This window comes from Ruegeria sp. BK1, assembly GCF_056535645.1.
On sequence record NZ_JBQFIS010000001.1, the window covers coordinates 674,862 to 788,180 of the forward strand.

Genomic DNA, 113,319 nt, shown 5'->3' on the forward strand with positions numbered 1-113,319 from the left:
TCGACGCCTTCTTTCGGCTCAATCAGGCCAAAGTGGACGTTCAGGCCATGGGCGAACGCGATGGCCGCGCCGGGCTTGATGTTGTCATGCACGTATTTCTTGTAGGTTTCGGCCTGCAGTTCATCGGGCATGGTGAACATGATCAGGTCACACCAGGCGGCGGCTTCGGCGATACCCATTACGGTCAGACCTTCGGCTTCGGCTTTCTTGGCCGAGGCCGAGCCTTCGCGCAGCGCCACAACAAGGTTCTTCGCACCCGAGTCGCGCAGGTTCAGCGCGTGGGCGTGACCTTGCGAGCCATAGCCCAGGATCGCCACTTTCTTGTCTTTGATCAGGTTGATGTCGCAATCGCGATCGTAGTAGACGCGCATGTCGCCGGTCCTTTCTGTTTTCGATTGAGGATGGTTCTACTGGCTCATGCCAGGGAAGGCGATGGTGTTTTACTTGAATTATTCCGGCAGGCGTGAGAATTTATTCTCGCTTTAACTCCTTGGTGAAAAAATCATGCTAGATGATGTCGATCGCAGATTACTGCGGCATTTTCAGGCCGATCCCAGCCTCTCGACCGCAGAATTGGCGGAACGCGCGCGCATCAGCACAAGCCTGTGCTGGCGCAGGATCGAAAAAATGCAGGAGGCTGGCATTATTGAGGGGCAGGAGGCCGTCATAGACTGGTCGGCTTTAGGCTATGCTGTCGAGGTCTCGTTGCGGGTGACTTTGGACAAGACCCAGCCCCGTGCGTTTGACGAATTCACCGCAGCCGCGCGTAGCGTGGCCGAAGTGATCGAGATTCAGACCTTTTTGGGTCGTGTCGATGTACGCCTGTCCGTGTTGGCGCGGGACATGTCGCACTATCAGCAGCTCTACCGCGATCAGATCCTCACCTTGCCGCATATCGCGGATATCGAAGCGTTGATGCATATCGCGCGGGTCAAAAGCGACGTGGTGCTACCGGTATGAACGAGTTGGATGAAATCGACCGCAAAATTCTGCGTGCGCTCGTGCGGGACGCATCCCAAAGCGCCGGGGCGCTGGGACGCAAACTGGGCCTGTCCCAACCCGCCACATGGAGGCGCATCCGTCGTCTGGAAGACGCAGGGGTTATCAAAGGCCGGCGCCTGCGCCTGAACGCCGAGGCGCTTGGGTTTGGAGTTACGGTGTTTCTGGGCGTCAAACTGGCCCGCAAGGGTCAGATCAGCCTGGAGGATTTCGAACGTGCCGTCAGCGCCATCCCCGAGGTTCAGACGGTCGAGCATGTTCTGGGACTATATGACTACCGTCTGCGCGTCGTGGCGCGCGATCTGGCCGATTTCGAACGGGTGCTGCGCCGTCGGATCATGACCCTCCCCGGTGCAGGCGATGTCGAGGCCAATGTTTTGCTCAGTGAAGAACGCTTGCCGGGGCCGATCGGCTAGTCAGTATTTGGTTCTGATGCAATAGCCGGGATGGTGCGTCATCCGGGCAAATGTCATGGGTTGACCATCTTTCCATGTCGTCCGCTCAAGCTGAATCATCGAGGTCCCCGCCGTCGTGCCCATGAACTCTGCCAGCCGTCCATCAGCAGAAATCGCGCAGAACGCCACCTCGGCCTCGGTAAAGGGGGCGGCGTTCAGCAGCCATTCATGCGGGCCGTGATCGTTCAGATTGGCGTGCTCGACCTCGGGGACGGCGTCGATATTGATCCAGCGTTCTTCAAGCTGAAAAGGCCGGTTGTCAGCGTAGTGCATACAGATGACGTGCAGAACCTTTACATCAGGCGATACGCTAAGCTGCGATGCCAACCAACCCGGGCTGGGGACCACATTCCGTTCGACAAGAGCGTATCGATAGGTTGAGTTCTGGCTTTCAACCGACTGACGCGCCAGCGAAAACTCCAGCTTAGCATGTTTGCTCGGCTCTTTTTTAACGCGTGTGCCGCTTTTACGTTTGCGTTCGACAAAACCCTGATCTGCCAATTCACGCAGCGCCCGGTTCACCGTCGCCCGCGCGCAATTGAACTCCTCGGCCAATTGCGTTTCCGTTGGTAGCAGCGACCCCTGTGGCCAGATACGGGTTTCGATACGCCGCTTTACTTCGTCACGTACAACCTGAAAACTGATCCGCTTTTGCGCCGTCACGATTAGAAATACCTTTCTGCTTCAAAGTGTGCATATCTGGTCAGAAACACGTCAGGGTGTAAAGGGCGGCTGACACTGTTTGGCGTCATTTAGTGCTCGATTGAAAGAGAAAAAAGTAATTTTTTTGTTGAAGTTACCATCTTCCGTAGGGTCAATAGCCGGGACTGACCCTCAGGTGGTCGCGTGAAAATCGAAAGGACAAAATATGCCAGCGCTCTTGGATACTGTTGATCCCAATGGGCTTGAGGAGTTTTCGGTGGTGTTCACTGACCGATCTCTGAACCACATGTCCGCACAGTTTCAGCAGGTCATGCGCGACATCTCGGACATGTTGCGCGGTGTTTACAATGCCTATGGCGTGGCGGTCATCCCCGGTGGCGGCACCTATGGCATGGAAGCTGTGGCGCGGCAGTTTGCCCGCAACGCAAACGTGGTGGTCGTGCGCAACGGTTGGTTCTCGTATCGCTGGAGCCAGATCATCGAGACCGGCGGGTTGACGGCCTCGGCCAATGTGCTCAAGGCGCGGCAAACCGGCAATTCCAGCCCGTCTCCTTTCGCGCCGGCACCGATTGACGAGGTCGTGGCGACCATTCGCGATCAGCGCCCAGATGTGGTTTTTGCTCCGCATGTGGAAACGTCGGCCGGGGTTATTCTACCGGACGATTATGTGACCGCCATGGCTGCGGCGGCGCATGAGGTCGGCGCGCTTATGGTGCTGGATTGTATCGCGTCGGGCTGTGCTTGGGTCGACATGAAGGCGACGGGAGTGGATGTTCTGATCTCGGCCCCGCAGAAAGGGTGGAGCGCAACGCCTTGCGCAGGGCTGGTGATGCTATCCGAACGGGCCGAGGCGCGGCTTGAGGAAACCACGTCGGACAGTTTCGCCGTGGATCTGAAAAAGTGGCGGCAGATCATGCAGGCCTATGAGGGCGGTGGTCACGCCTATCACGCGACGATGCCGACGGATTCGCTGAAGGATTTCCGGGACACGATGGCGGAAACCCGAGACTATGGATTTGAAAAACTGCGCGACGCGCAGTGGGCGTTGGGCAATGGCGTCCGCGCGATGCTGAAGGACAAGGGCGTTGTCTCGGTCGCGGCTGATGGGTTCGGCGCGCCGGGCGTTGTTGTCAGCTACACGGGCGACCCCGAAGTGCAGAACGGCAAGAAATTTGCGGCTTTGGGGATGCAGATTGCGGCGGGCGTGCCTCTGCAATGTGATGAGCCCGAGGGGTTCAGTACTTTCCGTTTGGGTCTGTTCGGGTTGGACAAGCTCTATGATGTGGATGGCACAATCGCACGTCTGAAGCGCGTGTTGGATCAGGTGATCTAGGCGCGGGTCAGCGCACGCCCAGCCCCATCTGCATCAGCGTTTTACGTACCGGCGGCAAGGAATAGAGCGCATTCAGCCCCATCGCCCGTGCGTCGCGAAGCGGCCGTGCCTCGATCATCGAGGCGCGGTTCAGCAGGTCGATTCCCTTCACGCGCATCTCGATCTCGGTGTGGCGGGACTTGTGATAGGTGTCCAACATCTGCGCGTCGCCCAGCCCCTCGGGGCGGGCTTGCGCAAGGTCTAGAAGGCTGCGCAGATCGCCCAAGGACATGTTCAGCCCCTGTGCGCCGATGGGCGGAACCACATGGGCGGCCTCGGCCATCAGGGCGATACGCTCGCCTGACAGGCGCTCGGCCGATTGGCTGATGATCGGCCAGATCGTCCGGCGCGAGGCCAGTTTCAGCGGCCCGAACAACCCGCAGGACCGTTCGGTCATCAGCGCCTCGAACGCGTCGGGTTCAGTGTTCAGCAATTCAACTGCACGCGGCCCACGCTCCATCCACACAATCGCCGACGAAGGCTGACCCTGCCAGTCGGGCAGGGGAACCAGTGTGAACGGCCCGCCTGAACGGTGTATTTCGGTCGAGACGTTTTCGTGCGGGATCGGATGCGTGACGGCAAAGGCCAGAGCCTTTTGGCCGTAGCGCGTGGTGTGGATCTGGATGCCCGCCGCCTCGCGCATGGGCGAATTGCGCCCGTCTGCGGCCACGACCAGCTTGCAGCGGATACGGCTGCCGTCGCTCAGGCTCACGCGCGCTTCATTGGTGCGAGTGAACAGGCTGACCGTGCCGGTGCCGGGGCGAAAATCCACGTTGGGCAGTTCGGCCAAACGCGCCACCATCTCGCGCCGCAACAGCCAGTTGGGCAGGTTCCACCCGAAGGGCTGGTCCGAGATATCGGCGGCGTTGAAATCACGCACGACGCGGGGTTCGGGCACATCTCCGCCCGCGTCCACGATGCGCATGATCTGCAGCGGGGCGGCATGGGCATCCAGTCGCGCCCACAGCCCGCATTGATCCAAAAGCCCGTGCGCCGGTTGCAGGAAGGCCGTGGTCCGCATGTCGGACCCGTCCACGTCGCGTTCCGTCACCGGAGGGGTGGGGTCGACGCAGATCACGTCGAACCCGGCTGTTCCGAAAGCCGCCGCAGCGGTCAAACCGGCGATTCCACCGCCTGAAATCAGGATGTCACAGCTATCTGTCATGGGCTTGGCCTCCGTTTGGGCAGAACCTAGTGCGGTTCTGTGCGGGGTGCCAAGTGACATCCTGTCCCGTGCCTTACCCGCGTGAAATCAGGATGAGGATCAGGAACATCACCGGCACCATCATCACGGCGGGGATGTACAGGCCCGGCAGGCCGAACAACAAGATTGAACACCCCCACATGCTGAAGATCGCCAGGGCCGTATAACCCCAATCCTCACCGTCGCTCTGGGCCACGTCCTTGGCCATCCAGCCAAACAGGGGGATTGCAAACAACAGGCGCTGCCAGATGGGCAGGCGCCGAGGGACCTCGATCGCGCTCATGGTTTTCTCCGATTCTGTTCGTCGCTGAGGCGCATATAGGGGCGATGCTGCACCCGCGAAATACACAGATGGTCGCAGTGTGACAGCCTATCGCAGGCGGGCCAGAAACGCGGTCAGGTCGTCGGTGTGATGATGGATGTGATCGGCCTCTTGCGGCTCGGGCGCGACGTGGACGGTGCGCATTCCCATCGCATGCGGAGCGGCCAGATTGCGCGGGTCATCTTCGAACATGGCGGCTTTTTTGGCGTCGATCCCGTCCTTGGCAAAGATTGCCTCGAACGCAGCTTTCTGGGGCTTTGGTCGATAGCCCGCATGTTCGATCCCATAGATCGCATCAAACAGCCCGCTCAGACCGCGTGCCGCCAGAACCCGCTCGGCATAGGGCGCGCTACCATTGGTATAGACGATACGGCGGCCGGGCAGAGAACGGATGTGGTCGGCCAGTTCCGCGTCGGGGTCCATATGGCTCATGTCGACCTGGTGAACCGCGTGCAGATAGGGATCGGGGTCCAGATCATGCTCGGCCATCAGACCGGCCAGCGTGGTGCCGTATTCGCGCCAGTAATGGCCGCGCAGCCGATCCGCCTCGGCCCGGTCGACGCCGATGGCCTGCACCACGTAGTCGGTCATCAGCACCTCGATCTGATCGAACAGGCGCATATGGGGCGGGTAGAGGGTGTTATCCAGATCGAACACCCATTGGGTGACGTGAGAAAAGGCGGGTTTGACCATGGGCTTGGTTTAGGCTGCGCGCCAGCGGTTTTCAATGCCACACTTGATCCGAAGGGCCGGTGACGGATAGACAGGTTCGAACGAGGAGACGAACCACCCCATGCCCCAGTCCAAACAGTCCAACAGGGACGCCTACAGCCTGATACTCGAAGCGATAGACGTGGGTGTGTATAAACCCGGCGACCGTTTGGTCGAAAGCGAGCTGGCAGAGCGTTTCGGCGTATCTCGCACGCCCATCCGCGAGGCGTTGCAACGACTTGAGACGCAATCGCTGCTTGAGCGGGACGGGCGGTCTCTGATTGTGGCCTCGCTGGACCACAACCAGATGGCCGAGCTGTACGTGGTACGGCGCGAGTTGGAGGGGCTGGCAGCCAGTCTGGCGGCAAAACACGCCACCGAGGAAGAGATCAAGGTGCTGCAGGATATGGTCGCCGCTGACGATGCGCTGGTCGATGACCCGACCGCGCTGTCGCGTGCTAATCGACGTTTTCACGAACAGATCCATCTGGCCTCGCACAATCGCTATCTGGTGCAGCAACTGGACCTTGTGCACCGCACCATGGCGCTGATGGCGACCACCTCGCTGGCTGTGCAGGGCCGGGGAGAGATCGCTCAGAACGAACACAAGAGCATCGTCGACGCCATCGCTACGCGCGATGAAGAGGCCGCGGCTCGCGCGTTGAAGGAGCATATCTCGGTCGCCTTCATGACACGGCTGAAACAGGATGCTGTTCGGCGCGAATCCTGATCAGGGCGCGATTTCTTCATGGGCCTGACCATGCTGGGTCTTGTCCCAGAAGAATGGATTGATCACCAGTTCCCAGAGCGCCTTATATGCCGCCAGAACGCCCAAAGGGAAATATAGTGGCATGGTCGGGACCCAGGGCATTAGAAACCGCCTCTCACGCGCGGCGACGGCGAGCATTCCGGTAATCAGGTTGATGATCTCGGCTGTGATGAACAGGTAAATCAGACCTATCTGGATGTCGCCGGGCATGACCTGATCCAGCGGGCTGGTCAGGCCCAGGGTTGTAAGCCAGAACAGCCACAAGGCAGGGGCCAGCAAGAACTGCCCGACCGTGCCGAGGAAAAACGCTTGCACGCCCAGAAATCGCAGCGGGCCCAGTTCGGCTAGCAGGCGCAGGGGCGACCGCATGTGCACCAGATATGTGACCATGAACCCCTTGAGCCAGCGTGAGCGTTGCTTCACCCAGGGCCAGGCGCGGAAATTGGCCTCTTCGTAGGTGGTGGTATCGACCATCTCGGTCCGGTATCCGGCGCGGCTAAGACGGACACCAAGGTCGGCATCCTCGGTGACGTTGTGGGCGTCCCAGCCGCCCAGTTCCAAAAGCTTATCGCGGCGGAAGAAGAAGGTTGTGCCGCCCAATGGCACTACAAGGCCCATGCGCGCGATGCCTTGAAGGATGACCCGGAACCAACTGTTATATTCGATGGTAAAGCAGCGCGCGCGCCAGTTGGTGCGCGGGTTGTAGTAGTCCAAGACACCTTGCAGACAGACCACATCGTCATCAGCCTGCGCAAACTGGCGCACGACCCGCTCGATCTGGTCGGGCTGTGGCGCGTCCTCGGCGTCCCAGACACCCAGAATGTCGCCCCGGCAGAAGTCCAGCGCATAGTTCATCGCTCGGGGTTTCGTGGTCAGGCCGTTCAGGGCCGGGACCTCGATCGTTCTGATCCAGCTTGGCAGGTCGACCCGAGACAGCGTTTCGTGTGTGACGTCGTCAGACTGCTCAAGCACCAGAATGATGTCCAGCAAGGCTTTGGGATAGGTCAGGCGGTGCAGACGGCGGATCAGAGCATCCGCGATTTCGCGTTCCTTGTAGAGGGGCACCATGATCGACACGCAGGGCAGGCGATCCAGCTTGCCCTTCGGTAAGCGCGGTGGCTGCGGGACGGGCTTGAAATAGGCCAACAACCCGGCCAGCCGAAGGCTTAGAAACAAAGCCAGTGACCCGACAGCCGCACCGACAAGGACTAATAGCCCCAGTGTCGGGTAGACCAGAAAGCCAGTCATCAGGGTCAACAGCATCACCGTTGGGCCGATGCGGGCCCGCAAGCTCCAGGACCGGCAGCTTTGATCCTCGGACACGCGGGTTTCCGCCTTTTCAGCCAGGTCCTGCGCGTAAATGCGGGCGATTTCCCGGTCAATCGCGCCGGAGGAACACAGCACCGGCACTATGGCGCAATCCTGATCCTGCATCGCATCGCGGATCGCGTCGAAACGGTCAGGGCGTGCGGTGGCAATCAGCAGGATTGGACCACTCTGTTTCCAGGGGATGACATTGTGTTGCAACCAGAATTCGATGGGTTTGATCTGGCAGAGCCCATCCTGCGTCGGTGTCTCGGACAGGTTCGCCACCTGCAATCCGGTTTGATCCGCTAAGGCGCGCAAAACGTCGTCGCGGCTGACCCAGCCCTCGGTCACCAGAATCTCACCCAGCGGTGCCTGTTGTCGCGCTTGAAGGTGCAGTGCTTTTTCTAACTGATCCGGCGTGATCAGGCCCCGGTCGCGCAGACACGTGCCCAGAGGCCGCCTGACCCGCGTCGGAATGGGCGCGGCGCGTGCGAAATGTTGTAAGTTCAGTTCAACCACGAAAAAACCCTGACACGTTTGGCCGGTGTCAGGGTTCATCCATTAAGGTTAACAAGCGGTTAACCTTGATTCGCTTGTGTTATGCCTGTGCTTTTTGCGCGGCCATCGCCTGAGCAAAACGTTCAAACAAGTAGAAACTGTCCTGCGGGCCGGGTGACGCTTCGGGGTGGTATTGCACCGAATAGACAGGCCGGTCGGACATGCGAATACCGCAGTTCGATCCGTCAAACAGCGAGCGGTGGGTTTCGACCACGCCTTCGGGCAAGGACTGCGCATCCACTGCAAACCCGTGGTTCATCGAGGTGATCTCGACCTTGCCGGTCTCCAGATCCTTGACGGGGTGGTTCGCGCCGTGGTGGCCGTGGTTCATCTTGACCGTCTGACCGCCCAGGGCCAGCGCCAGCATCTGGTGGCCCAGACAAATGCCGAAAACGGGCAAGTCGGTAGTGTCCAGAACTTCTTTGATCATCGGAACGGCATATTCGCCGGTTGCCGCCGGGTCGCCGGGGCCGTTGGACAGAAACACGCCGTCAGGGTTATGGGCCAGCACTTCGGCAGCTGTTGCAGTGGCAGGGAGGACGGTTACGTCACAGCCCGACGAAGCCAGGCACCGCAGAATGTTGCGCTTTGCGCCGTAGTCGATGGCGACAACCTTGTGCACCGGTGCTTCCTGGCGTGTGTACCCGTCCGGCCAGGCCCAACGCATTTCATCCCAGCGATAGCTTTGTGCGCAAGTGACGTCCTTGGCCAAATCCATTCCCTCCAACCCGGCAAAGCCGCGCGCGGCAGCGACTAACGCTCCGATGTCGAAATTCCCTTCGGGGTCATGGGCCAGCGCTACATGGGGTGCGCCTTGTTGGCGGATGGCGCGGGTTAGGCGGCGGGTGTCGACGCCACCGATGGCAATACGGCCACGGCGTGCAAGCCATGTCTTCAGTTCTTCGGCCGAGCGCCAGTTGGAGGGCTCGGTCGGGTCCCACTTGACGACCATGCCCGCCGCGACGGGGTCGCCGGTTTCGTCATCCTCGGGGTTTACGCCGACATTGCCAATATGCGGGAAGGTGAAGGTTACGATCTGACCGGCATAAGAGGGGTCGGTCATGATCTCTTGATAGCCGGTCATGGCGGTGTTGAAACACAGCTCGGCAACAGTTTGGCCGGTGGCGCCAAAGCCGATCCCGTAGAACAGGGTTCCATCGGCCAATGCCAGACATGCGGTGGGCTTGGACGGGGTGTTCTGGGCCATGGCGCGACTCTCCTGCAAGGTAAACCGGCGCATACCTAAGGGGGTTACGCGTTTGGGTCAAGCCTGTTCAATTTTTGGGCTATGTAAAGAAATCAATAACTTAACTGTTGTTGACCCCTGTTGTGTCACGCTTTTTGTTTCGATATGGTCGGGGTTCCTTTTCCATGGGGATGGACAGATCATATGGATATGCGATCACGGGTGAACTCTGCCCTGAAGCAAGCAATGAAAGACAAGGAGGCCGAGCGTCTGTCGACGCTGCGGTTGATCAACGCTGCGATCAAGGATCGCGACATCGCCTCGCGCGCTTCGGACAATGAAGAGGCCAAGGGATGCGGCGATTCCGAGGTGCTTGAAATCCTTGGCAAAATGACCAAGCAGCGCAAGGAAAGCGCCCGCGCCTATGAAGAGGGCGGACGGCTGGACCTGGCCGAGCGTGAACTGCGCGAAGTCGAGGTAATCGAGGAATTCCTGCCCAAGCAGTTGGACGAGGACGAGGTCTCGCAAGCGATCCAGACCGCGATTACAGCTACAGGGGCAGGCTCGATCCGCGATATGGGCAAGGTCATGGGCGAGTTGAAGACGCGCTATACCGGTCAGATGGATTTCGGCAAGGTCGGCCCTATGGTCAAGGATCAGCTCTGCGCTGCGGCCAGCGGCGGCTGCTGATCACAATAGAATCCTGACATTGCATCTACTGCGCGACCGGGTCGCGCAGTTTTAGATTCAGATCGTCGTATAGGGCGATCCGTTCTTCTTCGGTCAGAAACGCGCCAATCTCAACCTCGCGCCCGTCACCGATGAGGGTGACATAGTTGGGTACGGGTCCGCCATGCTTGTGCATTTCGGGGCGGGCCCAATAGCGGTTGCAGCTCCACTCCTGTTTGCCGTGCCTAGGGTTGTGGTGCACCAACCGAGCTTGCACCTTGGTAAGTGTCAGAACCTCGAACACACTGCGGGCGCGGTAGTTGGCCTGTATCGCAAGCCATAGTCCAAGGACCGAGATCAACAGGAACGGCAGCAGCCCCCACAAAAGGGGGGACCCGAGCACCGCCATAAGCGGGATCAGGCCAAACAGAAACACCGCTAGTACCACTCGCACAGCCCAGCGGGGCGGCAGCGAGTTATGGGGCCACAACCTCAGTTCCTGTTCCGTGTCCGATCTTTGTGTCCAGCTATAGGGCATAAGGAAATTCTAGCGTTTTTCTGGCCGGTGTCGATTGGATCGAAGGCAAATTTGTGTGCCTAAGAGGCAAAGAAAAACCCCGCCAGTTGGGCGGGGTTTTTTTGTGTTCAGGTCGGGATTAGTGGGCGTGGCCCTTGTCCCAGTCTTCCTGCTTGGGCAGCTGCTCGAACGTGTGCTCGGGCGGCGGCGAGGGCAGGGTCCATTCCAACGTATCCGCGTATTCGTTCCACGGGTTCGGACGGGTCTCTTTCGCGCCGCGCATCAGGGCGTAGATCACGATGCCGAAGAACAACAGGAACGAGGCGAAGGAAACGAAGGCACCGATCGACGACACAAAGTTCCACTGGGCGAATGCCTCGGGGTAGTCGATATAGCGGCGCGGCATGCCCTGACGGCCAAGGAAGTGCTGCGGGAAGAAGGTCAGGTTTGCGCCGATGAAGAACATCCAGAAGTGGATCTTGCCCCAGAATTCGGAATACTGACGGCCCGTCATCTTCGAGAAGTAGAAGTAAACGCCGGCGAAGATCGCAAAGACTGCACCCAAGCTCATCACATAGTGGAAGTGCGCAACCACGTAGTAGGTGTCGTGATAGGCGCGGTCGACGCCAGCCTGCGACAGAACCACACCGGTCACACCACCAACCGTGAACAGGAACAGGAAGCCGAACGCGAAGAGCATCGGAGTTTTGAACTCGATGGAACCGCCCCACATGGTCGCAATCCACGAGAAAACCTTAACGCCGGTTGGAACCGCGATGACCATCGTTGCCAGCATGAAGTAGGCTTGCTGACGCAGCGACATGCCGACGGTGTACATGTGGTGCGCCCACACAACAAAGCCCAGCACACCGATTGCGATGATCGCCCAAACCATCGGCAGGTAGCCGAAGATCGGTTTGCGCGAGAAGGTCGCGATCACGTGGCTGATGATGCCGAAACCGGGCAGGATTACGATGTACACTTCCGGGTGGCCGAAGAACCACAGGATGTGCTGATACAGGATCGGATCGCCGCCACCGGCCGGGTCAAAGAAGGTGAAGCCAAAGTTGCGGTCCATCAGCAGCATGGTGATCGCGCCTGCCAGAACCGGCAGCGACAGCAGAATCAGCCACGAGGTGACGAAGATCGACCAGCTGAACAACGGCACCTTGAACAGGGTCATGCCCGGGGCACGCATGTTCAGGAAGGTGGTGATCATGTTGATCGCGCCGAGGATCGAGGAGGCGCCCGATACGTGCACGGCAAAGATCGCAAGGTCCATGGACATGCCGCCCTCGGTCGTGGACAGCGGCGGATACAGAACCCAGCCAACACCTGAACCAAGCTGGTCATTGCCACCGGGGCTGAGCAGCGAAGCCACACCCAGCGACGTACCAGCGACGTACAGCCAGAATGACAGGTTGTTCATCCGCGGGAACGCCATATCAGGCGCGCCGATCTGCAACGGCATGAAATAGTTGCCAAATCCGCCGAACAGGGCCGGGATGACCACGAAGAACATCATCAGAACACCATGATAAGTGATCATAACGTTCCAAAGGTGCCCGTTAGGGGTACACGGGTCGGCCATGAACCCTTCGAGGCACATGTACTGCACACCGGGGTGCATCAGTTCGAGCCGCATGTAGACGGTCATCGCCACCGAGATGAACCCGGCCAGCGCCGAGAAGATCAGGTAGAGAATCCCGATGTCCTTGTGGTTGGTCGACATGAACCAGCGCTGAAAAAAGCTGCGCTCGTCTTCATGATCGTGACCATGAATGGCTGCGTCTGCCATTAGGTGCCTCCTGTTGCAATTCGACCGCGCAGCCGGACCTCTCCGACGCGCGGGATTCCTGCTGGTTTTAGAATGCGAAAGAGGCACCTTCAATGGCCGAGTTTGATCTGGATCAAGAATAATTGTCGCGGGTCCCCGAGGCGCCTGCGATTTTTCGACCATGAACAGCCGCTATTTGGGCATCGGTGGCGAATATTCAAGTGTCGCGCAATCGGGAGCAAATCGCGGCTTGACCCGCGCCGGGGCGCGCCTCAGAACTAAACGCAACCCCGCATTCGGAGACCAGACATGACCGCCTATGACACCGACAACATCTTCGCCAAGATCCTGCGCGGCGAAATCCCCTCGACCCGCGTCTACGAGGACGATGACACTTTGGCGTTCATGGATATCATGCCCCGCTCGGACGGGCATCTTCTGGTGATCCCGAAAACTCCGTGCCGCAACTTGCTGGACGCCACGCCCGAGCAACTGGCCGCGGTGATCGCGACGGTTCAGAGGATGTCGCATGCCGTGATGGCGGCGTTTGATGCAGACGGAGTAACCGTTCAGCAGTTCAACGAGGCCGCTGGCGGGCAGGAGGTATTCCATTTGCATTTCCACGTCCTGCCGCGCCATGAAGGCGTTTCGGTGCGGGCACCGGGGACGATGGGTGATTTCGAACTGATCGCCCAACATGCCGAAAAGATCAAAGCGTCTTTGGCCTGATCGGGCCAGAGCGAGAAAAAGAATTGCCGTTCCGATTTGGGGTCGGAACGGCAGACTCGTTACCAAGAACTTGTCCGTATCCGAGGGCGGACCCTCGATGATCGGATGAACACACCACTCACTCTAGAACGGTGAAACCATCTTACCCGGTTGCGGCTGCGGTGTATCGAATTGAGCGGATTTACCGTTAATTTTCCTTAACTGGCCTGGAATTGGCCCTCGAAAAACGCTTTGCCCGGAAACAGAACGGGTTGAGGTGCTTGGATTGTTGAGGCCTGCGGCGAATTCTGTCGATTCGATACTGACGCCTCAAATCCGTTCGGTCGCGAAGATTTCCGTAAAGGTCTTTTGCAGCGCAGTGTCCACATCGGCCATTGTCACAGGCAGGCCAAGATCGACCAGGGATGTTACGCCATGGTCTAAGATACCGCAGGGCACGATGCCTGAAAAATGCTCCAGATCAGGTTCAACATTGATTGAGATACCGTGAAAGCTGACCCACTTGCGCAGGCGTAACCCGATCGCGGCAACCTTGTCTTCGGCTGGATGACCTGTGGCTGTCAGGGGTTTGTCGTCGCGCTGCACCCAGACACCGACGCGCCCGTCGCGGATTTCACCGCGCACGTTGAACTCTGCCAGTGCCGCAATCACCCAGTTTTCCAGCTGCTTGACAAAGCGCCGAACATCCTTGCCGCGCTTGTTCAGATCCAGCATCACATAAGCCACGCGCTGACCGGGGCCGTGATAGGTGTATTCGCCGCCGCGTTTGGTCTGGTGGACAGGAAATCGATCCGGGTCGACCAGATCCTCGATGCGGGCAGAAGTGCCTGCGGTGTAAAGCGGCGGATGCTCCAGCAGCCACACGCATTCCTCGGCCTCGCCCGCAGCAATAGCGGCGACGCGATCTTCCATAAAGACCACGGCGTCTTGATAGTCAGTCAGCCCGTCAGTGATTTTCCATTCCATGGGGCCTCTTACAATGGTAGTTGGCTGGGGAAAAGGGCTAGGCGGCTTCGGTCAGGCAGCGCTGCAGGACCTGTGCATAGGTTTCGGCCCCTTGTGCGCCGGTCAGCAGGTACTTGCCACCAAACACCATGGACGGCACGCCCGAGATTCCGCGACTGGTCCAGAACTGCTGCTTCTCACGCACAGGCGCGATGTGATCCCCGGAGGCCAGCGCTGCGCGTGCGACTTGAGCGTCCAAACCAGCGGCCTCGACCGCGTTCAGCAAAACGTTCACGTCCGAGACATCCTGTTGCTCGGTGAAATAAGCGTGGAACAGGGCCATTTTCAGCGGATGCTGGCGCCGCTGCGTTTCAGCCCAATCCAGCAACTGATGCGCGGCGAATGTGTTTACGATTCGGCTGTCATCATCGAAATTGAACTGAAACCCGAGTTCCGTCCCGATCTGCACCAACCGATCCCGCGATTGCTGGCTTTGCTCGGGGGTTGACCCGTATTTCTCGATGATATGCTCGCGCAGGTTCTGTCCTTCGGGCGGCATGTTGGGGTTCAACTCGAAAGGGTGCCAGCGCAGGCGGGCCAGAACGTTCTGAGACTGCAGCGCCTGATCCAGTTGCCGAAAGCCCACGATGCACCATGGACACACAACGTCCGACACGATGTCGATCTGGACGACGGGGCGGGTATCGGTTTCGGTCATTTGGGGCTCCTGCATGGGCGATAGGCTGGATTTGACGCTTTAGATATGAAGCCCCGAACGGAATTCAAACCACCCTTGTTTTTGCCTCTTCACATCCCCGCGCACAGCGTCTATACGCGCCTCTACCAAGTCACTGGCAGTGCGGTCGTGGCGGAATTGGTAGACGCGCAGCGTTGAGGTCGCTGTGGGGTAACACCCGTGGAAGTTCGAGTCTTCTCGACCGCACCAAATCTTCATATTTTTGATACTAGATACGCACTGAGTGCGTGTCGTTTTGCCTCGTTTGGCTTTGGATTTCCGATACGCGCAATTCACGTCTCGCCCGTCCGGGTTCGGACGTGTATGACGGTGAGTAAGAGCAGTCGGAAGGTGCAAATGTCTCAGACCATTACCGTATTCACAACGATGAAGAACGAAGGCCCCTATATGCTGGAATGGGTCGCGTTCCATAAGTCGTTGGGCGTGGATCACTTTGTGATCTACACCAATGATTGCGAAGATGGCACCGACGAGATTGCGCAGCGTTTGCAAGCCCTGGGCCTTGCCACCCATGTTAACAACGAAGTGAAAGAAGGCGGCAATCCTCAACACCAGATGCTGCGACGCGCGCGCCGTCAACCCAAGGTGAAAGAGGCCGATTGGCTGATGTGTCTCGATGTGGACGAATTCTGGAACATACGCTGCGGCGACAACAGCTTTCCCTCGTTGATTGCCGAGGTAGAAGAACGGGCAGGGCAGCCGGTGGATGCGATCTCGTTTGCCTGGAAGCTGTTTGGAAGTTCGGGCAATCTCAGCTTTGAAGACAAACCCGTGACCGAGGCGTTTTCGATGGGGGATCAGGAATACCCCTATCACTCGGGCCGGGCTTACGGGTTGAAGACACTGTTCAGGAATAACGGTAAGTTTCGCCGGTTCGGACCGCATCGCCCCAAAGGGTTCGAACCCGACGAGGCCGCCGATATCGCCTGGTCGGATGCCAGTGGTAATCTGTTTCCGGCTGAAAAGGTGGGCTGGCGCGCGTGGCGTCGGTTCGATCATTCATTCGGGCGGCTACACCATTACTCAGTGCGGTCGCTGGACGGATTCCTGATCAAACGCGACCGGGGTCGGACCAACCATATCCGCATGGATCAGGGTCAGTCCTACTGGCAGGACATGAATGTCAACAAAGAGCAGGACCAATCCATTCTGCCTGCCGCACGGCGGGCCACGCCTCTGCTGGACGAATTGAAAGCAGATACGGAACTTGGTGCGCTTCACGCGACGGCTTGCGACTGGCACCGCGCCAAGATCGCCGAGATCAAGATGCGGCCGGATTGGGTGGAATTCCGGTCTTGGCTGGCTGACAATCTGACGTGACGCCCATGGCAGACGATCTTTCGAAAGAGCAGCTTCAACCTGAACATCCTGATCGCAAGACCGGGTACGAGCGCATCTTGACCGATCCCGCTCCGCCGTGGTTCGTGGAGCTTTACCCCGGCGGTGATGGCACCGGATTTCTGGAAAAACTCGACCGCCACTCGATCCTGTTTCATCAGCGGTCTGCATCGCAGCTGGTTGTTAGCTTTGACAATATTGCCAACGCAAACGACCTGTCCTTTGCGCGCGAACCCTGGGGGTGGAAGTTCTTTCGCGATGAGGGGTGGTCGCATATGGGGGTCTTTGCCCGCACCAAAGCCTGGTATCGCGACCCCGAGATTTTGACTTATTTCGAAGGTAAGGCTGCCGCAGGCTTCTTTAACGGTTTTGACCGGGTCGTGTTTGCCGGGGCCTCGATGGGCGGGTTCGGCGCGCTGACTTTCTCACAGCTTGTTCCGGGCGCGCATGTGATCGCGTTTAATCCGCAAACCACGCTGGATGAGCGTCTGGTGCCATGGGAAACCCGCTATCGATTCGGCCGGGTACAGGATTGGGATCTGCCCTTGAGCGATGCGGCGCAGACGGTGGGTGCGGCTGGGCGTGCCTATGTATTTTATGACCCTTTCTTCGATCTGGACCGCAAACAGGTCGAGCGTTTGCAAGGCGACAATGTGTTGTTGCTCAAGACCTGGTTTTCCAACCATTTTGCTGCCCCGATGCTGCGCAAACTGGATATCCTGAAACCGGTCATGCTGGGCGCGATGGACGGCACGTTGGAACCGGAAGGGTTTTACAAGATGATGCGCGCGCGCCGCCGTTTGCCCTTGTATATGCGCGGCATCGAGAGCATGGCAGGCGACCGCCATGACGCATTGGTCCGGCAGGCGCGCCAACGGTTTCGTAGGCTGCGCCGTTCCGCGATGGCCGCCGCAAGCGACGCGTCATGACCGCCGCGCGGGGCGTCTTTATCGGTCAGCGCAAGGATCGCATGGGCGCGCGTCTGCTGATGATGCTGACCTGCATTCGTTTGGCCGAGGATTTTGGCGCCGACTATAAGGTCAACTGGTTTCCCAAAGGCGCCGACGCCCCCGAGTTGGACACGCCTTCGGAGTTGTTCACCCGAAGCTGGATGGACATGCATTTTCTGGATGCGCATGCATTCGATGCGTTGACACAGGACGCATTGCCGGTCTGGTCGTTTCTGGGGGACAAATCGCCGGATCGGTTGCAGGCGCATCTGGCCGTGGGTCGCTCGGTCCTGGTCGAGGAAGGGTTCGAGGTCCTGGCCTTTCCATGGGAGGATATCGAAACCATCCGCCCCCGGTATCGGAACTTCATCCATCGGATTGGATTTGCCGAGGATATCCGGGCCGTCATGGAGCAGGCTGATGCACGGCTTTCGGGGCAGGGGGTGTCAGCCTATCACATACGCCGTGGCGACATTCTGAATGGCGAACCGTGGAAGCACACCACATGGCCCGCCAAGATTGAGCCCGAAGAGTTGTACGAGGCGCATTTGGAAAAGACCAAGGGCCAAACGGCAATCATGTTCTCGGACCAACCGGAACTGATCGCCCGGTTCCAGAGCAAATTCCCGCAGCTTTTGCAGATGTCCGATATCGCCGACCTGTCCAGCCTGTCCCGCGCCAAGCGCGATTTCCTAGAACTTTATGCGATGTCGCGGGCCGATCAGGTGATTGCCCCGTTCATCTCGGCCTTCTCCATGGCAGCGGCACGGATTTCAGGGCAGCAACGGAAAGTGTTTCGGGAGGTTCTGACCGAAGAAGAGATGCAAGCCGCGAACGAGCGTATGGTTCAGCGTCTCGGTAAAGGTGCGGATCAATTTCTGAACTTGTCCGAAGCGGCACATGTATATTCCAAGGCGTCGTTCTTTCTTCACGGCCTTGGGTCAGGGGATCGATTTGACGAAGCCAAAATGCTTGTCGACCCCTTATTGCAGGCCGGGGCTGACAATGCGTTCTTGCCTTTGTTGCAGGCGCTGAACCTTTTCTACCTCCGGGATTGGGCTGCAGCGTTGACCTTGACCGAGCAGGCCCTGAACAACCCCAACCTGTGGCCCGAGGATCATGCGGTGGCCACGGCTTTGCGCGCTGCCATTTTGGGCGGTCAGAAGCGGCGTTGGATGGCGGCTCAGACCTTTGGGCGTGCGTTCTGGACCAAGCCGCTGCGCCCTGATGTTATCATTTTCGGGTCTCGGTTGGTTTATCGTGATCAGATGTCATATCGCGCGATGCCTCCGCTGGATTGGGTCATGCTGAAAAGCGTTCGACGGCCATGGTTCAACTACAATTCACATGTCGCGCAACGCAAAGTTCTGGTTCGGTTGCCCTGCAACTTTGATCTGCTGCTGTTGGATTGGGCCTGTCTAGCTATAGACCAGAGGGCGCAGCGTCTTGCCTCGAACGCTGCGCGCCTGTCGGTGCTTTTGGAAAGCATGCAGAGTTCGACCCTGTTGCCGGAAGACGTTCGGATGTCGCCTGAAAGCGCGGCGTTCCAAGGCACGAAGGCTCTGATCCAGTTGCATTTGGGCGAAGCCAGCTTGGGGCAAGCGATCGATACGGCCCAAAGGGCGGTGCAGGACTTGCCTGATAGTGCACTGTATCTAAAGCGGCTGGCCGAACTCCTCGAGCAGGCAGGTGACATTGTTTCCGCCCGCCTGACCATGGCGGAGGCTTTGGCCTGTGACCCGGACAATCCGTTCCTGATCTTCGCAATGGGGCAGTTTCTGACGCGCAACGACGCCGTAGAACAAGGCCAGAACCAGATCATTCAAGCGGCGGATCTGGATGACAATACCGCCGCAATTCAGGGCGAGGCAGGGCAAATCCTATTGCGGCGCGGAGATCGGCAGCAGGCCCGCAGATACCTGAAACGCGCGCGCGACCTGTGTCCGACCTTCAAAAAATTCTCGAACCAGCTAAAGCGGGCAGGCGGCGATGGGTGAGTTTTCCGCTTGGTGCCCCTGCCAAAAATTCGTAGTTTGTTCGCAAAATCTAAACGATCCCGCGACGAAGCTCCGGGCAACAAGAAAGCAGCAGGGCAGTCTTTCATGACCGATCAGGATCCACGCTTTATCAGCATTACCCCTATGAAAAACGAAGGCCCCTTCGTGCTGGAATGGGTGGCGCATAACCGGGCGATAGGCGTGGACCAGATCGTCGTGATGACCAACGATTGTACCGACGGCACAGACGCTCTGTTGGGGCGGTTGGATGAGCGTGGGATCGTCACTCATGTAGACAACAACTCGCGCCGTCGGACCAGCCCACAGAAACGCGCCTATAACGCTTTCATGCGGATGGAAATTGCGCGCCCGCAAGACTGGGTCATTGTGATTGACGCGGATGAGCATATCAACGTCAAGACCGGCGACAACACGCTGCGCGCGCTGACGCAGGCGATCCCCGAGGCCAGGACCATCTCGATGACATGGCGGCTTTTCGGCAATGCGGGGGTCGAGCGGTATGAGGATCGGTTTCTGTCGGATCAGTTTCGGCAGGCCGCGCCCGAGCGGATTTTTCGACCTCCGCAAGCGTGGGGCTTTAAGACGATGTTCCAGCGAGAGCTTTGGGACGCGCTGGGCGTGCACCGGCCCAAGCGCCCAACGGTCGAGACGATGGAGGAATGCCATTGGTACAACGGCTCGGGTCAGCGGATGCCGGACCGGTACTATGACAAGAGCTGGCGTTCAGCGCGGGATTCGGTGGGGTATGACCTGGTGCAACTGAACCACTACGCCCTGAAATCCTGCGAGAGCTATTTAGTAAAGAAGATGCGCGGGCGGGCGCATCATTTGGGCGAAAGCCTTGGCATGGAATACTGGAACATGATGAACCAGAACGCCGAAACAAACACATCCATCGATGCCGTTCTGGATCGCAAACGGACGATTTACTACGAGATGCTATCCGACCCCGAAACGGCGCGTTTGCATCATAAATCGTGTGACCTGCATCGCCAGCACATTGCCCAGCTGCGCGAACAGCCTGAAATGCGGGTATTGATGCAGCAGATGACATCGGGGTTCGAGGTCAGCCAGCCGTGAGGCAGGGTTTGGGCAGTAAGGCGAGGGCGCTCTGATGCTGTGGCTACATCTGGGCATGCCCAAAACCGGCACGACCGCTTTGCAGGGGTTTTTGCGCGACAATTCTTCGGCTCTGGCGGATGCGGGTCTACACTATATGGAGGCCGGGCGCAGGCGGTTGGAGGGTAAAACCCGACTGGTGATGAGCCACAACATCATCGCCTTTCACATCAACCAGACCAATGAGCCCATGGACCCGTTCCGCGCAGCCATGACTAGCGAATTCGACGATCATGCGGATCGGACCTGCCTCGTGTCCTCCGAAATGTTCTATTCGGTCGATTTGGCGCGTTTGGCACAAGTATTCGCGGAAATCCCAGCACGTCAGCTACGGATCACCTTCTATTGCCGCCGCTATTCCGATTTCTTCGAGGCCGACTACAAGCAGCGCGCCAAGAACGGTCGTTTGGTGAATGCGGGTTCGGACTATATCAAGGCGCAGCTTGCGCAGATCGAGGCCAATCCGGCGCAGTATAGTTTCGCCGCCAAAGTTGCCGACATTCGCACCGCTTTTCCCGGTGTCACCGTGGTGCCGATGCTATATGACCGGGCTGAGATGACGAATGGCCATGTGGTGGTCGATTTTTTGACGCGGGTCGGGACTCCGGTCGCGGATGACCTGATGGGCCAGCAACCTGCCAATCCGTCCCAGTCACGAGCCGCGAGCGAAGCCTTTGGTATCGTGACCCGCGCAATGGGGCGCAGGAAAAGCCGTCAGTTGCGGCGGACCACACTGGATTATCCAGTCATGGTGCGCCGCAACGATGTGCTGGAACCGGACGAGCGCGCGTGGTTGGATGACTACATGGCTGGCCAAGACTTGTCCTTTCAGCGGGAATTCTTCCCTGATCGGCACAGCCTGTTTTCGCAGGTCGAGTTGAGCGCGCAGGAACAGGCCTTTCGCCGAGACACGCCGCAGGAATATGAGGCGCTAAGGAAGGCATCCGAAATCGTGTTCCGGTTGGCGCTAGAGGCGCAGCCTTAGGGTAAAGTTACCAGCCAGTCAGCCAGCTTGTCACCGATTAGGTGCGGGTTGTCTTCCTGTACGAAATGAATGCCCGGCCCGATATCGACGGTCTGCAAGTTCTGGATGGTCTCGCGGCACCACGCGACGCCATCTTCCCGGATCGTACCGCCAGGGCTGGCATAAAACAGCAACATCGGTATTTCGGTCTCACCCATCCATTGGCTATAGGCACTGACGATCTGGTGCATGTCCGAGGGCGCTCCATCAATCGGTATTTCGCAGGGCCAGACCCGCACCGGTTTGCGGCTGCGCGCGGTTGGGTAGGGCGCGCGGTAGGCGTCCATCTCTTGCTGGGTCAGGTCGCGGACAATGGCGCTGGGCAGGATTTTTTCGACAAACATGTTCAGGCCCGAGATCAGCGCCCATCCCAGTCCCGGTGTGCGCATCATTTTGAATCCGGTGCGGAAATCAGTGGGGAATGCGGCCCATGTCATCGGGCGAATGATCCCTTCCATAAACGCGATGCCGCGGATGTTTTCGGGATGTCGGCTTGCATAGTGAAACCCAAGGGCCGAACCCCAGTCGTGGATGACCAGTATTACATTCGTCAGACCCAGCGCCTTGATGAAACCGTCGACAAAGGGGAAGTGATCGTCAAACCGATAGGGGATGTCGGGTTTGTCCGATTTGCCCATACCGATCAAATCCATCGCAATGGCGCGATGGCCCTTGGCAGCATAGGGGATGATATTGCGCCACAGATAAGATGAGGTCGGGTTGCCGTGCAGAAACAGAACCGGTGCGCCTTCGCCCTCATCCACATAGTGAATTTTCTGGCCGTTGACCTCGATATATTTGGAGTCGAACGGAAATTCGGCTGAGATCGGCTTTTCGGAATGCATTGAGAGGGCCTTTCTGAGGTGCGCGCATACGGGATCGCTGCGGATGCGCAACCATAGCAGCCCTTTTGGGCAGCAGGATAAACAATCGTGTTAGTCGCCAAAGGCGCTGGGCGGCATGGTCTTCCGATTGTAGCATTCATTTGCCCCTCTGGTTGGGGCCGCAAACAGGAAGGAGCAGCCCGTGGTCGATATCCCTAAGCCCTCAGCCCGGATTGAACTGCTTTCGCGCGCGGCACATCCCGGTTTGATGGATGCGGCGACCGATCCCGATTTGCTGATCGTACTGATCCTGGCCAATCTGATGAGCGACCGGCTGTGGCATATCCGCGATCAGATACTGTCCCGAGTGGACCCGACGGGGCGGGATCTCGCGCCAAACAGCCAGGTCACCCATGAGATGCTGGAGTTTATCGACCGCCACTTCACCCATGACTTCCCCATGGGCACGGCAGATCGTGTGGGGCTGCTGAACCTTCAGGATGAAAGGGACCGGCTGGGGGTAGAACCTGTTGATCGCATCAAGGCACAGCTTTGGCGGCACGTGACCCGCCGCCGCTCGGACGGGTTGTTGACCCCCGCGCTGGACATCTTTCCGGTGCTCGAACGAGATCAATTGCCGCTTTACATCTACAATACAATCGACGGTTTGCATGCTATGTCGCGTCTGATGGGCCATAAAAAGCACCGGCCTATGGGTGTCACCGTTTGCGCGGATGAGGCTACGCTGACAACGTCGCTGGCCACAATCCTGCACGGTATTTCGCTGATGGATGCTTTTATGGTCGGCTCTCCGGGCCACTACACGACGTTGTTGCAAAAGGACGGCCAGCGGTTCTGGTGCAACGGAAAGCCGGAGTATTTTGACCATGCGGGGTGGCAGAGGCTCACGAACGGCCCGGATGCCGCCGACCCTCTGGCCGAGTTCGACCGACGCGTGCCCTATGCCGACAGGTTTATCACCATGTACGGAACCTTGGTGCTGGACGGCAGGCCAAGTACGATTCCGTCAGAGCAATTGGATCGCTTCAATGCGGATTGCAGGGCGTTTTTCGGGATTGAGCTGCCGCCGTTCCGAACACTTCGCCACCAAGGCGTGAGCTTCGTCCCTAGCCGGGCGACAACCGAACAATTGAGGCGCTTTGACACGCTGAAAGGCGCAGACGAGGTGCGCAGCCTGTTGACCGAGCTTGCGGCTTCGGATGATCTCTCGGTCTTTGGAAAGGCGCGGTATTGCTATCGGGATGTGTCGGTTCAGGCGCCGGGGGCGTATCTGGCGAACTCTTTGCGCGGACCGAAACTGCGGCAGGCGGCGCAGGAAGTTGATGGGGTAAAGGCCGCGTTGGACCGGATCAGGCGGATTGCGGGAGATGTCAGTATCTATGGCCGCCGCGAGAGGATTGCGATGGCCGATGAAGCGCTGTTGTTTGATACGGGCGATGATGTGGACCGCGGGCTCTTGCTGCTGTCGTTGCTTCTGGCCTCGCCAGGCATCGACGCAGAAGCGAAGCGCGCCATGCAACTTATCGCTACGAAAGAGGCGACGTTTCTGACCTTGGGCCATACCGTTCTGGATGTCGCAACGTTGAAGCAAACCGATGCAGCGGTTGGCTCGACCCTACTGCGGTTGAGCGTTGAGTCGCTGACCGCGATCTAGGGCTACTCCACTACGATCTCTTGCCGTTGCCGTCCGGTTGTCTTGTCGAATATCAGGATGCGGTTGTCGTCCGTGACCACGGCGTACCAGTTGTTCCCGATGGTGACCGCCTGCGCCTTGGCGCCGTTTGGCAGCTCGATCTGATCGGGCAGGGTGGGGGTTCTGTCCGATAGCCGGATGACAATCAGCGCGAATGTCACTAGAACGCCGCCAATCATCACCGCGGTCAGCAGCATGACCATCCGCCGCAGCAATCGAAGCTGAGGCGTTTCCTGCGGTTCTTGCGGTTCGGAAGGGACAGTCATGGGCACTCGCCAGATTGAATTTCAGATCGCGGCAGATCCGCCGCCACGCCTTGATAAGGCGCTTTCGCGCGATGTGCCACCCGAGGAAAATCTGTCTCGCACGCGTCTTGCCCGATTGATCGAAGAAGGTGCCGTTTGGATCAACGGAACCGTGGCCAGCGATCCCAAGGTAAAAGTGGCCGAGGGCACATCTGTCACGATTGCGGTGGCCGAGGTCGAAGACAGCCATATCGGCCCCGAGGATATCCCGCTGGAGGTGGTGTTCGAGGACGCCGATTTGATCGTCATCAACAAACCCGCAGGCATGGTAGTGCATCCTGCACCAGGCTCGCCCAATGGAACGCTAGTGAATGCTCTGCTGCATCATTGCGGAGATGACCTGTCGGGCGTGGGTGGCGTAAAGCGTCCGGGTATCGTGCATCGAATTGACAAGGAAACCAGCGGCTTGCTGGTCGTCGCTAAATCAGATGCCGCGCATCACGGCCTGGCCGCCCAATTCGAGGCGCATACGGTCGAGCGCTATTATCGCGCGGTGTGCTACGGTGTTCCCGACGCCAACGATCCCCGTTTGCGCGGTGTGAAGGGTGTCAGTTTTGAGCCCGGCAACATCATGCGCCTGACCACGCAATTGGCCCGTCACAAGACCGACCGACAGAGACAGGCGGTTCTTTTCCATGGCGGGCGTCATGCCGTGACGCGGGCGCGGGTGGTTGAGACATTTGGCGACCCGGCGGGATTGGCCTTGATCGAATGCTGGCTGGAAACGGGCAGAACGCACCAGATTCGCGTGCATATGGCCCATGCGGGACACGGTTTGGTGGGCGATCCCGTCTATGGCGGCAAACGCAAGCTCGCGGCCAAAGCGTTCAGTACTGATACCGCCGAAGCGGTGCGCGCCTTCCCGCGACAGGCTTTGCACGCCGCGGTTCTGGGGTTCGAGCACCCCGTCACTGGCGATATTTTGCGGTTTGAGGCTAATTTGCCGGAAGACATGGAGAAACTGATTGATAAGCTGCGCGCGCCGTTGTCATAATATGCGCACACTCGTGAGTAACGCGTTCTTATCTTTTCTTTATCGTTGGTTAATACCACTCTGTTAGCGCTGCCTCTTGAATGAATCGGGACGACCTCCCATATCCTATGTTAACAACTTAAACATTTGTCGGAGGGACATGAATTATGGCAAATTACGCAAATCTCCCCGCGCCGACGCCCGAGGGTGGCCTGAACCGCTATATGCAGGAAATCCGCAAGTTTCCGCTGCTGGAGCCGGAAGAGGAATACATGCTGGCCAAGCGCTGGGTCGAAGAGCAAGACACTGAATCGGCTCATAAAATGGTTACGTCGCATCTGCGCCTGGCAGCTAAGATCGCGATGGGTTATCGCGGCTACGGTCTGCCGCAGGCCGAGGTGATTTCCGAGGCCAATGTAGGCCTGATGCAGGCGGTCAAACGGTTCGACCCGGAAAAAGGGTTCCGTCTGGCGACCTATGCGATGTGGTGGATTCGTGCCTCGATCCAGGAATATATCCTGCGGTCCTGGTCGCTGGTGAAGCTGGGAACGACCTCGGCGCAGAAAAAGCTGTTTTTCAACCTGCGCAAGGCCAAGGCGCGTATCGGCGCGTTGGAAGAGGGTGATTTGCGCCCTGAAAACGTGGCGCAGATCGCCAACGATCTTGGCGTGACCGAAGAGGAAGTCATCAGCATGAACCGCCGGATGTCTGGTGGTGATGCCTCGTTGAACGCGACCGTCGGGTCCGAAGGCGAAGGTACCATGCAGTGGCAGGACTGGCTTGAGGATGAAGATGCCGATCAGGCAGGCGACTATGAGGCGCGCGACGAGTTGGACGCACGCCGCGAATTGCTGGCCGCCGCGTTGGAGGTGCTGAATGACCGCGAAAAGGACATTCTGACTCAGCGCCGCCTGATGGATCAGCCTGTGACGCTGGAAGAGTTGAGCACGCAGTATAACGTCAGCCGCGAGCGCATCCGTCAGATCGAGGTGCGGGCCTTCGAAAAGCTGCAAAAGAAAATGCGCGACCTTGCGCGCGAGAAAGGGATGCTGGGCCAGATGTAATCCGGCCGCTGCGAACCAAAGCCCGCCTGAGACGGCGGGCTTTTTTGCGTCCAATACCGTTTAAGGTCTCGCTCTCTGATAAGTGATGTGTTGACGTCAGAAATGGCCAAAAATGCCTGACTTCGTGCCTAGACGTTGCTAAAAGAACCGAGATTGGGCCGTTAGCGATAACGGTCATGCTGAAATTTGGGAGGGACTTATGCAAAACCCGGTTCAATGGGGCGTTCTGGGCGCCGCGAATTTTGCGCGTCGGTTTATGGCTCCGGCTATTCACGCGGCGGAAGGCGCGCGGCTGGCCGGATTGGCAACGTCAAGCCCGGCCAAGGCCGAACCGTTTCAGGCTTTTTGCCCCGATCTGACCGTTTATGACAGCTATGATGCGCTGCTGGCCGATCCGCAGATCGATGCGGTTTATGTCCCGCTGCCCAATCACCTGCATGTAGAGTGGTCGCTAAAGGCCTTGGATGCCGGTAAGCACGTGTTGTGCGAGAAACCCATGACCATGCAGGCGTCCGAGTTCGATGCGCTGATCGCCAAGCGGGATGAGACAGGACTGTTGGCTGCCGAGGCATATATGATCGTGCATCACCCGCAGTGGCAGTTCGCCAAAAAGCTAATCGCGGATGGGGCCATTGGCAAACTTATCCATGTGTCCGGTGTTTTCACCTATGACAATCGTGCCGACACTGGCAACATCCGAAACCGCCCCGAAACTGGCGGCGGCGGGTTGCGCGATATCGGCGTTTACACGATCGGTAGCGCTCGGTTTGTCACTGGGGAAGAGCCGGTCGAGGTCCGCTCGACGATCCGATGGGAAAACGACGTGGACGTGTTCACCGAGATTAATGCGCGCTTCCCCGGATTTACCTATTCGACCTATGTGTCGACCCGGATGCACCCGCATCAGGCGATGGAGTTCCACGGCGAAGGCGGTGTAATCCGTTTGACCGCGCCGTTCAATGCGCGGGTTTTTGACGTGGCGCAGGTCGAGTTGCATCGTCCGGGGCTGGAAGTGCAGATCACACGCTTTCCCGGTGACGATCAGTACATATTGCAGGTCGAAGCCTTCGGTCGATCCGTGCGGGAAGGGGCGACCTATCCGTGCCCGTTGGAGTTCTCGCGCGGGACGCAGGCGATGATTGACCAGGCGTTTGAGGTGGCGGTCTCACTCTGACTTGCCACGCGCGGGTCCGGCAGCCTAATCTGGTCGTCACCTGAACAGGAGACGACAATGGCAGGCGGCTGGGCGCGTGATGGCGCGGTGAGTGAACAGATCGAGGCGTCGATATCCGACGAACTGGCCCGGATGCAGGCGCAAAAGCGCCCTCAGGGCGAAAGCCTGACCCATTGCGCAGAATGCGAAGAGCCGATCCCCGAGAAACGCAGACTTGCCCTGCCGGGGGTGAAACTCTGTCTGGATTGCCAGCAGGATAGGGATGGCGCGTTCAAAGCGCGGTCCGGGATCAATCGACGCGGGTCCAAGGACAGTCAGTTGAAATAACCCATGCCTGTGCCCATGCCAAAACAGCCCCTGTTGCAGAATGGATTGGTTCTTGGGTTCCTGGCTGCGTTCTTGTGGGGTACGCATAGCGTCATCGTGCGCTATCTGACCAGCGATCTGGGCGGGTTGCAAATCGCGGTCTCGCGCCTGTTCATCGCGGCGTTGGCGATTTATTGCATGTTGCGTCTGATGCGGGTGTCCGTCTCAGTCCGGTTGGGTGACTGGAATTTCCGTCTTGCCGTATTGTCGACCGTCGTGAACTATATCCTGTTCCACATCGGGCTTGAACATACCGGCGCGGCCAATGCGATGGTTTTGGAGAACACGGCACCCTTTTTCGTGCTGGTTTTCCTTTATTTCTTTGCGGATACGCCGGTTACGCGAACCGATGTTCTGGCCACAGTTTTGGCCATTCTGGGCGTTTTTCTGACCGTTTTCAGGGATTTTCAGGGAGGCGGAGAGCCCTTATTCGGGGATATTCTTGAAATCGGAGCCGGGCTAAGCTGGGCAGTCTTCCTGATCTCAAGCAGTCGGGCTATGCGCAATTCGAAATCGACCGGAGAGCGGCTGAATTTCCTGTTCGGCATCTTCTTGTGTTCCGGGGCGCTTCTGCTGCCGCTGGCCGCGTTTTCGATGCAGGTTCCGTCCGCCAATGACGTGGTGTTCCTGATCTTGCTGGGCGTGCTGCCGACCGCCTGCGCCTATTACCTGTGGTACGAGGCTGCTGCGCGGGTTTCGACATTGACCGCAACCTTGATGTTTGCGGCCTCGGTCGTGTTCACCTTTGTCAATTCGGCGCTGTTTCTGGGGGCCGCAATCACGCCGATTGCAGCCCTTGGTGGTGTGCTGATCGTGGCGGCCGTGTTTTTGACCACCAAAAACCAGAAATGATCAGCCCTCCATCGCTTCCAATTCGTCGATAAAGCCCGAGATCATCGACAGGCCCTTGTCCCAGAACTTGGGATCGCTGGCGTCAAGCCCGAATGGGGCCAACAATTCCTTGTGGTGCATCGAACCACCGGCGCGCAGCATGTCGAAATACTTGTCCTCGAACCCATCGGACCCGCTTGCGTAGACGGAATAGAGGGCGTTCACCAATCCGTCGCCAAACGCGTAGGCGTAGACGTAGAAGGGCGAGTGGACGAAGTGTGGGATATAGGCCCAGAAAGTCTCGTACCCGTCCATGAATTCGAATGCCGGGCCAAGGCTTTCGGCCTGAACGCTCATCCACAGGGCGTTGATGTCGTCGGGCGTTAGCTCGCCTTCGCGGCGGGCGGCGTGGAGTTTGCATTCGAAATCATAGAACGCGATCTGGCGGACGACCGTGTTGATCATGTCCTCGACCTTACCGGCCAGCAGCACTTTGCGCTGTTCGGGGGTTTCGGCCTGATCCAGCATCTTGCGGAAGGTCAACATCTCACCAAAGACCGAGGCCGTTTCGGCCAGTGTCAGTGGGGTAGAGGACAGCATCTCGCCCTGACCGGCGGCCAGTACTTGGTGGACACCATGACCTAGCTCGTGCGCCAGGGTCATCACGTCGCGCGGTTTGCCCAGATAGTTGAGCATCACGTAGGGGTGCACGTCGGTCACGGTCGGGTGGGCAAATGCACCCGGCGCTTTGCCCGGCTTCACGGCCGCATCAATCCAGCCCTTGCTGAAGAAGGGGGCAGCAATTTCGCCCATGCGCGGGTCAAACGCGTTATAGGCATCCATCACGGTCTTTTCGGCCTCGTCCCAGCCGACGATGCGCGTGTCTTCCATCGGCAAGGGCGCGTTGCGGTCCCAGACCTGCATCACGTCCAGCCCCAGCCATTTGCGCTTGAGCTCGTAGTAGCGGTGACTCAGTTTAGGATAAGCGGCAACCACAGCTTCGCGCAGAGCCTCAACCACTTCAGGTTCCACGTCGTTTGACAGGTGGCGACCGGTTTGAGCGGTTGGCATATTGCGCCAGCGATCTACGATTTCTTTCTCTTTGGCCTGTGTGTTGTGAACGCGGGCAAAGGTTTTGACGTTGTCCTGAAACACCCGCGCCAATTCGCGGGCGGCGGTCTCGCGTTTGCTCCGGTCCTGCTCGGTCAGCAGGTTCAGGGTGCCTTCGATGTTCAGCTCTTCACCTTCGATATCAAAGGTCAGACCGGCGATGGTTTCGTCAAACAGACGTTCCCATGCATCGCCGACAACACCCAGATCGTGCAGGAATTTCTCCAGCTCATCCGACAGTTGATAGGGCTTCATCGCGCGGATGCGGCGGAAGACGGGTTCGTACCGGCCCAGATCCGCGTTGGCGTCGAACCGGGCTTTCAGCGCGTCATCGTCGATACGGTTGAGCTCGAGCGTGAAGAACACCAGCGGCGTGGTGAAGATGGTGATCTTTTCCTGCATATCCGACAGGAACTTGGCGCGGTCCGCATCGGTGGTCAGCTGGTAGTACCGCAGACCGGCGAAGGACATGATCCGCCCGGCAATGGCGTTGATTTTTTCGTTTCGTAGGACGCATTGCAGCAGTCCATCGGCATCTAGATCGGCCAGCTTGCCCTCGTAGTCTGCAGCAAAGGACGCACATTCGCCTTCAAGCCAGTCCAGATCGCGCGACAGTTCCGGCGCCTCTTCCGAGCTGTACAGATCCGTCAGGTCCCATTCCGGCAGGTTGCCAAGATTGTCGGACCCGCCGACTGCATTTGCGTCACGGACGGGGAAGGGAAGGTCGCGCATGGATCACCTCGAAATAATAGCTTTCGCCAACATCTAGGCGCGCCGGGCAGGGATCACAAGCGGGGTGTTAGTCAGACAGGGCGGGTTCGCGTTCAGCAGCCATGAAATGCGCCGCCAACTGGTCGAAAACGGGGCCTCGGACCTCAGGCGCTTCCATCAAAACCTCGTGTTCGCCGTCGGGGATTTCCACCAGCGTGCCGCTGGGCCAGTTGGCCATGCGGGCGCGGATGGCCTTGCGGTCCACGATTTGTTCATGGGTTCCCAGGAAAGTCAGGCAGGGGGTCTTGGGCGCGGGTTGGTCCATCAGCCACGCGCATTCGTCCAGCGCCTCGCGCAGCCAGATGGTGGAGGGCGCGCCCAGCGTTAGCTCGGGGTGCGCGTTCAGTTGATCTTGCATCATCTTGTACATCGCCGGATCGCGGGTCAGCACGTTGCCTTCGAACGGTTGCGACAGCACATAGCTTTCTAGCGATGTGGTCGGTGGAGTCTTTTCCCCCAACCCCAACCGAGGCCCCCAATAGGCGGTCAACCGGCTGAGCGGTTTCATCAGCGGAGTAAAGAAAATCCCCCACATCGGCCCGGTAAAGGCACATGTAGCGAAGTGATCGCTTTCGATCACGGCCCGCAGCCCTATGGCGCCGCCCATCGAATGCCCGATGAGGTGCCATGGCTTTGGCAGGTCCAGCTCAATAGCAAGGTTCAGCGCGGCCTGAACGTCTTTCTGATAATCCGGTATCGTATCGACATGACCGACTCGTGGGTCATCTAGCAACCGATCCGCAAGCCCCTGACCTCGCCAGTCGATTGTCAGGAATGCAAAGCCACGACCGACAAATTCGCTCGCGGTATCGCCGTATTTTTCGATATATTCCGTGCGGCCAGGGAACATGAACACCGTGCCGCTGCTGTTGGTTTCAGGTTGCCAATGGGCCACCCGAATGCGGACATTATCCGTGGTGTTCAACCAGTGGGCCTGTCCGCCGGCTGGGGCACCGGCCACGTCTTCGAACAAGGGGGCCGGTGACGCGTTCATCAGGCTAGCGCCGATGCCAGTTGCATGGCGACACCCATGTCACCATCGACGGTCAGCTTGCCGGACATGAAAGCACCAGTCGGGTTCAACTCACCACTGAGGATTTGTTCGAACGTGTCGACATCCGCGCTCATGGTGACGTCGGCCTCTTCGTCGCTGACGCGCGCGCCGCTGCCGTCCAATACGATTGCACCCAGGCCTTCGATGGCGAACTTGGCGGATGCGCCAAAGCCGCTGTCGGCCAGTTTTTCGTTCAGCGCCGCTGCGGCTTTTTCCAGAGTGTCGCTCATGGTTCTCCTCACTTTGATTTGAGCGCAGGGAATGGACATCCCACTGCGCTACGCTACACTGAACGTTGTTATGAGCATTGCAAGCATCAATCTCAAAGGTATCGTCGCGGCAACCGCGCTCCTAGTCACGTTTTCCATCCCTTGTCTTGCACAGCAGGCCGACTCGCGGGATGAAGCCGAGCTATTGCAGCAATTGGCGCAATCAACACCTGATCAAGCGATTGGCATCGATCGTCAACTCAAGTCGCTTTGGTCCCTGTCAGGGTCGGCTTCGGCAGACCTGTTGTTGGAACGAGGACGCGAGGCGCTGGAGGATGGCGATACCAAGGCCGCCATCGAACATCTAACAGCGTTGACTGATCACGCCCCGGACTTCGCCGAAGGATGGCATGTGCGGGCGTCGGCCTTTTTCGGGATCGAACGCTTTGGCATGGCGGCGGCGGATCTGGAATATGCCCTGTCGCTGAACCCCAACAATTACGAGGCGATCTACGGATTGGGATTGATCTTTGAAATCGTGGGTCAGCCCGATAAGGCGCTGCAAGCCTATGAGCGCGCATTGGCTATACATCCCCATCATGAAGAAGTAACCAATGCGGTGAATCGACTGAAGCCTCAGGTCGAGGGCTCGGCCCTCTAAGGGGCAGGGGGCAAGAGTGAGCGGGTCATCCCGAATCGTGGCCGTACTGGGCCCGACGAACACAGGCAAAACGCATTACGCGATTGAACGTATGCTGGGCCACCGGACCGGTATCATTGGCCTGCCGCTGCGTCTGCTCGCGCGCGAGGTTTATGACAAGATCGTCGCCATTCGCGGGCCGTCGGTCGTGGCGCTTGTCACGGGCGAAGAGCGCATCGTGCCGCCACGCACCCAGTATTGGGTCTGTACGGTCGAGGCGATGCCCGAGGGTATGGGCGCCGATTTCGTGGCCATCGACGAAATCCAGCTGTGTACCGACCCCGAGCGCGGCCATGTCTTCACAGACCGTCTGTTGCGGTCGCGCGGCACAAGCGAGACGCTGTTCCTAGGCTCGGACACCATGCGTGGTCCCATATCAGCGCTAGTGCCCGAGGCACAGTTTGTGCGGCGCGAACGGATGTCTCAACTGGTCTATGCCGGGTCGAAAAAGATCAGCCGGATGCCTCCACGCAGCGCCATCGTCGGGTTCTCGGTTGATAACGTCTATGCCATCGCGGAACTGCTGCGTCGTCAAAAGGGCGGGGCGGCCGTGGTGATGGGGGCGCTCAGCCCGCGTACGCGGAACGCGCAGGTCGATCTCTATCAGAATGGTGAGGTGGATTATCTGGTCGCCACCGACGCAATTGGGATGGGCCTGAACCTGGATGTGAATCACGTCGCGTTTTCTTCGCTGACCAAGTTCGACGGTCGGAGGATGAGGCCACTTGCCCCCAACGAACTGGCCCAGATCGCCGGCCGGGCCGGGCGCGGCATGTCGGATGGCACGTTCGGTGTTACGGGCGAGGCCCCGCCGCTGGATGACGGTGTGGCGCAGGCCATCATGGACAGCCGCTTTACGCCGATGAAAAAGCTGAACTGGCGGAATGCCGCTTTGCGGTTCGGATCCATCGAGGCGCTGATCAACTCGCTTGAAGTCAGCCCGGACAATGAAAACCTACTCAAAGCGCGGCCCGCCGACGATCTGAACGTGCTGAAATCCCTGTCGCAAGTGACCGAAGTGATGGCCCGCGCAAGCGATCCGCAATCCATCCGCTTGTTGTGGGATGTATGCCGAATCCCCGATTTTCGCGGCATCAGCCATTCGGAACATGCCAGCCTGCTCGAGGTGATCTACGGCCATCTGCACGAACGCCAGTCGATCCCTGATGACTTCATGGCGCGGCAAATCCGCCGGATTGACCGGACAGACGGAGATATTGATGCGCTGTCCAAACGGCTGGCATATATTCGCACCTGGACATATGTTGCGCAACGAAACGGATGGGTGCGTGACGAATCCCATTGGCGTGAGGAAACGCGCACTGTAGAAGACAGGCTGTCAGATGCATTACATGACCGTCTGACCCAACGATTTGTGGACCGGCGCACATCCGTTTTGCTGCGGCGGCTCAAACAGAAGGAGGCCCTTTTGGCCGAAGTAAATGACAAGGGTGAAGTGACCGTCGAAGGCGAATTCGTCGGTCGTTTGGAAGGGTTCCGGTTCAGTCCGGACAAAGCTGCGCAGGGGACCGAGGCGAAAGCCTTGAGATCGGCTTCGCTGCAAGCTCTCGCGCCGCAATTCCATCTGCGTGCCGACCGCTTCTACAACGCGCCCGATACCGAAATTGATTTCACCGAACAAGGTGGCCTGATGTGGGGCGAATATGCCGTTGGCAAGCTGGTTGCCGGGGCCGAGCCGCTCAAGCCTATGGTCGAGGTTTTCGTAGACGAAGCCGCAGGCCCCGATGTCGAACAGAAGGTGCAGCGCCGGCTGCAGCATTTCATTGACCGTAAGGTGGCCGCGCTGTTTGAACCGCTGCTGAACCTGTCGCGAGACGAGGAACTCAGCGGTCTGGCCAAGGGCTTTGCATTCCGCATGGTCGAGGCATTGGGCATCTTGCCGCGTGCGCAGGTCGCGCAAGAGGTCAAGGATCTGGATCAGGACGCTCGCGGTGCGCTGCGCAAGCACGGCATCCGCTTCGGTCAATTCACGATCTTCATGCCGCTGCTGCTGAAACCCGCGCCGACGCGCTTGCGTCTGGTTCTGTGGGCGCTGTCCAGCGGCTTGCAGGAATTCCCTGAAGCGCCGCCTCCGGGACTGGTTACGGTCCCCGTCGCTAAGGACGCGCCGCAAGGGTATGACACCATGTGCGGTTACCGCGACGCCGGTGAGCGCTCGATCCGTATTGATATGCTGGAACGTCTGGCAGACATGCTGCGGTCTGAGGACAGCCGGGGCGGGTTCGAAGCCAAGCCCGACATGCTCTCGATCACCGGTATGACGCTGGAACAATTTGCCGACCTGATGCAGGGCTTGGGCTATAAGGCCGATCGGGGTGAGCGTGAAAAGGTCAAAGCCGCGCTTGCGGAACAACCTGCGGCGGAAGCGCCCGAGCAACCTGCTGCTGAGGAAACCCCGGCAGATGCAGTTGCGACAGACGATGCGCCCGCACCCGCCGAGGCGCTAGCCGAGGCCACCGAAAGCACCGAGGCAGCAGCCGAGGCTCCTGCCGCAGAACTCGCAAGCGATGAGCCTGAAGTTGAAGTGTTCTACACCTTCACATGGGGCCGTCAGCGCCAGCAGAGTCGTGGCCCGCGCCGCGAACAGGGGCAGGGCAAGGGCAAGCCGCGTGGCAAACCTCAGGACGGTCGCGGCAAGCCGCACGGCAAGAAGGGTGGTAAACCGCAGGGCGCGAAATCCTTCTCGTCCCGACCGCCCAAGAAAGAGAAAGCCATTGATCCCGACAACCCCTTCGCCGCTGCGTTGATGGGGCTGAAGGACGGCAACTAAGCACGGATGTCCGAGGCCAAGCTGCGGATCGACAAATGGCTGTGGCAGGCGCGGTTCTTCAAGACCCGCAGCCTGTCCGCCAAACAGGTCAGCGGCGGCCATGTGCGTGTCAACGGCAACCGGGTTCTGAAACCGGCGACAGCTATCAACCCCGGCGATGTTCTGACCTTTCCTCAGGGCCGCATTGTGCGTGTTGTGCGGGTGGAAAAACTGGGTGAACGGCGCGGTCCGGCCCCCGAGGCACAAACGCTATATACGGATTTGACCGAAAAGCAGGACAAGCCGCTGCAAAATCCAAGCTTTGAAGGAAAAGGTCGTCCAACCAAGAAAGATCGGCGCGCGCTTGATCTTTCTCGCAATCAAGATAGCTGATCCTATCTTGAAGCTGACGCCATACTGATTTAGCTAGACGCCCAAAGCGCAAACGGGAATCCGACCATGACCTACGTTGTCACTGAAAACTGCATTGGCTGCAAATATACCGACTGTGTCGAAGTATGCCCGGTGGATTGTTTCTACGAAGGTGAGAACACGTTGGTCATCCACCCCGATGAATGCATCGACTGCGGCGTGTGCGAACCCGAATGCCCCGCCGACGCAATCCGCCCCGATACCGAGCCGGGTATGGATGAATGGGTCGAGTTCAACCGAAAATACTCGGAAATGTGGCCGGTCATCGTGACCAAAAAAGACCCCTTGCCAGAAGCCGAGGAACGCGACGGCGAAGAAGGCAAGATGGAGAAGTACTTCTCTGAAGCGCCCGGCGAAGGTGGCTAAGCGATTCGCTCTCTGAACCCAGTGGTTTAGATGCCGAAACAACGCCGCAACCTTATGTTTAATAATGATTTTATCGGCTCATTGGTCGGTAGCGCTTTTGTGTGTCGCATTTTTGTGATATACTTCGTAGCTGAATGATGACTGAGCTGGGGATGACTCCGTAAGTATGGACGCTTTGGAGTTCTAATTTTTTGACAAACAAACTGCCTGACCGGGCCTTCAAGGCACGGTTTTGGGGTGTTTTGTCGTTTTTTTGTCTGGCTCTGCTAACCAAGGATGAACCTGAATGTCTAAGTCGAAAAAGCTTGAGTTCCGCCCGAACGATTATGTGGTCTACCCCGCGCATGGTGTGGGTCAGATTATCTCGATCGAGGAACAGGAAGTTGCCGGGTATTCGCTTGAGCTGTTTGTGATCTCGTTCGAGAAAGACAAGATGACCCTGCGGGTGCCGACCAACAAGGTGACCGAATCCGGTCTGCGGTCGCTGAGTTCGCCCGACGTGATCTCTCAGGCGATGAAGACGTTGAAGGGCAAGGCCAAGGTGAAGCGCGCAATGTGGTCGCGCCGGGCGCAGGAATATGAACAGAAAATCAACTCGGGCGACCTGATCTCGATCGCAGAGGTGGTCCGCGACCTGCACCGCACTGACGATCAGCGCGAACAAAGCTATTCCGAGCGTCAGCTCTATGAAGCTGCCTTGGAACGTCTGACTCGTGAAGTTGCAGCCGTATCCGGCGCCGGTGAAGTGTCGGCCGCCAAGCAGGTGGATGAGGTGCTGACCTCGCGCGCTGCCTGATCGCATTGCTTTGAATAGTTTGGGCCGCTCCTGTTGGGGGCGGCCTTTTTTATTTTCTACCTCTTCGTTTGGGGGTATTTTCCCAATAGGTAGAGGCGTCTAGATGGCCCAGATAAAGAAAACGCTCAAATATCTCTATATCGGACATGACCCGGTTTCGGTCTGGTTCCGCTACGGGCTGATCCTGTTCGACGCGGTGACAATCGTGTTTTTTGTCGCCACTGCGCATATTTCACACGGTCCTGGGATCACGATCGCCAGCATGTTCGTCGGGTTCCTGATCCTGCTGGACTTTTCGGCGCGCCTATGGATCGCGCGGGACCGGCGCAAACTGTTCTTCAAGATTTACACCCTGGCCGATCTGGTTGTGATCGTGTCGCTAATGCTCGACCCATTCCTTTCGGGCAATCTGGCCTTTCTGCGGATTCTGCGCGCTCTGCGCCTGATCCATTCCTTTCACTTACTGCGCGATCTGCGCCGCGACGTCCAATATTTCCGCACCCATGAAGACGCGGTTATTGCCGCCATCAATTTGCTGGTCTTTGTATTCGTGACCTCGACTGCCGTTCTGGTCTTTTTCATCCCCGAGGACAGCCAGACCCCCTATATTGACGCTTTGTATTTCACCATGGCGACGCTGACGACAACGGGGTTCGGCGACATCACGCTGGACACACCGGGCGGTAAGCTGATTTCGGTCTTTATCATGGTGGTTGGGGTGGCGCTGTTCGTGCGGCTGGCGCAGGCGATTTTCATGCCACAAAAAGTACGGCACAAATGCCGAAGCTGCGGCTTGTATCGACACGACCCAGACGCTGTGCACTGCAAACATTGCGGCGAAGTGTTGCGGATCGAAACTGGAGGCGCGTCCTAAAGCGCCGCCGCCAGCGCTATCAGAATGGCAAGCTCGGTCATCACCTGCGTTGCGCCCAGCACGTCGCCGGTCTGTCCCCGAATTTTGGATCTGGCGACCAAACCGATGGCGAACGTAACAATAGCGGCGACAATCAAAGCCTTAAATGCGGTGGCACCAATCAAGATCAGGGCCATTGCGAGGGCAAAGGCAGCCCCAATCCCAGTAGTGGACGACAGGGGAGCGCCGACCGAATGGCTCAGACCGGCGTTTCTGGCGTTGGGCAGGGCAGTCATCAATATCGGCATCATTGCGCGCGACAGGATGCAGGCAGTCAGTATGCCTCCGAAAGCGCCAGTTGCCAGCAAGGGGGCGAACAGCGCAACGCGCAGGGCTTGCGACAAGATCAGGGCAAGAACGCCATAAGTGCCGATGTGGCTGTCTTTCATGATCTCAAGACGTCGGGCCGGGTCAAACCCGCCCCAGAACCCGTCTGTGGTGTCAGCCAGCCCGTCCTCGTGCATGGCCCCGGTACACAGGATCAGCACTGCAACCAGTATGACGGCGCAGGCCAACGGGGGCAGGCCCCAAGCCGATCCGACCCATCCCGCCGCACAGGCCAGAGCGCCGACAACGAAACCGGCGAACGGAAACGCCCAGGCGGCCAAGACCTGACGATCAAAAGCATCCTCGGGCAGGCGCGGGATCGGTAAACGCGTCAACAGGACCAGTGCCAGCAGTATATCCCAGTGGGAAATGAGTTTGGTGTCGTTTTTTAGCACTCCCGCGCCTTTCAGGGTCTTGTTGCTTTGGTCGCTTCGGTTAAACACACAGGACCACTCTGATGCAACGAGGCTTTGGATGCTGCCAGACCTGACCGACCTGAATTCTTTTCGTGACGCCCTTTCTAATGCGCCCGGATCCGATGGCGACGCCCGTCAGGGTGCCGCGGACCGGAACGGACAATTGACCAAACCTCCAGGTGCGCTGGGGCGGCTGGAAGATCTGGCGATCTGGTATGCGGCCTGGCGTGGGGACGCGCGGCCGCAGATCAATGCGCCGCAGGTCATTGTCTTTGCCGGAAACCATGGTGTTACGGCGCAGGGCGTTTCGGCCTTTCCGCCCGAAGTGACCGTGCAGATGGTGATGAATTTCGAACATGGCGGCGCGGCGATCAACCAGTTGGCCAAAGCGGCGGGAGCAACGATGGACGTGCACGCGCTGGAGCTTGACCGTCCGACCGTGGATTTCACCACCGGTCCGGCCATGTCCGAGGACGAACTGTTGCGTGCGCTGCAAACCGGCTGGAACGCAGTGAACCCGGAAGCTGACCTGCTGGTCGTGGGCGAGATGGGGATTGGCAATACCACCCCCGCCGCCGCGATTGCCTGCGCCCTGTTCGGAGGCGAAGCCGCCGATTGGACTGGGCGTGGAACCGGCGTGGACGATGCTGGGCTGGCCAACAAAACCCGTGTGGTGGCAGAGGGCGTAGCCCTGCATGGCGGCTCGGGCGACGGGTTGGAGGTGCTGCGCTGTCTGGGCGGGCGCGAGATTGCGGCCATGGCTGGGGCGATTGCTGCCGCCCGCATCCTGCGCATTCCGGTTGTTTTGGACGGGTTCATCTGTTCAGCTGCTGCGGCCTGTCTGGCCCGCACGGTCGACGGGGCGCTGGATCACACCGTGGCAGGCCATCAAAGCGCTGAAGGCGCGCATGGCGCGGTGCTCGCCCAGCTTGGCAAAGAGCCGCTGCTCAGCCTCGGCCTACGTCTGGGTGAAGGGTCTGGTGGTGCTTTGGCGATCAATATCGTTAAAAGCGCTGTCGCCTGTCATTCCGGTATGGCAACCTTTGCTGAAGCTGGCGTGTCGGACGGCTAAGCTGAAGGGCCTGACCGGGGAACGGTCAGGCTGATTTCTGGGCGTGTTTCTCGGCCAGTTCCAACAGCTCGGTCTCTAAGTCCTTTTCAAGCTGCCGGGCCCGATCGATATATTTCTTGTTCTCACCGGTGGGCATCCCGGGGATCCACAGTTCGGCCAATTCCCGAACAGCGGTCCGGTCGTGGTGGTAAAAGGTCTGCTCGGCCTGCGCCGCCTCGTAGTCGCTGAGGCCGATATTCTCGAGCACATAGCGTCCAGCCCGGAGCGATCCGTCAAACATCTCGCGCACGATGTCATTGGCCCCGGCCTGATACAGCTCGTACACATGGGTTCGGTCATGAGCGCGGGCGACGATATGAAGGTCGGGACGCTGGCGGCGGGCGAAGCTGACCAGCCGCGTGACTGTCTTGGGGTCATCCATCGCAGCGACCAGAACCGAGGCTTTCTCTAACCCGGCGGCACGCAGCAGTTCTGGGCGGGTGGGATCGCCCAGGAACCCTTTGACGCCAAACCGACGCATCAGCTGGATGGTTTCGATATCGTGGTCCAGAACGATTGTCTTGAACCCGCTGGCACGCACCAGCCGGTTCACAATCTGACCAAACCGACCGATACCTGCGATGATCACCGGGCCTTTCTCGTCGATCTCATCGGGTTCGGGGACGGGTCCGCCATCGCTGATCCGGCGCGAGAGCAGGTCGTAGATGATGAACAAAAGTGGCGTAATCAACATTGTAAGGGCGATGATCATCAGCAGCTTTTGTGACAGATCGGGCGGGATGACGTTTTGCTGTGTTGAGAAGGCCAGCAGAACAAAGCCAAATTCACCCGCTTGCGCTAAACCCAAGGTGAATAGCCAATGATCGCGCCCGCGCAGTTTGAAGGCACGGCCAACCAGAAACAGGATGATGCCTTTGGCCAGAATGACCAAAAGGGCGAGGCCTATCAGATCAAACGGGTCGTTGAAGAAATAGGCGACATCAATCCCGGCCCCCACGGTGATAAAGAACAACCCCAAAAACAGACCTTTGAACGGTTCCAGGTCGCTTTCCATTTCATGGCGGAACTCCGAACTTGCCAGAACTACACCCGCCAGAAACGCGCCAAGGGCGGGCGAAAGGCCGACCAACGTCATCAGGAAGGAAATCCCCACGACGATCATCAGCGCCAGCGCCGTGTACATCTCGCGCAGGCGGGTGGCATGGATGAAGCGAAACAAGGGGCGGGTCAGGTAGATACCGGCAAGGATGACGAAAGCGATGGCGGCTAGTGTCACCAGCGTTACCGCCCAGCCCGGCAGCCCATCCACTAGAGACAGGCTGTGATGCGCCTTGTCATGCAGGTCTGCCGCTCCCCGCTCGATAGATCCGTCATTCTGGATGTGAGGCACCGCAGGCAGCGCCAGCAGAGGCAGCAAGGCCAGCATCGGGATCACCGCAATATCCTGCGTCAACAGAACTGAGAACGTCGCTCGGCCGCCATTTGTCTGCATCAACCCCTTTTCCGACAGGGTTTGCAGCACGATCGCGGTTGAGGACAATGACAGGGTCAACCCGACAGCTAGCGCCACCGACCACGGGTGGTTGGCATACATGGCCACGCAAGCAATCACCGCAGTGGACAACAGAACCTGCAGCCCACCAAGACCCAGTAGCCGTTCGCGCATATCCCACAAGGCGCGAGGCTCCAGTTCCAGCCCGATCAGGAACAGCATCATGACAACACCGAATTCGGCAACATGTTGCAGGCTTTCGGTCTCGGCCCCCACCAGTCCGAACATCGGACCGATGACAATACCGGCGGCCAGGTATCCCAATACCGACCCAAGACCCAGGCGCGCCGATAAGGGCACAGCGATCACGGCAGCCGCCAGATAGATCGAAGCCTGGTATAGGAAATCGTCCATATTATCCTCTCGGGTCAGGTGGGCAGGGGCGCATCGCGTTTGAGTTGGTCCATCACGATCTGGCTTTGCACCCGTGCTACCGCAGGATGCGGCAGTATCACTTGATGAAGCAAGCGATTGAGCGCGGAAAGATCGTCACAATATACATGCAGCAGATAGTCAGCCTCGCCGGTCATCGTCCAGGCGCTGGTGATCTCGGGTCGAGTGTCAACCAAACGGGCGAAACTTTCGGATTGCTCGGGGCCATGGGTGCCCAAATGTACCTGGATAAAACCTTGCACCTGCAAGCCCAACTTCAGTGGGTCCAGCCGCGCGGCATAGCCGGTGATATACCCCTCGGCCTCGAGCCGTTGACGGCGGCGTCCGGCCTGACTGGGCGACAGGTTCAGCATCTCACCCAATTGATGGGCCGTCAGGTGCGCATTTGTCTGAAGCGCCGACAAAAGCCGTGTGTCTATTGAATCCAACACCTGCGCAAATTCCTCATAAAATCATCAAAACGTGCGGTTTTTTCGCACTTGAACTTAGTTTACCCGAAAACAATGCGCAGAAACAGCGCTGAATAAGACTTATTTTGGAATCAGCAAAGAAATTCCTGTTTTTACGGAGACGCGCCATGGGACCCTTCCCACATAACGCCCCGAAATCTGTCATCGGCCCCGAAAATCCGGCCGGAACCGACGGGTTCGAGTTTGTCGAATTCGCCCACCCCGAGCCACAGGAACTGCGAGACCTGTTCGCCAAGATGGGGTTTGAGTTGGTCGGCCACCACAAGGACAAGCCCTCGGTCGAGCTGTGGCAGCAGGGCGACGTGACCTATATCCTCAACGCGGATCCCGAGAGCTTTGCCGCCAAGTTTGTCGCAGAACATGGCCCTTGCGCCCCGTCGATGGGCTGGCGAGTTGTGGATGCGAAAAAAGCCTTCGAGCATGCCGTCAGCAAGGGCGCCGAGCCCTATGACGCCGCAGATAAAACGATGGATGTGCCTGCGATCAAAGGGATTGGCGGATCGCTGATCTATTTCATCGACCAATATTACGACACCTCGCCCTATAATCAGGAGTTTACCTGGACCGAACAGTCCAAGCCGCGCGGCGACGGGTTCTATTACCTCGATCACCTGACCCACAACGTCTACAAGGGAAATATGGACAAGTGGTTCAAATTTTACGGCGATTTGTTCAACTTCCGTGAGATCCGTTTTTTTGACATTCAGGGTAAGTTCACCGGGCTCTATAGCCGCGCGCTGACATCGCCCTGCGGCCGTATCCGCATTCCTATCAACGAAGACCGGGGCGAGACGGGCCAGATCGTGTCCTACCTCAAGAAATACAAAGGCGAGGGTATTCAGCATATCGCGGTCGGCAGCGAGGACATCTATGCCTCGACCGATGCGATTGCCGAAAAGGGTCTGAAGTTTATGCCGGGCCCGAACGAAGCCTATTACCACATGTCCAAGGACCGCGTGGCCGACCATGAAGAACCGCTGGACCGGATGATGAAACACGGCATTCTGATTGACGGCGAGGGCGTGCTGGACGGGGGCGAAACCCGGATCTTGCTGCAAATCTTCTCGAAAACCGTGATCGGTCCGATTTTCTTCGAGTTTATCCAACGCAAAGGAGATGACGGGTTTGGTGAAGGAAATTTCCAGGCTCTGTTCGAATCCATCGAGCGCGAACAAATCGAATCCGGTGAAATTTCAGCCGCTTGATCCTGTGTCTTAACTTGATCTCGGGGGCGGCCTGCGCCCCCGGTGATCAACTTCTGGGCAGCCGCAATGTTACGTTCTGGCCGCGTTTTTGATAGCGCAGTTCGGAATCGCCAATCGCCACCACATTGCCGCCGTCCAGCCTGTCTCCGACTTTCAACTTCTTGTAGCGCCCACTGGGCAGACGCACCAAGGCGCGTCGGTTGGCGGGCGTCCCATAGACTCCGATCAGGTTCAGCTTGCGCAGGTTGATCGCGTTATCGATTGTCGCCTGCCGCGCGACCGAAGCAGAGGACGGGATTTTTGGCGCGACCGCTTTGGGCTGGAAGGACTCCGCCTCGTCAACGGATTGCGCAACGGCGGCGGTCGATCCCAAATTCACAGTGTTAACACGCGCGCTACGAGCTGCCCCGGCAGGGCGCGGTTTAGGGCGCGGGACGCGAACTACGGCCAGTGCGGTGGGTGTGTAGTCAATCTCTGGCGGCTTCAGGGATGCAGGTCGCAGTTTGGGGCGCAAGACTGCCAATTCCTGCAATGTGCGCCCGCCAAGCTGCTGGCGCTCGAACTGGTCGATCAGGTTCTCGGGGCGCGGCTTTGGCCGCAGCTCGGCCAGACGCGATGTCGCCTCATCAGGGACAGGCTCTTCCTCGAACCGCACGGGGACATCCGGGGGTACTTTCGACGGGCGGCCGAGATAGACGACAATGCCGTCCGGGTTCAACGTGCCCTCGGCAGTGGGTGTCACCAAGCCGCGCTCGTCCAACTCAAATCGGGTGCCTGCAGCCGATGGTTGCGCGACCGGGTCGAATTCCAGATCGGTGTCAAACCTTGCGACTTGCGGCAGGGCAACCGCGTCGCGAGACAGGTCCGACGGGTCGATGGAGGCCAGATAGATATCTTCGGCCTCAACAGCGACGGGGCTGTTCAGGGGCTGAGGTGTTTCAAACCGCACAGCAGGCAGCAGCGGTTGCGGCTCAGGTTCGGGCGCGATCGGTTCAACAACGGTGGGCGCCACTTTCAGCGCCTCGAGGATGGCGACATCTGTGGCGGAAAGCGCAGGTTCTTCTGGTTCGGCAGGGGCCGGAATTGGTTCGGACGCGGCGGTTTCTATTTCAACGGGGTCACTTACGACCGTTTCTGTCGCGCGCGGTTCATCTGGTTCGGGTTCCTCGAAGTCCGTCACATCCGGATCGGCCTCCACAGATTCCAATGGTTCAGGCGGGGCGGTCGCAATCTCGGGATCAACCTCGATTTGGGCGATTTCCGTCTCTTGGACTTCGTCGTCGGGACTGCCGCCAAGCGCCCAGACTAAAATGGCCACCGCTGCAACACCTGCGACTGCTGCGGGAACCGTATATTGCGTCAGGTTCGCTGCATACGGAATGGACCGAGTCTCGGCTTCAGGGACCGACCGGAAATCCGCAGCAGCGGGAGAGGCCGCTATGACATGCACAGCTGGTTGTGGAGTGTCGGGAACGGGTGCCGCGATAGGCTCGGGTGACAGGAACTGAGGCGCTTCGGGATAGTCTTCACCATCGGTTGGTGCCGTGATCTGAACCGGTACGAATCCATGTTCAGTGGCAAACTCGCGGGCTTCGGTCAGCGTCTGTTTCGCCACAGCGGCGACGTGAATGATCTGGTCCCTTGTCGCGGTATCATAGACCAGTTCGTCCAGTGTGTAGGGCGTCGCGCCTGTCAGAGCCGTCTCAACAGATCCGTCCGCGCCATCGGCGTCGACAGCCAGATAGCGTACCTGATCTTTCGGCAGCACCAGCGTACAGCTCAGCTGCGTCTCAAGCGCAAAGGCCTTGTCGCGTAGCGTGGCAAGCTGCGCGCCCAGATCCGGCTCATCCACGAACACATCACCAAGCCAAAACGAGTCATTGTTGGCCAAATGGTGCAAAGAGATTCCGGTAGACGAAAAAATCAGCTCAAAGGCAGGTTTCATAAGCCGGACGAACCATAGTTATCAGGGTCAAAACAGACAGGCATCCCGTCCGCAGACCGACATTAAAGCAGGATCTTGCCGAGGGAAAGAAAAAGCCGGGTTTCCCCCTTGTTCGGCAGACCCTTGCCACCCCATCTTGACAGTAACGAAATCGGAGGGAAGACCTTGAAGAAATTCGCTTTTCTGGCGGCCTTGATGGCCGCAACCGCGGTTGGCGCAGCCCATGCGGAAGAACGTCGCATCACCGTTAGCGCAGCAGGCACTGTGCTGGCTGAACCGGACATGGCCACCATTACTCTGGGCGTTACCAATGAGAATGCGCAGGCCGCTGCCGCGATGAAGGCCACGTCAGATGCTGTGTCGCAAATCCTGGCACGGCTGGACCAGATGGGGATCGACGCGCGCGATGTGCAGACCCGCGATCTGTCACTGTCACCGGTCTGGGCGGGCCGTGGCAACCAAGCTGGAGAACGGCCTGAAATCTCGGGCTTTTCAGCCTCAAACCGCGTGTTTGTGCGGGTGCGTGATCTGACGCAGTTGGGCGCAGTGATGGATGCGGTCATCCAAGACGGGGCCAATGATTTCGGCGGTCTCAGCTTTGGTATTCAAGACCCCAAACCGCTGGAGGCTGAGGCGCGTGCCAAAGCCGTGGCCGAGGCGACAGCCAAGGCCGAGCAACTGGCGCAGGCAGCCACGGTCACACTGGGCCCTGTTCAGCAGATCAGCGAGCAGGTCGGCGGCATCCGGCCTGCGGCCCAGATGCGCGAATTCGCGGCGGCGGATGCAGGTGGAATTCCGGTGGCAGGAGGCGAGGTCTCGGTCTCGGTCAATGTCACGATGGAGTTTGGGATTTCCCAGTAAGCTCAGCGTGATGCGCGGGCTTGCAGTGACTGGCGCTGCTGGCCCGTCTGGTCGAAGTTTTCAGGGGTCAACCATGCCTCGAAAGCCGATCGAATACGGGGCCATTCGCTGTCCAGAATCGAATACCACGCGGTGTCCCGGTTGCGTCCTTTATAATGGGTTGCTTGCCGGAAGATTCCTTCGAAGGTGAAGCCCAGCCGCTCGGCCGCGCTGCGCGACGGCGCGTTCAACGCATCGCACTTCCACTCATACCGGCGATAGCCCAGTTCGTCGAAAACCCGCCGCATCATCAGATACATCGCTTCGGTCGCCATGGGCGTGCGCTGCATCAAGGGTGAGAAATGGATATAGCCAACTTCGATGACGCCGGCGTCGGGGGTGATACGCAAATAGGTTGCGTGGCCAAACGGGGTGCCGGTTGCGTCCAGAACAGTGTGAAACATCGGATCCGCGCTGCGTTCGGCCTGTTTCATCCAGTCCGAGAACGCGGGCTCGGATGTGATCGGCTCTTCTGGCAAGTAGGTCCAGTTCCGACCGTCTTCGTCCTGCGCAAACGCCCGGTAGAGGCCGGATGTATGCTGTTTCGCATCCAAAGGAACCACTGAACAAAACCGCCCCGGCATATCGATGCGGGGGGGCATCGGGCGTGGAAACTCACCCGACACCGGCGCGCCGATGGGTTGGCCAAAGGCGTTGGTTCGGTGGTCCGTTATCATTCAGGCGGTGGCTTTGGACAGAGCCTGATCCAGATCAGCGATCAGGTCATCTGCATCCTCAATCCCGATCGAGACACGTACAACGCCGGGACCTGCCCCTGCAGCTTCTTGCTGTTCAGGGGTCAACTGCCGGTGCGTGGTCGAGGCCGAATGGATAATCAGCGAGCGCGCATCGCCGAGGTTCGCAACATGGCTGAAGATTTCCAGCGCGTTCACCAGCTTGACGCAGGCATCATAGCCGCCTTTGACTGCAAAGGTGAACAGCGCACCAGCGCCTTTCTTGTACTGCGCCTTGACCCGGTCGTGGTAGGGGGACGAGGGTAGGCCCGCATAGGTCACGTAATCCACCCGGTCATCGGCCTCCAACCAGGCTGCAATCTTCTGCGCGTTCTCAACGTGACGCTCCATCCGCAGCGACAGGGTTTCGATCCCCATCAGCGTATAATGCGCCGCCTGTGGGTTCATGGTCATGCCCAGATCGCGCAGACCGATGGCGATACCGTGGAAGGTGAAGGCCAGCGGCCCGAAAGTCTCGTGGAACTTCAACCCGTGATAGGCGGGTTCGGGTTCGCTGAGCGAAGGGAACTTGTCATTCGCCGACCAGTCGAACTTACCCGAATCCACGATGCAACCGCCTGTGACGGTTCCGTTGCCGGTCAGGTATTTGGTGGTCGAATGCACCACCAATGTCGCGCCCTGTTCGATGGGGCGGCACAGGTATGGCGTGGCCGAGGTGTTGTCGACGATCAGCGGAATGCCCGCCGCGTCCGCAACATCTGCCATCGCACGGATATCGGTGACGTAACCACCGGGGTTCGAAATGGATTCGCAGAACACAGCGCGGGTGTTTTCGTCAATCGCGGCCTTTACAGCCTCGGGGTCGTCCATATCGACGAATTTGGCCGACCAGCCAAATCGTTTGATGGTCTGGCTGAACTGCGTGACCGTGCCACCATACAGGCGGGTCGAGGCCACAACGTTGCAGCCCGGTCCCATCAGCGGGAACAGCGCCATGATCTGCGCCGCGTGACCTGACGAGCAGCAGACAGCGCCCACGCCACCCTCAAGCGTTGCCACGCGCTCTTGCAGCACGGCGACGGTGGGGTTGGTCAGACGGGAATAGATGAAGCCCACCTCTTGCAGGTTGAACAGCGCGGCCGCGTGGTCGGCATCACGAAAGACATAGGCCGTGGTCTGATAGATCGGCGTCTGGCGCGCGCCTGTGGCCGGATCGGGCCGGGCGCCTGCGTGAATCTGAAGCGTGTCAAAGCCGTAGGTGGGGCCGTCAGACATGGTCAAAATCTCCCTTTGGAATTTATGTTGCAGAATCTCTAGGCGATCAGGGGCGTGCGCACAACAACGCAGTCAGCGCATCCACAATCCCTTCGCCTTGATCTTGTTGCGGATAACCTGCTCGCGTTGCGGCAGGTTCTCGCGATCAAACATCGCGCGAATTTTGTGACCTTTGCGCTGAATCACCAGTTTGCGGATCGGGTCATAGCCCTTGAGCACTTTCTTGATCCGGTTTGGGGCCGCCACTGTTTCCAGCACCTCGACCACATGATCGCTTTCACGGGCATAGAGCAGCGGAAACAGTCGGTAGTGGCAAGTGACAGAGCCGTCCAACAGGCCAGCGGGCAGGGCATCGCGTCCTCCGCCCAGTGAATGAATGACCAGCGGCAGCGCCACCTGATCCAGCCAGGGGTCCAGCACCTGACCGGCCAGTTCCGGGATATCTTCGTCGCGTATGGCCCGCGCGTAGTCACGGAAACGCTCCCCAAAAACGCGCGGGCAGGAATAGAAAAAGTAGCCTGCGTTGAAATACAGATAGCGCCGCCAGTAGTCATGCGGTTGGCTGGTATCCAGCGAACTGTCGAAATCCAACCCGAACCGCTGGTAGAGCGCCCGCCAAATTCCGTCGAAACCGGGGCCGTAGAGGGTCGGGCGGGGCCATGTCCCCTCGACCTTCAGCGAAGCGCTTGGGCGGGAAAAATCAAAGGGGACAGTGTTCAGATCACCGGTGAAGAGCGTGTCACTGTCGAAGAACACAAAGGGCTCACCCTCGGGAAGGGCCAGCAAAGCCTCGATTTTGTTGCCGTAGGGATAGCTTTCGCCAAATAACTGGGAGTCGAAGGGCAATATCTCGACATCCAACTGGCGCAACGCGTTCAGGATATCTTCGTTCTGAATGCTGGGGTCTTGTGACCAAAGCGGGCCGGGTTGGGGCACGGCGACGAACACACGACCGGCAAAGTCGGGGCTGCTGTGACGGAGTGAGGCGGCAAACAGTAGCGACTCGTATTGCAGGCGGTTGTTTTGTCCGATCAGGACGATGTTGAATGTCTTGGGTGGGGCCTGCATCGGTGTCCGGTCAATCACTGGGGTATTTCGGTTGGCGGCACAGTACGCAGGGGCGGCGGGCAAAACCAGATGTGAACACCGTCTTGGGGCGCAAAATTTGAAAACCGGGACCGTGCCCCCATCTTATGCCAAGATGCCGAAACAGGAGATATCTCAAATGAGGGTCAACGCAGATTTCACCAAACGCGTCGCCGTTCACTTTGATCAGAACGAATGGGTCCAATCCCCCGCCGCCGGGGTCGAGCGGAAGATGCTGGACCGTATCGGTGAGGAGGTCGCCCGCGCCACCACGATTGTGCGTTTTGCTCCGGGCAGCGCCTTTGCCGCGCACACCCATGATGGGGGTGAGGAATATCTGGTTCTTGAAGGTGTCTTTCAGGATGAAACCGGGGATTTCCCGGTGGGCAGCTACGTGCGCAACCCGCCGACCTCGTCGCATACGCCTTCGGCCAAGGAAGGCGCGACGATTCTGGTCAAGCTGCATCAGTTCGATCCAGCGGATCGGACTGAGGTGCGGCGATCGATCAACGGGGCAGAGAAACTGCAACTGTTCAAGGATGCCCAAGAGGATGTCAGAGTCCTGAGCCTCGCCGCCGGTGAATCGCTGAACCTGGATGCAGAGCAAGGGCTGGAGTTGTTCGTCATCGAGGGGTCTGTTTCAGAAGCAGATGAGGAATTCTCGGCCTGGGATTGGCTTCGACTGCCGCCGGAAACCCAGTCTGTTGCGACCGCCGGGACCGATGGTGCCCGCGTGTGGATCAAGTCTGGGCACCTCTCTGGCATGGTCTGACCGACAGCGACGCTGTAATTTTAGGCAGTATTTTCTGGAAACCGGGCCGTCGAGCCCGGTTTCTTAATTTTTTGACCATTTGGCAAATTTTACCAATTGATAAAATTTCAGACTGTGGCAAGCTGAGAGTACAACAACCATATCTACAGGGAGTAGAGCGATGGCACAGGGCCAGATGGTCCCCGGCATTGTCTCCGGGCGGCTTTCCAGCGATGAGCTGACCTCGAATTTCACGGATCTGCATCCGCCATTGGCCGCGCATGAGGCCGCCGTGGCAGCAGATCGGTGCTACTTTTGCTATGACGCGCCATGTGTGACAGCCTGTCCGACGGATATCGATATTCCGTTGTTCATGCGGCAGATTCAGGCCGGTCAGCCCAAAGCGGCGGGTGAGACCATATTGGCGCAAAATATTCTGGGCGGCATGTGCGCCCGTGTGTGTCCTACCGAGACATTGTGCGAAGAAGCCTGTGTGCGCGAGGCAGCTGAGGGCGCTCCGGTCGAGATTGGGCGTTTGCAGCGTTATGCAACCGATAGTGTTATGGCAGACGGGGCGCATCCGTTTGTACGTGCCGATTCGACCGGCAAAACCGTTGCGGTGATTGGGGCAGGGCCTGCAGGTCTGGCCTGCGCACACCGGCTGGCGATGCTGGGGCATGAGGTTGTTATTCACGAAAGCAAGCCCAAGCCGGGCGGCCTTAACGAATATGGGATCGCGGCCTATAAATCGACCAACAACTTCGCGCAGGCCGAGGTGGATTGGCTGATGCAGATCGGTGGGATCACGATCGAGACAGGTTCGGTTCTGGGCGACACGATCTCTCTGGAGGGCTTGTCAGAAAATTACGACGCAGTTTTCCTATCCATTGGCTTGGCCGGAGTGAACGCTCTGCGCGCGGGTGGCGTTGGTAAGGATGGCGTGCGGGCTGCGGTCGAGTTCATCTCGGATGTACGGCAGGCTGGTGATTTGACTGACTTGCCGGTGGGGCGCAATGTGGTCGTCATTGGCGGTGGCATGACCGCCGTGGACGCGGCGGTGAAGTCCAAGCTGCTAGGGGCGGAACATGTCACTATCGCTTATCGCCGGGGACGTGACGCCATGGGCGCCAGCCGGTACGAGCAGGACCTTGCGGCCTCACATGGGGTCAAGATCATGACCAATGTGCAGCCTGTGGCCGTGCACGGAAACGGCGCGGCGACTGAGATTGAGTTGGAGTATACCTCGAGCGAGGGCGGTCAATTGACCGGGACGGGCGAAGTGATCCGCTTGCCTGCGGATCAGGTTTTGAAAGCGATTGGCCAGACGCTGGAAGGCGCGCCCGAAGGTCTGACGCTGGACGGCAACAAGATCGCTGTAACGGGCGCGGGTCGGACCTCGATGGCGGGTGTCTGGGCCGGGGGTGACTGCGCGGCTGGTGGCGAAGACCTGACCGTGACCGCTGTGGCCGAGGGCCGCGATGCGGCAATGGACATCCACGCTGCACTGACGGCGTGAAACTGTGATTTTGGATGCTGATCAGCATCAGGAGGGCCGGATAAATGGCTGATTTAAAGACAAACTTTCTGGGTATCGAAAGCCCGAACCCGTACTGGCTGGCCTCGGCGCCGCCGACTGATAAAGAATACAATGTCCGCCGCGCCTTCGAGGCCGGTTGGGGTGGCGTGGTCTGGAAAACGCTGGGGGCCGAGGGCCCTCCGGTCGTGAACGTAAACGGGCCTCGGTACGGTGCGATTTATGGCGCGGATCGGCGGCTGCTAGGGCTGAATAACATCGAACTGATCACTGATCGCCCGCTTGAGGTGAACCTGGAAGAGATGGCCCGGGTCAAGGCCGACTACCCGGACCGCGCGCTGATCGCCTCGATCATGGTGCCGTGCGAGGAAGAGGCTTGGAGAGCCATCCTGCCACGCGTTGCCGAAACTGGTGCTGACGGGATCGAGTTGAACTTCGGCTGTCCCCATGGGATGAGCGAGCGCGGGATGGGATCGGCTGTCGGGCAGGTACCGGAATATATCGAGATGGTCACGCGGTGGTGCAAGAAACACTATGACCGTCCGGTGATCGTGAAGTTGACACCCAACATCACGGATATCCGCAAACCCGCCGAGGCTGCAAAGAATGGCGGCGCGGATGCGGTGTCGCTGATCAACACCATCAACTCGATCACCAGCGTCAATCTGGACACGTTCAGCCCTGAGCCTTCGATTGATGGCAAGGGTAGCCATGGCGGCTATTGCGGTCCGGCGGTGAAGCCGATCGCTCTGTCGATGGTGTCAGAGATTGCGCGGGCACAAGCAACGCATGGTCTGCCGATCTCCGGTATTGGTGGCGTGACCACATGGCGTGACGCGGCCGAGTTCATGGCCTTGGGCTGTGGCACCGTTCAGGTCTGTACGGCTGCGATGACCTATGGGTTCAAGATTATTGATGAACTGACGGCGGGCCTGTCCAAATGGATGGACGAGAAGGGGTATAAGGACGTCTCGGAGATTGTTGGTCTGGCCGTGCCGAACGTGACGGATTGGCAATATCTGAACCTGAACTATGTGGCGAAGGCCAAGATCGATCAGGACCAATGCATCAAATGTGGCCGCTGCTATGCCGCTTGCGAGGATACCAGCCATCAGGCAATTTCCATGTCTGATGATCGTGTGTTCGAGGTGATGGATGACGAATGTGTCGCCTGCAATCTATGCGTGGATGTGTGCCCGGTGGATGGGTGCATTTCGATGGTCCCGATGAATGCGGGCGAAATTGATCCGCGTACCGGACGGGAAGTGCAGCCTGACTACGCCAATTGGACGTCACATCCGAACAACCCGATGGCGAAAGCTGCGGAATAGGAGATTTTTCGTCGAAAAATCTTGGACGAGAAAATTCGACGAATTTTCTCAGAACAAAATGTCGATGGGGCCGTAGTGGCAGATCACGATATATTGGTTGGCGGTGCGGATCAGGTGGTATCCGCGCCGCCTTATTTCTTGCTGAAACGTCTCATGCCCCACTTCTCTTTCCACCCAACTAGTGGACCGGCGCACGACCGCACCGCGCTGCGCGGATTTGGTGGAAAACAACTGGTCGAGCCAGGGATCGGGATAGGGGCGAACGGTAGTCATGGGTATATGCTGCCGCAATTTGGTTAACTGGACCTTAAGGCATAAGGAGTTTCCGGTAGAGCGTGTCTACAAAAGGTTCCGCGCCTTCAAAAGGATCTTCGTCCCCCAAAATCGCACGAACCTGTACGTCGAAATCGGCGTAGTGCTGGGTCAGCGCCCAGATCGAAAAGATAAGGTGATACGGATGAAGTCGCGCTATTTTCCCCTGATCCATCCAGCCGACAAGAATCGCCGTTTTCTCATCCACCAAGATCTTGAGGTCACTTGAAAGCGAGTCGTGAATGCGCGGCGCGCCTTGCACGAGCTCGTTGGCGAATAGGCGGCTTTCGCGCGGCAGATCGCGGCTCATTTCCAGTTTGCGTCGGATATAGGCGAGGATTTCCTCCATAGGGTCGCCATCGGCATCCAGTTCGTGCAGAGGGGCCAGCCATGTTTCCAGCAATCCGGACAGGAGCGCGGTGTGAATGGCCTCTTTTGTCGGGAAATAGTACAGGAGGTTTGGCTTGCTCAGGCCTGCCTCAGTGGCAATCTGGTCTACGGTCGCGCCGCGGAAGCCATGGGATGAAAACACGTTCAAGGCAGCCTCGAGAATCGCTGCGCGATTCTTTTTCTGAATTCTGGTGGGGGCGCGGTCTTTGGGCATTGTTCCAGACTGTCTCATTTTCTGGCAAGTGGGCGCTGGATAGGTCAAAAAACCTAATGGCGTCCTGCAATTTCTTGACTGATCTCGAACCCGTGATAGCGTGAGTTTGACCAGATGGTCAAATCAAGACACCAAAAGCGAGCCAAATCGCAAGTAACAGGGAAGAACAAGATGGCAGCTCCGGCGCAAAATCTCAGGATCAATGGCGACAGGTTGTGGGACAGTCTGATGGAGATGGCCAAGATCGGCCCCGGTGTTGCTGGCGGCAATAACCGTCAGACCCTGACTGATGAGGACGCTGAAGGCCGCGCCTTGTTTCAGAAATGGTGTGAGGATGCGGGTTGCTCCATAGGCTTGGATCAGATGGGCAATATGTTTGCTCACCGAGCGGGAACAGATCCCGACGCTTTGCCGGTTTATGTTGGTTCGCACTTGGACACTCAGCCGACAGGTGGGAAATACGACGGCGTCTTGGGGGTTCTTGGCGGTTTGGAGATCATCCGAACGTTGAACGATTTGGGGATCAAGACAAAGCATCCCATTGTGGCTACGAACTGGACCAATGAGGAAGGGACACGCTACGCGCCCGCTATGTTGTCCTCGGGGGTGTTTGCCGGGATGCACACGCAGGATTGGGCCTACGCGCGTGAAGATGCTGAGGGTAAGGCCTTTGGCGATGAATTGCAGCGGATCGGTTGGCGTGGTGAAGAGGAGGTGGGCGCGCGCAAGATGCATGCCTTCTTTGAACTACATATTGAACAGGGACCCATTCTTGAGGCGGAAGGTAAGGACATTGGTGTTGTCACCCACGGTCAGGGGTTGAGTTGGACCCAGATCACGGTGACCGGCAAGGATGCCCATACCGGCTCGACCCCGATGCCGATGCGCAAGAATGCGGGTCTGGCGATGGCGCGGATTCTTGAGAAAGTGGACGAGATTGCCTGGTCCCATGCGCCCCATGCCGTTGGGGCGGCGGGGCATATCGATGTGTTCCCGAATTCGCGGAATGTGATCCCTGGCAAGGCGGTGTTTACGGTCGATTTTCGCTCGCCCGATCTGGACGTGATTCAAGATATGGAGGCACGACTGCGCGTTGCGGCTGAAGATATTGTCGAAGAAATGGGCTTGCAGATCGAGTTCGAGAAGGTCGGTGGGTTTGATCCTGTGCAGTTCGATGACGGCTGTGTGGCGGCGGTACGCGATGCAGCGGAACGGTTGGGGTATTCGCATACCGATATCATCTCAGGCGCCGGGCATGATGCGTGCTGGATCAACCGGGTGGCGCCGACGGCGATGGTGATGTGTCCTTGTGTGGATGGATTAAGCCATAACGAAGCTGAGGAAATCACCAAAGACTGGGCTGCGGCAGGGGCTGATGTTCTGTTGCATGCGGTTGTCGAGACGGCTGAGATCGTGGAGTAGGGGCCGCTGCCCCCGTCGCCCGGTGGGCGAATCCCCCGGGATATTTTTGGCCAGATGAAGCAGGTGGCGTAGACCGCCACAGGGAGATTGAAATGAGCACTGTGATCAAGAACGGAACGGTTGTGACCGCCGATTTGACTTACAAGGCGGATGTGATGGTTGAAGGTGGCGTGATCACCGAGATCGGTCAGGATCTGAAAGGTGATAAGGAACTGGACGCGACCGGTTGCTATGTGATGCCGGGCGGGATTGATCCGCATACGCATCTTGAGATGCCGTTCATGGGCACCTATTCCAGCGATGATTTCGAAAGCGGAACCCGGGCGGCTTTGGCTGGCGGCACCACGATGGTGGTGGATTTTGCGCTGCCTAATCCGGGGGAAAGCCTACTGGATGCACTGAAGCGTTGGGACAATAAATCGACGCGGGCGAATTGCGATTATTCGTTCCACATGGCCGTCACATGGTGGGGCGAGCAGGTGTTTGACGACATCAAAACCGTGATTGAAACGCGCGGGATCAACACGTTCAAGCACTTCATGGCCTATAAGGGTGCGTTGATGGTGAATGATGATGAGTTGTTCGCCTCGTTCAAGCGTCTTGCCGAGTTGGGCGGCACCGCTATGGTGCATGCCGAGAACGGAGATGTGGTGGCCGAGTTGAGTGCTAAGCTGCTGGCCGAAGGCAATACTGGGCCCGAGGCACACGCCTATTCCCGCCCGCCGCAGGTCGAAGGTGAGGCGACAAACCGCGCCATTATGATCGCCGATATGGCGGGCGTTCCTTTGTATGTGGTGCACACCTCGTGCGAAGAAGCCCATGAGGCCATTCGCCGGGCAAAGATGCAGGGTAAACGGGTGTGGGGCGAGCCTTTGATCCAGCACCTGACCTTGGATGAAAGCGAGTATTTCCACCATGATTGGGAGCATGCGGCGCGGCGGGTCATGAGCCCTCCGTTCCGGAACAAGCAGCATCAGGACAGTCTTTGGAACGGTTTGCAATCGGGAACGCTGAGCGTGGTGGCCACCGACCATTGCGCCTTTACCACCGAACAGAAGCGATATGGCGTGGGCGACTTTACTAAGATCCCCAACGGGACAGGCGGGCTGGAAGATCGGATGCCGATGTTGTGGACCCATGGAGTAAATACCGGGCGCCTGACGCCGAACGAATTTGTGGCAGTTACTTCAACAAACATCTCTAAGATATTGAATTGCTACCCTAAAAAGGGTGCCATTTTGGTTGGTGCGGATGCGGATATCGTTGTGTGGGACCCGGACAAAGCCAAGGTGATTTCAGCCGAAACGCAGCAGTCTTCGATCGACTACAACGTGTTCGAAGGCAAGGAAGTGCGCGGGTTGCCCCGGTTCACGCTAACCCGTGGTTCGATAGCTGTTCATGATGGTGAGATCCAGACACAGGAAGGACATGGGAAATTCGTGGCACGCGAGGCCAATACCCATGTGAACAAAGCGCTGAGCACCTGGAAAGAGCTGACCGCCCCGCGCCCGGTCGAGCGGACGGGTATTCCAGCGACGGGTGTGTGATTTGCGGGGGTGTCCTGTGGGCGCCCCAAAGCGAAACCTTTTCAAGGTAATGGAATGACTACTGAAAGTACGACCCAGCCTGTGATCGAGGCAAGGCAACTCGATCTCACCTTCCAAACCAATGACGGCCCGATCCACGCGTTGAAAGACGTGAACCTGACCATCGACAAGGGGGATTTCGTCAGCTTTATCGGCCCCTCGGGCTGTGGCAAGACCACATTCTTGCGCTGTATCGCGGCGCTTGAGACGCCGACGGGGGGGGTGCTGACCGTCAATGGAATGACCCCAGATGAAGCACGGCGCAAGCGCGCCTATGGTTATGTGTTTCAGGCCGCGGGGCTGTATCCGTGGCGGACCATCTCCAAGAACATAAAACTGCCGCTCGAGATCATGGGCTATTCCGCCGCCGAACAGGAAGAACGGGTAAAGAAGGTTCTGGAACTGGTTGATCTGGCGGGTTTTGGTGGCAAATTCCCGTGGCAGCTTTCGGGCGGGATGCAGCAACGGGCCAGCATCGCGCGGGCTTTGGCTTTTGATGCTGATATTCTGCTGATGGACGAACCCTTTGGCGCGCTGGATGAGATTGTGCGCGATCACCTGAACGAGCAGCTTCTGGCGCTATGGGCGCGGACGGAAAAGACGATCGGGTTTGTGACGCACTCGATCCCCGAAGCGGTCTATCTGAGCACCAAGATCGTGGTAATGAGCCCTCGGCCCGGTCGGATCACCGATGTGATCGACAGCCCTTTGCCCAAGGAGCGGCCTTTGGATATTCGAGACACGCCGGAATTTATCGAGGTTGCGCATCGGGTGCGCGAAGGGCTGCGGGCGGGGCATTCCTATGATGATTAAGGCAACCAGACTGTGGGGCGCGCGATGAAAAACTTGGTGCCTATCTTGGTGGTGCTCGCGGCAATTGTCGCGCTGTGGTACGCAGCAGTGGCCCCGATGAACATTCGCATCTCGCTGGATCAGGCCGAGCGTGCGGGGCAGGTAGTGACACCTGAAACGTCGCGCGAACGGCGAGAGACTTCGGTCTGGGTTCTGATGGCGTCAAACCCCGGAGCGATTTCCCGCGGCTATGCGCTGGAACGCCCACGGCTGCCGACCCCCGGACAGGTTGGGCAGGAGCTGTGGAAAACGACCGGTGAGATGGTGGCCAAGGGTCGGGCATTCTCGAAACGGTCGCTGATCTACCATGCTGGAATCACGCTGAAATCCACGCTGTGGGGTTTTCTGCTTGGCACAACGCTGGGCATTTTGGCGGCCGTAGCCATCGTCTATTCGCGTGTCGCGGATATGAGCCTGATGCCATGGGCGATTATAAGCCAGACCATCCCGATTGTGGCGCTGGCGCCGATGATTATTGTCGTCAGCTCTCAGCTAGGGATTGAGGGGCGCGGGGTGCCCAAGGCGGTAATCTCGGCCTATCTGTGTTATTTCCCGGTGCTGGTGGGGATGGTGAAGGGGCTAAGGTCGCCATCGCTGCCGCAACTGGATTTGTTGAAGACCTATAACGCCTCGGGCGCGCAGGGGTTCTTTAAACTTCGGCTGCCATCCTCGGTGCCGTATCTGTTCACGTCGCTCAAGGTCGGGATCGCGGCTGCATTGGTTGGCACGATTGTGGGCGAGTTGCCGACGGGGGCTGTGTCAGGTCTTGGTGCCAGAATCCTGATCGGAGACCAGTTCGGAACGCCTCTGGCCATCTGGGCGGCCCTGCTGGCTGCCGCTATTCTGGCGGGCTTGCTGGTGACACTGTTGGATCTGCTGCAGCGACTGGCCCTGCGCCGGATGGGGTTGAACGCATGACCTGGCTATCCTTTGCTTTGCTGTTCTGGGGCTTGGCCTGGTTTGCGAACTACCGTCTGGCTATCTCGTCCTATCGCAAAACCCGTGCAGCGCGCATTTTTGTGCCGGTTCTGTTTGGCATCACGCTGTTGGTGCTTTGGGAGGGGCTGGTGCGCGGGCTGGGTGTTTCGCCGGTTATCCTGCCGCCACCTTCAGATGTGGGGACAGCCTTTGTACAATCGTCCGGCATTTTGTGGGAAGACTTCAAGCAAACCGTCTTCAAGGGCGCGCTGACGGGATTTGTGATCGGGTGTGCTGCGGCTTTTGCTTGTTCGGTTGCCATAGACCGCTCGGCTTTTCTGACGCGTGGTCTGCTACCCATCGGGAATTTTGCGGCGGCGCTGCCCATTGTCGGGATCGCGCCAATTCTGGTCAGTTGGTTCGGGTTCGATTGGCACTCGAAAGCGGCGGTTGTCGTGGTCATGGTGTTCTTTCCAATCCTGGTGAACACCGTGCAGGGTCTGCGCGAAGCGGATGCGATGCAGCGTGACCTGATGCGGACCTATGCGGCCGGGTATTGGCAGACCTTGTGGAAACTGCGCTTGCCAGCGGCGATGCCCTTTGTGTTCAATGGGTTGAAGATTGCAACCACGCTTGCTTTGATCGGGGCGATTGTGGCCGAGTATTTCGGCTCACCCACACGGGGCATGGGGTTTCGGATTTCGACCGGCGTCGGCAGCCTGTCGATCGACCTTGTCTGGGCCGAGATCGCCGTAGCCGCGCTGGCCGGGACCGTGTTTTATGGCCTTGTCGCAGCGGCGGAAAAGGCGGTGACCTTCTGGCACCCGTCGCAACGAGGATAGGAATTCAACAGACCCCGACAACGGGGCATAAACAGCAACTAGGAGACATGAAGATGAAAAAGCTACTCAGCGGGGCGGTTGCCGCCTTTGGCCTGACCGCCGGTGCCGCATGGTCCGCCGATGAGGTGACATTGCAGCTGAAATGGGTCACGCAGGCGCAATTTGCGGGCTACTATGTGGCCGCCGATAAGGGATTCTACGAGGAAGAAGGGCTGGACGTTACCATTTTGCCCGGCGGCCCCGACATCGCTCCAACTCAGGTGATCGCGGGGGGCGGCGCGGATGTGACCGTCGAATGGATGCCTGCTGCGCTGGCCGCACGCGAAAAGGGTCTGCCGCTGGTAAACATCGCGCAGCCATTTAAAAGCTCGGGCATGATGCTGACCTGCTGGAAGGATGCCGGTATTGCATCGCCGGATGACCTTAAGAACCGCACGCTGGGTGTCTGGTTCTTTGGTAACGAATTCCCTTTCATGAGCTGGATGAGCCAGCTAGGCATCGACACTGGCGGCAAGGGTGAGAGTGGGGTTGAGGTCCTCAAGCAAGGTTTCAACGTTGATCCCCTGCTGCAGCGCCAGGCCGATTGCATCAGCACCATGACGTATAACGAGTACTGGCAGGTGATCGACGCGGGCGTAAATCCCGATGAGCTTGTGACCTTCAAGTACGAAGATCAGGGTGTCGCCACGCTTGAAGACGGCCTCTACGTGCTGGAAGAAAACCTGAGCGACGAAGCCTTTGTCGACAAGATGGAACGGTTCGTCCGTGCCTCGATGAAAGGCTGGAAATACGCCGAGGAGAACCCGGATGAGGCCGCCGAGATCGTGTTGGACAATGACGCGACCGGAGCGCAGACCGAAAAACACCAAAAGCGCATGATGGGTGAGATCGCCAAGCTGACCGCAGGGTCGAATGGCGCTTTGGACCCGGCGGATTTTGAGCGGACCGTGGGTACTCTGCTGGCCGGTGGTTCTGATCCGGTCATCACCCAACAGCCTGAGGGGGCGTGGACCCACAAGATCACCGACGCAGCGCTGAACTAAGCCCGGTTTAAACCGAATTGAGCGCGGCCCCGGTTGGGGCCGCGTTTTGCGTTTCTGATGTCGGAAAAGTGTCTGTACTTAGCCGGGAAATGACTTAGTATTCCTTTGTAAATTATCGCATTTCATACGAAATTGCGACTGGATGGAAAATTATGCAAGGATTTGCATCAGAATTCAATTCAGCCTTGGGTCTGATCCTGACAGGGGATTCAGAGCTGTGGGCGATTGTGCTGTTGTCGCTCAAAGTTTCCGTCTTCGCTGTATTGATTTCTGCCCTGATCGGGATGCCCGTGGGCGCGGCATTAGCCGTTGCGCGCTTTCCGGGACGGCGGATGTTGATCGTGCTGATGAATGCTCTGATGGGCTTCCCGCCGGTTGTTGTGGGCTTGTTGGTCTACCTGATGTTATCCCGATCCGGGCCGCTGGGTGTTCTGGAGTTGCTCTATACCCCGACCGCAATGATCATCGCGCAGGTTGTTCTGGTGACACCCATTGTGGCCGCGCTGACCCGGCAAGTGATCGAGATGCTGGCCGAGGAATATTCGGAACAGCTACGCTCGCTCGGGGTGTCGCGTTTAGCCTCGGTGCCGGTGCTGCTGTGGGATGCACGCCTGGCGCTGGTGACAGCTTTGTTGGCGGGATTCGGACGTGCCATTGCGGAGGTGGGCGCGGTGATCATCGTTGGCGGCAACATCAACCATGTGACGCGGGTGATGACGACGACCATCGCGCTTGAAACCTCGAAAGGCAATCTGGCGCTGGCGCTGGCCTTGGGCGCGATCCTGATCGGGATTGCGGTGGCGGTGAACGCTATGGTCAGCACCGTCAGCCTGCGCGCCGAGCAGGAGGGGTTGCGCCATGCGTGATCTGGTGTGTGACATGGCCAGCAGCCTGACGGTTCGGGACGTGAAGATAACACGCAAGGGAAAGGTCCTTCTGGACGTTGCGCATTTGTCTTTGGACGGGCCCGGGCCGACGCTGATCCTTGGGCCGAACGGGGCGGGGAAGAGCCTGTTGCTGCGTTGCTTGCATGGTTTGATCGCGCCTGACCGGGGGCGGATCGAACAGGACGGCGTGCCTTTGTCCGGCGAGCACAAATCCCGGCAGGCGATGGTGTTTCAACAGCCGGTGCTGTTGCGCCGCTCGGTCGCGGCCAATCTGGATTTTGTGCTGAAGCGTCAGGGCCTGTCTTGGGGCCAGCGCAAAGCCCGGATCGAAGACTTGCTGACCGAGGGCGGTCTCGACGGAAAAGGACGGCAATCCGCGCGCTCTTTGTCGGGGGGGGAGGCACAGCGGCTAGCCATCCTGCGTGCTCTGGCGTTGGAGCCTGAGACGTTGTTTTTGGATGAACCCACCAGTGCTTTGGACCCGAGTGCTACGCAGATGATAGAACGCATGATCCAGCGCGCCTCGCGACGGGGGGTGCGGATTGTCATGGTGACACATGATATCGGTCAGGCGCGTCGCCTTGCAGTGGATGTCGTTATGATGCAAGGCGGCCATGTGGTTGAACACGGGGTCGCCAGACAAGTTTTGGACGCCCCGCAAAGCGACGCCGCGCGTCGTTATCTTGCTGGTGGGCTGGTGACCTAACTCAAACTATGGAGATCTGGATGATCCGAGATTTTCTTCGGGCTGCATTGGTATCGCTTGGCTTGATGGCCCCTGTGTGGGCCGAGGCCCCGTTCATCGTTGTGCAATCGACCACGTCGACGCAGAATTCGGGCCTGTTGGACTATATCCTGCCGGGGTTCGAGGCTGAAACCGGAATCGATGTGCGCGTTGTGGCCGTCGGTACTGGACAGGCAATCCGAAACGCTGTGAACGGGGACGGAGACGTTCTGCTGGTTCACTCCAAACCCGCCGAGGAACAGTTCGTCGCCGATGGCTGGGGCGTTGAGCGGTTTGACGTGATGTATAATGACTTCGTGCTGGTCGGCCCCAAATCGGACCCGGCCAAAGTAAAGGACGGCGACGATATTGTTGCGGCCCTGACCGCCGTGGCCGAGGCCGAAGCCCCCTTTGTCTCGCGCGGGGATGACAGCGGGACGCACAAGGCCGAGATGCGCCATTGGGCGGCGACCAATTTAGATCCGACGGGCGCATCCGGTGCGTGGTATCGTGAGACCGGGTCCGGCATGGGGGCCACATTGAACGTCGCCAGCGGGATGAACGCCTATGTCCTGACCGACCGCGCCACCTGGCAATCCTTTGGCAACCGGGGCGAGCTTGAGATCATGGTCGAGGGCGACCCACGCCTGTTCAACCAGTATGGCGTCATTCTGGTGAACCCGGAAAAACACCCAAGCGTAAGGGCAGCGGCGGGTCAGCGGTTTATCGACTGGCTGACCGGGCCGGACGGGCAAGCGGCCATTGCGTCCTACGAACTGGATGGAGAACAGTTGTTTTTCCCCAACGCCGACGGGTCTTAACCGCTAGCGCCGTTGTGGTGAATTGTGCCCAGCCCGCCTAGGTCGTACCCTCCGAACTCGGCGGCGCGGGCCGCGAAGCGATCGGATTGAACAAAGGCCAACAGCTTCAACATTGGGTCATCGAAATAGGCGCGCCGCCAGATCGCAAGGTCCAGCCGTTCAGTATGGGTGGCGCAAAAGCCCAGATCATAGAGACCCGCCAGCGCACCCAGACCAAAACCGGCCTCGGCCTTGCTGTCGTGCAGGGCGATGGCCAGCTCTTCCTCTGTGCGGGCGCAAGTGGGCAGGGCGTCCAGATCCGCGCGGGTCATACCGTGATGCTCCAACTGCGCGTCGAACAATCTTTGGCTGGCGGCAGAGCCTTGCCGTAGGATCACGCGCCTGCCTTTGAGGTCTGCGAAGCTCCGGATATCAGACACGCCGGGGGCCAGCAACAAACCGCGCTGGCGTTGGGCGATTTCAAACAGAACAACCGATGCTTCGCCCAGATGATCGCGCAGGGCTTGGGTGTTGAACCCTTCCGCCTCATGAATATGCAATGCGGCCGCCTGTGCGGTACGGTCCTTTAGGCGGTTCAGCCCGTCAAACGAGCCGTCATAATAGGTCGCCAACCCCGAGCCGCTTTCCCGCAAGGCCCAGTCCAACAGTGGGTCATGGCTGCCCGCCACAATCGGAGGCAAGGGCGGATCTTCAACCTGAGGACCCGAGCGTGAAGCATTCAACCAGGCGACAACCTCGGAACGGGGAAATAGAAGTTTGCCCATCGCGCGCACGCAGGGTACCTCGCCCGAAGACGCCAGATCATAGGCCTTACGCTCGCCGATGCGCAGCAGATCGGCCAGTTCTTTGGTGGTCAGATACTCGGGCATTCAGTCCAGGCGCACTGCTGATCCGGTCCCAGCGTCCGCTGCGCTGAATCCGATCTGGTTCAGGACAGCAGGGGCGGCGATCGCGATGACGACCATCGCGGCGACGGCGGCTAGAAAGGCTTTCATTGTCTCCTCCGGCGTTAGTTTTCCGGTGCCGTGGCGCGGCGCAGAAAGGCGACCAGATCTTCCCGGTCGCTGGGCTGCGTGATCCGCTGCATCGGCATCTTCGACCCCGGAATGTAGTGGTCGGGCCCCTCATCGAAAAGGGCATTTATGGTTTCGTCATTCCAAATGATATCAGAGTCTTGCAGCGTGTCCGAATAGAAATATCCCGGCAGTGTTCCAGCCCGGCGGCCAAAGACGCCATGCAGCGTCGGACCGGCGCGGCGTTGCCCGTCTGGGGTCAGGCTGTGACAGATTGAGCATTTGCGGGCAAACTGCCGTTCACCATTGCTCATCTGATCGGGGTTTTTGAGGAAGCTGGGCTCGGACGCAGCCATCCGTTCTTGCTCGCGCAGATTGGCGACCGGCCAACTGTACATCGCCTCATCAATGCCGCCGGCGTGGATGTTCTGACTATCGGGTGAAAAAGCCAGCGCCCAGACCGGACCGCGCAAAGTGGCGCGGAAATCTTGCGCGATGCGCCACTCCTCCGTGTCGACCACCATGATGAAGCCCTCGCCGTCGCCTACAGCGAGCATGCTGTTATCAGGGCTAAGCGCCAGCGCCAGAATAGGGCGACGGTCGAGGGTAAAGTCACGTTCCTCGCCCGTGGTCAGATCGCGGACGCGGGTGACACCATCAACAGCGCCATAGGCGATCCAGTTGTCCTGCGTATTTAGCACTAGCTCATTGATGCCAAAGCCATGCTCGACCAGTCGCAGAGTTTCCTGTCCACTGGTCACATCCCACAAGCGCAAAGCCCCGTCGACACCGGCTGAATACAGTTGGTTGCCGTCAGGCGTAAACGCCACGGCATTCACTCCGCTGCCGGTCGTCAGAGTTTTTGGTTCCGATCCATCCACGGGCCACAACCCGATTGTACCATCCCAACTGGCTGTTGCCACATGGGTTTTCGAGGCAGCGATATGTACGATTTTGCCTTTGTGCTGTCCTACAACCTCACCGCCGGGCCAGCGGCGCAGAGTGAAGTCGTCGCCGGCGGAATAGATCGCAGTGCCGTTGAAAGCAACTGCGTTAACAGCTGCCTCATGACCTTCCAGCCATTCCGGCATTTGATCCGACCAGATGCCGACCGAGTTGTCGAAACTTGCCGTAGCGATCCGCCCATCGGGGGCCGTGGCGATCCCCATGATTGGACCGCCATGACCTTTGAGCGTATAAAACTCAGCTAAAGCAGGCAGGGGCAGTAAAGCCAGCGCCAGAACCAACCCGCGCATCTATTCGGCGGGCGAGGCCGTCGCTTTGCTGGCCTCTTTTTCCTGGACCTCCTCCAGCCACAACGAGTGGTGCTCGCGTGCCCATTGCTCTTCGACTTCGCCGGTTCCCATGGCGTCAAATGCACCTTCCATCCCGACCGAGCCGAGGTAGATATGGGCGATGATGATGGCGATGAAAACATAGGCGATCATCACATGCCAGACCTGCGCGTATTGCATTTCCTCTTGCGGCGACATCTGCACCGGCAGGCTCAAACCCATTGCCTGAGGCAGGCCGGTTGCATTGGCGATCTGGAAGGTTTTGGCAAACAGAGGCATCTCGAACGGGAACAGCAGAGACAGGCCCGAAAGGCTGATCGACACGCCCAGCAGAATGCAGGACCAGAATATGACTTTTTGACCGGCATTGAACTTTTTGGCCGGCGGGTGGCTGCCTTTGGTGAACAAACCGCCACCGGCGGCCAGCCATTTCAGGTCGGTCCGGTTGGGAATGTTGTGAGCGATCCAGTTCACCGTCACGATGATCAACCCCAACATAAAGGCCCAGGCGAGGTTGTTGTGTAGCCACTTGCACCCTTGCGCAATAGTCGCGAAGCCTTCTTTTCCAAAGATCGGGATCAGGAAATCCCGCCCATACAGTGTCAACAGCCCTGTAAACCCAAGCACTAAAAAGGACCCGGCGAAAAGCCAGTGGCCGAACCGCTCAAACCCATTGAAACGCGTGACTGTGCGCCCGGTTTTCTCACCATCAATGCGGATTTTGCCACGGATCAGGAAGAACAGCAGGATCACGGCGGCCATGCCTGCAATGATGTAGGTTCCGTATTCTCGCAACGGTCCGGTGCGGAAAGCCCACCACCACATGCCACCATCCTGGATAAGAACACTGGCTGCGGGCCCCTGAGACGACACGGTGACATCCGCCGACCCATAGCGTAGCGCGCGATAGACATCACTGTCCGAGGCCACACCGGCAGTACCAAACTGCCCCAGCAAACCTTCGACATTGCCTTGGCCAGTGTTTTCCGAGCGATAAGTGTTGTCCACTTTCTCGCCCCGTTGACGGGCCAGAATATCCTCAAGCGTCGTGGCCCCTCCGGTGGCCGAGCGATCGGGTGCCGGGGATTCCGGGGCGTCCTGCGCCCATGTGGCACCGGTCAGGAAGAGTGAGAAGAGCAGAAAATGGATCAGGCGCATGGGTTCTCTCCCTATTCTTGGTCGTGTCAGCGGTCAAAGCCGCCGATCTGCTTGTGAAAAACGGCTCCGACAGGGGACAGGGCCGTCTGAAGGTCGTCTTTCGCGGGGCCGTAGACATCAAACTGAACCGGCTTAAGTAAGGACATAAACCGATCGGCGAAATTTGCCCCAAAATTCTGCATATGAATTATCGCATCATCTGAACTTGCGTAACGTTCATAGATGTGAATGGCGCTGTCGCTTTGATGCCACTCATAGGTTTTGGCGCCTGTTTCCTCGAGGGTCGCGGCGACCATTTCGGCCATCAGGGCCTCGAACTCGGACTGTTTTTCTGGGTTCAGGTCCAGCTTCAACAGCCAGTAGATATCGTTGGTCATAGGCGTCCTACCTTCGTCAGGAAAGGCGGCGACCGACAGGCGGCCACAGGCAAGGGTAAGACAGCCCCCGGCCTAGCGCAGGGGGCTGTCGAGCTTCGGATAGACCTTAGCCGTCTTTCTGGTCGTAGGCGGTGCCCCAACCCCACGCGCCCGAGCCAAAGCCGCGCGCCACAACGCGTTCGCGGTAGATGGCCGAGACCACGTCGCCGTCACCGGCAAGCAGGGCCTTGGTGGAACACATCTCGGCGCAGATGGGCAGTTTGCCCTCGGCGATCCGATTGCGACCGTATTTGGCGAACTCTGCGGTCGAGTGCGTTTCTTCGGGACCACCGGCGCAGAAGGTACATTTGTCCATCTTGCCGCGCGATCCGAAGTTGCCAGCCTGCGGATATTGCGGCGCGCCGAAGGGGCACGCGTAGAAGCAATAGCCGCAGCCAATGCACAGGTCCTTGGAGTGCAGGACGACACCTTCTTCGTTCTGATAGAAGCAGTCGACCGGGCACACCGCCATGCAAGGCGCATCCGAGCAATGCATACAGGCCACCGAGATCGAGCGTTCGCCCGGGTTGCCGTCATTGATCGTTACCACCCTGCGGCGGTTGATGCCCCATGGCACCTCGTGTTCGTTTTTACACGCGGTGACACAGGCGTTGCACTCGATGCAGCGTTCAGCGTCGCAGAGAAACTTTGCTCTAGCCATTTTCGTCCTCCTTTACGCTGCCGAGATCTTGCAGAGAGTACATTTGGTCTCCTGCATCTGGGTTACTGAATCGTAGCCATAGGTCTGGGCGGTGTTAGAACTTTCGCCCAAGACATAGGGGTCAGCACCTGCGGGGTATTTGTGCCGCTGGTCCTCGCCCTGGAAATGACCGCCAAAGTGGAACGGCATAAAGGCCACGCCGGCGCCAACCCTGTTGGTCAGCATCGCCATCACCTTGACCTTTCCGCCCTCAGGACCTTCGACCCAGACCTGTGATCCGTCCCGAATGCCAAGGTTATTGGCATCGCGCGGATTTATCTCGACGAACATGTCCTGCTGAAGTTCGGCCAGCCACGGGTTGGACCGTGTCTCATCACCGCCACCTTCATATTCGACCAGACGACCAGACGTCAGGATTATTGGGTAATCCTTTGAAAAGTCGTTCTTTTGGATCGAAGCATAAAGAGTGGGCAGACGATAGGCTTGACGGTCCTCGTAGGTCGGATAGTCCTCCACCAGATCGCGCCGGTTGGTATAGAGCGGCTCGCGATGCAGCGGAATCGGATCCGGGAAGGTCCAGACAACCGCGCGGGCTTTGGCGTTCCCGAAGGGCGCACAGCCATGCTTGATCGCAACCCGCTGGATACCGCCGGAGAGGTCGGTCTTCCAGTTGGTTTCAGGACCCGCAACAGCGTCAATCGCCGCGCGTTCCTCGGCGGTCAGATCGCCATCCCAGCCAAGATCCATCAGCATCTGCATCGTGAATTCCGGATAACCATCCTGAATTTCCGATCCAACGCTATAGACCCCTTCGGCCAGCAGGTTGTCACCATCGCGTTCCACACCGAAACGGGCGCGGAAAGTCAGGCCGCCTTCGGCCACCGGCTTGGACATGTCATAGAGGTTTGGAGTCCCTGTATGACCCATTTCCGGCGTACCCCAGCAGGGCCACGGTAGTCCGTAATACTCGCCGTCGTTTGGTCCACCGATGGCTTGCAGCGTGGTTCTGTCGAACGTGTGCTGGTTGGCCATGTGGCTTTTCAGACGTTCCGGCGACTGCCCGGTATAGCCGATGGTCCAGAGGCCCGAGTTGAATTCACGCGTGATGCTTTCAACATTCGGGGTCTCGGCATCTTCCATCTCGATATTACGGAAGAAGCGGTCCGCCCAGCCGAACTTGTTGGCGAACTTGGCCATGATGACCTCGTCCGGCAAGCTTTCGAACAGCGGATCAACCACCTTGTCGCGCCACTGCAGCGACCGGTTCGATGCCGTGGCCGAACCACGTGTTTCGAACTGCGTACAGGCAGGCAACAGGTAGACACCGTCGGTGCGGTCATGCAGAACAGCCGAGACGGTGGGATACGGGTCGATCACGACCAGCATGTCCAGCTTCTCCATCGCCGTCTTCATTTCCGTCATCCGGGTCTGCGAGTTGGGCGCGTGGCCCCACAGAACCATGGCACGAACGTTGTTGTCCTGATCCATGTTGGCCGGGTCTTCCAGAACACCATCGATCCAGCGGGAAACCGGGATGCCACGCTCATTCATGAGCGGCTTATCCTTGCCTTCCTTGTCCTTGATCGTGGCGAACTGACCTTTCAGCCAATCCAGATCTTCACCCCAGACGCGGCTCCAGTGACCCCATGCACCTGCGGAGAGGCCATAGTAGCCGGGCAGGGTATGGGACAGAACACCAAGGTCTGTTGCGCCCTGCACGTTGTCGTGGCCGCGGAAGATGTTGGTGCCACCGCCCGATGTGCCCATGTTGCCAAGCGCAAGCTGAAGCACGCAATAGGCGCGGGTGTTGTTGTTGCCGTTCGTGTGCTGTGTACCACCCATGCACCATACAACGGTGCCGGGACGGTTGTTCACCATTGTCCGGGCGACGCGACGCAGCTGCGAGCCAGGCGTACCGGTAACGCGCTCAACCTCATCCGGGGTCCACTTGGCAACCTCTTCGCGGATCTGGTCCATACCCCAGACACGGGTGCGGATGAACTCTTTGTCCTCCCAACCGTTTTCGAAGATGTGCCACAGGATACCCCAGACCAATGCGACGTCAGTACCGGGGCGGAAACGGACATATTCATCCGCGTGGGCCGCGGTGCGCGTAAAGCGCGGATCGCAGACGATCAGAGGGGCGTTGTTCTGCTCTTTCGCACGCAGGATATGCAGCAGCGAGACGGGGTGCGCCTCGGCCGGGTTACCACCGATGATGAAGATGGCCCGGCTGTTGTGCATGTCGTTGTACGAGTTGGTCATGGCGCCGTAGCCCCATGTATTCGCAACGCCCGCAACAGTGGTCGAGTGGCAGATACGGGCCTGGTGGTCCACGTTGTTCGTGCCCCAGTAGGCGGCGAACTTGCGGAACAGATAGGCCTGTTCGTTATTGTGTTTCGCAGAACCCAGCCAGTACACGCTGTCCGGCCCGGATTCTTGGCGGATGTTCATCATGCCGTCGCCGATCTCGTCGATCGCCTGTTCCCAGCTGATGCGCTTCCACTCTCCGCCTTCCTTTTTCATCGGGTACTTCAGGCGGCGCTCGCCATGGGCGTGCTCGCGGACCGATGCCCCCTTGGCGCAGTGTGCACCCAGGTTGAACGGGCTGTCCCAGCCGGGTTCTTGCCCGACCCAGACACCGTTCTGCACTTCGGCAACGACTGTACAGCCCACCGAGCAGTGGGTGCATACGGATTTGATGTTTTCTACGGCCTGATTGGCCGCTGTCTGGGCGCTGGCTGGCGTCACGGTTCCACCCGTGGCGCTGATCGCGGCAAGGCCGCCGATCGTCAGGCCCGAGCCACGCAGAAATGCGCGGCGATCGACGGTTTTCTCGCCGACCTGGGACAGGATACTTGTCCGCTGGGGGCGTCTCGCAACCCCGTTGGTCTTTTTCCTAAGCATTACTTTCCTCCCTTGCGTGCCGCGTAAGCCACGGCTGCTTGGTACTTCGCAAAACCGACGTCAGGGCCAATCGCAACCGTCTGTCGGGTGTTGAAAACGTCCGATTCTAGAACCGGGTGCTTTCCAGATATGCGCGCGTATGCGCGGTGTCCTGCATCCGGGTTTCGTCCGTGGGCAGCTCGGCTGCCTCGGCCTTTCCGGTCAGGCTGGCAGCGGCGACAGCAGCGGGTGCTGCGGTTCCGGCCAGTTTGAGGAAGTCGCGGCGGGTTGCGCCTTCTTCCTTGGTCTTGCTCATGGGTGTCTCCTTTCCCATTTGCAGTTTAACGCCCCGCAAGGGACGCTGGCGAATGACAACGTCTCACGCTGCCGACATTCGGAAAGCTTCGCGCTCGATCTCCATAAAGACCCGACCGGCAGTGCCGACTGAGGCATAGAGGACCGAGTTCTCGGCGCCTTCCAAATCCGAATAGAAATGCGTGGCCCAAGGGCCGATATGTTTGTTCCAGAACGCTTTCTGGTCCTCCAAAGACGCGGGCGCGCCGAACCGGCCGACGATCATACCCGCCATCATCTCCATCAACGAGGCGATGTTGTCTTCGGGTTCATAGACGTTTTTCGCCCGCGTGATACCGCGCACAGCCATGTCATTGCGCAGCTGAGCCAATGGTTTCTCGTTCAGGAATCCGGTTAGGTAAAAGCTGGCATAGGGCAGAAGCTCTCCGCGTCCCAAACCGATGAACAAGGCATTGAACTCACGTTCAGCAGACGCAGGTTTGGTGACTTTGGCCACCCGAGCCATTGCCTGAATAGCCTGACCCAGATCGCTGTCATCGCCGCTGAGACCCACCATCTGGTCCAGAAGCATCTGATCTGGCGGACCGGCCAGCAGCAGGCCCAGAAAGTTGTAGAAATCCGCGCGCAGGCGATCCTCGGCCGAGACATCCATCTGTTGCGCTTCACTTGCGGTCATTCGGTTATCCTTCGAATTCAAATTTCATGCGGCGCGGGGCAGGGGCGACTTCCGCCTCCTCTGGCGCGTTAGGTTCTATTTCCGCCACGAGAACGGGCTCTGGGTCGGGCAGGTCGATTTCTTCGGGTTCTGGCTGAGGTTCCTCGGCCTCGACCTCGATATCGGAATCTTCCGCCTCGGCTTCGGCCTTGGCGGCCAGCGCTTCGACATGAGCAAGCATACCCTTGCCGACCTGATAGGCGGTCTGAAGGTTTTCGATCACACAGGCCGCATCGGTGTAGTCCTCACCATAATCCACCAAGCCGTCTACATTGGCCAATACCGGGTTCAGTCGCCACAACCTGCGCAGGGCGCGGCGGCGAAGACGATCGGGGACAGCTTTGGCCATAAAGCCCGAGACATCGTCACCAGCTTGCAACTGATCGGGATCGGGGAGGTTGAGCTCGGCCAGAATCTCGGCGTCGGTTTTTTCTTCCAGCTCGGCGCGCTGATCTGCGATCACCTGTTCTTCGGCTGCGATTACTTCGGCCTCAGCCTCGGCCTGAACGGCGGCTTTGCGGCGGGACCAGAAATCGCGGGCTTCGGTCATTGGATGATCCTCCGCGGGGCGCGGTAAACATCAGACGTTTGTCGGATGCGCGCATCGCCTTTGCCATCTTCGACCAGATCAGTGCGTTTCTTGTCGCGCTTGCGTTTAACGAAGACTTCATCGCGGTGATGTTCCAAAGCGAAATCCCGCACCCAGGCGATCAGCCCGTCGGTCATTGGAATTTTCTCGACAATCTCTTCACCGGTATCCGCGTAATCCTGTCCTTCATAGGGTGAGGCTGTGACCAGCACAGCATCCATCGGGCGCTGCCCGTCCAGCGCATCGCGCAGCACAAGGTATATCGAGGGCGTGCCGTCGGACAGGTTGACCATATACGCCTCGGTCTCATCCGCCCACAACGTCAGGGGCAGGGTTGCTGCGTGGTATTCTACAGCCTCCCCTTCACGGCGCATTTCGTGCCAGTCCGCAGGACCGGCGCCGGGCAAAACCGCGACGGCGCGCCAGTTCCATTTCGCCCAGCGAGTGACTCCGGGCGTTTTGCGCACGACGACGCCAATTGGCATTTCAATTTGATGAGCGGCCTTCGCCACGTATTCCTCCCCCGAAGGCTCTCCCCTGCCTTCCCCATGTCCACTATGGTACACAAAATGATCTTCTGCCAAGCCCAAGCACTACGACTTTAGTCGCATACGGTGATAGCGAGTTCGTGAGGGGCCTTGTTCCCCGGTAGAAAAACAGGGTTGTTTAGCGCGTCCGGGGGTTGGATTTGGCGTGTTTGCGATGGGGTTTACATTGCCGTCCCCTGAATACAGCCTACTGTGCTGTGAGATGGCGCGACATCCGGGGAGGGGATATGAGCACCAAACTACTATTATGCGACTGCGCGGGCACTCAGCGCGTGGACGCAGACAAGATTGCGTCCGCTTGCGATGCGACATGTTCCAAGGTCCACATGGCGCTGTGTACGCGCGAATTGGAGACAGCTGCGAAGTTTATGCAGGACGGTGACGTGATTGTCGCCTGTGGGCAAGAGCAGGAAGTCTTTCGCAACCTGGCCGAAGAGCTTGGGGTCGAGGCCCCAGGTTTCGTCGATCTACGAGACCGCGCGGGATGGTCGGATGAAGGCGCTGATGCCGCCCCCAAGATGGCAGCGCTGGCTGCCGAGGCGCTGTTGCCGCAGCCGATCACGCCCAGCGTGGATGTCGTCAGCGAAGGCACGTGTTTTATCATCGGCCCCGGTGCAGTTGCGTTTGATCTGGCCGAGCGCCTGTCGTCGACCTTGGCCGTCACGGTCCTCAGCACCGACGATAGCGAGCCGATGTCGCGGGCCTACGATGTGGTGCGCGGGCGTGTTCGGTCGCTGACCGGTGCTTTGGGTGGATTTTCCCTGCGGCTGGATGCGCTGCAACAGTTAGAACCCGGCGGACGCGGAGCCTTTGCATGGTCGGAACCGCGCGACGGGGCGGGCTCATCCTGCGATATCGTTCTGGACCTGACCGGGGACACGCCTTTCGTGCAGGCCCCCGCCAAGCGCGAAGGGTATCTGAGGGCCGATCCCAAGGATACCGTCGCTGTAGAACGTCTGGCCTTTGAAGCGGCGCAACTGGTCGGCACCTTTGAAAAACCGCTTTATGTTCGGATGGAGGAAACTCTCTGCGCCCATTCCCGCGCCGAACAGGTAGGGTGTTCTAACTGCCTGGACATCTGTCCAACCGGTGCGATCACCTCTGCGGGCGAACACGTGTCAATCGACCCTATGATCTGCGCCGGATGCGGAGGATGCGCTGCGGTCTGCCCCTCGACAGCGATCACCTACGAAGACCCGCCGGTTGCAGCACTTTTGTCCCGGATGCACATTCTGGCGCGCACTTATAGACGGGCCGAGGGACAAGCGCCCCGGCTGCTGGTTCATGATGCCCACGGGGCTGAAATGATCCGACTGTCCGCCCGCTTTGGTCGTGGTCTGCCTGCCGACGTGATTCCATTGGAACTGAATGTGATCTCGGGCTTTGGCCATTCCGAAATGCTGGCCGCGCTGGCCCATGGATTTGCCCGTGTGGATGTGCTGCTGGCGCCAACGACTGAGCGGGATGCATTGGACAGGGAACTGGCATTGGCCGAGGCCATCGCAGGCGTGGGCAAGCTGGGCCTGATTGATGAAGCGGACCCGGACGCTATGTCCGATCAGCTATATGGTCAGGATGTTCCAGCACCTTTGGCCGACACGGTGCTGCCCTTGGGAAATCGGCGTCAAATCGCACGCTTGGCCGCGCAGGCGCTTAATCCACAGGCCGATGCTCCGCTGCCATTGCCCGAAGATGCGCCTTACGGCGCGGTGGCCGTGAATACAGACAGTTGCACGCTGTGTCTGAGTTGCGTGTCGCTCTGCCCGTCGGGGGCGCTGATCGACAACCCGGATATGCCGCAGCTGAACTTCCAGCAGGATGCTTGTTTGCAATGCGGCATGTGCCGAACAATCTGCCCCGAGGACGCGATCACGCTGGTCCCGCAACTGGACCTGAGCGATGCCGCCTTGTCTCAGCAGGTGTTGAACGAGGAAGAGCCCTTTGCCTGTGTCGAATGCGGCGCGCTGTTCGGCGTTAAATCCACTGTCGAACGGATCATGGAGAAGCTGTCGGGCACGCATCCAATGTTCGCCACCTCGGAGCAGGCGCGGATGATCCAGATGTGCGACAATTGCCGAGTGAACGCGCAGTTTCAACATCAGGACAATCCGTTCCAATCCGCGCCGCGCCCGAAGGTGGTCACGACCGAGGACTACTTCTCAAAAAGGAAGGATCACTGAAGTTGCAGCGGAGCGCCCAGATCAGCGGCGCGAATGACCGAGACAAAGGCCAATATCGCATCCAGCTCGTCCAGCGTTATCTCGACCGGATGAATGGGCGAGGGGCGTTCCGGGTCGAAGGGCGGTGTCAGCCCGTCGATCTGGGTAAAGGCCGGATGCGGGTTCAGGGCAAAAAACGCCTCGAACCGTTCCGACCAGTCCGGCATCGCACGCAGTACGGCAAAGGATGGCGTCGAGCCCAGCCCGTTCATGCGGTTTTGTGGGCCGATCACGTGGCATCGCCCGCAATGGGTCATCGACAGTTCCTCGCCCAACAGGGCATCGCCGTCGATCACGGTTTCTTCCTGCACGGCGGCGATCTCGAACTCGGCCGAAAACGGCGTGCCATTGACGGGGGCGAACCCTTCGACCGTGCGTTTGCCGATATCCGACAGCAGCCAGTCGCGGAACCGTTCGTGTTTGGTGTCGTCCCCGATGCGCAGGTGGTATATCACCCCATCGCGGGCAAAGACAGGATCACCCGGAGGGCCGCTTTCCAACACCAAAACGCCCGCGTCATCGGCAATAACCCGTATCCCGGTCTTGAGAGAAAAGCGGGGAAGAATATGTTGCAACAGGCCAGAGTCGGCAACTTCGGGCGGGGCAGTCAGCCCGAGCGCCTCTTGCGACCAAGAGGGGGTGGCGGTGAGCGTCAGGCTCAGGCACAAAAGGAGTACGCGCATGGGGTCAGCCTAGCGGCAGCGCCCCAATTGCGTCAAATAAACAGAATGAGACGGAGACACATGCAATGAACAGCAGCCACATGGTTGGGAAAATCAAAGGGTTACAGGCATGAGTGTTCGTGACGCGGTTCTGGCGAACCTCAAGAAGATCACCGATCCGGTGTCGGGTCAGGACATTGTCAGCGCTGGTATCGTGCGCGCGCTGAACGTCGAAGGCGACGCCGTACGCTTTGTGATGGAGATCGATCCTAAGCACGCCGACAAGATGGAGCCGGTGCGCGCCACGGCCGAGCAGGCCGCGCAGATGGTGGATGGCGTTGCCAAGGTTTCGGCCATGCTGACCGCGCATTCCGACAAGGCGCCGCCGGATCTGAAACCCAAGCCGAAACCGGCGCAAACCGGGCCTCAACCAGTGGCCGGTGTGGATCGGATCATCGCTGTTGCTTCGGGCAAGGGTGGGGTCGGCAAATCCACCGTATCTGCGAACCTTGCCTGCGCGCTGGCCGCTGAGGGACGGCGCGTGGGTCTGTTGGACGCGGATGTCTATGGCCCATCGCAGCCTCGGATGCTGGGCGTCTCGGGTCGTCCGGCCAGCCCCGATGGAAAGACGATCCTGCCGCTGCGCAACCACGGCGTTACCATGATGTCGATGGGGCTGATGACCAACGAAGGGCAGGCGGTTGTCTGGCGAGGTCCGATGTTGATGGGCGCGTTGCAGCAGATGATGAACCAGGTGCAGTGGGGCGCGCTGGATGTGCTGATCGTTGACCTTCCGCCCGGCACCGGTGATGTGCAACTTACACTGAGCCAAAAGTTCCAGGTAGACGGCGCAATCGTTGTCTCGACCCCGCAGGACGTCGCCTTGATCGATGCCCGCAAGGGGATCGACATGTTCAACCAGTTGAAAACGCCCATCGTCGGCATGATCGAGAACATGTCCACGCATATTTGCTCGAATTGCGGGCATGAGGAACATGTGTTCGGCCATGGCGGTGTGGCGTCCGAGGCTGAATCGCTGGGTGTTCCGCTGCTGGGGGAAATCCCTCTGCATCTGGACATTCGCGTGGCAGCGGACGGAGGCGCGCCCATCGTGGTCAGCAAACCCGACAGCCCGCAGGCCGACGCGTTCCGCAAAATCGCCCGCGACCTGATTGCTAAGGGCAGCGCATGACGGAACCCGTGTTCCCTCCGCTGCTTGTCGGCCACCCGGTGCAAGGCGGCGAGGATCCGTTTCAGCGCGCGCAAGCCATGGCCGCGTTGGGCTGCGACGCGGGAACGGTGGTCTACAACATTCAGGCGGACCGCCTGCGTGTGGCTATCGTCTTTGCACCTGAGGTTCCGCTTCAGGACGCGATGGCGATGCTGCCTCTGTGCGCCGTGGGCTTTCAAAACGCCCTTGGCGCCCTTGCACCGCCCGAGGTTGCGGTGCATCTGGACTGGGATGGTCCGATCTGTGTGAACGGGGCCAAGTGCGGGATGTTTCAGGTCGCGGCCTCGGCTGCCTTGCCCGAGGCCGAACCCGACTGGCTGATCGTGGGCTGGGAACTGGCGCTGATACAAACCAGCGAAGCGCCTGGCGAAAATCCAGATATCACAGCGCTTTATGACGAAGGCTGCGCCGAGGTATCGCCGACTCAACTGGTCGAAAGCTGGTCGCGGCACATGCTGACATGGCTCAACCGCTGGCAAGAAGACGGAAATGCGCCGCTACACGCCGAATGGATGGGGCTGCTACGCGGGGTGGGCGAACCCTATGACACAGGTGTCTTTCTGGGCGCCGACGAGCGGTTCGGAATGCTGATCCGCGACGGTGCCGAAACAACCCTGCGCCCCTTGACGGATCTACTGGAGAACTAAAGATGAAACTGGCCCGCGCGATCCATTTCGACGAAAGCGACATGAACGTATTTCATTCCCCGGCCCGCACGGGCGAGTGGTGTATCTCGGGCGGGTTCGAGTTTTCGAACTGGGGCGAGGGCGATCTTGAGGGCAAGGCCCGGCAGGCGTTCTCGAACGGTTGGTTGGGCGTTGAGACCTTTGGCCGGGTGACATTCGTGGCCGTGACGCAGGTGGAACCCTCCGAGATCGACCAGATTGCGCAGAACCTGGCCGAGCATTTCGTGCAGTTCTATGGCGCACCTTCGGTCGAAGCCGCCTTGGGCGTGGCGCAATCAGAGATCACCCATATGTCCGAGCTGTGCGAAGAACATGCGCCCAACACCCTGCTGACCGTTGCCCGTGAACTATCCGAGACCGGTGTGCATGAGGCTTTCCGCATCATCACCCCGCAGGAAACCCAGCTTGAGGCGTTGGCCGTACATGGCTCGCTAGACGACTGACAAATGCGGTTGCAGTCTAGGGTGCTGGGCCAGTTTCATCTGCGCATAGGACAAGTCATGCGGATCGGTGCTGTAACCTAACAAATCGAAATCCGGGCGAAACGCATTGATGACCATTTCTGTTAGTTCCGGGTCGTAGTACTCGGCGATTCTACGTGATCGCTTGGACTTGTTTTCATGGTCCAATGTCGCGTTTACGCCGATCTCGGAGCAAAAAGACCGGAAATCAGCGTTTAGGTTTTCCAAACGCCCAACAGTACCGACGATGCAGCGGTCCTGCGGGTCCAACACATACGACGATTGACAGTTTGGCGAACATTCGGTCCCACAATACTCAATAATAAACTCTCGAAAACTGATGTCCTTAATCGCGTTATGCAAGGGGTGAATATCGGTCTGCTGTATATAGCTGAACAACGAAATCTGGAGGTCGAACGGGTTCCGAACAAAGGCGAGCGAATGCATTTCCCAATATCTGTCACCCAAATGCTGGACGTAGTCTGTCGCCTTCGCATGGACTGGAAGAGGTTGGAATTTCGACTTTGGGTAAAGCCCGGTATTTAAAGTCCTCTTGTCGAGGCTTTTGAGCGACCGCTGAAGGGGATTTGGTCGGTCAAATTCTTTTCGCAACGCCCATGCAACCGAACTTCCGCCGGTTTTGGGGATGTGGACAAAGACGATTTTCTTCTTGCTTCCAATCATTGTACGGGGTTGTACGATATTAGATCGCAATAAGTGAATACATAAAATAAACTAAATCAGGTCAGCAAAACCGCCAAATTGACCGCGTTTGAAAATCAATCCTTTTCCAGTGCGATACATGACTTTTTCGACCTCTCCGATCAGGATCAGGTGGTCTCCGGCCTCGTACCGGGCGTGAAGTTGGCAGTCAAAGCGGGCAAGGCAATTCGACAGTTGCGGGCGGTTGGCGTGGTCCGGCGCCCAATCCGCGTGGGAAAAATCCGCGCCGTCACGGGCGAATTTCAGCGCCTGATCCTGCTGATCTTGCGCCATAACGTGGATTGAATAGTGCTGGCAGTCATGAAACGCACCGAACCGGTTGGAATCCTTTGCCAGACACCATAACACCAAAGGCGGGTCCAGCGAGACCGAGGAGAACGAGTTCACCGTGATCGCACGTGGACCCAATTCGGTGTGGGTAGTAACGACTGTGACACCAGTTCCGAAACAGCCCAACGCCTCGCGGAAGGCGGTGCTTTGATCCGGGGTAGGGGTAAAGGTCGTTTCCGTCATTGCGCGCTCGTTCAGTGGCCGGGCCTCAGGTGCCACGACCCGGTGGGATTGTCCACGAAAAGCTGTGTTTAACCGATTTATTTTCCAGCTTAGTTCAGGTCTTCCAGCAAGCGCCCATGCTGACGCGTCGCCTCGATAACCGCACCGAACGTGTTCATGCCGCGCGCTTGTAACATGGGCAGCATACGAACCAGAGCCTCAGCCGTGGCGACGGCGTCGCCCAAGGCGGTGTGACGCAAAGCGTCCGGAATGGTGATATCCAGCCTCTCACACAGCGCGTCCAGTGTGTGTTTGTCGCTGGCCCCGAACAGCACGGCGGACAGCAAGACCGTGTCCAGAATGGGGTGATCCCATGCGACGCTCATCTGGTTGGCATGGCGGCGCAAAAAGGCCATGTCGAAGGGCGCATTGTGGGCCACGATCACGGCGTCCCGCGCGAATTGATGGAACACGCGGCCTGCCTCGGCAATCTTGGGCGCATCCTGGACCATGGCATTCGTCACTTTATGCACCTTGGTCGAGGCCGGCGGGATTGGCATCTCCGGATCAACCAGCATATCCAACTGTTCGCCTTCGATGATCCGACCATTCACCACCCGAACAGCGCCGATTTGCACGATCTCATCCTTGTGCGGCAATAGACCTGTGGTCTCGGTGTCGAAGACGACAAAACACAGGTCTCGCAGTTCCAGCGTCTCAAGCGCGCGGTTGGCTTCCGAGTTCATCAGTGCGAAATCATAGACCAGCGGGCGTGAGGCTTCGGGCGCGATATTGGCGACGCTGTCATCGAATATCAGCATGTATCCGGGCGCATCACCCAAGGGCTTCATGCGGGTCGCAAATGACTGGGTGCCGTCGGTGCTTGTCAGCGTGCAGCTGACCTCGATCCCAGTTTTGACCAGTTTGGCATAGGCATGTTCCAGCGGTTCAGGTTGAAAATATTCCGACAGTGCCGCGTTCAGGCGGGGATGTGAAATCTGAGCCAGAACCTCGGCCGCCTGTCCATCATAAAGAACGATCTTATGGGTCGGACTGGCCAGCAGCATGGCCACCGGGATATCAGTCAGCAAAGCGGTCAATCGTTGCTTTTCAGCGGCCAAATGTGCGGTTTCGGCCGCGACGGCTTCGGCCACACTCAGGGTCTTTTCTGAAAGCTGATCAGCTAGACCTGCAGCCGCAGGGGCCAGATCGCCCAGATAGCGCGCGGCCTGCATGTCCATGTCCGAGCTGACACCCGCATGAGCACGCGCCCGCAGTTCCGCTGACAGACGCTCGATCGGTTTGGCGACGTTGTCATCGAACAAAAGCCAGACGGCAACGATCAGTGCAACGAAGCCGAAACCCATGATGACTTCAGCAAAAATGAACGCGTTGATCAGGTCCGGGTCGGCCACGCGGCGGTAACTGATCCACAGTGCCAGTGCGCTGACGACTACTCCGCCAACGGCCAGCAGGCAGAAGAACAGGAAGATACGTAGGCGCAGGCTTAGCCGGGTCAGCATGTTACACTCCGCAGGTGGCCTCGATGATGGGGTCGTCGGTTGTGCCGGTGATCCAGTCGGCATTCACAAGCTGCCCATCAGCCCCGAACTCTGCCCCGTCGGCTAGATTGGCGCGCAGGTTTTGCGCGCAATCGACCGCCACGGGCACTACAGAAATAGGTGCCCAGCGGCCAAAGAAATAGAGGTCAACTAGCCGCTGTTCCGGCACTTGTTCGTTTGTGCGGACCGAGACGGTGTCAATCGCCGCAAACCGGTTCACGAAGGGTACCGCATAGGTCCAGGGACGGTATAGCGCGCGGCTTTCGACCTCTTGCACCACGGTCATCCCGTCGGGCAGTGTGTCTTTGGTGCGGTCGTACCACGAATACTCGCTCGAGATCGTCATTCCGATCATCCCAAGCCCTGCAGCGACCGGCGCGACCCATTTGGGCAGACGACCGCCGGTAAATTTGTTTATCACCATCACCACGCCGGCGAATGCAATGCCTGCAAAGATGGTGGCGATCAGTTCGAGGAACATTCTGTCTCTCCCATTTCCAGCCGGTTTACCCCAGCATTCCTTTTCCGTGGCCAACCGCTGATTGCATCGTTTTTATCACGACAAACGCGTCGCGTAGATGACTTCGCTCAAAGTCAGACAGGTCCGATGGCGGCAGGAAGTTATCCGGTTTCTTGTCGCCTTTCACAAGACGCACCTGATGTTCCAGCCTTGTTTCAGCGATCAGGTCATAGGCGTCCAGCAGATCCCGCGCGCCGGACGCACTGAGGATACCTGCCGATCCTGCCGCTTTCAGCCGCGCGCGGGTATTGGCCTCGGGCAGTTTGCCTTGCAGGCTGTAAATCCGCGCCAGATCGACCACTGGCACAACGCCGTTATGTTTTAAATCCAGCGTGTTGCGGTGCTCACCTGACCGGATGGTGGCAAAGCCGCGCAGCAGGCCAAGGGGCGGTGTGTGTTTCAGTGAGTTCGAGATCATATGCGCCACGAAGATCGAATTCGAACGCGCGGCAGTCAGCGTATCGGCTTGCAGGTCGTCGAACAGGTGGAAAGCGCCGCCGATAGGGCGCAGGTCGAACATGACCGAAGCCAGCATCTGCGCCTCAGGGTCAGGCTTGGCGATCCAGCCCTTGAAATAGTCGCGCCAGACGCGCACCGGCTGGCACCAGCGCGGGTTCGTCGCCATCATGTCGCCGGGGCAATAGAAATACCCACAAGTGTCCAGCCCATCTGAGACGAATTTGGCCAGCGCGTGGAAATAGGACATGTCCCCTTCGGACACGCTGTCATCCAGCATCAGGCAATTGTCTTGATCCGACACGCCTGTCTGTTCTTGTCGACCTTGCGATCCGCAAGCCAGCCACAGATAGGGCACTGGCGGGGGGCCAAGTTTGGCTTCCGCCAACAGTAACAATCGACGCGTCGCCGTATCCGCGATATCGGTGATCAGGCGTGTGACGATCTCATGTCGGTTCCCGGCGGCGACGAGCTGTACCAGAAGCTGCGGGATTTCATCGGTCACGTCAGCCATCTGCTGGGCGGTCTGCGCCGACGCGATCCGCCGGACCAACTCGGCAGAGTTGACGGCCTGATAATGGGTCAGGTCGGTCTGCGTCACTATACCGACCAGACGACCGCCTTCGGAAATCGGGATATGGCCAATGCCGCGCTCCATCATGATGTGCAGAACGTCTGACCCGATATCGGATGGGGACAGGGTGATGGGATCGGCGGTCATGATGGCTGAAATGGGGGTGTCGCCGGGCATCCCATCGGCCACGAACTTGCCCGAGATATCGCGCAACGTGGCGATCCCGCGCAGCGCGTCCCCCTCGGTCACGCAAAGTGATGAGATATGTTTGTCCCGCATCGCCTGCGCAGCTTCACGGACCAGTGTGTCCGGCGGGCAGGTGGCAGGGTTGTGTGCCATCAGCACGTCGATGGCGCTTGTCGCCAGACTTTGCGGGCCCTGGCGCGCATCACGGGTGCGGTTAAAGAACTTTGCGACAACCGAATGCCCGTCAATCAATGTGCGCACCAGATCAGACGGCAGAACCAACAGTACTGAAGGCGCGTGCGTTTTGGCCTTGGTGAGCGCCTTGCCGTCCTTCAACAGGCCCCGTTCGCCAAAGGAATTGCGCAATCCCAGATGAGAGACCACGGCGTCGTTCTCATCCTTGATCTCAACCTGTCCTTCGTAAATCACAAAGACGCCGGGCAGGGTATGGCCCAGCTCATAGATTGGAGAATCCTCTTCGACCTCCCAGACCTCGATCTGTTGCGCGACAGAATCCAGCAGGTCGTGGGGCAGGGCGTCATAGGGATGGACGGATTTCAGAAACCGGGTGATCTCGTCATGGGACAGGGGCATGGGCTACTCCTCGGTTTCGGGTTGAAAAATCCCGCCCGGTGGTGTGCCGGGCGGGAGTAGTCAGTCGAAAGACGCGGCCTTTGGCAATGGGCCAATGGGCCGCATCAGGGCTCAGTGATCCTGAGCTGCACCCGCGCCACGGGGAATGCGGATGCTTTCGACCATATCTTTGATCTCCTGCGGGGTCTCCTTGGTCGCGCCGGCTACAAAGTAGGCGACGGCAAAGTTGACCATGGCACCGATCGCGCCGAACGAGGTCGACTTGATCGGACCCAGCAGCGGGTCAGCATCGGTGAACGAGTTGGTGCCCGGAATGAACAGCCAGCCCTTGTGCAGGAAAATGTAGACCAAGGTGACGACCAGACCAGCCAGCATACCCGCGACCGCGCCGGTGTTGTTGATGCGGGTCGAGAAGATCCCCATCATCAGCGCCGGGAAGATCGAGGCCGCTGCAAGACCGAAGGCCAATGCCACCGTCTGCGCCGCGAAGCCCGGAGGGTTAAGACCCAGCCAGGTTGCCACGGCGATGGCGACTGCCATTGCGATCCGCGCCGACAGAAGCTCGCCTTTTTCCGAGATCTGCGGGTTGATCGCGCCCTTGATCAGGTCGTGAGACACAGCCGACGAGATTGCGAGCAGCAGGCCCGCAGCGGTCGACAGAGCAGCGGCAAGACCGCCGGCAGCGACCAGACCGATCACCCAACCTGGCAGGTTGGCGATCTCGGGGTTGGCCAGAACCAGGATGTCACGGTTGAACTTAGTCAGTTCGTTGCCCGCCCAGCCTTTTTCTTCTGCAATCGCGTTCAGAGCGTCCGACTTGTCATTGTAGTACTGGATTTTGCCGTCGCCGTTCTTGTCTTCCCAGTCCAGCAGACCGGTTTTCTGCCACGTGGCCATCCAGTCATAGCGCGCGTCATTGTCGATCTGTTCAACCGAAACAGCGCCACCTTCGATGCCACCATTCGGCCACATCATTTCACTGATGTTCAAACGGGCCATGGCACCAACAGCAGGAGCGGTCAGGTACAGCAGCGCGATGAAGACCAACGCCCAGCCAGCGGACCAACGTGCGTCAGACACTTTCGGTACGGTGAAGAAGCGCATGATGACGTGGGGCAGACCCGCAGTACCGATCATCAGCGACAGGGTGAACAGCACCATGTTCAGCGTGTTCGAGTGGTGGGTGGTGTATTCGTTGAAACCCAACTCGGTCACGATGGCATCCAGCTTGGTCAGCAGGGGCTCACCGCTTGCAGTGTCACCAAACAGACCCAGCGCCGGAACAGGCGTGCCGGTCAGTTGCAGCGAGATGAAGATTGCCGGGATGGTATAGGCAGTGATCAGAACGCAGTACTGAGCGACCTGAGTGTAGGTCACGCCTTTCATCCCACCAAACACCGCATATGCGAACACGACAGCTGCACCGATCAGCAGACCCGAGGTGTTGGAAACCTCAAGGAAGCGGCCAAAGGCCACGCCAACGCCGGTCATCTGGCCGATAACGTAGGTAACCGACGCAACGATCAGACAGATCACCGCAACGATACGGGCAGTCTGGCTGTAGAAGCGGTCGCCGATGAATTCCGAAACGGTGAACTTGCCGAACTTACGCAGGTATGGGGCAAGCAGCAGAGCCAGCAGCACGTAGCCACCGGTCCAACCCATCAGGAAGGTCGAGTTGTCATAGCCGGTGAAGGCAATCAGGCCTGCCATCGAGATGAACGAGGCTGCGGACATCCAGTCCGCCGCAGTCGCCATACCGTTGGTGACCGGGTGAACGCCGCGATTAGCGGCGTAGAATTCAGATGTGGACCCCGCTCGGGCCCAGATCGCGATGCCGATGTATAGCGCAAAGGACGCGCCAACAAACAGCAGGTTGATGGTAAACTGATCCATAATCCCCGCTCTCCCTTAGTCTTCTTCCACGCCGTGTTCGGCGTCCAGCTTGTTCATGCGCCAGGCGTAGTTGAAGATCAGCACCAAAAAGACCAGGATCGATCCCTGCTGGGCAAACCAAAAGCCCAGATCGGTGCCGCCAACCGAGATGCCGGACAGCAGCGGACGCAGCAGAATGCCGAATCCAAAAGACACCAGCGCCCAGATCGCGAGGCTGATGTAGATGAGACGCAGGTTGGCCTGCCAATAGCCCTTGTCGGCCTCGGCAGTCTGCGCGGAGTTTGTGGTGTTATCCGCCATTGCGGGTTCCTCCTTCGCTACCTCGTTGGCGGCCCGTTGCCCAACTCCTCCAGTGCGTTGGACCGCTTCTCGAATGTGCCAAACGCCCCGTGACGTCCGGCAAAACTTCTCTGGTCCGCCAAGGCGGGTCCATTGAAGTATTCTGTTTTAAGGATCAAAGCCCGGTTTGGGCTTATCTCCTCCCCTTAACTCATGACCCCGCGCACAAGCCCTTGCAGGTCGTTGGCGATGGCGTCGATTTGGCCCATGGCATCAATGCCTTGCAGCACACCTTGGGACCGGTAGTAGTCAATCAGCGGCGCCGTCTGCGCGTGATACGCGGACAGGCGCGACGCAACGGTTTCCGCGTTGTCATCCGCGCGACGCTTGAATTCGGTGCCGCCGCAATTGTCGCATTTGCCTTCAACAGCGGGCACTTTGAACGTGTCGTGATAGCCTTCTCCACACATGGCGCAGGTGTAACGGCCCGAAATGCGCGCGACCATTTCAGCGTCCTGAACCTCAAGACTAATCGCGGCGCTGATCTTTTGATCCGATGTGGCCAGCAGCCCATCCAGCGCCTTGGCCTGAACGGTGGTGCGGGGGAAACCATCAAGGATGACCCCTTTCTGGCAATCCGGCTTGGCCATTCGGTCGCGCAGGATGGCGATGACGATCTCGTCGCTGACCAGATCGCCCGCTTCCATAACGGCTTTGGCGGCTTTACCTGCCTCGGTGCCTGCGGCAACGGCCTCACGCAGCAGGTCGCCGGTGCTGAGCTGAACCAGACCGAATTTATCTTCCAGCATCCGGGCTTGCGTGCCCTTCCCGGCGCCCGGAGGGCCGAGAAGGATCAGAACAGCGGGGGTGGTGGTAACGGCAGCGTCCATCATTCCCTCACTTATTCGCCCGGTTTTCGATCAGGTCTTCGACGACCGACGGATCGGCCAGTGTCGAGGTGTCGCCAAGTGAGCCAAAGTCATTCTCGGCGATCTTGCGCAGGATTCGACGCATGATCTTGCCCGAGCGCGTCTTCGGCAGGCCCGGTGCCCATTGGATCACGTCTGGCGAAGCAATCGGCCCGATCTCGGTCCGCACCCAGGTGCGCAGCTCTTTCAGCAGCTCATCCGAAGGTTCACGATCATTCATCAAGGTGACGTAGCAATAGATGCCTTGCCCTTTGATTTCATGCGGGTAGCCGACCACGGCGGCCTCGGCCACGGCAGCATGTGCTACCAGTGCACTTTCGACCTCGGCCGTGCCCATACGGTGGCCCGAGACGTTGATCACGTCATCGACGCGGCCTGTGATCCAGTAATCGCCGTCTTCATCCCGACGACAACCGTCGCCGGTGAAGTAGTAGCCTTTGTAATCCGAGAAATAGGTCTTCTCGAACCGTTCATGGTCGCCCCAGACGGTGCGCATCTGACCGGGCCAGCTGTCCTTGATGCATAAAACACCCTCAACGCCGTTGCCGTTGATTTCGACACCGGATTGCGGATCCAGCACCACGGGCTGCACGCCAAAGAAGGGTTTCATCGCCGAGCCGGGCTTGGTCGCATGTGCGCCGGGCAGGGGGGTCATCATGTGGCCGCCGGTTTCGGTCTGCCACCAAGTGTCTACGATGGGGCATCTGCCCTTGCCGACAACATCATTGTACCAGTTCCACGCCTCTGGGTTGATTGGTTCACCCACAGTGCCCAGCAGACGCAGATCGCCGAGGTCGTGCTTTTCAACGAACTCATTGCCCTGACCCATCAGGGCACGGATCGCAGTAGGGGCGGTGTAGAACTGATTGACCTTGTGCTTGGCGCACACCTCCCAGAAACGACCGGCGTCGGGATAGGTGGGCACGCCTTCGAACATCAGCGTCGTCGCACCGTTGGCCAGCGGGCCATATACGATATAGCTGTGGCCCGTGACCCAGCCCACATCCGCCGTACACCAATAGATGTCGCCCTCGTGGTAGTCGAACGTGACCTCATGAGTCAGCGCGGCATAGACAAGATAGCCGCCGGTTGTATGCACGACGCCCTTGGGCTGACCGGTCGACCCGGAGGTGTAGAGGATGAACAGAGGATCCTCGGCATTCATCTCAGCCGGGGCGCAATAATCGTCTGCCTCAAGCGCCATTTCGTTGTAATCATAGTCGCGATCGGCAATCCAAGTGGTTTGACCATTGGTGCGCTTGACGACCAGACACTTGACGGTGTCCTTGCAATGCAGCAATGCCGCATCTGCATTGGATTTCAGAGGGGTTTTGCGGCCACCGCGCGGGGCTTCATCCGCGGTGATGACAACCTTGGCGTCGCACCCATTGATCCGCGCTGCCAATGCGTCCGGAGAAAATCCCGCAAAAACAATCGAGTGGATGGCGCCAATACGGGCGCAGGCCAACATGGCATAGGCTGCTTCGGGGATCATCGGCAGGTAGATGACAACGCGGTCGCCTTTGCGCACGCCCAAGGATTCCAGAATGTTGGCCATCCGGCAGGTGCGGCGGTGCAACTCGGCATAGGTGATGTGCTGAGCCGCGTCGTTTGGATCATCCGGTTCCCAGATGATGGCGGTCTGATCGCCGCGTGTTTCAAGATGGCGATCCAGGCAGTTGGCCGAAACGTTCAGCGTACCATCAGCATACCAGTTGATGCCAACCGAACCAAAATCATAGCTGACATCCTTGACCTGCGTGAACGGTTTGATCCAGTCGACACGCTTTCCCTGCTCGCCCCAAAAGGCGACAGGGTCGTTGACGGAGGCTGCGTACATCTCGGAATATTTGTCAGCATCGACATGTGCACGCGCAACGGTTTCTGCAGTTGGCGGATAAGCTTTGGCATCTGCCTGGGCAGCGGTTGTCATTCTGAGGCTCCTCCCTCTAGGACTGAAATTGACGGGCTCGATTTTGCCTGCTGATTTGGCAATGTCGACCCGCATCCTCCCCGTACCGAATAATACGGAGAACTGAAAACAAGGGAATAAATTACAGAAAACTAAGGATTAGTTTGTAAATAAATTTCTTGATTTCTGTCAAATTAGAAAACAAATTTATAAAATGGATGAAAAATAAAATAGAAACATATAGTTGATTGTAACAAGTGAAAAGCGTGACAGCTGGCTTCTGATCCATAGGCAATAGGTATTTGAAACTCATCTTTTAGTTGTTAGCGCCAAACGGAACCGAGGAACACGGGCACGCGTCCCGCTCTGGGGGTTGGCACTTTAAGATGTTGGCGCTAGCTTTGCTTGCAAGCGCCCTGGGGAAGGGGCGCAAAAAAGGGAGAGATCACAATGAAAAAGATGCTGAGCGGTGCGGCTGTTGCCGCTTTGACCGTCGCCTTCGTGTCTGAGGCCGCAGCAACCGAATGGAGCGCTTCGGTCTGGGGTAAACGCCGCGCCTTTACTGAGCACGTTGAAAAACTGGCCGAGTTGGTCAGTGAAAAGACTAATGGCGAGTTCACCATCAATGTCAGCTATGGCGGCCTGTCCAAACCGCGCGAGAATCTCGATGGGATTGAGATCGGCGCGTTCGAGATGGCGCAATTCTGCGCGGGCTATCATCGCGACAAGAACCGGGCCATCACAGTGCTGGAGCTACCGTTCCTCGGGGTGAACAACCTGGAAGAAGAGGTGGCCGTCAGCCACGCTGTTTACGATCACCCGGCGGTGAAAGATGAGATGGCTCAGTGGAACGCGCGTATCATCATGACCTCGCCCATGCCGCAGTATAATCTGGTCGGCACCGGCGATCCGCGTGACAAGTTAGCTGATTTCGACGGCATGCGTGTGCGTGCGACCGGTGGTCTGGGTCAGGCATTCGAAGCGGTCGGAGGTGTCCCGACCTCGGTTCCCGCGACCGAGGCGTTCAATGCGATGGAATCGGGCGTTGTCGACACGGTGGCCTTTGCCCAACATGCTCACCTGTCTTTCGGCACAATAAACGAGGCTGATTGGTGGACCGCAAACCTCAACCCCGGCACAGTCAACTGCCCGGTGGTAGTAAATATCGACGCCTATGAAGCCCTACCGGCCGAACATCGAGAGGCACTGGACAGTTCGATTGATGAGGCGATTGATCATTACCTCGCCAACTATGGTGGCCTGCTGGAACAGTGGGACAGCGTCCTATCCGAGAAGGGCGTCGCAAAGGTCAAAATCGACGATGCGGTGATCGAAGAGTTCCGTACCAAGGCGGCAGATCCGATCCGCGAGCAGTGGATAGCGGACATGTCGGCCCAAGGTCTGCCTGCGCAGGACCTCTATGATCTCGTTCAGGCCACGCTGAAACAACAGCGCGGCGGCAACTGATCGTATCGTCCGGGTGCCTCATCGGCGCCCGGACACCCATAAAGACAATAGGGGATCACCGGCATGGCAGGACAGGCCACGGTGCTTGAGGATGGCAGTCGTCTCAGCCGTCTGGATCATCAATTATTGCGATTGGAACGGTTCCTTGCCCTGATCAGTGGGATAGCTGTATTTGGGTTGATGGTTTTGGCCGTGGTATCGGTTAGCGGGCGTAACGCGTTCAACGCACCTTTGCCTGGCTATGTGGACTGGATCGAACAGGCCATGCCACTGATCGCGTTCCTTGGCATTTCCTTTGTCCAGCGGGATGGCGGGCACATCCGAATGGATATCGTCATCTCGCGCCTGCACGGGCGGGCGCTGTGGCTGTTCGAACTGATCTCGGTCGTATTGATCCTTGTTCTGATGCTAGCCCTTGTCTGGGGCAGCTGGTCCCACTTCGACCGCTCGTTCGACTTTGGCGCACCGTTGTGGAGCCGTGACAGCTCAATCGACATCGGTATTCCGCTCTGGCCTGCCAAACTGTTGGCTCCGGTTGCTTTCTCGGTGCTTTGCTTGCGGCTGATCCTGCAAATCTGGGGTTATGGCCGCGCCTTTGTCTTAGGGCTGGAGAAACCAGTGGCCGTGCCGCTGATACAGGATGTCGCCGCCCAGGCGGCTGCCGAGGCCGAGCAATTCGAAGGGCAGGACTAGATGGACACGATTGATATCGGCCTGTGGGTCACAGGCGGCCTTCTGGTTCTGGTCGTCACTGGGATGCGCGTGGCCTTTGCGGCTGGTTTGGCAGGTCTGGTTGGGCTGGTCTGGATTTTCTGGGCCAAGTTCGGCTATGATCCCGACCGCTTTGGCAAAGCACTGACCGTGGCTGTCAAAACGGCGGGGCAGGTGCCTCATTCCAAGGTTGCGGCCCATACGCTCAGCCTGATCCCGACCTTTATCCTGATTGGCTATCTTGCCTACTATGCAGGTCTGACCCGAGCGCTATTTGAAGCTGCCAAACGCTGGGTCGCCTGGGTGCCCGGCGGGTTGGCGGTGTCCACCGTCTTCGCCACGGCTGGCTTTGCGGCAGTGTCGGGCGCTTCGGTCGCCACTTCTGCCGTGTTTGCGCGCATCGCCATCCCCGAGATGCTGAAGGTCGGATACAATAAACAATTCGCGGCCGGCGTCGTCGCTGCTGGCGGAACGCTGGCCTCGCTGATCCCGCCATCTGCGATTCTGGTGATCTATGCGATCATCGTTGAACAGGATGTCGGCAAACTGCTGTTGGCCGGTTTCATCCCCGGCGCATTTTCAGCGGTCATTTACGGTCTGCTGATCGTTGGCATCGCCGTGATCTTCAAATCAGTTGGTCCACCCGTTACTGGGTTCACTTGGAAGCAGCGCTTTGCGGCACTGCCCGGTTCGTTCCCAATCGTCGCCGTGATCCTCATCATCATCTGCTTCGTCTACAACCCTTTTGGCGACAAGGCCTGGGGCACCCCCACCGAAGGCGGCGCGATCGGAGCCTTTATCGTCTTTTGTTTTGCGCTGTTTCACGGAATGCGCTGGACCGAGCTGAAATCGGCTCTGCTGGAAACAGCAAAGCTGACGGCCATGATCTTCTCGATCATCTGGGGGGTTCTGATCTATGTTCGGTTCCTCGGGTTCGCGGATCTGCCCGGGGCATTCTCGGACTGGATCACATCGCTTGAGATGTCGCCAATGCTGATCCTGATCTGCATCCTGCTGGCTTACGCGGTTCTGGGCATGTTCATGGACGCCATCGGGATGCTGCTGCTGACGTTACCGGTGGTCTACCCCGCAGTAATGGCCTTGAATGGCGGTGAAACCGTCAGCGCGGCTGAAAGCGCCTTTGGGATGTCTGGCCCGATGTGCGCCATCTGGTTCGGTATTCTTGTGGTGAAAATGGCCGAGTTCTGCCTGATAACCCCACCCATTGGGCTCAACTGCTTTGTGGTTGCAGGAGTCCGCCCGGACCTGAGCGTTCAGGATGTTTTCAAAGGCGTGACACCGTTTTTCATCGCAGACGCCGTCACCATCGCGTTGTTGGTGGCGTTCCCTGGTATCGTGCTCTATCTGCCGTCCTTGGCTGGGTAGCAGGTAATTTGCGAGGCTCTGCCTCGCGCTCCGGGATATTTTTAGCCAGATGAAAAGCGGATCCGTACTTCATCTGGCCCCAAATATCCCGGGGGAGTCGCCCGCAGGGCGGCGGGGGCAGAGCCCCCTGTTTAGCTTGCCCGCATCAGCATACCATAGAGATCTCGGGGATCGTCCGGGTCAGCGAGCATATCGAGAGCTTCGAAATAGTCGGTACCTTCAATTGCTGATTTGATATAGCAAAGGGCCGAGAAGTCCTCGATTGCGAAGCCCACACTGTCAAAAAGGGTGATTTGTTGGTTGTCCTTGCGACCCGCAGCTTGACCGGTCATGACCTGCCAAAGTTCAGTAACGGGATGATCGGGGTTCAGCGCCTGAATTTCGCCTTCGATGCGCGTTTGTTCGGGGTACTCGACAAAAATGTCCGAGCGGAGCAGGATGTCTCGATGCAGTTCGGTTTTACCAGGGCAATCGCCGCCGATGGCGTTGATGTGCACGCCAGGGCCGACCATGTTGTCGGTCAGGATTGTCGCGTATTTCTTGTCGGCCGTACATGTGGTGATGATCTGAGCACCCTCGATGGCGTCTTCGGGCGTTTTGCACAGCACAACCGTCAGGCCAGAGTTTTTTAGGTTCGCCGCACATTTTTCGGTTGCAGCGGAATCGGTGTCGTACAGACGTACCGAGGTAATTCCACACATGGCCTTGAATGCCAGGCACTGAAACTCGGATTGTGCACCATTGCCGATCATCGCCATGGTTGTGGCGCCCTTTGGTGCAAGGTAACTGCCGACCAGGGCAGATGTGGCAGCGGTACGCAGGGCGGTCAGCAGGGTCATCTCGGTCAGCAGGGTAGGGTAGCCGGTATAGACGTCCGCAAGTAGGCCGAAGGCGGTGACCGTCTGAAGCCCTTCGGATGTGTTCTTGGGATGGCCGTTTACGTATTTGAACCCATAGGCCTCGCCATCAGACGTCGGCATCAGCTCGATCACGCCATGGGGGGAATGAGCGGGAATACGGGGCGTTTTATCGAAACTTTCCCACCGCTTGAAATCTGCTTCGATGCGGGCGGCGATCTGGGTGATCATGCGCTCAAGGCCGATATGGTGCACAAGGCGCATCATATTGTCGACTGATACAAAGGGCACGAGGGCTTTGTCTGAGGGTTGGGTCATCAGAAACTCCGGGTCGGGCGGTCGAAGATGCGCCGCCCCATCAGCGACGCAGCCAAATCGACCATCAGTTTTGCAGTACGGCCGCGCTCATCCAGAAACGGGTTGAGCTCAACCAGATCGAGCGAGCAGACCAGCCCGCTTTCGTGCAGCAATTCCATCACCAGATGCGCCTCGCGCTCGGTCGCGCCGCCGGGAACGGTAGTGCCGACCGCCGGGGCGATGGAGGGGTCGAGGAAATCAACGTCGAGCGACACATGAAGCAGGCCATTTGCGGCGCGGACTCGATCCAGAAAGGCCATTAGCGGGGCCTTGATCCCGTGTTCGTCGATGCTGCGCATATCGGCCAGCATAGCACGGTCCTGTTCCAGGCGCGCGCGCTCGGCCGGGTCTACAGATCGCAGGCCGATCATGCCAACGCGATCGGTCGGCACGGGGGTTGTGATCTTGGGAAAGGCGTCGAAACCCGATTGGCCGGTGAAATAGGCGACCGGGGTGCCGTGCAGGTTGCCGCTATCGGTGCTGTCGGGGGTATGGAAATCGCTGTGGGCGTCCAGCCACAGTACAAAGAGGGGACGGTTCAGCTGTTGAGCGTGCAGGGCCATGCCCGAAACGGTGCCCATCGACAGCGCGTGATCGCCACCCATGAAGATCGGCACGCCTTTGGGTGCTGTTTCAAGCGCGGCGCGCTGCAGTGCTTTGGTCCAGCCGACGCATTCCGGCAAAGCGAAAAGGTGCGCGTGTTCCGCCAGATCGGTTTGGTCGGGTCGGACATCTCCGGCATCGAGAACCGAGTGGCCGAGGTCTGTCAGCGCCGTCTTCAGCCCGGCGACGCGATAGGCGTCTGGGCCCATCCGGCAACCTTGGCGGCGTTTACCGGCATCCATGGGGGCACCGACGAGTATGATGTTTTCCGTGGTCATGTTTCTATCTAGCCATTCTCTTTGACTTGCGAAAAGCCATCAAATTGTTCAAAATGAAAGCTGGTAATCCGAAATGGGAATGGGCAATGGACGATCTGGACAATCGCCTGCTGAGCGCTTTGCACCGTGATGCCCGTGCCTCTCTGTCTGAGCTGGCCGAGACGTTGGGCGTGACCCGCACAACGGTGCGCAGCCGGTTGCAGCGCCTCAAGCAATCGGGCGAGATCGTAGGGTTTACTGTTCTCACCCGGCGTGACGTGGCGCAAAGTCCGGTGCGCGGGTTAATGATGCTGGAAATCGAAGGGCGCGGAACCGAACGCACCATGTCGCGAATTGCCGCGATGCCACAAGTGCGCGCGGTGCATTCCACCAATGGAAGCTGGGATCTGATTGCCGAGATCGGAACCGATACGCTGGCCGAGTTGGACGCAATCCTGTTCCAGATCCGCCGGATGGAGGGGATCACCCGGTCCGAGACCAATCTGTTGCTGTCCACGCGGAAAGGCCGGGTGTAACCCCTTCTGACGCTTTGCGCTTTTGCGAAACTATGCGAAGCTCCCCCTGCGCGACTGTTGCGCGCCAATGACGATTGTCACGCCTTTGAGCAGAGGGATGGAATGACCACGCAGGACACTGAGCAAGAGCTGTGGGCTGTACGCTGGGCCGAGAAGATTACCGGCTTTCTGGAAAAGCCGCTGGTACGGATCGCGGTTCCGATTCTGGTGACGTTGATCGCACTGGTTGTTCTGCATGAACTATCTGCCCACGTGAAATGGGGGGATGTTCAGACCGATGTGGCGAACACATCGTGGAAGCTGATGTTCTTCGCTCTGTGTTGGACGGCGTTCAGCTTTCTCGCGTTGTCGATGTATGATGTTCTGGCGGTGCAAAGCGTGGCGGATGGTGAGGTGCCGTTGCCGGTGGCTGGGATGGCGGGGGCCTGCGGCTATGCGGTGTCGAATTGTCTGGGCTTTTCCTACATTACCGGGACGGCGATCCGGTATCGCATCTATGCGTCGCTGGGGCTGGACCTCAGCCGGGTGGCGGGTGTCATTGCGACGTCGTGGATTGCGTTCTGGTCAGGCATGGTGCTGCTGCTGGGCACACTGCTGACCATGCACCCGGACGGGATTTCGAAAATCCTGCCGATCAGCCCAACGCTTGAGACCGTGATCGGCGTGACGCTTCTGATCGCGCTGGCGGTTCTGCTCTTCTGGCTGGCTAAAGGTGGGCGCAGGCTGGCTTATGGAGGGCTGGGCTTCAACCTGCCCGGAGGTCGGCTGGCCGGGCTTCTGACCGTAGCGGCCATCTGCGATCTGTTCGGGGCGTCGATGACTCTCTACGTGCTGATGCCGGATGATCTGGGCGTTGGTTTCCCGTTCTTCTTTGCGATCTATATCGGCGCGATTGCGGTTGGAATTCTCAGCCATGCGCCGGGGGGTATTGGCGCCTTTGAGGCGACGCTGATCGCTGGTTTGGGCGCCTCAGGGCGCTCGGACGTGATTGCGGCATTGTTGCTTTATCGTTTGGTCTATACGTTCTTGCCTTTTGCCATCGCCGCTGTCTCGATCGCTGTGGTTTCGGGGATCAGCCATCGACGCCACATCACGGGTGCAGCCACATGGGTTTACCGCCTGATGCGCCCGATCGTGCCGATGGTTGCCGCAGGCGTGGCCGCCGTGGCTGGGGCCATATTGCTGCTGTCCGGTGCGCTGCCTGCGAGCAGTCAGAAACTGGGCGTTCTACGGGATGTGCTGCCCTTGTCCTTTGTTGAGGCTTCCCACCTGGCTGGCAGCGCCATCGGAGTTCTGTTGCTGTTGGTTTCGCGCGGGTTGTTTCGCAAACTCTACCGCGCGTGGATCGTCGCCATGCTGTTGATGGTGGCGGGGTTTGTTGCCTCGCTGACCAAGGGGCTGGACACGCATGAGGCGATTGGCATGGTCGCGGCCATCGCGTTGCTGGCCACGTTCAAGGACGCGTTTTATCGGGTCAGCGGCGCGTCGATCTTTCGCCTGAACATCCCCTGGCTGATCAGCGTTTTTGCCCTGCTGGCCGTAATCTTCTGGATCGGCCTGTTCGCTTATTCTCATGTGGAATACCAAAACGCCCTGTGGTGGGAGTTTGCCTGGAACGGTGACGCCTCGCGATTCCTACGCTCCAGCCTTGTGGTGGCGCTGATCCTTGGGGTGGTGGCTGTGATGTCTCTGTTCGGGCGCGAGATTCCAGTGCCGGAGCGCACCGAGATCCCTGCGGTGGTCGAACGGTTGGTGATGGAGAGCGAGGATACCGAATCCCAGATTTCCCTGACCGGGGACAAGCAGTTCCTGATCGCCCCCGACGACAGTGCCTTTCTGGCCTATGCCGATACCGGCAACGCGCTGATCACCAAGGGAGAGCCTGTAGGCGATGAAAAAGCCGGGCAGCAACTGATCTGGCAATTGCGCGAGATGGCGGATCGCGAAGGCAAGCTGTGCGCATTCTACAGCGTCTCGACCAAATACCTGCCGACCTTTCTGGACCTCGGCCTGTCGATCCTGAAAATAGGCGAGGTCGCGCGTGTGCCGCTGAAAGATTTCTCGCTGGACGGCAAGTCGCGCAAGCGCTTCCGGCAGGCCAAGAACCGGGCCGAGCGCGAAGGTTATGTGTTCGAGATCATCCCGAAAGAGGACTTGGCCCCATACCTGCCAGAACTGCGTCAGGTTTCAGACGACTGGCTGGCGCAGAAAGCGGGCGAGGAAAAGGGCTTTGCCCTTGGTGGGTTTGACGATGCCTACCTGTCCTATTTCGACCACGCCGTGCTGCGCGACAAGGAAGGGGGGCGGATCGTGGCCTTTGCCAACCTGTTCCAGGGCGGTCAAAAATCCGAGCTATCGCTGGACCTGATGCGCTATGAACCCGATAGCCCCAGCTTTGTCATGGACGCGCTGTTCGCCGAGATGATGTCATGGGGCTCTGAGCAGGGCTTCCAATGGTTTTCACTGGGCGCGGCACCGTTTTCGGGGATCGAGAACCGGCAACTGGCCTCGATCTGGAACCGGATCGGAGGGTTCGTTTATGAGCATGGCGAACAGTTCTATCACTTCGAAGGCTTGCGCAGTTTCAAGCAAAAGTTTGATCCGGAATGGAGCCCGAACTATCTGGCCAGCCCCGGTGGTCTGGCTGCACCTCGTATTTTGTATGAGGTGAATATCCTTATCTCGGGCGGGTTGCGGGGCCTCACCAAATAGGCGCTAATTCAGGCTGGCTTGCTGCGGTGTCTCCCGCAGCAAATCACCCCAATCGGTTCGATAGGCCATCTCGGCCAGAACCGTTTCGGGCAGGAATTCCTGATTTTGCCGAATCTGCCAGCCGCCACCCAGCCCTTTGTAGACCGCTACCAGATTGCTGGACACCTGCTGACGCGCTTCGATCAGGTTTGCCTGCGAATTCAGCAGCGCGGTCTGCGTGTTCAGGATGCGGGAATAGTCCGCGATCCCGTCTCGGTATTGATCCACCGCGATCTCGGCTGCCCGGCGCGAGGCGGCGACGCTGTTTTCATAGAACCCCACCTGTTTGCGCGATTGGGTATAAGCGACCATAGCGCTTTCGACCTCGGAATAGGCGGTCAGCACAGTGTTCTGATAATTCGCGATCAGCGCCTGATAGGCGGCGTCCTGCGCCCGGACATTGTTCTTGATCCGCCCGTAGTTCAGCACGTTCCACACCACGCCCGCATTGGCCAGTCCTGTGGAACTGGCCGAGGTGAACAGGTCACGCCCACCTGACGCCTGCACCCCGATCGAGCCGGACAGGATGAACTGCGGATACAGATCCGCCATGGCGATCCCGACCTGCGCAGATTGCGTGGCTGCCGCCAGTTCCGCTGCGCGCACATCGGGACGGCGACGTAGCAGTTCGGCCGGAACACCCACGGCGACGTTTGACCGGGCCGAGGGGATACGCCCTGAATTGCCCAACAGACTGGTCATGCGCGAGGGTGTCGCGCCCAGCAGAACCGCCAGCGCATTCTTGGTTTGTTGCAGATCGCTTTCCAGCGCGGGCACCAGTGCGTTAGTGTTGTTCAGAAGGGCGGTGGATTCCTGCACATCCAGTTCGGTCGTGACGCCATTGTTGAACCGCAACTGGGTCAGGTCCGCCGATTCCTGTTGCAGCCGGATGTTTTCCCGCGCGACCGCCAGCGATTCCTGCAAGGCGCGGATATTGACATAGAGCGCGGCAACATCGCCCGTCAGCGTCACCAGCGCGTCGTCGTAATTGGCCACTTGCAACGCAAGATTGGACCGCGCCGCCTGCACGCCGCGCCGTTGCTGGCCCCAGACGTCCAGTTCCCACTGCGCGTCAAACCCGGCTTGCGATGTTGAAAATTCGGTGTCAAGCGGGATGATCTCGCGAATATCGGCAATCGGGCCGAGGTTTTCGCTGACCTGACGCCGCTCGATCGAGGCGCCGATGGCCTGTGATTGCGGGTACAACTCGCCAAACGCAATGCCCAACTGCGCACGGGCCTGCAATACGCGAGCCCCGGCCACCTGCAGGTCGAGGTTCTGGGCATAAGCCTCGTTGATCAATCTGTTGAGAGTTGGGTCATTGAATGTCTCCCACCATTTGACCACGGGCGCGCTGCGCGAGGTCAAACCGCTGGGTCCGGCACTGGGGCTGTTGACCTCGATCCATTCCTTCACGACCGGAGAGTTCGGGCGCACGAAATCCGGCCCTACCGGTGCGCATCCGGCCAACAGGGCGGCGCATAGCACGGTGCCCATCAGTTGGCGGATCAGGCGGGTTCGTTTCATGCGCTATGTCCTCAGATATCCAGCGGGCGGATGAAATTCGCAAATGAGTAGAGGCGAATGTTGATGCGCCGCAGAAATTCAAAGCTTTTGCCCTGACCGGTATAGATTGCGACCGCCGCGTGACCGCCTGCGGGGAAGGTGTGACCATCCGGAATATCGACTGAGATTTGCACCGCAATGCGGCCCGGCAGTTTAGGCAGCTCAAAGCCGGGTAGGCGGCCCGAGGGCAGGTATTGCCCCTGACGGGTGGCCCACCAGATCGCTTCGACCTTGCCGGTGAGGATTTCCCCGGGATAAAGGTCCAACGCGACCTCAACCTCTTGCCCCGGCTCGACGAATTTTAAGTTCTGCTGGCGGTAAGTCGCCAGAATATAAGGGTTGTCGGTGGTGACAAAGCTGGCAATTGCCCCCAGACGCAGGTCACCGACGACAAGCCCGGGTCGGGCCTGCTGTGAAACGATCATGCCATCTTCGGGCGCGTAGATCGTGGTGTTGTCCAGATAATACTGCGCCTTGTCCAACTGTGCCTGCGCCTGAAGGATACCGGTATTCACCCCGTCGATCTGCGATGCCTGTGCCAATTCGGCCTTTTCCAGATTGGCTTGTGCCTCTTTGATCTTGGCCTCATCCTCGGTAACTTGTTCGTTCCAGCGATCCAGCTCATCCTGGCGCGCCCCGCCCGCGGGGACGAGTTTCTGATATCGCGTCTGCTGGGTCAAAGCGTATGCAAGCTGTGCATTGGAGCGCTCGACCGCTTCGCCCGCAGCGATGACATCCTGTTCGAGGATTTTGGCATTTTGCTGCGCGGCCACAAGCTGGGCCTTGGCTTCATCCACCTCAAGCGAAAAGACTGTGTCGTCAAAACGATAAAGGGGGTCGCCCTTTTTCACTTGCGTGTTCGGCTCGACCAGAACTTCGGTCAGCAGGGTGGGGCCGGTCAGACGCGGTACAATCTGGATGGTCGAACGCACCACATGGCTGTCGATGGAAAACGGCTGGAAGAAGCGCAGGGCGACCAGAAAGATCAACAGCAGATGCGCGCCGACCCAGAAGGACACGATCCCCCACGCAATGTTGAACTTCAGCCATTGCAGTTTGAAGAAAATGAGCCAAACGAAAATAAGATAAAAAAGCGTAATGCCGAGGGCGACAAACATCGTGTGGAGGGTCCTTTGGCCTTAGCTTTTCTGCGGCTCATCCGGGTCAAGCGGATCGCGGTATTCCTCATTCAAGGTACCACCCAACCGTTTGATCTCTTTGCGGATCGCGTCGCGTTCGTCGTCTGGCATCCGGCGGATATCGACTGTGGTTCCATCATGGAAGGCCCAGATGAAGGCATGCACCCAGGGCACGATGGCCAGAAAGCCCATCCAGCCCATGATCTTGACGGCCTCGGCATGCGGATGGTTGCGCTTGATCGCGATGCGACCGGGCAGCCCCATGATGAACAAAAACAACGCCATGACTGCGCCCAGCAGCAGGATCAACGCGACAAAAGTCAGATAATCGTAGTAGCCAAGGGGTTGGCCCAACAGTCCCATGCTCGTGCCTCCTTGTTGGAAGGTTGTCCTATCCTCAGACGTCGGCACGGGGTTCGTCAATTAAATTATCGGTTGCCGCCCCGTCAGGCGCACAGTTTGACCTTCGTATTCCATTCCGCGCATTTCTTGGCCAGGTCTTCTGCCAAAGGTTGATCGGTGTAAAACACATCGACATTGGTCAGCGAGGCGATCCGCGCGGGCGCGGTTCTTTGGAATTTCGAGTGGTCGGCGACCAGCAGGCTGTGTCGGGCTTGGGCAATGATCGTCTGGCTGACCTTAACCTCCTGAAAGTCGAAATCCAGCAAATCGCCCGCCGCATCCAGGGCCGAGCATCCAATCACTGCGTAGTCAAACTTGAATTGCTCGATCGTCGAGATCGTCAGATCCCCCACCAGCCCACCGTCCGAGCGGCGCAGCACGCCCCCGGCGACAACGATCTGGCAGTTTGGGTTTTCGACAAGGATATTGGCGACATTCATGTTGTTGGTCACCACCATCAGGTCTTTGTGGTTCAGCAGTTGACGCGCGACGGCCTCGGTCGAAGTGCCGATATTCATGAAGAGGGACGCACCGTCGGGTATGTCCTGCGCGCAGGCTTGTGCGATCTGAACCTTGGTGTCGGCGTTGAGCGCCCGGCGGTCTTCGTAGCCGATATTCGACACGCCCGACCGCAAGACCGCACCTCCGTGAACGCGGTCCAGCTTTCCCATGTCCGCCAGTTCAGAAAGGTCGCGGCGGATGGTTTGTACAGTGACATCAAATCTTTGCGCCAGTTCTTCGACCATGACACGGCCATCCTGTCGTGCAACTTCCAGAATGTCGGATTGGCGGAAGGACAGGGACATTTGAGACTCCGATAAGGGAATGTTCGATTTTATTCCTTTCCAACCTGTTTGCGGGAGGTTTCGGTAAAACTGCAAGGCCATTTTGCCAAAATTTCCATTTTGATGCAAAAAACGAACAATAACGAAAGTAAACATTGACGACCCGAGCGTGTATCGGGTTAATGGCGCTGAGTTTTCACGTCATGGGCATCTTGAGATATGACTCAGCACAATCAGCAAGTGACCGACCTTTTCATTATTGGTGGCGGGATCAATGGCTGCGGTATCGCGCGGGATGCCGCCGGGCGCGGATTGTCGGTCGCGCTGGCCGAAATGAACGATCTGGCTTCGGCTACATCCTCAGCCTCGACCAAGCTGTTTCACGGCGGGCTGCGTTATCTAGAGTATTTTGAGTTTCGACTGGTGCGCGAGGCTCTGATCGAACGCGAAACTCTGCTGCGGGCGATGCCGCATATCAGCTGGCCGATGCGGTTTGTGCTGCCTTATCACAAAGACATGCGGTTTGACTCTGAGACGCCGACCTCACGGCTGCTTGGCACTGTGATGCCGTGGATGAAGGGGCGCCGTCCGGCATGGCTGATCCGTCTGGGACTGTTTCTTTATGACCATCTGGGCGGGCGCAAAATCCTGCCGGGGACCAGCGCGTTGAACCTAAGCACAGCGGCCGAGGGTGCTCCGTTACAGGATCGGTTCCAGACGGCCTATGAATATTCCGATTGCTGGATCGAGGACTCGCGGTTGGTTGTCCTGAACGCGCGGGATGCCGAGGCGCGGGGTGCGCAGATCATGACCCGGACCGAAGTTCTGTCGGCAAAACGCGTGGATGATCTCTGGGAGATCACGCTCAGCGACAAGCGGTCAGACGAGACCCGCACAGTGCGGGCAAAGATGCTGATCAATGCGGGCGGTCCCTGGGTCGGCGATATCATCCAGACTAAAATCCACATGAACTCACGCGAAGGGGTTCGTCTTGTGCGCGGTAGCCATATCGTAACGCCACGGCTGTTCGACCACGAAAAATGCTACTTCTTTCAGGGTGAGGATGGCCGCATAATCTTTGCCATTCCTTACGAACGGGATTTCACGTTGATCGGCACCACCGATCAGGACCATGCTGACCCGTCTGAACCGCCTGTCTGCACTGAGGCTGAGCAGGATTATCTGTGTGCTTTCGCCTCGCGCTATTTCAAATCGCCGGTGACGCGGGATCAGATTGTCTGGACCTATTCGGGTGTGCGCCCGCTTTATGATGATGGGGCTAGCAGCGCCACAGCGGCCACGCGAGACTATACGCTGAAGGTGAACGCCGTGGGCGGGGCACCTGTGTTGAATGTGTTTGGCGGCAAGATTACCACCTATCGGCGTCTGGCCGAAAGCGCGCTTGAGAAAGTGGCGGAACACTTCCTTGATCTTCCGGGGCCATGGACGGCAGGCGTGGCCTTGCCGGGCGGAGATTTTCCGGTGGATGGTGTGGAAAAACTGATTGGCCAAATTCAGGCAGAGTTTACGTTCCTTGATCGCGGCTGGGCCGAGCGGCTTGTGCGCGCCTATGGCACCGAAGTACGCAACATATTGGGTGATGCGAAAACAACCAGTGATCTGGGCGAAGACTTCGGCGCGACACTGTTCGCGCGCGAATTGGACTGGCTGATGACCCGCGAATATGCCCGCACTGCCGAGGATGTGGTCTGGCGACGCAACAAGCTGGGGCTGAGGCTTACGCCCGAGCAGATTGCGCGCATTCAGGCGTGGATGGATCAAAAACTGGCTTGAACGACCTGTACACAGAAAAAAGCCCCGCTGGTCGAGCGAGGCTTTTGGTTCAGGCTGTTTCCTCGGATGGGCCGGGGTCGTTCTTGGTGCCCTTGATCCATTCTCGCAGTCCCTGCATCAGGGCATAGAGAACCGGAACCAGAATGACACCGATCAGCGTCGCCGCCAGCATTCCTCCGAACACGGCAACACCGATGGCCTTCTGGCTGGCCGCACCGGCGCCATTGGCGGCTAGCAGCGGCACAACACCAAGCAGGAAGGACAGCGCCGTCATCATCACCGCGCGGAAACGCTGATGCGCAGCTTCGGCAGCTGCTTCCTTAATCGACAGGCCGTTGGCGCGTTGCTCCATCGCAAATTCGACGATCAGAATGCCATTCTTCGAGGCGAGCCCCACAAGCATGATCATCCCGATCTGTGTATAGAGGTTGATGTCACTACCGACGATAGCCACCGCCGCCACCGCCCCGAACAAGGCGACGATCACAGATAGCAGGATCGAGACTGGCAACGACCAACTCTCGTACTGACCCACAAGGAACAGATACCCGAACAAGATTGCCAGCCCCAGGATCACGATCACCAGACCGCCCGAAGCCAGCTGCTGCTGCGCTGTGCCGGTCCACTCAAACGCATAACCGGGGGGCAGGGCGTTGGCGGATTCCTCGGTCATGACAGTGATTGCATCGCCGCTGGACAAGCCGGGGGCAGGAACCGCCGTCACCGTGGCAGACCGGAACAGGTTGTGCCGTTTCAGCAAAACCGGACCCAGCACATTTTCCACGTCGATCAACGTTCCCAAAGGAACCATCTCGCCCTTGGTCGAGCGAACATAGAGGTTCGCGATGTCGTCGACCTTGGTCCGGTATGACCCTTCGGCCTGAATCATCACGCGGTAGACCCGGCCGAACAGGTTGAAGTCATTCACGTAATACGAACCCAACTGCGCCTGCATGGTCTGGAAAATCTCGGCCACCGAGACTTGCAGTGTTTTGGCCTTTTCCCGATCCAGATCGACAAACAACTGTGGAACATTGGCGCGGAAGGTTGTGTAGGCCTGTCCGATCTCAGGTCGTTGGTTCGCCGCATAGACAAACGAACCCACGGCCGAGGCCAGATCCTGAGGCGAGCCCCCTCCGGTCTGCTGTACCTCCATCTCGACACCCGCCGACATGCCCAGACCCTGAATGGGGGGTGGGTTGAACGCCACGATCGAGGCTGCAGATTCGCCGTTTGCAATTGCCAGAACTTTGCTCAGGATCGCGTCGGCGGTGAGGTCCGGCTCTTGCCGCTCTTCCCAGTTCTCAAGGTTCACAAAGATTGCGGCCCCGTTGGTCGTCGTGCCGTTCAGCAACGAGAACCCGTTGACTAGAACGGTACTGGCCACCCCCGGAATTTCGCGGATCTTGTCGTCGACGCGGCTGGAGACGGTTTCGGTCCGCTCTAGTGTAGCAGCGTCGGGCAGTTGGATGTCCACGAATAGATATCCGTTATCCTCAAGCGGGATAAAGCCCTTGGATGTGGTGCCCATGATCGTACCGGTGCCCATCGCCAGAACGACGATGACACCTAAAGCCACCACCGGCAGGATCAGCATCTTGCGCACGATGGCGACGTAGCCGCTGCGCACGGTACCGATGAAGTTTTCGAACATCGCCAGCAGCCCTTTTGGAGGACCGGACCGCGCCCGCAGCACCAGACCGCACAGGGCAGGGGACAGTGTCAGTGCGTTGATGGACGAAATCACAACAGCGGTCGAAATCGTCACTGCAAATTGTGAATAAAGTCTTCCTGAGATGCCCGGCATAAAGGTTACAGGCACGAAAACAGCCAGTAGAACCAGGGTGGTCGCGATCACCGGCCCGGTGATCTGGCCCATCGCCTTGCGGGTCGCCTCGGCGGGGGGCAGGCCTTCTTCGGCGATGATCCGTTCTACGTTCTCGACAACCACGATGGCGTCATCCACCACGATCCCGATGGCCAGCACCAGCGCGAACAACGAGATCGTGTTCAGCGACATCCCAAAGGCCAGAAGGAATGCGAATGTCCCGATCAGAGAGACAGGGATGGCCACCGCTGGAATGATCGTTGCCCGCCAACTGCCCAGAAAGACAAACACCACTGAAATCACCAGAATGAAGGTCAGGATCAGGGTCGAGACCACGTCATTCAGCGATTGCTCTACGAAATCGGTGGTGTTGAAGGGCACTTGATATTCAACATCCGTCGGGAAGGATCGCGACAGGCGATCCAACTCGGCCTGAACGCGTTCAGACACGGCCAACGCGTTCGCGCCAGGAGCCTGGTAAATGCCGATGACAGTAGCAGGCACAGCCTGGAAATAACCCGAGGCCGAATAGAACTGAGCCCCCAGCTCGACCCGTGCGATATCTTTGACCCGAACAATCGATCCTGCCTCACCAGTACGGATCACGATATCGCCGAATTCATCGGCCGAGGTCAGCCTGCCCTTGGTCTTGATGGTGTACTGAAATGTTTGGCCCTCTGGCACAGGCGGAGACCCGATAGACCCTGCAGAGACCTCGATATTCTGTTCCCGGATGGCACTGATCACATCGCCCGGCGTGATCGACAAGGCGGCCATCTGATCAGGGTCCATCCAGATTCGCATTGCGTATTCCAGGTTCGTCAGAACATCAGCCTTACCAACGCCCTGAACCCGCGCCAGCGCGTCTTTCAGGTTGATCGACGCATAGTTCGACAGGAAGACACTGTCATATGTCCCATTGGGCGATGTCAGCGTGACCAAGAGCAGCATGTTGGTCGAAGCTTTTTGCGTGACGACGCCTGAAGAGGTCACTTCGGTAGGCAGCGAAGACATCGCCTGTGCCACGCGGTTTTGCACGTTGACTGATGCGATGTCGGGGTCAGTTCCGACTTCAAACGTAATATTCAGCGAATAGGAACCGTTGTCGGACGAGGTCGACGTCATATAGATCATGTCGTCCACACCGTTGACCTGCGCCTCGATCGGGGCGGCGACGGTGTTTTCGACTGTCTCGGCATTTGCACCGGTATAGGTGGTCGTAACACTGACCACGGGCGGGGTGATGTCGGGGAATTGCGCCACCGGCAGCACCATGTAACCGATGCCGCCCATGATGGTCAGCACAAGCGAAATGACAAGCGCCAGCTTGGGCCGGCTGATGAACAGGGCAGAGAACATCCGTTATTCTCCCGGCTGCTCAGAGGCGACAACCGCATCAACGGCAACACCCGGACGCACCCGTTGCAAACCCTCGACAATCACGCTTTCCCCTGCGCGCAGCCCATCCTTGACGATGATAGCGGTCTCAACCGTGTTGCCAGTGGTGATATAGCGCTGTTCGACCATTTGCTGATCATTCACGACCAGCACAAACTCGCCCCTCTGATCGCGCTGCAAAGCGGCTTGCGGGATCAACACCTCAGTCGTTGGTTTCAATGCCTCGATCTGCACGCTTAAGAATGCACCATCGACGATCAGACGCTTGGCGTTGTCGAATTGAGCCCGCATCCTGATCGCCCCGGTCAGCGGGTCTATTCGGTTGTCGACAAAGACGATTGTACCTTCCTCATCCAGTTCGGTCCCGTTGGGCAGGACAACTTTCACCACTGGGCTTTTTTTGCTTTCCGCAAGCGAGGCGGCGTTTTCACCCACCGCTTGCAGAACCGACGTGAACTCCTTTTCGTTCAGCGAAAAATTCACATAGATCGGGGCTTCGCTGACTATATTCACCAGTGGTGGATTATTCGGCCCAACCACATCCCCGACACTTGTAGTAGCGCGACCGATACGTCCGTCGAAGGGAGCGTGGATTTCCGTATAGCTGAGATCAAGTTTGGCTTGTTTAATCGCGGCCTGCGCGGACTTGACCTCGGCTTCGGCCACCAGTTCATTGGCGCGGGCAATGTCGCGTTCGGATTCTGGGGTCGCGTCACGCTCGTACAATTCCTGTTTACGTGCGAGCTCCACCTTGGCCAGTTCCAGATTGGCCTGCGCCCGGTCCAGATCGGCATTTCTGGCATCCAGCGTGGCCTGATAGAGGTCAGGCTCGATGGTAAACAGCAGATCGCCTTCCTTAACCAACGCACCATCTTCCACGTTCTGACTGTCCAGAAACCCGCTGACCCGAGCGATGATATCCGCCTTATTCAGCGCCTCGGCCCGACCGATAAAGGTTGCTTCCTCGGTAATGTCCTGAGTGTAGGCGGCCGCGATTGAAACCTTGGGCGGTTGCGCATCGCCAGTGTCTTGCGCTGTGCTGGGATCGGCAAGTGTAATCAAGCCCAACGCGGCAGCGCAACTGAGAGCTTTGAACGACCGGCCACTCTGCAAAGGTTTCAAAAAGTTTGGATCAAAGAACATGGCGAATGCCTCGTGATGGTCTAACAAAAATCGACCCGACCACCCACTTACAGGCCGAGTCGATTGCACTTTGAGACGAGGATGACGGGTTTGCGATTTTTTCTCAAGCGTATTGAGGTTTTTCGCTGGGGATAAGATCTAGAAAAAATGCTGGAAGTGCGGTTGTTTACGTGGTGTTTTTCGCTTTTTCTCTTTTGGGTTTGGGGTCGTGTGCGAACAGGCGGGCAAGAAAAAAGGGGCCGAAAGGCCCCTTTGTCTTGATCCTTATTGGCGCCTAGATGCGTGTGCCCGCGAAGCGGGTCTCCCAATCTTCGCGCTGCTCGTCGGTGATCTTGGCGAACAGCACATCCGGCACCGTGAACGCGTGACCCGCAGGTAGCGCGTCCAAAGCCTCGGCCACTTGATCGGGCCAGCTTGTGTCCAGCGTATTCATCGCGCTGAGCATCCGGGCCGAGGTTTCGGGGATGAACGGCGCGCTGAGCACCGCGTAAAGGCGAATCAGGTTCAGGCCCAGGCGGACCTGCGCGGCGGCTTGTTCGGGATCTTCCTTGAAGGTCGACCACGGCGCCGCAGATTGCAGATATTCATTGCCTGCCACCCAAATCGCGCGCAATTCTTGCGCTGATTTGCGAACCTCCATCGCCTCCATGAACCCTTCATAGGCACGGACGCGGCGGGTGAGTTCTGCGATAAGCTCTTGTTCACGATCACCAAATGTGCCGCCCTCTGGCACCGCCTCACTGAATTTTGAACGGCAGAACTTGGTGATCCGACTGACGAAATTGCCCAGCACGTCAGCGAGGTCCTTGTTCACCGATTGCTGGAAATTCTCCCACGTGAACTCGCTATCGCTGCTTTCCGGCGCATGGCTCAGCAGCCACCAGCGCCAGAAATCGGCGGGCAGGATCTCAAGCGCCTGATCCATGAAAACGCCGCGGCCTTGGCTGGTCGAGAACTGGCCGCCATCATAGTTCAGATAGTTGAAGGATTTCAGATGATCGACCATCTTCCACGGCTCGCCCGAACCCAGAATTGTGGCGGGGAAGCTGAGCGTATGGAAGGGCACGTTGTCCTTGCCCATGAATTGTACGTAACGGACGTCATCCGCACCTTTGTCGGTGCGCCACCAGCGTTCCCACTCTGCATCCGGTTTGCCGCTGGCATCGGCCCATTCCTTGGCGCAGGCGATATATTCGATCGGCGCGTCGAACCAGACATAGAAGACCTTGCCTTCCATCCCCGGCCAGTCCTGATCGCCTTTCTTCACCGGCACACCCCAGTCCAGATCACGGGTGATGCCGCGATCCTGCAGGCCGTCGCCGTCATGCAGCCACTTCTTGGCAATCGAAGTCGTCAAGATCGGCCAGTCGGCTTTGCTGTCGATCCATGCATCCAGCTGATCTTTCATCGCGGATTGGCGCAGATACAGGTGCTTGGTCTCGCGGATCTCTAGATCAGTCGAGCCGCTGATGGCGCTGCGCGGCTCGATCAGGTCGGTTGGGTCTAACTGCTTAGTGCAGTTTTCGCACTGATCGCCGCGCGCGCGGTCATAGCCGCAGTTGGGGCAGGTGCCCTCGATATAGCGGTCAGGCAGGAACCGGCCATCGGCGTTGGAATAGACCTGTTTCTCGCTGACCTCACGGATCAGCCCGGCCTCGTCCAGCTTGCCAGCGAAATGCTGGGTCAGTCGTTTGTTCTGATCGCTGGAAGACCGCCCGAAGTGATCGAAGCTCAACCCAAAGCGGTTCGCGATATCGGCCTGAACGGCGTACATATCGGCGCAATAGTCTGCCACCGGTTTGCCCGCCTTTGCTGCGGCCAACTCTGCTGGCGTGCCGTGCTCGTCGGTGGCACACAGGAACATGACCTCATTTCCTCGGCCGCGCTGGTAGCGTGCATACAGATCAGCTGGCAATTGCGAGCCGATCAGGTTGCCGAGGTGCTTGATCCCGTTGATGTAAGGGATCGCCGAGGTGATGAGAATCCGAGCCATTTTGCGTTTCCACGTGTCTAACTGCGCGACCGTCTACCTTATGTGACCGCCCAGCAAAACCCCGGCTTTTACCCACATGTCATTTTAGACACGCATCTATCAGAAAACGCGCCACTGATGCGGCCGCCGATTGTACCCGGATGACAGCGCGCAATACCCATAGGTTGTAAATTGGAATCACAACCTCTTGAATTTCGAGAAATGACTTCCCATATGAAATGTATACCAAAGTATACAATAACGAGGGCGATCCGCTGATGTTCGACTTTTTGCTCGAGGGTGCTTTTGTGCCCTTTACCCTTTCGCTTGCGCTGCTGTTCGGTCTGCTGGCGCTAGAGCTTGTGGCTTTGGCGATCGGCGGCAGCATACTGGCGGGTGAGGGCGAGGTTGACCTGGATGCGGTTGATGCGCCTGATCTGGATGTGGCCGACCTTGATCTGGACATCGACTCGGATGTTGATCTGGGTGACTTTGAGCTGGCCGAGATCGAGGCTGATGCGCCGGGGGCCGAACCGTCCGGGCCTATGGCATGGTTGGGTCTGGGCAAGGTGCCCTTCATGATCTGGCTGGCGGTGCTGCTTGCGGGCTTTGGCCTGTCGGGCATGGGCCTGCAACTGGCGCTGCGCGACCTGCTGGGCTTTGACCTGCCATCTTGGATCGCCGCCATCCCGGCTGGCGCATTCGGACTGTGGTTCGCACGCGGCTTTGGCGGTGTTTTTGCCCGCCTTCTGCCCAAGACCGAGACCGAAGCGATGTCGGAACGGATGCTTGCTCGCCGTCGTGGTGTGATCACCCAAGGCACCGCATCGCGCGGCCGCCCGGCCGAGGTGCGCGTCATGGATCGCTTTGGCAACACGCATTACCTGCGCGCCGAGCCACTGCAGGACAAAGAGATGCTGGAGCAGGGCACGGATGTCCTTGTTCTACGCGACAGACGGCGCGACCGGTTCGTTCTGGTCGGCTTGTCAGACTAACCAAATTTCAAACCCCAACTCGGAGGATTTTGCATGGAAGTTCAATTCCTGGCCGTCACGGTTGTGACAATTCTGGCCGTACTCTTGTTCATTGGCCTTGTGCTGGGCCGTCTCTATCGTCGTGCCACGCGTGAAGTCAGTCTTGTGAAAACCGGTGCGGGCGGCAAAAAGGTCATCATGGATGGCGGCGTCATCATTGTGCCGCTGCTGCACGAGGTTAGCCCCGTCAACATGAAGACCCTGCGCCTTGAGGTGCAGCGCAGTGGCGAGGCCGCGCTGATTACCAAAGACCGGATGCGCGTGGATGTAGGTGTCGAGTTCTACGTCTCGGTCATGGCGACCGAAGAGGGTATCGCACGTGCCGCGCAGACGCTGGGCGACCGCACTTTCGACGTTGAGCAACTGCGTGAGATGATCGAAGGCAAGCTGATTGACGGCTTGCGCGCCGTGGCGGCTCAGATGACCATGGATGGTCTGCATGAGAACCGCGCCGACTTTGTGCAAGAGGTGCAGAATGCGGTGTCCGAAGACCTGTTGAAGAATGGTCTGTCGCTGGAATCTGTCTCGCTGACTGCGTTGGATCAGACACCGTTCGAGGCGCTGGACGAAAACAACGCCTTTAACGCCGTGGGTATGCGTAAGCTGGCCGAGGTAATTGCCGTGTCCAAAAAGGAACGCGCGCAGATCGATGCTGAGGCCGAGGTTGAAGTGCGCCGCGCCGCGATGGAGGCGGAACGCCAAAAGCTGCTGATCGAACAGGATGAGGCGCAGGCACGGATTGAGCAGGCCCAAAAGGTCGAAACCATGCGCGTGGCGCAAGAGGCCGAAATCGCGGCCCGGACCGAGGACTCGGTGCGCGAGACTGAACGCGCCCGGATCGCCCGTGAAGAAGCCATCCGTTCGGCCGATATTGAGCGGGAGCGTAAAATCCGCGATGCCGAGATTGCCAAAGAGCGTGAGATTGAAGTGGCCGAACAGGAACGTCAGATCATCATCGCGCAGAAATCCGAAGAGGAAAGCCGCGCGCGTGCGTCTGCCGACTTGGCCCGTGCCGAGGCGACCAAGGCAACCGAAGCCGTCGCGACCGCCCGCGAGGTGGCCGAAGCCGAGCGGATCAAGCAGATCGCTCTGATCGAAGCCACGCGTGAGGCCGAACGTCAGGCGACCGCGATCCGGCTGGCCGCGCAGGCCGAGAAAGAGGCCGCCGCGGACCGCGCCGAAGCCCGCCGCGAAGAGGCACAAGCCGAGGCAGACGCGCTGAACATCCGGGCCGAGGCCAAGAAAAACGACATGCTGGCCGAAGCCGAAGGCAAGCGCGCCATTGTCGAGGCCGACAATGCTCTGTCCGCGGCCCAGATCCGCATGAAGGTCGATATGGCGCGGATTGAGACGATGCCATCGATCATCTCGGAGATGGTCAAGCCTGCGGAAAAAATCGACTCGATCAAGATCCATCAGGTGGGCGGCATCGGGGCCGGGGCCTCGGGCGGCACGGCCAACAGCGACAAGCCGGTGGTCAATCAGGCACTGGATTCGATCATGGGCATGGCGGTGCAGATGCCCGCGCTCAAGAAGCTGGGCGAAGAGCTTGGTCTGTCGATGGAAAACGGTGTCGGCGGCGTAGTGAACGGAGCGCTAGAGCAGACGCAGGACCCCGTCGAGGGGCTGGAGGACGAGACGCCTCCGACCCAGTAACAAAAGGAAGGGCCGGGATTTCCCGGCCCTTTATTCTTCGCGCGACCGCTTCAGCAGTCGCCCGATGGTGAAGGATGTGCGTGGAGCATAGACATAGTTCGTGCGTTCGTCCGGGGTTGGGCGCGACCGCATCCGCGCTAGACCGAACACGATCAGCCCCATATGACCTACTGCCACAAAGGCAAACAAGGCACCCGGCCCATACTGCTGGATCAGCGTGGATGAGATGTAGGGTGAGGCAATAGCCCCCAGCGCGTACCAGAACATCAGCGCGGCAGAAAGCTCAACCCGTTGTTCGGTCGTGGCAAAGTCGTTGGCGTGGGCAGAAGATACCGAGAAGATCGGGAAGGTGGTCAAGCCAAAGAACCCAGCCGCCAGCATGACGCCGAAGGTACCGGACCCGCTGGCCGCCATTGTGATGCCGCAGCTGAGCACTGCAGCGGCGGACAGCCAGATCAACACCCATCGCCGATCATATTTGTCGGCCAGCCATCCCAGTGGATATTGCGCCAGCGCGCCGCCAAGAACGAAGGAAGCGAGGAAGAAGGCGATCTGATCCACACCCAGCCCGACCTCTTGCCCATAAACCGGGCCGACCATGCGAAACGAGGCAGAGCTAAGCGCCGACACAATCACTCCGGCCACCGCCAGAGGTGAGTTTGTCCAGGCCAGTCTGGGGCGCAGGCGGGGCGCGTCGGGCGTCTTAGGCTGGCTGGCCCGGGTCAGGGCCAGAGGCAACAGCGAAGCACAGCACAAGATGGCCAGCAGGTTGTAAGACACATAAGACGCGGGTGGCAGCACGGCGATAATCAATTGCGCGCAAAGCGACGCGCCCAGATCGGCGATGCGATAGCTGCCCATCACGCGGCCACGCGACTCGTTTGTGACCTTGGCGTTCAACCAAGCCTCAATCACTGTATAGCAACCAGCAACGCAGGTGCCTGACGCGATCCGCAGTACGGCCCATATGTTCGGGTTTTCAGTCAGAGTATGGCCCAGCAAACCCATCGCACCCAAGGCCGTACACACAGCAAATGCGCGCGAATGTCCGACGCTGCCCATGAGGCGAGGTGCCCACCAGCAGCCAACAAAGAATCCTATGAAATGCGCGGACCCCAATAAGCCGATCTGCTCGGTCGAGAAATCCAGTGTCAGGCCCGAGATGGCGTCAAGCGGGCCGACGCCTCCGGTCGAGAGCTGTAGCAAAATGACCGAAAGAAACAGGGCGGCAAAGGAAATCATCGTGCGCATAACGCCCCCACCTTGCGGCATCGGGCATAGGAATCGCGCAGCTTATCGACTTTGTCGCGTCGTTTTTTTGCTATTGGGTCCGTTGAATCTCTGCCCGGATATCCAGCCCGACCGTATCCTGAACCAGATCAGCAAAACCTGAGGCGCCGAAGTCGTGCCTGTTCAGCTCGCCTGTCAGGCGGATAGACAGGTCATCCAGACTGTCCGCAGCGCTGCCGGGCGCGCGAAACAGGTCGGCCTTCAGTTCGATCGGCATGGTAACTCCGCGCACTGTAAGGTCTCCGTTGATGATGGCCCCGTTCGAGATACGACCGCCCTCACCAAGCTGAACACTGGTTGAGACGAAATGGATGGTTGGATATTCCTTTGCCGCCAGCACGCTCTCGCTGAGCATGGGTTTGCGGGCGAAGGGCAGTTTGGTGCGCGCTTTGGCGACGTTCAGGATCACGTCCACCCGACTGTTGAGAAGATCATTCAGGTCGATCTGTATGTCGGCAGACTCGATTGGCATGGTGCCGGATTGGGAAATGCCGGACAGGTCAAAGGTGAAATCGACGGATGTCTCTTCGGGGACCAGTTGATACGTGCGTGGCGCAGCCAGCGCCGAACTCGCAAGAGTCAGTGCAATCAGGCTGGCCAGGACTGTGCGTCGAGTTAGTTGAGTCATGCCATGACCTCCTGCCTGCGGGGGCGCGATCGTTTCAGCAACATCAGCAGGATTGC

General features: G+C 58.8%; 108 protein-coding genes and 1 tRNA gene (2 of these 109 running past the window's edge). 51 read left to right on the forward strand and 58 right to left on the reverse strand.

The features are described from left to right. A protein-coding gene (gene ilvC, locus ACR3E7_RS03345) for a ketol-acid reductoisomerase (protein WP_170769413.1) crosses the window boundary here: on the reverse strand, window positions 1–371 show its beginning. It extends 652 nt beyond the left edge of the window; 371 of the gene's 1,023 nt are visible here — the first part of the coding sequence; the start codon lies at window positions 369–371; the stop codon falls past the left edge of the window. Between the two features lie 133 nt (window positions 372–504). Between ilvC and ACR3E7_RS03350 the strand changes: the two genes are divergently transcribed. Together ACR3E7_RS03350 and ACR3E7_RS03355 are read left to right on the forward strand one after the other, a co-directional pair. Further along, window positions 505–960: an Lrp/AsnC family transcriptional regulator gene (locus ACR3E7_RS03350; RefSeq protein ID WP_170769414.1), complete on the forward strand. Its 456-nt coding sequence runs from the start codon at window positions 505–507 to the stop codon at window positions 958–960. After that, the gene (locus ACR3E7_RS03355) at window positions 957–1,415 is read left to right on the forward strand and encodes an Lrp/AsnC family transcriptional regulator (protein WP_170769415.1); all 459 of its coding nucleotides are present in this window, start codon (window positions 957–959) and stop codon (window positions 1,413–1,415) included. Before ACR3E7_RS03350 ends, ACR3E7_RS03355 begins: the two co-directional genes overlap by 4 nt. Here the strand turns inward: ACR3E7_RS03355 and ACR3E7_RS03360 are convergent, their stop codons facing one another. Continuing rightward, complete coding sequence (locus tag ACR3E7_RS03360; protein WP_170769416.1) at window positions 1,416–2,117, reverse strand: GntR family transcriptional regulator; 702 nt, start codon at window positions 2,115–2,117, stop codon at window positions 1,416–1,418. A gap of 205 nt (window positions 2,118–2,322) precedes the next feature. Between ACR3E7_RS03360 and ACR3E7_RS03365 the strand changes: the two genes are divergently transcribed. After that, complete coding sequence (locus ACR3E7_RS03365; protein ID WP_170788475.1) at window positions 2,323–3,450, forward strand: aminotransferase class V-fold PLP-dependent enzyme; 1,128 nt, start codon at window positions 2,323–2,325, stop codon at window positions 3,448–3,450. 7 nt (window positions 3,451–3,457) lie between these two features. Here ACR3E7_RS03365 and ACR3E7_RS03370 read toward each other — a convergent pair whose 3' ends face one another. The 3 genes from ACR3E7_RS03370 to ACR3E7_RS03380 form a co-directional block, all read right to left on the reverse strand. Continuing rightward, window positions 3,458–4,654, reverse strand: a complete 1,197-nt coding sequence (locus ACR3E7_RS03370; RefSeq protein WP_480503023.1) for a UbiH/UbiF family hydroxylase — start codon at window positions 4,652–4,654, stop codon at window positions 3,458–3,460. Between the two features lie 73 nt (window positions 4,655–4,727). Continuing rightward, window positions 4,728–4,976 carry a hypothetical protein gene (locus ACR3E7_RS03375; RefSeq protein WP_170769419.1) on the reverse strand — a complete coding sequence of 83 codons (249 nt, stop codon included), beginning with the start codon at window positions 4,974–4,976 and terminating at the stop codon, window positions 4,728–4,730. A gap of 87 nt (window positions 4,977–5,063) precedes the next feature. Continuing rightward, a complete protein-coding gene (locus tag ACR3E7_RS03380; protein ID WP_480503022.1) occupies window positions 5,064–5,708 on the reverse strand; it encodes a pyrimidine 5'-nucleotidase in 645 nt (214 codons plus the stop codon). A 100-nt stretch (window positions 5,709–5,808) separates the two neighbouring features. On the opposite strand from ACR3E7_RS03380, the gene ACR3E7_RS03385 reads away from it, so the two are divergent. Further along, window positions 5,809–6,456: a GntR family transcriptional regulator gene (locus ACR3E7_RS03385; protein ID WP_170769421.1), complete on the forward strand. Its 648-nt coding sequence runs from the start codon at window positions 5,809–5,811 to the stop codon at window positions 6,454–6,456. On the opposite strand, the gene ACR3E7_RS03390 is transcribed toward ACR3E7_RS03385, so the two are convergent. Both ACR3E7_RS03390 and carA read right to left on the reverse strand, forming a co-directional pair. After that, complete coding sequence (locus ACR3E7_RS03390; RefSeq protein WP_480503021.1) at window positions 6,457–8,322, reverse strand: glycosyltransferase; 1,866 nt, start codon at window positions 8,320–8,322, stop codon at window positions 6,457–6,459. Window positions 8,323–8,401: 79 nt separating this feature from the next. Beyond that, window positions 8,402–9,568 carry a glutamine-hydrolyzing carbamoyl-phosphate synthase small subunit gene (gene carA, locus ACR3E7_RS03395; RefSeq protein WP_480503020.1) on the reverse strand — a complete coding sequence of 389 codons (1,167 nt, stop codon included), beginning with the start codon at window positions 9,566–9,568 and terminating at the stop codon, window positions 8,402–8,404. Between the two features lie 183 nt (window positions 9,569–9,751). Between carA and ACR3E7_RS03400 the strand changes: the two genes are divergently transcribed. Continuing rightward, window positions 9,752–10,237 carry a GatB/YqeY domain-containing protein gene (locus ACR3E7_RS03400; protein WP_170769424.1) on the forward strand — a complete coding sequence of 162 codons (486 nt, stop codon included), beginning with the start codon at window positions 9,752–9,754 and terminating at the stop codon, window positions 10,235–10,237. A 25-nt stretch (window positions 10,238–10,262) separates the two neighbouring features. Here ACR3E7_RS03400 and ACR3E7_RS03405 read toward each other — a convergent pair whose 3' ends face one another. Together ACR3E7_RS03405 and ctaD are read right to left on the reverse strand one after the other, a co-directional pair. Next, the gene (locus ACR3E7_RS03405; RefSeq protein ID WP_170788480.1) at window positions 10,263–10,754 is read right to left on the reverse strand and encodes a DUF2244 domain-containing protein; all 492 of its coding nucleotides are present in this window, start codon (window positions 10,752–10,754) and stop codon (window positions 10,263–10,265) included. A 118-nt stretch (window positions 10,755–10,872) separates the two neighbouring features. Further along, a complete protein-coding gene (ctaD, locus tag ACR3E7_RS03410) occupies window positions 10,873–12,531 on the reverse strand; it encodes a cytochrome c oxidase subunit I (protein WP_170788481.1) in 1,659 nt (552 codons plus the stop codon). Between the two features lie 288 nt (window positions 12,532–12,819). Between ctaD and ACR3E7_RS03415 the strand changes: the two genes are divergently transcribed. Further along, window positions 12,820–13,239, forward strand: a complete 420-nt coding sequence (locus ACR3E7_RS03415; protein ID WP_170784402.1) for an HIT family protein — start codon at window positions 12,820–12,822, stop codon at window positions 13,237–13,239. A gap of 309 nt (window positions 13,240–13,548) precedes the next feature. On the opposite strand, the gene lipB is transcribed toward ACR3E7_RS03415, so the two are convergent. Next, a complete protein-coding gene (lipB, locus tag ACR3E7_RS03420; protein ID WP_170788482.1) occupies window positions 13,549–14,205 on the reverse strand; it encodes a lipoyl(octanoyl) transferase LipB in 657 nt (218 codons plus the stop codon). A gap of 37 nt (window positions 14,206–14,242) precedes the next feature. After that, window positions 14,243–14,902, reverse strand: coding sequence for a DsbA family oxidoreductase (locus ACR3E7_RS03425; protein ID WP_480503019.1), 660 nt, complete (start codon window positions 14,900–14,902; stop codon window positions 14,243–14,245). A 141-nt stretch (window positions 14,903–15,043) separates the two neighbouring features. Between ACR3E7_RS03425 and ACR3E7_RS03430 the strand changes: the two genes are divergently transcribed. The 6 genes from ACR3E7_RS03430 (at window position 15,044) to ACR3E7_RS03455 (ending at window position 21,351) form a co-directional block, all read left to right on the forward strand. Then, a tRNA-Leu gene (locus tag ACR3E7_RS03430) sits at window positions 15,044–15,130 on the forward strand. Window positions 15,131–15,277: 147 nt separating this feature from the next. Further along, window positions 15,278–16,261: a glycosyltransferase family 2 protein gene (locus tag ACR3E7_RS03435; RefSeq protein WP_480503018.1), complete on the forward strand. Its 984-nt coding sequence runs from the start codon at window positions 15,278–15,280 to the stop codon at window positions 16,259–16,261. 5 nt (window positions 16,262–16,266) lie between these two features. Next, window positions 16,267–17,208, forward strand: a complete 942-nt coding sequence (locus ACR3E7_RS03440) for a hypothetical protein (protein WP_170788484.1) — start codon at window positions 16,267–16,269, stop codon at window positions 17,206–17,208. After that, window positions 17,205–19,226 (forward strand): hypothetical protein, encoded by a 2,022-nt coding sequence (locus ACR3E7_RS03445; protein WP_480503017.1) that lies wholly within the window; start codon window positions 17,205–17,207, stop codon window positions 19,224–19,226. The genes ACR3E7_RS03440 and ACR3E7_RS03445 overlap by 4 nt, the downstream gene beginning before the upstream one ends. A 105-nt stretch (window positions 19,227–19,331) precedes the next feature. Continuing rightward, window positions 19,332–20,327: a glycosyltransferase family 2 protein gene (locus ACR3E7_RS03450; RefSeq protein ID WP_480503016.1), complete on the forward strand. Its 996-nt coding sequence runs from the start codon at window positions 19,332–19,334 to the stop codon at window positions 20,325–20,327. Between the two features lie 34 nt (window positions 20,328–20,361). Then, complete coding sequence (locus ACR3E7_RS03455) at window positions 20,362–21,351, forward strand: hypothetical protein (protein ID WP_480503015.1); 990 nt, start codon at window positions 20,362–20,364, stop codon at window positions 21,349–21,351. Here ACR3E7_RS03455 and ACR3E7_RS03460 read toward each other — a convergent pair. After that, window positions 21,348–22,235, reverse strand: a complete 888-nt coding sequence (locus tag ACR3E7_RS03460; RefSeq protein WP_480503014.1) for a haloalkane dehalogenase — start codon at window positions 22,233–22,235, stop codon at window positions 21,348–21,350. The two genes, ACR3E7_RS03455 and ACR3E7_RS03460, sit on opposite strands and share 4 nt — an antisense overlap. Window positions 22,236–22,416: 181 nt before the next feature. Here ACR3E7_RS03460 and ACR3E7_RS03465 point away from each other — a divergent pair, with 181 nt between their 5' ends. Next, window positions 22,417–23,889 (forward strand): hypothetical protein, encoded by a 1,473-nt coding sequence (locus tag ACR3E7_RS03465; RefSeq protein ID WP_480503012.1) that lies wholly within the window; start codon window positions 22,417–22,419, stop codon window positions 23,887–23,889. A gap of 2 nt (window positions 23,890–23,891) precedes the next feature. Here ACR3E7_RS03465 and ACR3E7_RS03470 read toward each other — a convergent pair whose 3' ends face one another. Further along, entirely contained in the window at window positions 23,892–24,194 is a 303-nt protein-coding gene (locus tag ACR3E7_RS03470; protein ID WP_170769438.1) for a DUF6476 family protein, read from the reverse strand. Here ACR3E7_RS03470 and ACR3E7_RS03475 point away from each other — a divergent pair. The 5 genes from ACR3E7_RS03475 (at window position 24,193) to ACR3E7_RS03495 (ending at window position 28,662) form a co-directional block, all read left to right on the forward strand. Beyond that, the gene (locus tag ACR3E7_RS03475) at window positions 24,193–25,227 is read left to right on the forward strand and encodes an RluA family pseudouridine synthase (RefSeq protein WP_480503010.1); all 1,035 of its coding nucleotides are present in this window, start codon (window positions 24,193–24,195) and stop codon (window positions 25,225–25,227) included. The genes ACR3E7_RS03470 and ACR3E7_RS03475 overlap by 2 nt on opposite strands. A 146-nt stretch (window positions 25,228–25,373) precedes the next feature. After that, window positions 25,374–26,270, forward strand: a complete 897-nt coding sequence (rpoH, locus tag ACR3E7_RS03480) for an RNA polymerase sigma factor RpoH (protein ID WP_170750687.1) — start codon at window positions 25,374–25,376, stop codon at window positions 26,268–26,270. 199 nt (window positions 26,271–26,469) lie between these two features. Next, on the forward strand, window positions 26,470–27,444 hold the full coding sequence (locus ACR3E7_RS03485) for a Gfo/Idh/MocA family protein (RefSeq protein ID WP_480503009.1): 975 nt from the start codon (window positions 26,470–26,472) through the stop codon (window positions 27,442–27,444). Between the two features lie 57 nt (window positions 27,445–27,501). After that, on the forward strand, window positions 27,502–27,771 hold the full coding sequence (locus ACR3E7_RS03490; RefSeq protein WP_170352835.1) for a DksA/TraR family C4-type zinc finger protein: 270 nt from the start codon (window positions 27,502–27,504) through the stop codon (window positions 27,769–27,771). Between the two features lie 15 nt (window positions 27,772–27,786). Further along, window positions 27,787–28,662, forward strand: a complete 876-nt coding sequence (locus ACR3E7_RS03495; protein WP_480503008.1) for a DMT family transporter — start codon at window positions 27,787–27,789, stop codon at window positions 28,660–28,662. Here the strand turns inward: ACR3E7_RS03495 and ACR3E7_RS03500 are convergent, their stop codons facing one another. The 3 genes from ACR3E7_RS03500 to ACR3E7_RS03510 form a co-directional block, all read right to left on the reverse strand. Next, the gene (locus ACR3E7_RS03500) at window positions 28,663–30,483 is read right to left on the reverse strand and encodes a M3 family oligoendopeptidase (protein ID WP_480503007.1); all 1,821 of its coding nucleotides are present in this window, start codon (window positions 30,481–30,483) and stop codon (window positions 28,663–28,665) included. It lies immediately after the preceding gene. A gap of 67 nt (window positions 30,484–30,550) precedes the next feature. Further along, window positions 30,551–31,516, reverse strand: coding sequence for an alpha/beta fold hydrolase (locus ACR3E7_RS03505; protein WP_170788494.1), 966 nt, complete (start codon window positions 31,514–31,516; stop codon window positions 30,551–30,553). Then, entirely contained in the window at window positions 31,516–31,806 is a 291-nt protein-coding gene (locus tag ACR3E7_RS03510; protein WP_170769445.1) for an SCP2 sterol-binding domain-containing protein, read from the reverse strand. The genes ACR3E7_RS03505 and ACR3E7_RS03510 overlap by 1 nt, the downstream gene beginning before the upstream one ends. A 70-nt stretch (window positions 31,807–31,876) precedes the next feature. On the opposite strand from ACR3E7_RS03510, the gene ACR3E7_RS03515 reads away from it, so the two are divergent. The 6 genes from ACR3E7_RS03515 (at window position 31,877) to ACR3E7_RS03540 (ending at window position 37,723) form a co-directional block, all read left to right on the forward strand. After that, window positions 31,877–32,446, forward strand: a complete 570-nt coding sequence (locus tag ACR3E7_RS03515) for a tetratricopeptide repeat protein (RefSeq protein ID WP_480503006.1) — start codon at window positions 31,877–31,879, stop codon at window positions 32,444–32,446. Window positions 32,447–32,462: 16 nt separating this feature from the next. Continuing rightward, on the forward strand, window positions 32,463–35,276 hold the full coding sequence (locus tag ACR3E7_RS03520; protein WP_480503005.1) for a helicase-related protein: 2,814 nt from the start codon (window positions 32,463–32,465) through the stop codon (window positions 35,274–35,276). A gap of 6 nt (window positions 35,277–35,282) precedes the next feature. Further along, window positions 35,283–35,648 (forward strand): RNA-binding S4 domain-containing protein, encoded by a 366-nt coding sequence (locus tag ACR3E7_RS03525; protein ID WP_170769448.1) that lies wholly within the window; start codon window positions 35,283–35,285, stop codon window positions 35,646–35,648. A gap of 66 nt (window positions 35,649–35,714) precedes the next feature. Then, entirely contained in the window at window positions 35,715–36,053 is a 339-nt protein-coding gene (gene fdxA, locus ACR3E7_RS03530; protein WP_170769449.1) for a ferredoxin FdxA, read from the forward strand. 286 nt (window positions 36,054–36,339) lie between these two features. Then, the gene (locus tag ACR3E7_RS03535) at window positions 36,340–36,849 is read left to right on the forward strand and encodes a CarD family transcriptional regulator (protein ID WP_170381457.1); all 510 of its coding nucleotides are present in this window, start codon (window positions 36,340–36,342) and stop codon (window positions 36,847–36,849) included. Between the two features lie 103 nt (window positions 36,850–36,952). Beyond that, window positions 36,953–37,723 (forward strand): potassium channel family protein, encoded by a 771-nt coding sequence (locus tag ACR3E7_RS03540; protein ID WP_170769450.1) that lies wholly within the window; start codon window positions 36,953–36,955, stop codon window positions 37,721–37,723. On the opposite strand, the gene cobS is transcribed toward ACR3E7_RS03540, so the two are convergent. Then, window positions 37,720–38,484 (reverse strand): adenosylcobinamide-GDP ribazoletransferase, encoded by a 765-nt coding sequence (cobS, locus tag ACR3E7_RS03545; protein WP_480503003.1) that lies wholly within the window; start codon window positions 38,482–38,484, stop codon window positions 37,720–37,722. The two genes, ACR3E7_RS03540 and cobS, sit on opposite strands and share 4 nt — an antisense overlap. Window positions 38,485–38,563: 79 nt before the next feature. Between cobS and cobT the strand changes: the two genes are divergently transcribed. After that, the gene (gene cobT, locus ACR3E7_RS03550) at window positions 38,564–39,577 is read left to right on the forward strand and encodes a nicotinate-nucleotide--dimethylbenzimidazole phosphoribosyltransferase (RefSeq protein ID WP_480503001.1); all 1,014 of its coding nucleotides are present in this window, start codon (window positions 38,564–38,566) and stop codon (window positions 39,575–39,577) included. Between the two features lie 25 nt (window positions 39,578–39,602). Here the strand turns inward: cobT and ACR3E7_RS03555 are convergent, their stop codons facing one another. Continuing rightward, on the reverse strand, window positions 39,603–41,483 hold the full coding sequence (locus tag ACR3E7_RS03555) for a monovalent cation:proton antiporter-2 (CPA2) family protein (protein WP_170788501.1): 1,881 nt from the start codon (window positions 41,481–41,483) through the stop codon (window positions 39,603–39,605). A 14-nt stretch (window positions 41,484–41,497) separates the two neighbouring features. Next, entirely contained in the window at window positions 41,498–41,953 is a 456-nt protein-coding gene (locus tag ACR3E7_RS03560) for an Lrp/AsnC family transcriptional regulator (RefSeq protein ID WP_480503000.1), read from the reverse strand. 146 nt (window positions 41,954–42,099) lie between these two features. On the opposite strand from ACR3E7_RS03560, the gene hppD reads away from it, so the two are divergent. Continuing rightward, window positions 42,100–43,197: a 4-hydroxyphenylpyruvate dioxygenase gene (gene hppD, locus ACR3E7_RS03565; RefSeq protein ID WP_480502998.1), complete on the forward strand. Its 1,098-nt coding sequence runs from the start codon at window positions 42,100–42,102 to the stop codon at window positions 43,195–43,197. A 46-nt stretch (window positions 43,198–43,243) separates the two neighbouring features. Here hppD and ACR3E7_RS03570 read toward each other — a convergent pair whose 3' ends face one another. After that, complete coding sequence (locus ACR3E7_RS03570) at window positions 43,244–45,097, reverse strand: hypothetical protein (RefSeq protein ID WP_480719390.1); 1,854 nt, start codon at window positions 45,095–45,097, stop codon at window positions 43,244–43,246. Window positions 45,098–45,307: 210 nt separating this feature from the next. On the opposite strand from ACR3E7_RS03570, the gene ACR3E7_RS03575 reads away from it, so the two are divergent. After that, window positions 45,308–46,003: an SIMPL domain-containing protein gene (locus ACR3E7_RS03575; RefSeq protein WP_170784450.1), complete on the forward strand. Its 696-nt coding sequence runs from the start codon at window positions 45,308–45,310 to the stop codon at window positions 46,001–46,003. 2 nt (window positions 46,004–46,005) lie between these two features. Here ACR3E7_RS03575 and ACR3E7_RS03580 read toward each other — a convergent pair whose 3' ends face one another. From ACR3E7_RS03580 to ACR3E7_RS03590, 3 genes are all read right to left on the reverse strand, one after another. Continuing rightward, the gene (locus ACR3E7_RS03580; RefSeq protein WP_480503362.1) at window positions 46,006–46,716 is read right to left on the reverse strand and encodes a GNAT family N-acetyltransferase; all 711 of its coding nucleotides are present in this window, start codon (window positions 46,714–46,716) and stop codon (window positions 46,006–46,008) included. A gap of 3 nt (window positions 46,717–46,719) precedes the next feature. Beyond that, window positions 46,720–48,012, reverse strand: coding sequence for an O-acetylhomoserine aminocarboxypropyltransferase/cysteine synthase family protein (locus ACR3E7_RS03585; protein WP_170769459.1), 1,293 nt, complete (start codon window positions 48,010–48,012; stop codon window positions 46,720–46,722). A gap of 72 nt (window positions 48,013–48,084) precedes the next feature. Then, complete coding sequence (locus tag ACR3E7_RS03590; protein WP_480503361.1) at window positions 48,085–49,080, reverse strand: hypothetical protein; 996 nt, start codon at window positions 49,078–49,080, stop codon at window positions 48,085–48,087. Between the two features lie 157 nt (window positions 49,081–49,237). Between ACR3E7_RS03590 and ACR3E7_RS03595 the strand changes: the two genes are divergently transcribed. The 3 genes from ACR3E7_RS03595 to preA all read left to right on the forward strand — a co-directional run bounded on the left by ACR3E7_RS03595 (window position 49,238) and on the right by preA (window position 52,714). Continuing rightward, window positions 49,238–49,870 (forward strand): cupin domain-containing protein, encoded by a 633-nt coding sequence (locus tag ACR3E7_RS03595; protein WP_480502996.1) that lies wholly within the window; start codon window positions 49,238–49,240, stop codon window positions 49,868–49,870. Window positions 49,871–50,030: 160 nt separating this feature from the next. Continuing rightward, on the forward strand, window positions 50,031–51,365 hold the full coding sequence (locus tag ACR3E7_RS03600; protein WP_480502994.1) for an NAD(P)-dependent oxidoreductase: 1,335 nt from the start codon (window positions 50,031–50,033) through the stop codon (window positions 51,363–51,365). A gap of 44 nt (window positions 51,366–51,409) precedes the next feature. Then, a complete protein-coding gene (gene preA, locus ACR3E7_RS03605) occupies window positions 51,410–52,714 on the forward strand; it encodes an NAD-dependent dihydropyrimidine dehydrogenase subunit PreA (protein ID WP_170788509.1) in 1,305 nt (434 codons plus the stop codon). A 48-nt stretch (window positions 52,715–52,762) separates the two neighbouring features. Here the strand turns inward: preA and ACR3E7_RS03610 are convergent, their stop codons facing one another. Together ACR3E7_RS03610 and ACR3E7_RS03615 are read right to left on the reverse strand one after the other, a co-directional pair. Next, on the reverse strand, window positions 52,763–52,987 hold the full coding sequence (locus ACR3E7_RS03610; RefSeq protein ID WP_480502992.1) for an N-(5'-phosphoribosyl)anthranilate isomerase: 225 nt from the start codon (window positions 52,985–52,987) through the stop codon (window positions 52,763–52,765). Between the two features lie 34 nt (window positions 52,988–53,021). Then, a complete protein-coding gene (locus tag ACR3E7_RS03615; RefSeq protein ID WP_480502991.1) occupies window positions 53,022–53,630 on the reverse strand; it encodes a TetR family transcriptional regulator C-terminal domain-containing protein in 609 nt (202 codons plus the stop codon). A 171-nt stretch (window positions 53,631–53,801) separates the two neighbouring features. Here ACR3E7_RS03615 and ACR3E7_RS03620 point away from each other — a divergent pair, with 171 nt between their 5' ends. The 9 genes from ACR3E7_RS03620 to ACR3E7_RS03660 all read left to right on the forward strand — a co-directional run bounded on the left by ACR3E7_RS03620 (window position 53,802) and on the right by ACR3E7_RS03660 (window position 62,725). Continuing rightward, window positions 53,802–55,052 carry a Zn-dependent hydrolase gene (locus ACR3E7_RS03620; protein ID WP_480502990.1) on the forward strand — a complete coding sequence of 417 codons (1,251 nt, stop codon included), beginning with the start codon at window positions 53,802–53,804 and terminating at the stop codon, window positions 55,050–55,052. 92 nt (window positions 55,053–55,144) lie between these two features. After that, the gene (gene hydA, locus ACR3E7_RS03625; RefSeq protein WP_480502989.1) at window positions 55,145–56,599 is read left to right on the forward strand and encodes a dihydropyrimidinase; all 1,455 of its coding nucleotides are present in this window, start codon (window positions 55,145–55,147) and stop codon (window positions 56,597–56,599) included. A gap of 54 nt (window positions 56,600–56,653) precedes the next feature. Beyond that, the gene (locus ACR3E7_RS03630) at window positions 56,654–57,451 is read left to right on the forward strand and encodes an ABC transporter ATP-binding protein (RefSeq protein WP_170788514.1); all 798 of its coding nucleotides are present in this window, start codon (window positions 56,654–56,656) and stop codon (window positions 57,449–57,451) included. Window positions 57,452–57,475: 24 nt separating this feature from the next. After that, the gene (locus ACR3E7_RS03635) at window positions 57,476–58,408 is read left to right on the forward strand and encodes an ABC transporter permease (RefSeq protein WP_480502988.1); all 933 of its coding nucleotides are present in this window, start codon (window positions 57,476–57,478) and stop codon (window positions 58,406–58,408) included. Beyond that, window positions 58,405–59,250: an ABC transporter permease gene (locus ACR3E7_RS03640; protein ID WP_480502987.1), complete on the forward strand. Its 846-nt coding sequence runs from the start codon at window positions 58,405–58,407 to the stop codon at window positions 59,248–59,250. The genes ACR3E7_RS03635 and ACR3E7_RS03640 overlap by 4 nt, the downstream gene beginning before the upstream one ends. 53 nt (window positions 59,251–59,303) lie before the next feature. Further along, window positions 59,304–60,293 carry an ABC transporter substrate-binding protein gene (locus ACR3E7_RS03645; protein ID WP_170788515.1) on the forward strand — a complete coding sequence of 330 codons (990 nt, stop codon included), beginning with the start codon at window positions 59,304–59,306 and terminating at the stop codon, window positions 60,291–60,293. A 152-nt stretch (window positions 60,294–60,445) separates the two neighbouring features. Further along, window positions 60,446–61,159, forward strand: a complete 714-nt coding sequence (locus tag ACR3E7_RS03650) for an ABC transporter permease (protein ID WP_170769471.1) — start codon at window positions 60,446–60,448, stop codon at window positions 61,157–61,159. After that, the gene (locus tag ACR3E7_RS03655; protein ID WP_480502985.1) at window positions 61,152–61,886 is read left to right on the forward strand and encodes an ATP-binding cassette domain-containing protein; all 735 of its coding nucleotides are present in this window, start codon (window positions 61,152–61,154) and stop codon (window positions 61,884–61,886) included. The genes ACR3E7_RS03650 and ACR3E7_RS03655 overlap by 8 nt, the downstream gene beginning before the upstream one ends. Window positions 61,887–61,906: 20 nt before the next feature. Further along, window positions 61,907–62,725, forward strand: a complete 819-nt coding sequence (locus ACR3E7_RS03660; protein WP_480502984.1) for an ABC transporter substrate-binding protein — start codon at window positions 61,907–61,909, stop codon at window positions 62,723–62,725. Here the strand turns inward: ACR3E7_RS03660 and ACR3E7_RS03665 are convergent. The 11 genes from ACR3E7_RS03665 to ACR3E7_RS03715 all read right to left on the reverse strand — a co-directional run bounded on the left by ACR3E7_RS03665 (window position 62,722) and on the right by ACR3E7_RS03715 (window position 72,285). Beyond that, the gene (locus ACR3E7_RS03665) at window positions 62,722–63,594 is read right to left on the reverse strand and encodes a substrate-binding domain-containing protein (RefSeq protein ID WP_480502982.1); all 873 of its coding nucleotides are present in this window, start codon (window positions 63,592–63,594) and stop codon (window positions 62,722–62,724) included. The two genes, ACR3E7_RS03660 and ACR3E7_RS03665, sit on opposite strands and share 4 nt — an antisense overlap. After that, complete coding sequence (locus tag ACR3E7_RS03670) at window positions 63,595–63,720, reverse strand: hypothetical protein (protein WP_269149758.1); 126 nt, start codon at window positions 63,718–63,720, stop codon at window positions 63,595–63,597. It lies immediately after the preceding gene. A gap of 14 nt (window positions 63,721–63,734) precedes the next feature. After that, window positions 63,735–64,994 carry a c-type cytochrome gene (locus ACR3E7_RS03675; RefSeq protein WP_170788519.1) on the reverse strand — a complete coding sequence of 420 codons (1,260 nt, stop codon included), beginning with the start codon at window positions 64,992–64,994 and terminating at the stop codon, window positions 63,735–63,737. Next, window positions 64,995–66,191 (reverse strand): formate dehydrogenase subunit gamma, encoded by a 1,197-nt coding sequence (locus ACR3E7_RS03680; protein ID WP_480502981.1) that lies wholly within the window; start codon window positions 66,189–66,191, stop codon window positions 64,995–64,997. Window positions 66,192–66,217: 26 nt separating this feature from the next. Beyond that, window positions 66,218–66,568: a putative quinol monooxygenase gene (locus tag ACR3E7_RS03685; RefSeq protein ID WP_480502980.1), complete on the reverse strand. Its 351-nt coding sequence runs from the start codon at window positions 66,566–66,568 to the stop codon at window positions 66,218–66,220. 106 nt (window positions 66,569–66,674) lie between these two features. Next, complete coding sequence (fdh3B, locus tag ACR3E7_RS03690; RefSeq protein WP_037307340.1) at window positions 66,675–67,268, reverse strand: formate dehydrogenase FDH3 subunit beta; 594 nt, start codon at window positions 67,266–67,268, stop codon at window positions 66,675–66,677. 12 nt (window positions 67,269–67,280) lie between these two features. Next, window positions 67,281–70,175: a formate dehydrogenase subunit alpha gene (locus ACR3E7_RS03695; protein ID WP_480502979.1), complete on the reverse strand. Its 2,895-nt coding sequence runs from the start codon at window positions 70,173–70,175 to the stop codon at window positions 67,281–67,283. A 106-nt stretch (window positions 70,176–70,281) separates the two neighbouring features. Beyond that, window positions 70,282–70,470: a ubiquinol-cytochrome c reductase iron-sulfur subunit N-terminal domain-containing protein gene (locus ACR3E7_RS03700; RefSeq protein WP_353393099.1), complete on the reverse strand. Its 189-nt coding sequence runs from the start codon at window positions 70,468–70,470 to the stop codon at window positions 70,282–70,284. 63 nt (window positions 70,471–70,533) lie between these two features. After that, on the reverse strand, window positions 70,534–71,145 hold the full coding sequence (locus ACR3E7_RS03705) for a TorD/DmsD family molecular chaperone (protein ID WP_480502977.1): 612 nt from the start codon (window positions 71,143–71,145) through the stop codon (window positions 70,534–70,536). A gap of 4 nt (window positions 71,146–71,149) precedes the next feature. Then, the gene (locus tag ACR3E7_RS03710) at window positions 71,150–71,734 is read right to left on the reverse strand and encodes a DUF3306 domain-containing protein (RefSeq protein WP_480502976.1); all 585 of its coding nucleotides are present in this window, start codon (window positions 71,732–71,734) and stop codon (window positions 71,150–71,152) included. After that, complete coding sequence (locus tag ACR3E7_RS03715; RefSeq protein ID WP_170769481.1) at window positions 71,731–72,285, reverse strand: DUF3305 domain-containing protein; 555 nt, start codon at window positions 72,283–72,285, stop codon at window positions 71,731–71,733. The genes ACR3E7_RS03710 and ACR3E7_RS03715 overlap by 4 nt, the downstream gene beginning before the upstream one ends. Before the next feature lie 263 nt (window positions 72,286–72,548). Here ACR3E7_RS03715 and ACR3E7_RS03720 point away from each other — a divergent pair, with 263 nt between their 5' ends. Beyond that, a complete protein-coding gene (locus ACR3E7_RS03720) occupies window positions 72,549–74,501 on the forward strand; it encodes a 4Fe-4S binding protein (RefSeq protein WP_480502975.1) in 1,953 nt (650 codons plus the stop codon). On the opposite strand, the gene ACR3E7_RS03725 is transcribed toward ACR3E7_RS03720, so the two are convergent. Beyond that, on the reverse strand, window positions 74,495–75,223 hold the full coding sequence (locus tag ACR3E7_RS03725; RefSeq protein ID WP_480502974.1) for a hypothetical protein: 729 nt from the start codon (window positions 75,221–75,223) through the stop codon (window positions 74,495–74,497). The two genes, ACR3E7_RS03720 and ACR3E7_RS03725, sit on opposite strands and share 7 nt — an antisense overlap. Before the next feature lie 109 nt (window positions 75,224–75,332). Here ACR3E7_RS03725 and ACR3E7_RS03730 point away from each other — a divergent pair, with 109 nt between their 5' ends. The 3 genes from ACR3E7_RS03730 to ACR3E7_RS03740 are packed head-to-tail and all read left to right on the forward strand — an operon-like array spanning window position 75,333 to window position 77,562. Further along, window positions 75,333–76,394 carry an Mrp/NBP35 family ATP-binding protein gene (locus ACR3E7_RS03730; RefSeq protein ID WP_170788527.1) on the forward strand — a complete coding sequence of 354 codons (1,062 nt, stop codon included), beginning with the start codon at window positions 75,333–75,335 and terminating at the stop codon, window positions 76,392–76,394. Beyond that, the gene (locus tag ACR3E7_RS03735; RefSeq protein ID WP_170788528.1) at window positions 76,391–77,080 is read left to right on the forward strand and encodes a biotin/lipoate--protein ligase family protein; all 690 of its coding nucleotides are present in this window, start codon (window positions 76,391–76,393) and stop codon (window positions 77,078–77,080) included. Before ACR3E7_RS03730 ends, ACR3E7_RS03735 begins: the two co-directional genes overlap by 4 nt. A gap of 2 nt (window positions 77,081–77,082) precedes the next feature. Continuing rightward, window positions 77,083–77,562 (forward strand): DUF6505 family protein, encoded by a 480-nt coding sequence (locus ACR3E7_RS03740; protein WP_170788529.1) that lies wholly within the window; start codon window positions 77,083–77,085, stop codon window positions 77,560–77,562. On the opposite strand, the gene ACR3E7_RS03745 is transcribed toward ACR3E7_RS03740, so the two are convergent. The 9 genes from ACR3E7_RS03745 to acs all read right to left on the reverse strand — a co-directional run bounded on the left by ACR3E7_RS03745 (window position 77,551) and on the right by acs (window position 87,724). Continuing rightward, window positions 77,551–78,264, reverse strand: a complete 714-nt coding sequence (locus ACR3E7_RS03745; RefSeq protein WP_170788530.1) for a sulfotransferase family 2 domain-containing protein — start codon at window positions 78,262–78,264, stop codon at window positions 77,551–77,553. The genes ACR3E7_RS03740 and ACR3E7_RS03745 overlap by 12 nt on opposite strands. A 51-nt stretch (window positions 78,265–78,315) precedes the next feature. Further along, complete coding sequence (locus tag ACR3E7_RS03750) at window positions 78,316–78,816, reverse strand: flavin reductase family protein (RefSeq protein WP_170788531.1); 501 nt, start codon at window positions 78,814–78,816, stop codon at window positions 78,316–78,318. An 89-nt stretch (window positions 78,817–78,905) separates the two neighbouring features. After that, window positions 78,906–80,318: a 3'-5' exonuclease gene (locus ACR3E7_RS03755; RefSeq protein WP_480502972.1), complete on the reverse strand. Its 1,413-nt coding sequence runs from the start codon at window positions 80,316–80,318 to the stop codon at window positions 78,906–78,908. A 1-nt stretch (window position 80,319) separates the two neighbouring features. Further along, window positions 80,320–80,838 (reverse strand): hypothetical protein, encoded by a 519-nt coding sequence (locus ACR3E7_RS03760; RefSeq protein WP_480502971.1) that lies wholly within the window; start codon window positions 80,836–80,838, stop codon window positions 80,320–80,322. A gap of 25 nt (window positions 80,839–80,863) precedes the next feature. Next, window positions 80,864–82,687, reverse strand: a complete 1,824-nt coding sequence (locus ACR3E7_RS03765) for a DUF294 nucleotidyltransferase-like domain-containing protein (RefSeq protein ID WP_480502969.1) — start codon at window positions 82,685–82,687, stop codon at window positions 80,864–80,866. 111 nt (window positions 82,688–82,798) lie between these two features. Next, window positions 82,799–84,583, reverse strand: a complete 1,785-nt coding sequence (locus ACR3E7_RS03770; RefSeq protein ID WP_170769492.1) for a sodium:solute symporter family protein — start codon at window positions 84,581–84,583, stop codon at window positions 82,799–82,801. Window positions 84,584–84,598: 15 nt separating this feature from the next. Continuing rightward, window positions 84,599–84,883: a DUF4212 domain-containing protein gene (locus tag ACR3E7_RS03775; protein WP_170769493.1), complete on the reverse strand. Its 285-nt coding sequence runs from the start codon at window positions 84,881–84,883 to the stop codon at window positions 84,599–84,601. 185 nt (window positions 84,884–85,068) lie between these two features. Continuing rightward, window positions 85,069–85,752, reverse strand: a complete 684-nt coding sequence (locus tag ACR3E7_RS03780) for an adenylate kinase (protein ID WP_170788535.1) — start codon at window positions 85,750–85,752, stop codon at window positions 85,069–85,071. 7 nt (window positions 85,753–85,759) lie between these two features. Beyond that, complete coding sequence (gene acs / locus ACR3E7_RS03785; protein WP_170788536.1) at window positions 85,760–87,724, reverse strand: acetate--CoA ligase; 1,965 nt, start codon at window positions 87,722–87,724, stop codon at window positions 85,760–85,762. Between the two features lie 429 nt (window positions 87,725–88,153). Here acs and ACR3E7_RS03790 point away from each other — a divergent pair, with 429 nt between their 5' ends. The 3 genes from ACR3E7_RS03790 (at window position 88,154) to ACR3E7_RS03800 (ending at window position 91,267) form a co-directional block, all read left to right on the forward strand. Continuing rightward, window positions 88,154–89,170 (forward strand): C4-dicarboxylate TRAP transporter substrate-binding protein, encoded by a 1,017-nt coding sequence (locus tag ACR3E7_RS03790; protein WP_480502967.1) that lies wholly within the window; start codon window positions 88,154–88,156, stop codon window positions 89,168–89,170. 63 nt (window positions 89,171–89,233) lie between these two features. Then, window positions 89,234–89,863: a TRAP transporter small permease subunit gene (locus tag ACR3E7_RS03795; RefSeq protein WP_170788537.1), complete on the forward strand. Its 630-nt coding sequence runs from the start codon at window positions 89,234–89,236 to the stop codon at window positions 89,861–89,863. Further along, a complete protein-coding gene (locus ACR3E7_RS03800) occupies window positions 89,864–91,267 on the forward strand; it encodes a TRAP transporter large permease (protein ID WP_480502966.1) in 1,404 nt (467 codons plus the stop codon). 131 nt (window positions 91,268–91,398) lie between these two features. Here the strand turns inward: ACR3E7_RS03800 and ACR3E7_RS03805 are convergent, their stop codons facing one another. Both ACR3E7_RS03805 and rocF read right to left on the reverse strand, forming a co-directional pair. Next, window positions 91,399–92,442, reverse strand: coding sequence for an ornithine cyclodeaminase (locus ACR3E7_RS03805; RefSeq protein ID WP_480502964.1), 1,044 nt, complete (start codon window positions 92,440–92,442; stop codon window positions 91,399–91,401). Beyond that, complete coding sequence (rocF, locus tag ACR3E7_RS03810) at window positions 92,442–93,362, reverse strand: arginase (RefSeq protein WP_170788539.1); 921 nt, start codon at window positions 93,360–93,362, stop codon at window positions 92,442–92,444. The genes ACR3E7_RS03805 and rocF overlap by 1 nt, the downstream gene beginning before the upstream one ends. Before the next feature lie 86 nt (window positions 93,363–93,448). On the opposite strand from rocF, the gene ACR3E7_RS03815 reads away from it, so the two are divergent. Together ACR3E7_RS03815 and mprF are read left to right on the forward strand one after the other, a co-directional pair. After that, window positions 93,449–93,877: an Lrp/AsnC family transcriptional regulator gene (locus tag ACR3E7_RS03815; RefSeq protein ID WP_170769501.1), complete on the forward strand. Its 429-nt coding sequence runs from the start codon at window positions 93,449–93,451 to the stop codon at window positions 93,875–93,877. Between the two features lie 102 nt (window positions 93,878–93,979). After that, complete coding sequence (gene mprF, locus ACR3E7_RS03820) at window positions 93,980–96,589, forward strand: bifunctional lysylphosphatidylglycerol flippase/synthetase MprF (RefSeq protein WP_170769502.1); 2,610 nt, start codon at window positions 93,980–93,982, stop codon at window positions 96,587–96,589. A gap of 3 nt (window positions 96,590–96,592) precedes the next feature. Here mprF and ACR3E7_RS03825 read toward each other — a convergent pair whose 3' ends face one another. From ACR3E7_RS03825 to ACR3E7_RS03840, 4 genes are all read right to left on the reverse strand, one after another. After that, window positions 96,593–98,155, reverse strand: a complete 1,563-nt coding sequence (locus ACR3E7_RS03825) for an efflux transporter outer membrane subunit (RefSeq protein WP_480502963.1) — start codon at window positions 98,153–98,155, stop codon at window positions 96,593–96,595. Between the two features lie 11 nt (window positions 98,156–98,166). After that, window positions 98,167–99,312 (reverse strand): HlyD family secretion protein, encoded by a 1,146-nt coding sequence (locus ACR3E7_RS03830; RefSeq protein WP_480502962.1) that lies wholly within the window; start codon window positions 99,310–99,312, stop codon window positions 98,167–98,169. Between the two features lie 21 nt (window positions 99,313–99,333). After that, on the reverse strand, window positions 99,334–99,696 hold the full coding sequence (locus tag ACR3E7_RS03835) for a DUF3302 domain-containing protein (RefSeq protein ID WP_170784531.1): 363 nt from the start codon (window positions 99,694–99,696) through the stop codon (window positions 99,334–99,336). Window positions 99,697–99,779: 83 nt separating this feature from the next. Next, window positions 99,780–100,541 (reverse strand): DeoR/GlpR family DNA-binding transcription regulator, encoded by a 762-nt coding sequence (locus tag ACR3E7_RS03840; protein ID WP_480502961.1) that lies wholly within the window; start codon window positions 100,539–100,541, stop codon window positions 99,780–99,782. 198 nt (window positions 100,542–100,739) lie between these two features. Between ACR3E7_RS03840 and glpD the strand changes: the two genes are divergently transcribed. Further along, entirely contained in the window at window positions 100,740–102,314 is a 1,575-nt protein-coding gene (gene glpD / locus ACR3E7_RS03845; RefSeq protein WP_480502960.1) for a glycerol-3-phosphate dehydrogenase, read from the forward strand. A gap of 49 nt (window positions 102,315–102,363) precedes the next feature. On the opposite strand, the gene ACR3E7_RS03850 is transcribed toward glpD, so the two are convergent. The 3 genes from ACR3E7_RS03850 to metG form a co-directional block, all read right to left on the reverse strand. After that, window positions 102,364–105,501, reverse strand: a complete 3,138-nt coding sequence (locus tag ACR3E7_RS03850; protein ID WP_170769508.1) for an efflux RND transporter permease subunit — start codon at window positions 105,499–105,501, stop codon at window positions 102,364–102,366. A gap of 3 nt (window positions 105,502–105,504) precedes the next feature. Then, a complete protein-coding gene (locus tag ACR3E7_RS03855; protein ID WP_480502959.1) occupies window positions 105,505–106,683 on the reverse strand; it encodes an efflux RND transporter periplasmic adaptor subunit in 1,179 nt (392 codons plus the stop codon). Window positions 106,684–106,957: 274 nt separating this feature from the next. Next, window positions 106,958–108,676, reverse strand: a complete 1,719-nt coding sequence (metG, locus tag ACR3E7_RS03860) for a methionine--tRNA ligase (RefSeq protein ID WP_480502958.1) — start codon at window positions 108,674–108,676, stop codon at window positions 106,958–106,960. A 218-nt stretch (window positions 108,677–108,894) separates the two neighbouring features. On the opposite strand from metG, the gene ACR3E7_RS03865 reads away from it, so the two are divergent. Both ACR3E7_RS03865 and ACR3E7_RS03870 read left to right on the forward strand, forming a co-directional pair. Continuing rightward, window positions 108,895–109,650, forward strand: coding sequence for an OB-fold-containig protein (locus ACR3E7_RS03865; protein WP_480502957.1), 756 nt, complete (start codon window positions 108,895–108,897; stop codon window positions 109,648–109,650). Between the two features lie 33 nt (window positions 109,651–109,683). Next, the gene (locus ACR3E7_RS03870) at window positions 109,684–111,345 is read left to right on the forward strand and encodes a flotillin family protein (RefSeq protein WP_480502956.1); all 1,662 of its coding nucleotides are present in this window, start codon (window positions 109,684–109,686) and stop codon (window positions 111,343–111,345) included. Window positions 111,346–111,375: 30 nt separating this feature from the next. Here the strand turns inward: ACR3E7_RS03870 and ACR3E7_RS03875 are convergent, their stop codons facing one another. The 3 genes from ACR3E7_RS03875 to ACR3E7_RS03885 form a co-directional block, all read right to left on the reverse strand. After that, a complete protein-coding gene (locus ACR3E7_RS03875) occupies window positions 111,376–112,596 on the reverse strand; it encodes an MFS transporter (protein ID WP_170769512.1) in 1,221 nt (406 codons plus the stop codon). A gap of 70 nt (window positions 112,597–112,666) precedes the next feature. Beyond that, window positions 112,667–113,263: a YceI family protein gene (locus ACR3E7_RS03880; protein WP_170769513.1), complete on the reverse strand. Its 597-nt coding sequence runs from the start codon at window positions 113,261–113,263 to the stop codon at window positions 112,667–112,669. Next, window positions 113,260–113,319: the 3' portion of an MFS transporter gene (locus ACR3E7_RS03885; protein ID WP_480502954.1), read on the reverse strand. Its footprint extends 1,155 nt past the window's final position; only the last 60 of its 1,215 coding nucleotides appear in the window; the start codon falls outside the window, past its right edge; it ends in the stop codon at window positions 113,260–113,262. The genes ACR3E7_RS03880 and ACR3E7_RS03885 overlap by 4 nt, the downstream gene beginning before the upstream one ends.

Bases quoted from the DNA above. Each gene is read 5' to 3' on its own strand.
- ACR3E7_RS03640 (WP_480502987.1), top strand. From the start codon at position 58,405: ATGACCTGGCTATCCTTTGCTTTGCTGTTCTGGGGCTTGGCCTGGTTT.
- ACR3E7_RS03385 (WP_170769421.1), top strand. From the start codon at position 5,809: ATGCCCCAGTCCAAACAGTCCAACAGGGACGCCTACAGCCTGATACTC.
- ACR3E7_RS03655 (WP_480502985.1), top strand. From the start codon at position 61,152: ATGCGTGATCTGGTGTGTGACATGGCCAGCAGCCTGACGGTTCGGGAC.
- ACR3E7_RS03760 (WP_480502971.1), bottom strand. From the start codon at position 80,838: ATGTTCCTCGAACTGATCGCCACCATCTTTGCAGGCATTGCATTCGCC.
- ACR3E7_RS03350 (WP_170769414.1), top strand. From the start codon at position 505: ATGCTAGATGATGTCGATCGCAGATTACTGCGGCATTTTCAGGCCGAT.
- ACR3E7_RS03515 (WP_480503006.1), top strand. From the start codon at position 31,877: ATGAGCATTGCAAGCATCAATCTCAAAGGTATCGTCGCGGCAACCGCG.
- glpD (WP_480502960.1), top strand. From the start codon at position 100,740: ATGACTCAGCACAATCAGCAAGTGACCGACCTTTTCATTATTGGTGGC.
- rpoH (WP_170750687.1), top strand. From the start codon at position 25,374: ATGGCAAATTACGCAAATCTCCCCGCGCCGACGCCCGAGGGTGGCCTG.
- ACR3E7_RS03400 (WP_170769424.1), top strand. From the start codon at position 9,752: ATGGATATGCGATCACGGGTGAACTCTGCCCTGAAGCAAGCAATGAAA.
- ACR3E7_RS03755 (WP_480502972.1), bottom strand. From the start codon at position 80,318: ATGCTGACCCGGCTAAGCCTGCGCCTACGTATCTTCCTGTTCTTCTGC.
- ACR3E7_RS03770 (WP_170769492.1), bottom strand. From the start codon at position 84,583: ATGGATCAGTTTACCATCAACCTGCTGTTTGTTGGCGCGTCCTTTGCG.
- ACR3E7_RS03850 (WP_170769508.1), bottom strand. From the start codon at position 105,501: ATGTTCTCTGCCCTGTTCATCAGCCGGCCCAAGCTGGCGCTTGTCATT.
- ctaD (WP_170788481.1), bottom strand. From the start codon at position 12,531: ATGGCAGACGCAGCCATTCATGGTCACGATCATGAAGACGAGCGCAGC.
- ACR3E7_RS03745 (WP_170788530.1), bottom strand. From the start codon at position 78,264: ATGATTGGAAGCAAGAAGAAAATCGTCTTTGTCCACATCCCCAAAACC.
- fdh3B (WP_037307340.1), bottom strand. From the start codon at position 67,268: ATGGCTAGAGCAAAGTTTCTCTGCGACGCTGAACGCTGCATCGAGTGC.
- hppD (WP_480502998.1), top strand. From the start codon at position 42,100: ATGGGACCCTTCCCACATAACGCCCCGAAATCTGTCATCGGCCCCGAA.
- ACR3E7_RS03775 (WP_170769493.1), bottom strand. From the start codon at position 84,883: ATGGCGGATAACACCACAAACTCCGCGCAGACTGCCGAGGCCGACAAG.
- ACR3E7_RS03525 (WP_170769448.1), top strand. From the start codon at position 35,283: ATGTCCGAGGCCAAGCTGCGGATCGACAAATGGCTGTGGCAGGCGCGG.
- ACR3E7_RS03485 (WP_480503009.1), top strand. From the start codon at position 26,470: ATGCAAAACCCGGTTCAATGGGGCGTTCTGGGCGCCGCGAATTTTGCG.
- ACR3E7_RS03670 (WP_269149758.1), bottom strand. From the start codon at position 63,720: ATGAAAGCCTTTCTAGCCGCCGTCGCCGCGATGGTCGTCATCGCGATC.
- ACR3E7_RS03375 (WP_170769419.1), bottom strand. From the start codon at position 4,976: ATGAGCGCGATCGAGGTCCCTCGGCGCCTGCCCATCTGGCAGCGCCTG.
- ACR3E7_RS03590 (WP_480503361.1), bottom strand. From the start codon at position 49,080: ATGCAGGCCCCACCCAAGACATTCAACATCGTCCTGATCGGACAAAAC.
- acs (WP_170788536.1), bottom strand. From the start codon at position 87,724: ATGACAACCGCTGCCCAGGCAGATGCCAAAGCTTATCCGCCAACTGCA.
- ACR3E7_RS03650 (WP_170769471.1), top strand. From the start codon at position 60,446: ATGCAAGGATTTGCATCAGAATTCAATTCAGCCTTGGGTCTGATCCTG.
- ACR3E7_RS03835 (WP_170784531.1), bottom strand. From the start codon at position 99,696: ATGGGACTGTTGGGCCAACCCCTTGGCTACTACGATTATCTGACTTTT.
- ACR3E7_RS03445 (WP_480503017.1), top strand. From the start codon at position 17,205: ATGACCGCCGCGCGGGGCGTCTTTATCGGTCAGCGCAAGGATCGCATG.
- ACR3E7_RS03535 (WP_170381457.1), top strand. From the start codon at position 36,340: ATGTCTAAGTCGAAAAAGCTTGAGTTCCGCCCGAACGATTATGTGGTC.
- ACR3E7_RS03765 (WP_480502969.1), bottom strand. From the start codon at position 82,687: ATGCCCCTGTCCCATGACGAGATCACCCGGTTTCTGAAATCCGTCCAT.
- ACR3E7_RS03630 (WP_170788514.1), top strand. From the start codon at position 56,654: ATGACTACTGAAAGTACGACCCAGCCTGTGATCGAGGCAAGGCAACTC.
- ACR3E7_RS03800 (WP_480502966.1), top strand. From the start codon at position 89,864: ATGGACACGATTGATATCGGCCTGTGGGTCACAGGCGGCCTTCTGGTT.
- ACR3E7_RS03730 (WP_170788527.1), top strand. From the start codon at position 75,333: ATGAGTGTTCGTGACGCGGTTCTGGCGAACCTCAAGAAGATCACCGAT.
- ACR3E7_RS03660 (WP_480502984.1), top strand. From the start codon at position 61,907: ATGATCCGAGATTTTCTTCGGGCTGCATTGGTATCGCTTGGCTTGATG.
- hydA (WP_480502989.1), top strand. From the start codon at position 55,145: ATGAGCACTGTGATCAAGAACGGAACGGTTGTGACCGCCGATTTGACT.
- ACR3E7_RS03875 (WP_170769512.1), bottom strand. From the start codon at position 112,596: ATGCGCACGATGATTTCCTTTGCCGCCCTGTTTCTTTCGGTCATTTTG.
- ACR3E7_RS03645 (WP_170788515.1), top strand. From the start codon at position 59,304: ATGAAAAAGCTACTCAGCGGGGCGGTTGCCGCCTTTGGCCTGACCGCC.
- ACR3E7_RS03470 (WP_170769438.1), bottom strand. From the start codon at position 24,194: ATGACTGTCCCTTCCGAACCGCAAGAACCGCAGGAAACGCCTCAGCTT.
- ACR3E7_RS03855 (WP_480502959.1), bottom strand. From the start codon at position 106,683: ATGTTCTTTGATCCAAACTTTTTGAAACCTTTGCAGAGTGGCCGGTCG.
- ACR3E7_RS03610 (WP_480502992.1), bottom strand. From the start codon at position 52,987: ATGACTACCGTTCGCCCCTATCCCGATCCCTGGCTCGACCAGTTGTTT.
- ACR3E7_RS03685 (WP_480502980.1), bottom strand. From the start codon at position 66,568: ATGACCAACGATATCTACTGGCTGTTGAAGCTGGACCTGAACCCAGAA.
- ACR3E7_RS03405 (WP_170788480.1), bottom strand. From the start codon at position 10,754: ATGCCCTATAGCTGGACACAAAGATCGGACACGGAACAGGAACTGAGG.
- ACR3E7_RS03475 (WP_480503010.1), top strand. From the start codon at position 24,193: ATGGGCACTCGCCAGATTGAATTTCAGATCGCGGCAGATCCGCCGCCA.
- ACR3E7_RS03700 (WP_353393099.1), bottom strand. From the start codon at position 70,470: ATGAGCAAGACCAAGGAAGAAGGCGCAACCCGCCGCGACTTCCTCAAA.
- ACR3E7_RS03460 (WP_480503014.1), bottom strand. From the start codon at position 22,235: ATGCATTCCGAAAAGCCGATCTCAGCCGAATTTCCGTTCGACTCCAAA.
- ACR3E7_RS03600 (WP_480502994.1), top strand. From the start codon at position 50,031: ATGGCACAGGGCCAGATGGTCCCCGGCATTGTCTCCGGGCGGCTTTCC.
- ACR3E7_RS03365 (WP_170788475.1), top strand. From the start codon at position 2,323: ATGCCAGCGCTCTTGGATACTGTTGATCCCAATGGGCTTGAGGAGTTT.
- ACR3E7_RS03620 (WP_480502990.1), top strand. From the start codon at position 53,802: ATGGCAGCTCCGGCGCAAAATCTCAGGATCAATGGCGACAGGTTGTGG.
- ACR3E7_RS03500 (WP_480503007.1), bottom strand. From the start codon at position 30,483: ATGCGCGACCTTCCCTTCCCCGTCCGTGACGCAAATGCAGTCGGCGGG.
- ACR3E7_RS03555 (WP_170788501.1), bottom strand. From the start codon at position 41,483: ATGGACGATTTCCTATACCAGGCTTCGATCTATCTGGCGGCTGCCGTG.
- ACR3E7_RS03510 (WP_170769445.1), bottom strand. From the start codon at position 31,806: ATGAGCGACACTCTGGAAAAAGCCGCAGCGGCGCTGAACGAAAAACTG.
- mprF (WP_170769502.1), top strand. From the start codon at position 93,980: ATGACCACGCAGGACACTGAGCAAGAGCTGTGGGCTGTACGCTGGGCC.
- ACR3E7_RS03425 (WP_480503019.1), bottom strand. From the start codon at position 14,902: ATGACCGAAACCGATACCCGCCCCGTCGTCCAGATCGACATCGTGTCG.
- ACR3E7_RS03505 (WP_170788494.1), bottom strand. From the start codon at position 31,516: ATGAACGCGTCACCGGCCCCCTTGTTCGAAGACGTGGCCGGTGCCCCA.
- ACR3E7_RS03440 (WP_170788484.1), top strand. From the start codon at position 16,267: ATGGCAGACGATCTTTCGAAAGAGCAGCTTCAACCTGAACATCCTGAT.
- ACR3E7_RS03830 (WP_480502962.1), bottom strand. From the start codon at position 99,312: ATGTTTGTCGCCCTCGGCATTACGCTTTTTTATCTTATTTTCGTTTGG.
- ACR3E7_RS03595 (WP_480502996.1), top strand. From the start codon at position 49,238: ATGAGGGTCAACGCAGATTTCACCAAACGCGTCGCCGTTCACTTTGAT.
- ACR3E7_RS03750 (WP_170788531.1), bottom strand. From the start codon at position 78,816: ATGACGGAAACGACCTTTACCCCTACCCCGGATCAAAGCACCGCCTTC.
- ACR3E7_RS03435 (WP_480503018.1), top strand. From the start codon at position 15,278: ATGTCTCAGACCATTACCGTATTCACAACGATGAAGAACGAAGGCCCC.
- ACR3E7_RS03415 (WP_170784402.1), top strand. From the start codon at position 12,820: ATGACCGCCTATGACACCGACAACATCTTCGCCAAGATCCTGCGCGGC.
- ACR3E7_RS03495 (WP_480503008.1), top strand. From the start codon at position 27,787: ATGCCAAAACAGCCCCTGTTGCAGAATGGATTGGTTCTTGGGTTCCTG.
- fdxA (WP_170769449.1), top strand. From the start codon at position 35,715: ATGACCTACGTTGTCACTGAAAACTGCATTGGCTGCAAATATACCGAC.
- ACR3E7_RS03880 (WP_170769513.1), bottom strand. From the start codon at position 113,263: ATGACTCAACTAACTCGACGCACAGTCCTGGCCAGCCTGATTGCACTG.
- ACR3E7_RS03695 (WP_480502979.1), bottom strand. From the start codon at position 70,175: ATGCTTAGGAAAAAGACCAACGGGGTTGCGAGACGCCCCCAGCGGACA.
- ACR3E7_RS03725 (WP_480502974.1), bottom strand. From the start codon at position 75,223: ATGCGCGTACTCCTTTTGTGCCTGAGCCTGACGCTCACCGCCACCCCC.
- ACR3E7_RS03665 (WP_480502982.1), bottom strand. From the start codon at position 63,594: ATGCCCGAGTATCTGACCACCAAAGAACTGGCCGATCTGCTGCGCATC.
- ACR3E7_RS03705 (WP_480502977.1), bottom strand. From the start codon at position 71,145: ATGACCGCAAGTGAAGCGCAACAGATGGATGTCTCGGCCGAGGATCGC.
- preA (WP_170788509.1), top strand. From the start codon at position 51,410: ATGGCTGATTTAAAGACAAACTTTCTGGGTATCGAAAGCCCGAACCCG.
- rocF (WP_170788539.1), bottom strand. From the start codon at position 93,362: ATGACCACGGAAAACATCATACTCGTCGGTGCCCCCATGGATGCCGGT.
- ACR3E7_RS03450 (WP_480503016.1), top strand. From the start codon at position 19,332: ATGACCGATCAGGATCCACGCTTTATCAGCATTACCCCTATGAAAAAC.
- ACR3E7_RS03870 (WP_480502956.1), top strand. From the start codon at position 109,684: ATGGAAGTTCAATTCCTGGCCGTCACGGTTGTGACAATTCTGGCCGTA.
- ACR3E7_RS03380 (WP_480503022.1), bottom strand. From the start codon at position 5,708: ATGGTCAAACCCGCCTTTTCTCACGTCACCCAATGGGTGTTCGATCTG.
- ACR3E7_RS03840 (WP_480502961.1), bottom strand. From the start codon at position 100,541: ATGTCCCTGTCCTTCCGCCAATCCGACATTCTGGAAGTTGCACGACAG.
- ACR3E7_RS03635 (WP_480502988.1), top strand. From the start codon at position 57,476: ATGAAAAACTTGGTGCCTATCTTGGTGGTGCTCGCGGCAATTGTCGCG.
- ACR3E7_RS03795 (WP_170788537.1), top strand. From the start codon at position 89,234: ATGGCAGGACAGGCCACGGTGCTTGAGGATGGCAGTCGTCTCAGCCGT.
- ACR3E7_RS03455 (WP_480503015.1), top strand. From the start codon at position 20,362: ATGCTGTGGCTACATCTGGGCATGCCCAAAACCGGCACGACCGCTTTG.
- cobT (WP_480503001.1), top strand. From the start codon at position 38,564: ATGCTGCCAGACCTGACCGACCTGAATTCTTTTCGTGACGCCCTTTCT.
- ACR3E7_RS03805 (WP_480502964.1), bottom strand. From the start codon at position 92,442: ATGACCCAACCCTCAGACAAAGCCCTCGTGCCCTTTGTATCAGTCGAC.
- lipB (WP_170788482.1), bottom strand. From the start codon at position 14,205: ATGGAATGGAAAATCACTGACGGGCTGACTGACTATCAAGACGCCGTG.
- ACR3E7_RS03790 (WP_480502967.1), top strand. From the start codon at position 88,154: ATGAAAAAGATGCTGAGCGGTGCGGCTGTTGCCGCTTTGACCGTCGCC.
- ACR3E7_RS03720 (WP_480502975.1), top strand. From the start codon at position 72,549: ATGAGCACCAAACTACTATTATGCGACTGCGCGGGCACTCAGCGCGTG.
- ACR3E7_RS03780 (WP_170788535.1), bottom strand. From the start codon at position 85,752: ATGGACGCTGCCGTTACCACCACCCCCGCTGTTCTGATCCTTCTCGGC.
- ACR3E7_RS03680 (WP_480502981.1), bottom strand. From the start codon at position 66,191: ATGCGCCTGATCCATTTTCTGCTCTTCTCACTCTTCCTGACCGGTGCC.
- ACR3E7_RS03615 (WP_480502991.1), bottom strand. From the start codon at position 53,630: ATGCCCAAAGACCGCGCCCCCACCAGAATTCAGAAAAAGAATCGCGCA.
- ACR3E7_RS03815 (WP_170769501.1), top strand. From the start codon at position 93,449: ATGGACGATCTGGACAATCGCCTGCTGAGCGCTTTGCACCGTGATGCC.
- ACR3E7_RS03740 (WP_170788529.1), top strand. From the start codon at position 77,083: ATGAAACTGGCCCGCGCGATCCATTTCGACGAAAGCGACATGAACGTA.
- ACR3E7_RS03710 (WP_480502976.1), bottom strand. From the start codon at position 71,734: ATGACCGAAGCCCGCGATTTCTGGTCCCGCCGCAAAGCCGCCGTTCAG.
- ACR3E7_RS03675 (WP_170788519.1), bottom strand. From the start codon at position 64,994: ATGCGCGGGTTGGTTCTGGCGCTGGCTTTACTGCCCCTGCCTGCTTTA.
- ACR3E7_RS03540 (WP_170769450.1), top strand. From the start codon at position 36,953: ATGGCCCAGATAAAGAAAACGCTCAAATATCTCTATATCGGACATGAC.
- metG (WP_480502958.1), bottom strand. From the start codon at position 108,676: ATGGCTCGGATTCTCATCACCTCGGCGATCCCTTACATCAACGGGATC.
- ACR3E7_RS03355 (WP_170769415.1), top strand. From the start codon at position 957: ATGAACGAGTTGGATGAAATCGACCGCAAAATTCTGCGTGCGCTCGTG.
- ACR3E7_RS03490 (WP_170352835.1), top strand. From the start codon at position 27,502: ATGGCAGGCGGCTGGGCGCGTGATGGCGCGGTGAGTGAACAGATCGAG.
- ACR3E7_RS03585 (WP_170769459.1), bottom strand. From the start codon at position 48,012: ATGTCTGACGGCCCCACCTACGGCTTTGACACGCTTCAGATTCACGCA.
- ACR3E7_RS03865 (WP_480502957.1), top strand. From the start codon at position 108,895: ATGTATACCAAAGTATACAATAACGAGGGCGATCCGCTGATGTTCGAC.
- ACR3E7_RS03825 (WP_480502963.1), bottom strand. From the start codon at position 98,155: ATGAAACGAACCCGCCTGATCCGCCAACTGATGGGCACCGTGCTATGC.
- carA (WP_480503020.1), bottom strand. From the start codon at position 9,568: ATGGCCCAGAACACCCCGTCCAAGCCCACCGCATGTCTGGCATTGGCC.
- ACR3E7_RS03735 (WP_170788528.1), top strand. From the start codon at position 76,391: ATGACGGAACCCGTGTTCCCTCCGCTGCTTGTCGGCCACCCGGTGCAA.
- ACR3E7_RS03370 (WP_480503023.1), bottom strand. From the start codon at position 4,654: ATGACAGATAGCTGTGACATCCTGATTTCAGGCGGTGGAATCGCCGGT.